This is a genomic window from Gilliamella sp. BG1 (assembly GCF_046635625.1).
GTDB classification, from domain to species: domain Bacteria; phylum Pseudomonadota; class Gammaproteobacteria; order Enterobacterales; family Orbaceae; genus Gilliamella; species Gilliamella bombi.
Window position 1 is genome coordinate 1 of the sequence record NZ_JBIDFG010000011.1, and the last position, 115,343, is coordinate 115,343.

The 115,343-nt window shown below is 34.4% G+C and carries 109 protein-coding genes, 5 tRNA genes and 1 pseudogene (1 of these 115 running past the window's edge); 67 read left to right on the forward strand and 48 right to left on the reverse strand.

Annotated features, from left to right (window positions below; all coding sequences use genetic code 11):
• The first annotated feature begins 297 nt into the window (after positions 1–297).
• The 8 genes from adhE to nusG all read left to right on the forward strand — a co-directional run bounded on the left by adhE (position 298) and on the right by nusG (position 5,997).
• Entirely contained in the window at positions 298–2,979 is a 2,682-nt protein-coding gene (gene adhE, locus ACGH80_RS07110) for a bifunctional acetaldehyde-CoA/alcohol dehydrogenase (protein ID WP_411630751.1), read from the forward strand.
• A gap of 164 nt (positions 2,980–3,143) precedes the next feature.
• Positions 3,144–3,219 (forward strand) — tRNA-Thr (locus ACGH80_RS07115).
• A gap of 33 nt (positions 3,220–3,252) precedes the next feature.
• Positions 3,253–3,337 (forward strand) — tRNA-Tyr (locus ACGH80_RS07120).
• A gap of 55 nt (positions 3,338–3,392) precedes the next feature.
• Positions 3,393–3,467, forward strand: a tRNA-Gly gene (locus tag ACGH80_RS07125).
• Between the two features lie 3 nt (positions 3,468–3,470).
• A tRNA-Thr gene (locus tag ACGH80_RS07130) sits at positions 3,471–3,546 on the forward strand.
• A gap of 183 nt (positions 3,547–3,729) precedes the next feature.
• Entirely contained in the window at positions 3,730–4,914 is a 1,185-nt protein-coding gene (gene tuf / locus ACGH80_RS07135; RefSeq protein WP_065639651.1) for an elongation factor Tu, read from the forward strand.
• Positions 4,915–5,048: 134 nt separating this feature from the next.
• The gene (gene secE, locus ACGH80_RS07140) at positions 5,049–5,450 is read left to right on the forward strand and encodes a preprotein translocase subunit SecE (protein ID WP_034913628.1); all 402 of its coding nucleotides are present in this window, start codon (positions 5,049–5,051) and stop codon (positions 5,448–5,450) included.
• 1 nt (position 5,451) lies between these two features.
• On the forward strand, positions 5,452–5,997 hold the full coding sequence (gene nusG, locus ACGH80_RS07145) for a transcription termination/antitermination protein NusG (RefSeq protein ID WP_034913625.1): 546 nt from the start codon (positions 5,452–5,454) through the stop codon (positions 5,995–5,997).
• Between the two features lie 212 nt (positions 5,998–6,209).
• Here the strand turns inward: nusG and ACGH80_RS07150 are convergent, their stop codons facing one another.
• Entirely contained in the window at positions 6,210–6,761 is a 552-nt protein-coding gene (locus ACGH80_RS07150) for an HPP family protein (protein WP_174798898.1), read from the reverse strand.
• Between the two features lie 180 nt (positions 6,762–6,941).
• Here ACGH80_RS07150 and ACGH80_RS07155 point away from each other — a divergent pair, with 180 nt between their 5' ends.
• Positions 6,942–7,514 carry a TetR/AcrR family transcriptional regulator gene (locus ACGH80_RS07155; protein ID WP_174798899.1) on the forward strand — a complete coding sequence of 191 codons (573 nt, stop codon included), beginning with the start codon at positions 6,942–6,944 and terminating at the stop codon, positions 7,512–7,514.
• 67 nt (positions 7,515–7,581) lie between these two features.
• On the opposite strand, the gene ACGH80_RS07160 is transcribed toward ACGH80_RS07155, so the two are convergent.
• The gene (locus tag ACGH80_RS07160) at positions 7,582–9,504 is read right to left on the reverse strand and encodes an ABC transporter ATP-binding protein (protein ID WP_174798900.1); all 1,923 of its coding nucleotides are present in this window, start codon (positions 9,502–9,504) and stop codon (positions 7,582–7,584) included.
• Between the two features lie 146 nt (positions 9,505–9,650).
• Positions 9,651–11,654: an OPT family oligopeptide transporter gene (locus ACGH80_RS07165; protein WP_411630754.1), complete on the reverse strand. Its 2,004-nt coding sequence runs from the start codon at positions 11,652–11,654 to the stop codon at positions 9,651–9,653.
• Between the two features lie 214 nt (positions 11,655–11,868).
• On the opposite strand from ACGH80_RS07165, the gene mazG reads away from it, so the two are divergent.
• From mazG to ACGH80_RS07180, 3 genes are all read left to right on the forward strand, one after another.
• Positions 11,869–12,684: a nucleoside triphosphate pyrophosphohydrolase gene (gene mazG / locus ACGH80_RS07170; protein ID WP_065589849.1), complete on the forward strand. Its 816-nt coding sequence runs from the start codon at positions 11,869–11,871 to the stop codon at positions 12,682–12,684.
• Positions 12,677–13,117, forward strand: coding sequence for a hypothetical protein (locus tag ACGH80_RS07175; RefSeq protein ID WP_034913613.1), 441 nt, complete (start codon positions 12,677–12,679; stop codon positions 13,115–13,117). Before mazG ends, ACGH80_RS07175 begins: the two co-directional genes overlap by 8 nt.
• Before the next feature lie 96 nt (positions 13,118–13,213).
• Positions 13,214–13,906, forward strand: a complete 693-nt coding sequence (locus ACGH80_RS07180) for a glutathione S-transferase family protein (protein ID WP_034913610.1) — start codon at positions 13,214–13,216, stop codon at positions 13,904–13,906.
• Between the two features lie 112 nt (positions 13,907–14,018).
• On the opposite strand, the gene ACGH80_RS07185 is transcribed toward ACGH80_RS07180, so the two are convergent.
• Positions 14,019–14,567, reverse strand: a complete 549-nt coding sequence (locus tag ACGH80_RS07185) for a hypothetical protein (protein WP_411630756.1) — start codon at positions 14,565–14,567, stop codon at positions 14,019–14,021.
• A 655-nt stretch (positions 14,568–15,222) separates the two neighbouring features.
• On the opposite strand from ACGH80_RS07185, the gene ACGH80_RS07190 reads away from it, so the two are divergent.
• From ACGH80_RS07190 to ACGH80_RS07205, 4 genes are all read left to right on the forward strand, one after another.
• Positions 15,223–16,137, forward strand: coding sequence for a hypothetical protein (locus ACGH80_RS07190; RefSeq protein WP_411630758.1), 915 nt, complete (start codon positions 15,223–15,225; stop codon positions 16,135–16,137).
• Between the two features lie 391 nt (positions 16,138–16,528).
• On the forward strand, positions 16,529–17,266 hold the full coding sequence (locus tag ACGH80_RS07195) for a carbonic anhydrase (protein WP_034914950.1): 738 nt from the start codon (positions 16,529–16,531) through the stop codon (positions 17,264–17,266).
• A gap of 430 nt (positions 17,267–17,696) precedes the next feature.
• A complete protein-coding gene (locus ACGH80_RS07200) occupies positions 17,697–18,185 on the forward strand; it encodes an STY0301 family protein (protein WP_034914955.1) in 489 nt (162 codons plus the stop codon).
• 160 nt (positions 18,186–18,345) lie between these two features.
• Complete coding sequence (locus ACGH80_RS07205; RefSeq protein WP_065589852.1) at positions 18,346–18,873, forward strand: STY0301 family protein; 528 nt, start codon at positions 18,346–18,348, stop codon at positions 18,871–18,873.
• Between the two features lie 121 nt (positions 18,874–18,994).
• Here the strand turns inward: ACGH80_RS07205 and ACGH80_RS07210 are convergent, their stop codons facing one another.
• Positions 18,995–19,555 carry a hypothetical protein gene (locus ACGH80_RS07210; RefSeq protein ID WP_065589853.1) on the reverse strand — a complete coding sequence of 187 codons (561 nt, stop codon included), beginning with the start codon at positions 19,553–19,555 and terminating at the stop codon, positions 18,995–18,997.
• Between the two features lie 246 nt (positions 19,556–19,801).
• The gene (gene efp / locus ACGH80_RS07215) at positions 19,802–20,368 is read right to left on the reverse strand and encodes an elongation factor P (RefSeq protein ID WP_034914965.1); all 567 of its coding nucleotides are present in this window, start codon (positions 20,366–20,368) and stop codon (positions 19,802–19,804) included.
• Between the two features lie 33 nt (positions 20,369–20,401).
• Here efp and epmB point away from each other — a divergent pair, with 33 nt between their 5' ends.
• The 6 genes from epmB to nudC all read left to right on the forward strand — a co-directional run bounded on the left by epmB (position 20,402) and on the right by nudC (position 24,923).
• A complete protein-coding gene (gene epmB, locus ACGH80_RS07220; protein WP_085163729.1) occupies positions 20,402–21,430 on the forward strand; it encodes an EF-P beta-lysylation protein EpmB in 1,029 nt (342 codons plus the stop codon).
• Between the two features lie 210 nt (positions 21,431–21,640).
• Positions 21,641–21,781, forward strand: coding sequence for a 50S ribosomal protein L34 (gene rpmH / locus ACGH80_RS07225; protein WP_025314679.1), 141 nt, complete (start codon positions 21,641–21,643; stop codon positions 21,779–21,781).
• 11 nt (positions 21,782–21,792) lie between these two features.
• A complete protein-coding gene (gene rnpA, locus ACGH80_RS07230) occupies positions 21,793–22,149 on the forward strand; it encodes a ribonuclease P protein component (RefSeq protein WP_080702383.1) in 357 nt (118 codons plus the stop codon).
• 47 nt (positions 22,150–22,196) lie between these two features.
• Positions 22,197–22,439 carry a membrane protein insertion efficiency factor YidD gene (gene yidD / locus ACGH80_RS07235; RefSeq protein WP_034914994.1) on the forward strand — a complete coding sequence of 81 codons (243 nt, stop codon included), beginning with the start codon at positions 22,197–22,199 and terminating at the stop codon, positions 22,437–22,439.
• Positions 22,439–24,061, forward strand: a complete 1,623-nt coding sequence (gene yidC / locus ACGH80_RS07240; protein WP_411630759.1) for a membrane protein insertase YidC — start codon at positions 22,439–22,441, stop codon at positions 24,059–24,061. The genes yidD and yidC overlap by 1 nt, the downstream gene beginning before the upstream one ends.
• Positions 24,062–24,119: 58 nt before the next feature.
• A complete protein-coding gene (gene nudC / locus ACGH80_RS07245) occupies positions 24,120–24,923 on the forward strand; it encodes an NAD(+) diphosphatase (protein WP_174798907.1) in 804 nt (267 codons plus the stop codon).
• Here the strand turns inward: nudC and ACGH80_RS07250 are convergent.
• The 3 genes from ACGH80_RS07250 to hemB all read right to left on the reverse strand — a co-directional run bounded on the left by ACGH80_RS07250 (position 24,920) and on the right by hemB (position 27,826).
• The gene (locus ACGH80_RS07250) at positions 24,920–25,729 is read right to left on the reverse strand and encodes a hypothetical protein (protein ID WP_065589857.1); all 810 of its coding nucleotides are present in this window, start codon (positions 25,727–25,729) and stop codon (positions 24,920–24,922) included. The genes nudC and ACGH80_RS07250 overlap by 4 nt on opposite strands.
• 28 nt (positions 25,730–25,757) lie before the next feature.
• The gene (locus tag ACGH80_RS07255) at positions 25,758–26,528 is read right to left on the reverse strand and encodes a transposase (RefSeq protein WP_411630761.1); all 771 of its coding nucleotides are present in this window, start codon (positions 26,526–26,528) and stop codon (positions 25,758–25,760) included.
• 284 nt (positions 26,529–26,812) lie between these two features.
• Positions 26,813–27,826 carry a porphobilinogen synthase gene (gene hemB, locus ACGH80_RS07260; RefSeq protein ID WP_085163724.1) on the reverse strand — a complete coding sequence of 338 codons (1,014 nt, stop codon included), beginning with the start codon at positions 27,824–27,826 and terminating at the stop codon, positions 26,813–26,815.
• A gap of 185 nt (positions 27,827–28,011) precedes the next feature.
• Between hemB and rpsU the strand changes: the two genes are divergently transcribed.
• The 14 genes from rpsU to ACGH80_RS07330 all read left to right on the forward strand — a co-directional run bounded on the left by rpsU (position 28,012) and on the right by ACGH80_RS07330 (position 44,086).
• Positions 28,012–28,227 (forward strand): 30S ribosomal protein S21, encoded by a 216-nt coding sequence (rpsU, locus tag ACGH80_RS07265; protein WP_034882800.1) that lies wholly within the window; start codon positions 28,012–28,014, stop codon positions 28,225–28,227.
• A 143-nt stretch (positions 28,228–28,370) separates the two neighbouring features.
• A complete protein-coding gene (gene dnaG, locus ACGH80_RS07270) occupies positions 28,371–30,152 on the forward strand; it encodes a DNA primase (protein WP_174798910.1) in 1,782 nt (593 codons plus the stop codon).
• 80 nt (positions 30,153–30,232) lie between these two features.
• Complete coding sequence (gene rpoD, locus ACGH80_RS07275; RefSeq protein WP_238786435.1) at positions 30,233–32,074, forward strand: RNA polymerase sigma factor RpoD; 1,842 nt, start codon at positions 30,233–30,235, stop codon at positions 32,072–32,074.
• A gap of 73 nt (positions 32,075–32,147) precedes the next feature.
• On the forward strand, positions 32,148–33,119 hold the full coding sequence (locus tag ACGH80_RS07280) for a bile acid:sodium symporter family protein (protein WP_034914119.1): 972 nt from the start codon (positions 32,148–32,150) through the stop codon (positions 33,117–33,119).
• Positions 33,120–33,189: 70 nt separating this feature from the next.
• Entirely contained in the window at positions 33,190–34,704 is a 1,515-nt protein-coding gene (gene pitA / locus ACGH80_RS07285; protein WP_065589862.1) for an inorganic phosphate transporter PitA, read from the forward strand.
• Positions 34,705–34,769: 65 nt separating this feature from the next.
• Positions 34,770–35,222, forward strand: coding sequence for a universal stress protein UspA (uspA, locus tag ACGH80_RS07290; RefSeq protein ID WP_065589863.1), 453 nt, complete (start codon positions 34,770–34,772; stop codon positions 35,220–35,222).
• 180 nt (positions 35,223–35,402) lie between these two features.
• A complete protein-coding gene (locus ACGH80_RS07295; protein ID WP_174798911.1) occupies positions 35,403–36,158 on the forward strand; it encodes an SDR family NAD(P)-dependent oxidoreductase in 756 nt (251 codons plus the stop codon).
• A gap of 139 nt (positions 36,159–36,297) precedes the next feature.
• Positions 36,298–36,627: a hypothetical protein gene (locus tag ACGH80_RS07300; protein ID WP_034914101.1), complete on the forward strand. Its 330-nt coding sequence runs from the start codon at positions 36,298–36,300 to the stop codon at positions 36,625–36,627.
• A gap of 339 nt (positions 36,628–36,966) precedes the next feature.
• Complete coding sequence (gene thrA / locus ACGH80_RS07305; RefSeq protein WP_174798912.1) at positions 36,967–39,423, forward strand: bifunctional aspartate kinase/homoserine dehydrogenase I; 2,457 nt, start codon at positions 36,967–36,969, stop codon at positions 39,421–39,423.
• Entirely contained in the window at positions 39,424–40,362 is a 939-nt protein-coding gene (gene thrB, locus ACGH80_RS07310) for a homoserine kinase (RefSeq protein ID WP_065589866.1), read from the forward strand. It begins immediately after the preceding gene.
• 110 nt (positions 40,363–40,472) lie between these two features.
• Positions 40,473–41,762 carry a threonine synthase gene (gene thrC, locus ACGH80_RS07315; RefSeq protein WP_034914088.1) on the forward strand — a complete coding sequence of 430 codons (1,290 nt, stop codon included), beginning with the start codon at positions 40,473–40,475 and terminating at the stop codon, positions 41,760–41,762.
• A gap of 218 nt (positions 41,763–41,980) precedes the next feature.
• Entirely contained in the window at positions 41,981–42,433 is a 453-nt protein-coding gene (gene nrdR / locus ACGH80_RS07320) for a transcriptional regulator NrdR (protein WP_065560389.1), read from the forward strand.
• A gap of 8 nt (positions 42,434–42,441) precedes the next feature.
• The gene (gene ribD / locus ACGH80_RS07325) at positions 42,442–43,572 is read left to right on the forward strand and encodes a bifunctional diaminohydroxyphosphoribosylaminopyrimidine deaminase/5-amino-6-(5-phosphoribosylamino)uracil reductase RibD (RefSeq protein ID WP_174798914.1); all 1,131 of its coding nucleotides are present in this window, start codon (positions 42,442–42,444) and stop codon (positions 43,570–43,572) included.
• Positions 43,573–43,633: 61 nt separating this feature from the next.
• Positions 43,634–44,086, forward strand: coding sequence for a hypothetical protein (locus ACGH80_RS07330; protein WP_174798915.1), 453 nt, complete (start codon positions 43,634–43,636; stop codon positions 44,084–44,086).
• An 80-nt stretch (positions 44,087–44,166) separates the two neighbouring features.
• Here ACGH80_RS07330 and ACGH80_RS07335 read toward each other — a convergent pair whose 3' ends face one another.
• On the reverse strand, positions 44,167–44,925 hold the full coding sequence (locus ACGH80_RS07335) for a M48 family metallopeptidase (RefSeq protein WP_174798916.1): 759 nt from the start codon (positions 44,923–44,925) through the stop codon (positions 44,167–44,169).
• 152 nt (positions 44,926–45,077) lie between these two features.
• On the opposite strand from ACGH80_RS07335, the gene queA reads away from it, so the two are divergent.
• Positions 45,078–46,118, forward strand: coding sequence for a tRNA preQ1(34) S-adenosylmethionine ribosyltransferase-isomerase QueA (gene queA, locus ACGH80_RS07340; RefSeq protein WP_174798917.1), 1,041 nt, complete (start codon positions 45,078–45,080; stop codon positions 46,116–46,118).
• A 78-nt stretch (positions 46,119–46,196) separates the two neighbouring features.
• On the opposite strand, the gene ACGH80_RS07345 is transcribed toward queA, so the two are convergent.
• A complete protein-coding gene (locus ACGH80_RS07345) occupies positions 46,197–46,871 on the reverse strand; it encodes a M48 family metalloprotease (RefSeq protein WP_174798918.1) in 675 nt (224 codons plus the stop codon).
• A 137-nt stretch (positions 46,872–47,008) separates the two neighbouring features.
• Here ACGH80_RS07345 and tgt point away from each other — a divergent pair, with 137 nt between their 5' ends.
• Positions 47,009–48,145: a tRNA guanosine(34) transglycosylase Tgt gene (tgt, locus tag ACGH80_RS07350; protein ID WP_065589872.1), complete on the forward strand. Its 1,137-nt coding sequence runs from the start codon at positions 47,009–47,011 to the stop codon at positions 48,143–48,145.
• Between the two features lie 72 nt (positions 48,146–48,217).
• A tRNA-Pro gene (locus ACGH80_RS07355) sits at positions 48,218–48,294 on the forward strand.
• A 286-nt stretch (positions 48,295–48,580) separates the two neighbouring features.
• Here ACGH80_RS07355 and ACGH80_RS07360 read toward each other — a convergent pair.
• The 22 genes from ACGH80_RS07360 to ACGH80_RS07465 form a co-directional block, all read right to left on the reverse strand.
• Positions 48,581–49,132 (reverse strand): hypothetical protein, encoded by a 552-nt coding sequence (locus ACGH80_RS07360; RefSeq protein WP_065589873.1) that lies wholly within the window; start codon positions 49,130–49,132, stop codon positions 48,581–48,583.
• A 19-nt stretch (positions 49,133–49,151) separates the two neighbouring features.
• Positions 49,152–49,445, reverse strand: a complete 294-nt coding sequence (locus ACGH80_RS07365; RefSeq protein ID WP_065589874.1) for a hypothetical protein — start codon at positions 49,443–49,445, stop codon at positions 49,152–49,154.
• 52 nt (positions 49,446–49,497) lie between these two features.
• Positions 49,498–49,821: a hypothetical protein gene (locus tag ACGH80_RS07370; RefSeq protein ID WP_143421966.1), complete on the reverse strand. Its 324-nt coding sequence runs from the start codon at positions 49,819–49,821 to the stop codon at positions 49,498–49,500.
• A gap of 667 nt (positions 49,822–50,488) precedes the next feature.
• Positions 50,489–51,037, reverse strand: a complete 549-nt coding sequence (locus ACGH80_RS07375) for a hypothetical protein (protein ID WP_065589876.1) — start codon at positions 51,035–51,037, stop codon at positions 50,489–50,491.
• A gap of 3 nt (positions 51,038–51,040) precedes the next feature.
• On the reverse strand, positions 51,041–51,361 hold the full coding sequence (locus ACGH80_RS07380) for a hypothetical protein (protein WP_411630764.1): 321 nt from the start codon (positions 51,359–51,361) through the stop codon (positions 51,041–51,043).
• Between the two features lie 67 nt (positions 51,362–51,428).
• Entirely contained in the window at positions 51,429–51,746 is a 318-nt protein-coding gene (locus tag ACGH80_RS07385; protein ID WP_411630765.1) for a hypothetical protein, read from the reverse strand.
• Positions 51,747–51,848: 102 nt separating this feature from the next.
• A complete protein-coding gene (locus tag ACGH80_RS07390; RefSeq protein ID WP_411630767.1) occupies positions 51,849–52,976 on the reverse strand; it encodes a hypothetical protein in 1,128 nt (375 codons plus the stop codon).
• 97 nt (positions 52,977–53,073) lie between these two features.
• Positions 53,074–53,343 carry a hypothetical protein gene (locus tag ACGH80_RS07395; RefSeq protein WP_034913569.1) on the reverse strand — a complete coding sequence of 90 codons (270 nt, stop codon included), beginning with the start codon at positions 53,341–53,343 and terminating at the stop codon, positions 53,074–53,076.
• Between the two features lie 41 nt (positions 53,344–53,384).
• Positions 53,385–53,777: a hypothetical protein gene (locus tag ACGH80_RS07400; protein WP_141672707.1), complete on the reverse strand. Its 393-nt coding sequence runs from the start codon at positions 53,775–53,777 to the stop codon at positions 53,385–53,387.
• Entirely contained in the window at positions 53,764–54,096 is a 333-nt protein-coding gene (locus ACGH80_RS07405) for a hypothetical protein (RefSeq protein WP_296300422.1), read from the reverse strand. Before ACGH80_RS07405 ends, ACGH80_RS07400 begins: the two co-directional genes overlap by 14 nt.
• Before the next feature lie 102 nt (positions 54,097–54,198).
• Entirely contained in the window at positions 54,199–54,477 is a 279-nt protein-coding gene (locus tag ACGH80_RS07410) for a hypothetical protein (protein ID WP_065575069.1), read from the reverse strand.
• A 33-nt stretch (positions 54,478–54,510) separates the two neighbouring features.
• Positions 54,511–54,840, reverse strand: a complete 330-nt coding sequence (locus ACGH80_RS07415) for a hypothetical protein (protein WP_085165003.1) — start codon at positions 54,838–54,840, stop codon at positions 54,511–54,513.
• Between the two features lie 172 nt (positions 54,841–55,012).
• Positions 55,013–55,498, reverse strand: a complete 486-nt coding sequence (locus ACGH80_RS07420; protein WP_085165001.1) for a hypothetical protein — start codon at positions 55,496–55,498, stop codon at positions 55,013–55,015.
• A gap of 16 nt (positions 55,499–55,514) precedes the next feature.
• Positions 55,515–55,898 carry a hypothetical protein gene (locus tag ACGH80_RS07425; RefSeq protein ID WP_411630769.1) on the reverse strand — a complete coding sequence of 128 codons (384 nt, stop codon included), beginning with the start codon at positions 55,896–55,898 and terminating at the stop codon, positions 55,515–55,517.
• 210 nt (positions 55,899–56,108) lie between these two features.
• The gene (locus ACGH80_RS07430; RefSeq protein WP_085164997.1) at positions 56,109–56,414 is read right to left on the reverse strand and encodes a hypothetical protein; all 306 of its coding nucleotides are present in this window, start codon (positions 56,412–56,414) and stop codon (positions 56,109–56,111) included.
• A gap of 78 nt (positions 56,415–56,492) precedes the next feature.
• Entirely contained in the window at positions 56,493–56,942 is a 450-nt protein-coding gene (locus ACGH80_RS07435; RefSeq protein WP_085164995.1) for a hypothetical protein, read from the reverse strand.
• Between the two features lie 68 nt (positions 56,943–57,010).
• Positions 57,011–57,319: a hypothetical protein gene (locus tag ACGH80_RS07440; protein WP_208610458.1), complete on the reverse strand. Its 309-nt coding sequence runs from the start codon at positions 57,317–57,319 to the stop codon at positions 57,011–57,013.
• A gap of 177 nt (positions 57,320–57,496) precedes the next feature.
• Positions 57,497–58,015 (reverse strand): CPCC family cysteine-rich protein, encoded by a 519-nt coding sequence (locus ACGH80_RS07445; RefSeq protein ID WP_081296692.1) that lies wholly within the window; start codon positions 58,013–58,015, stop codon positions 57,497–57,499.
• Between the two features lie 89 nt (positions 58,016–58,104).
• The gene (locus ACGH80_RS07450) at positions 58,105–58,629 is read right to left on the reverse strand and encodes an SMI1/KNR4 family protein (RefSeq protein WP_174798924.1); all 525 of its coding nucleotides are present in this window, start codon (positions 58,627–58,629) and stop codon (positions 58,105–58,107) included.
• Positions 58,630–58,725: 96 nt separating this feature from the next.
• Positions 58,726–61,140: a glycerol-3-phosphate 1-O-acyltransferase PlsB gene (plsB, locus tag ACGH80_RS07455; protein ID WP_411630771.1), complete on the reverse strand. Its 2,415-nt coding sequence runs from the start codon at positions 61,138–61,140 to the stop codon at positions 58,726–58,728.
• 336 nt (positions 61,141–61,476) lie between these two features.
• Positions 61,477–62,241 (reverse strand): type I 3-dehydroquinate dehydratase, encoded by a 765-nt coding sequence (gene aroD, locus ACGH80_RS07460; protein ID WP_085164990.1) that lies wholly within the window; start codon positions 62,239–62,241, stop codon positions 61,477–61,479.
• Between the two features lie 110 nt (positions 62,242–62,351).
• Entirely contained in the window at positions 62,352–63,224 is an 873-nt protein-coding gene (locus ACGH80_RS07465) for a shikimate dehydrogenase (RefSeq protein ID WP_411630773.1), read from the reverse strand.
• Positions 63,225–63,409: 185 nt separating this feature from the next.
• Between ACGH80_RS07465 and ACGH80_RS07470 the strand changes: the two genes are divergently transcribed.
• From ACGH80_RS07470 to radA, 4 genes are all read left to right on the forward strand, one after another.
• Entirely contained in the window at positions 63,410–64,753 is a 1,344-nt protein-coding gene (locus ACGH80_RS07470; RefSeq protein ID WP_411630775.1) for a Na+/H+ antiporter family protein, read from the forward strand.
• Positions 64,754–64,790: 37 nt separating this feature from the next.
• Complete coding sequence (gene rsmB / locus ACGH80_RS07475; RefSeq protein ID WP_411630777.1) at positions 64,791–66,080, forward strand: 16S rRNA (cytosine(967)-C(5))-methyltransferase RsmB; 1,290 nt, start codon at positions 64,791–64,793, stop codon at positions 66,078–66,080.
• Between the two features lie 146 nt (positions 66,081–66,226).
• On the forward strand, positions 66,227–67,201 hold the full coding sequence (serB, locus tag ACGH80_RS07480; protein WP_065560868.1) for a phosphoserine phosphatase: 975 nt from the start codon (positions 66,227–66,229) through the stop codon (positions 67,199–67,201).
• A gap of 9 nt (positions 67,202–67,210) precedes the next feature.
• Positions 67,211–68,590: a DNA repair protein RadA gene (radA, locus tag ACGH80_RS07485; protein ID WP_065560869.1), complete on the forward strand. Its 1,380-nt coding sequence runs from the start codon at positions 67,211–67,213 to the stop codon at positions 68,588–68,590.
• Positions 68,591–68,690: 100 nt separating this feature from the next.
• Here the strand turns inward: radA and ppnN are convergent, their stop codons facing one another.
• Both ppnN and murJ read right to left on the reverse strand, forming a co-directional pair.
• Positions 68,691–70,067, reverse strand: coding sequence for a nucleotide 5'-monophosphate nucleosidase PpnN (gene ppnN, locus ACGH80_RS07490; protein ID WP_411630779.1), 1,377 nt, complete (start codon positions 70,065–70,067; stop codon positions 68,691–68,693).
• Positions 70,068–70,376: 309 nt separating this feature from the next.
• On the reverse strand, positions 70,377–71,915 hold the full coding sequence (gene murJ, locus ACGH80_RS07495) for a murein biosynthesis integral membrane protein MurJ (RefSeq protein ID WP_085164982.1): 1,539 nt from the start codon (positions 71,913–71,915) through the stop codon (positions 70,377–70,379).
• Positions 71,916–72,420: 505 nt separating this feature from the next.
• Between murJ and cobB the strand changes: the two genes are divergently transcribed.
• Positions 72,421–73,104 carry a Sir2 family NAD+-dependent deacetylase gene (cobB, locus tag ACGH80_RS07500; RefSeq protein ID WP_411630781.1) on the forward strand — a complete coding sequence of 228 codons (684 nt, stop codon included), beginning with the start codon at positions 72,421–72,423 and terminating at the stop codon, positions 73,102–73,104.
• Positions 73,105–73,113: 9 nt separating this feature from the next.
• Here the strand turns inward: cobB and mtgA are convergent, their stop codons facing one another.
• Together mtgA and mobB are read right to left on the reverse strand one after the other, a co-directional pair.
• Positions 73,114–73,809 (reverse strand): monofunctional biosynthetic peptidoglycan transglycosylase, encoded by a 696-nt coding sequence (gene mtgA, locus ACGH80_RS07505; RefSeq protein WP_296300412.1) that lies wholly within the window; start codon positions 73,807–73,809, stop codon positions 73,114–73,116.
• A 50-nt stretch (positions 73,810–73,859) separates the two neighbouring features.
• A complete protein-coding gene (gene mobB, locus ACGH80_RS07510; RefSeq protein WP_411578616.1) occupies positions 73,860–74,354 on the reverse strand; it encodes a molybdopterin-guanine dinucleotide biosynthesis protein B in 495 nt (164 codons plus the stop codon).
• Positions 74,355–74,938: 584 nt separating this feature from the next.
• Here mobB and ACGH80_RS07515 point away from each other — a divergent pair.
• Both ACGH80_RS07515 and ACGH80_RS07520 read left to right on the forward strand, forming a co-directional pair.
• A complete protein-coding gene (locus ACGH80_RS07515; protein ID WP_411630783.1) occupies positions 74,939–76,504 on the forward strand; it encodes a hypothetical protein in 1,566 nt (521 codons plus the stop codon).
• A gap of 725 nt (positions 76,505–77,229) precedes the next feature.
• Positions 77,230–78,726 (forward strand): hypothetical protein, encoded by a 1,497-nt coding sequence (locus ACGH80_RS07520; RefSeq protein ID WP_411630785.1) that lies wholly within the window; start codon positions 77,230–77,232, stop codon positions 78,724–78,726.
• A gap of 229 nt (positions 78,727–78,955) precedes the next feature.
• Here ACGH80_RS07520 and mobA read toward each other — a convergent pair whose 3' ends face one another.
• Positions 78,956–79,543: a molybdenum cofactor guanylyltransferase MobA gene (gene mobA, locus ACGH80_RS07525; protein WP_296302094.1), complete on the reverse strand. Its 588-nt coding sequence runs from the start codon at positions 79,541–79,543 to the stop codon at positions 78,956–78,958.
• Between the two features lie 144 nt (positions 79,544–79,687).
• Here mobA and ACGH80_RS07530 point away from each other — a divergent pair, with 144 nt between their 5' ends.
• Together ACGH80_RS07530 and ACGH80_RS07535 are read left to right on the forward strand one after the other, a co-directional pair.
• On the forward strand, positions 79,688–79,957 hold the full coding sequence (locus ACGH80_RS07530) for a YihD family protein (RefSeq protein WP_034911797.1): 270 nt from the start codon (positions 79,688–79,690) through the stop codon (positions 79,955–79,957).
• 14 nt (positions 79,958–79,971) lie between these two features.
• Positions 79,972–80,685 (forward strand): DsbA family protein, encoded by a 714-nt coding sequence (locus ACGH80_RS07535; protein ID WP_065626249.1) that lies wholly within the window; start codon positions 79,972–79,974, stop codon positions 80,683–80,685.
• A gap of 103 nt (positions 80,686–80,788) precedes the next feature.
• Here the strand turns inward: ACGH80_RS07535 and ACGH80_RS07540 are convergent, their stop codons facing one another.
• Both ACGH80_RS07540 and ACGH80_RS07545 read right to left on the reverse strand, forming a co-directional pair.
• Positions 80,789–82,786, reverse strand: a complete 1,998-nt coding sequence (locus ACGH80_RS07540; protein WP_238552641.1) for a MacB family efflux pump subunit — start codon at positions 82,784–82,786, stop codon at positions 80,789–80,791.
• The gene (locus tag ACGH80_RS07545) at positions 82,758–83,939 is read right to left on the reverse strand and encodes an efflux RND transporter periplasmic adaptor subunit (RefSeq protein WP_411630813.1); all 1,182 of its coding nucleotides are present in this window, start codon (positions 83,937–83,939) and stop codon (positions 82,758–82,760) included. Before ACGH80_RS07545 ends, ACGH80_RS07540 begins: the two co-directional genes overlap by 29 nt.
• 580 nt (positions 83,940–84,519) lie before the next feature.
• Between ACGH80_RS07545 and ftsY the strand changes: the two are divergent.
• From ftsY to rpoH, 4 genes and pseudogenes are all read left to right on the forward strand, one after another.
• A pseudogene (gene ftsY / locus ACGH80_RS07550) lies at positions 84,520–85,443 on the forward strand (signal recognition particle-docking protein FtsY); the annotation flags it as partial.
• Between the two features lie 8 nt (positions 85,444–85,451).
• Positions 85,452–86,111 (forward strand): cell division ATP-binding protein FtsE, encoded by a 660-nt coding sequence (gene ftsE, locus ACGH80_RS07555; protein WP_034911799.1) that lies wholly within the window; start codon positions 85,452–85,454, stop codon positions 86,109–86,111.
• Positions 86,111–87,079 (forward strand): permease-like cell division protein FtsX, encoded by a 969-nt coding sequence (gene ftsX / locus ACGH80_RS07560; RefSeq protein ID WP_065590255.1) that lies wholly within the window; start codon positions 86,111–86,113, stop codon positions 87,077–87,079. Before ftsE ends, ftsX begins: the two co-directional genes overlap by 1 nt.
• Positions 87,080–87,274: 195 nt before the next feature.
• A complete protein-coding gene (gene rpoH / locus ACGH80_RS07565) occupies positions 87,275–88,135 on the forward strand; it encodes an RNA polymerase sigma factor RpoH (protein WP_065590254.1) in 861 nt (286 codons plus the stop codon).
• A 175-nt stretch (positions 88,136–88,310) separates the two neighbouring features.
• Here rpoH and ubiA read toward each other — a convergent pair whose 3' ends face one another.
• Both ubiA and ACGH80_RS07575 read right to left on the reverse strand, forming a co-directional pair.
• Complete coding sequence (gene ubiA, locus ACGH80_RS07570) at positions 88,311–89,138, reverse strand: 4-hydroxybenzoate octaprenyltransferase (protein ID WP_411630787.1); 828 nt, start codon at positions 89,136–89,138, stop codon at positions 88,311–88,313.
• Positions 89,139–89,286: 148 nt separating this feature from the next.
• Positions 89,287–89,844 carry a molecular chaperone gene (locus tag ACGH80_RS07575; RefSeq protein ID WP_174798935.1) on the reverse strand — a complete coding sequence of 186 codons (558 nt, stop codon included), beginning with the start codon at positions 89,842–89,844 and terminating at the stop codon, positions 89,287–89,289.
• 545 nt (positions 89,845–90,389) lie between these two features.
• On the opposite strand from ACGH80_RS07575, the gene fdnG reads away from it, so the two are divergent.
• The 8 genes from fdnG to ACGH80_RS07615 all read left to right on the forward strand — a co-directional run bounded on the left by fdnG (position 90,390) and on the right by ACGH80_RS07615 (position 100,360).
• Entirely contained in the window at positions 90,390–93,458 is a 3,069-nt protein-coding gene (gene fdnG / locus ACGH80_RS07580; protein ID WP_411630789.1) for a formate dehydrogenase-N subunit alpha, read from the forward strand.
• A 16-nt stretch (positions 93,459–93,474) separates the two neighbouring features.
• Positions 93,475–94,449, forward strand: coding sequence for a formate dehydrogenase subunit beta (fdxH, locus tag ACGH80_RS07585; RefSeq protein ID WP_296318094.1), 975 nt, complete (start codon positions 93,475–93,477; stop codon positions 94,447–94,449).
• Positions 94,442–95,134, forward strand: a complete 693-nt coding sequence (locus tag ACGH80_RS07590; RefSeq protein ID WP_411630791.1) for a formate dehydrogenase subunit gamma — start codon at positions 94,442–94,444, stop codon at positions 95,132–95,134. The genes fdxH and ACGH80_RS07590 overlap by 8 nt, the downstream gene beginning before the upstream one ends.
• A gap of 118 nt (positions 95,135–95,252) precedes the next feature.
• Positions 95,253–96,161 carry a formate dehydrogenase accessory protein FdhE gene (gene fdhE / locus ACGH80_RS07595; RefSeq protein WP_411630794.1) on the forward strand — a complete coding sequence of 303 codons (909 nt, stop codon included), beginning with the start codon at positions 95,253–95,255 and terminating at the stop codon, positions 96,159–96,161.
• Positions 96,162–96,361: 200 nt separating this feature from the next.
• Positions 96,362–97,321, forward strand: coding sequence for an ABC transporter substrate-binding protein (locus ACGH80_RS07600; RefSeq protein WP_411578783.1), 960 nt, complete (start codon positions 96,362–96,364; stop codon positions 97,319–97,321).
• Between the two features lie 258 nt (positions 97,322–97,579).
• Positions 97,580–98,557, forward strand: coding sequence for an ABC transporter substrate-binding protein (locus ACGH80_RS07605; protein WP_174798939.1), 978 nt, complete (start codon positions 97,580–97,582; stop codon positions 98,555–98,557).
• 61 nt (positions 98,558–98,618) lie between these two features.
• On the forward strand, positions 98,619–99,563 hold the full coding sequence (locus ACGH80_RS07610; RefSeq protein WP_065560857.1) for an ABC transporter permease: 945 nt from the start codon (positions 98,619–98,621) through the stop codon (positions 99,561–99,563).
• Between the two features lie 2 nt (positions 99,564–99,565).
• On the forward strand, positions 99,566–100,360 hold the full coding sequence (locus ACGH80_RS07615; protein WP_411630796.1) for an ABC transporter ATP-binding protein: 795 nt from the start codon (positions 99,566–99,568) through the stop codon (positions 100,358–100,360).
• A gap of 236 nt (positions 100,361–100,596) precedes the next feature.
• Here the strand turns inward: ACGH80_RS07615 and ACGH80_RS07620 are convergent, their stop codons facing one another.
• Entirely contained in the window at positions 100,597–101,184 is a 588-nt protein-coding gene (locus ACGH80_RS07620; RefSeq protein WP_065608945.1) for an NADAR family protein, read from the reverse strand.
• Positions 101,185–101,388: 204 nt separating this feature from the next.
• Between ACGH80_RS07620 and dauA the strand changes: the two genes are divergently transcribed.
• Both dauA and ACGH80_RS07630 read left to right on the forward strand, forming a co-directional pair.
• Positions 101,389–103,062 (forward strand): C4-dicarboxylic acid transporter DauA, encoded by a 1,674-nt coding sequence (gene dauA, locus ACGH80_RS07625; RefSeq protein ID WP_085164952.1) that lies wholly within the window; start codon positions 101,389–101,391, stop codon positions 103,060–103,062.
• Between the two features lie 195 nt (positions 103,063–103,257).
• Positions 103,258–103,800, forward strand: a complete 543-nt coding sequence (locus ACGH80_RS07630) for an HdeD family acid-resistance protein (RefSeq protein ID WP_065590246.1) — start codon at positions 103,258–103,260, stop codon at positions 103,798–103,800.
• Between the two features lie 141 nt (positions 103,801–103,941).
• Here the strand turns inward: ACGH80_RS07630 and rsgA are convergent, their stop codons facing one another.
• Complete coding sequence (gene rsgA, locus ACGH80_RS07635) at positions 103,942–104,970, reverse strand: small ribosomal subunit biogenesis GTPase RsgA (RefSeq protein ID WP_411630799.1); 1,029 nt, start codon at positions 104,968–104,970, stop codon at positions 103,942–103,944.
• A gap of 79 nt (positions 104,971–105,049) precedes the next feature.
• Between rsgA and orn the strand changes: the two genes are divergently transcribed.
• From orn to ACGH80_RS07660, 5 genes are all read left to right on the forward strand, one after another.
• Positions 105,050–105,616, forward strand: coding sequence for an oligoribonuclease (orn, locus tag ACGH80_RS07640; RefSeq protein WP_034911832.1), 567 nt, complete (start codon positions 105,050–105,052; stop codon positions 105,614–105,616).
• A 5-nt stretch (positions 105,617–105,621) separates the two neighbouring features.
• Complete coding sequence (gene waaA / locus ACGH80_RS07645) at positions 105,622–106,893, forward strand: lipid IV(A) 3-deoxy-D-manno-octulosonic acid transferase (protein WP_411630801.1); 1,272 nt, start codon at positions 105,622–105,624, stop codon at positions 106,891–106,893.
• A 9-nt stretch (positions 106,894–106,902) separates the two neighbouring features.
• Positions 106,903–107,889, forward strand: coding sequence for a ferrochelatase (hemH, locus tag ACGH80_RS07650; RefSeq protein WP_411630803.1), 987 nt, complete (start codon positions 106,903–106,905; stop codon positions 107,887–107,889).
• Between the two features lie 200 nt (positions 107,890–108,089).
• Positions 108,090–109,421, forward strand: a complete 1,332-nt coding sequence (locus ACGH80_RS07655; protein ID WP_411630805.1) for a CoA-disulfide reductase — start codon at positions 108,090–108,092, stop codon at positions 109,419–109,421.
• A gap of 75 nt (positions 109,422–109,496) precedes the next feature.
• A complete protein-coding gene (locus ACGH80_RS07660) occupies positions 109,497–110,918 on the forward strand; it encodes a cation:dicarboxylate symporter family transporter (protein ID WP_174798946.1) in 1,422 nt (473 codons plus the stop codon).
• A gap of 894 nt (positions 110,919–111,812) precedes the next feature.
• Here the strand turns inward: ACGH80_RS07660 and trmL are convergent.
• From trmL to thiI, 4 genes are all read right to left on the reverse strand, one after another.
• Positions 111,813–112,298, reverse strand: a complete 486-nt coding sequence (gene trmL / locus ACGH80_RS07665) for a tRNA (uridine(34)/cytosine(34)/5-carboxymethylaminomethyluridine(34)-2'-O)-methyltransferase TrmL (protein WP_238552642.1) — start codon at positions 112,296–112,298, stop codon at positions 111,813–111,815.
• Between the two features lie 19 nt (positions 112,299–112,317).
• Positions 112,318–113,700, reverse strand: coding sequence for an envelope stress sensor histidine kinase CpxA (gene cpxA / locus ACGH80_RS07670; protein ID WP_174798947.1), 1,383 nt, complete (start codon positions 113,698–113,700; stop codon positions 112,318–112,320).
• 28 nt (positions 113,701–113,728) lie between these two features.
• On the reverse strand, positions 113,729–114,451 hold the full coding sequence (locus ACGH80_RS07675) for a response regulator (protein WP_411630808.1): 723 nt from the start codon (positions 114,449–114,451) through the stop codon (positions 113,729–113,731).
• 118 nt (positions 114,452–114,569) lie between these two features.
• On the reverse strand, positions 114,570–115,343 hold the 3' portion of the coding sequence (gene thiI, locus ACGH80_RS07680; protein WP_411630810.1) for a tRNA uracil 4-sulfurtransferase ThiI. Its footprint extends 675 nt past the window's final position; the window shows 774 of its 1,449 coding nt (coding positions 676–1,449); its start codon lies beyond the right edge, outside the window; the stop codon is at positions 114,570–114,572.

The following is a 115,343-nucleotide window of genomic DNA, read 5'->3' on the forward strand; positions in this document are numbered from 1 at the left end:
TATCTGTTAGCATTGTTCTTGGCATGATGAATCGAGTTATGGTTGTTTTTGACAGAATTATTATAACTCACATCATGTCGTCTAAAAAATAATCACGAAAGATCAACACGCCCTAAATACATAAAAATTAGTTACTTTTCGTAACATGCTTTTTTTTATTCAATATATTATTGTATAAAGTAAAAATCTGATTTACGATAACGTCAATTTCGTTTTGTCATTATGCTTAAGCATTAAATAGTTTCAAGGAAGACGCCAAACGATCCCGATTTATTTTTTAATTTCAAGGAGAAATCTATGGCAGTAACTAACATGAATGAGTTAAATGAGTTAATGGCTCGAGTCAAAAAGGCACAGGAGACTTATTCAACTTATACTCAAGAACAAGTCGACAAAATCTTTGTAGCAGCTGCGACAGCCGCTGCTGCGGCACGTATTCCACTTGCGCAACAAGCTGTTGCAGAGTCAGGAATGGGAATTGTCGAAGATAAGGTCATAAAAAACCTTTTTGCCGCTGAGTATATTTTAAATAAATATCGTCACGATAAGACTTGTGGAGTCGTTGCTGAAAATGAACCATTCGGTACTATTACTATAGCAGAGCCACTTGGTATTATTTGTGGAATTGTTCCAACAACTAACCCAACTTCAACTGCGATTTTTAAATCATTAATTAGCTTAAAAACTCGCAATGCAATTGTCTTCTCTCCACATCCTCGAGCTAAAAAATCAACTATTGAAGCTGCTCGAATTGTATTAGATGCCGCAATTAAAGCTGGCGCACCAAAAGATATTATTGGTTGGATTGACGAGCCATCTATCGAATTATCAAATGCATTAATGCACCACGATGATGTGTCTGCTATTTTAGCAACTGGTGGACCAGGCATGGTAAAAGCCGCTTATAGTTCAGGTAAACCTGCGTTAGGTGTTGGTGCAGGTAATACACCAGTTGTTATAGATGAAACAGCTGATTTGAAACGTGCTGTTGCCTCAGTACTTATGTCTAAGACATTTGATAACGGGATGATCTGTGCATCAGAACAAGCAATTGTTGTTGTTGATTCTGTCTATGATGAAGTACGTCGCTTATTAACTCAATATGGTGCATATGTCTTAAATGCTAAAGAAACTAAAGCAGTACAAGGTATTATTTTAAATGACAAAGGCGCCTTAAATGCCAATATTGTTGGTCAGCCAGCAACTAAAATTGCTGAAATGGCCGGTCTTAAAGTTCCAGCTGGTTCGAAAGTACTTGTTGGCGAAGTAAGTAAAGTTGATTTATCTGAACCGTTTGCCCACGAAAAACTTTCTCCAACACTTGCTATGTTCAAGGCTAAAGATTTCTCTGAAGCTGTTGATAAAGCAGAAAAATTGGTTGAAATGGGTGGAATGGGGCACACTTCAGTCCTTTATACTGATCAAGATAGCAATCGTGAACGTATTGCTTATTTTGGTAGTAAAATGAAAACTTGCCGTATTTTAATAAATCAACCAGCGGCTCATGGTGGTATTGGTGATTTATATAATTTTGATTTAGCGCCATCTTTAACATTAGGATGTGGCTCTTGGGGGGGTAACTCGGTATCTGAAAATGTTGGACCGAAGCACTTAATCAATAAGAAAACAATCGCTAAGAGAGCAGAAAATATGTTATGGCACAAACTACCAAGTTCTATCTATTTTAAACGTGGCTCACTACCAGTAGCTTTAAGTGAAGTGGTTGAGCAAGGTGCAAAACGTGTATTTTTAGTAACAGATAAATTCCTATTTAATAACGGTTACTCAAAACAAATCACTGATCAATTAGAAGCACAAGGTGTTATTTGTGAAACTTTCTTTGATGTTGAAGCAGATCCAACATTAAGTGTCGTGCGTAAGGGTACTGATTCAATGCAAGCATTCCAACCAGATACAATTATTGCGTTAGGTGGTGGTTCACCAATGGATGCTGCAAAAATTATGTGGGTTTTATATGAGCACCCTGAAACTAAATTCGAAGAGCTAGCATTACGTTTTATGGATATTCGTAAACGTGCTTGCCACTTCCCAAATATGGGGCAAAAAGCAAAATTAATTTGTGTAACAACCACATCAGGTACAGGCTCTGAAGTAACTCCATTTGCCGTGGTTACTGATGATGCAACAGGTCAAAAATATCCATTAGCGGATTATGCTATTACGCCTAATATGGCAATAGTTGATGCAAACTTAGTGATGAATATGCCTCGCTCACTTTGTGCTGCTGGAGGCTATGATGCTGTAACGCATGCTTTAGAAGCTTACGTATCAGTTATGGCAAGTGAGTTTTCTGATGGGCAAGCGTTACAAGCGCTAAGCATACTTAAAGCTTATTTACCAGCAAGTTATAGAGAAGGGGCAAAAAATCCTATTGCTCGAGAAAAAGTGCATAGTGCAGCAACGTTAGCAGGTGTTGCTTTTGCTCAAGCATTCCTTGGCGTTTGTCACTCAATAGCTCATAAAATTGGTGCAGCATTCCATATTCCTCATGGTGTTGCTAATGCGATGTTAATTAGTAATGTTGTCCGTTTTAATGCAACCGACAAACCAACTAAACAAGGTACGTTTAGCCAATATGGTTATCCTAAAGCAGTTAGCCGTTATGCCGAAATTGCTGATCATTTAGGTCTAACCACAGCTACAGATAATGATGAGAAGAAAGTTGAGAAATTAATTGGTTGGTTAGATCAACTTAGAAAAGATCTTGATATTCCATTTTCTATTAAAGAATTTGGTGTGGATGAAAAAACTTTCTTGGCTCAAGTCGATCAGCTTGCAGTTGATGCCTTTGATGACCAATGTACTGGTGCAAATCCACGTTATCCTCTAATTGCTGAGCTAAAACAGATCCTTCTTGATACTTATTATGGTCGTGCATATCAAGACAAAGGCGATATTAGCGAAGATGTAGCGGTACAAACAGCGGCTAAAGGTGTAGGGACAACTAAAAAAATGTAGTTAAAAAGAAATAACATAAGTTTATTTTGAACTAAATAAAACCCGAAATAAGCATAAATTTCGGGTTTTTTTATGTTTTTGATTTATTTTTAAGCAAACAAAATAAAATTTGTTTTTTTTGCTTGCAAGGTTAAATGTTCTAGTTCATAATGCGCAGCACTTAGGCCGGCTTAGCTCAGTAGGTAGAGCAACTGACTTGTAATCAGTAGGTCGCCAGTTCGATTCCGGCAGCCGGCACCATTTTCCTAAGTAGACAAATTTATAAAGATTCGGGGTGGGGTTCCCGAGCGGCCAAAGGGAGCAGACTGTAAATCTGCCGTGTCACACTTCGAAGGTTCGAATCCTTCCCCCACCACCATCATCTAACATTAGCAATAGCTAATTGAAGCATTTAGGTAGCCGAGTTTGAACATGCGGGCATCGTATAATGGCTATTACCTCAGCCTTCCAAGCTGATGATGCGGGTTCGATTCCCGCTGCCCGCTCCAATTGCTGATATAGCTCAGTTGGTAGAGCGCACCCTTGGTAAGGGTGAGGTCGGCAGTTCAAATCTGCCTATCAGCACCATTCTTGTTAATCTCCTAAACTTCTAAAAATATCAAATTTGCCTGCTTTATAGCTTGTCACTAGGTAACTTTATCTGTTATTATTCAGAGCTAATTTTAAGTTAGTATTATGTTGATATTAAATATGATACTTGGTTAATGTGGTGATTCACCACCGATTTGTATTACATTTGAGGGACGATAAATGTCTAAAGAAAAATTTGAACGTACAAAACCCCACGTTAACGTTGGTACAATCGGCCACGTTGACCACGGTAAAACAACTTTAACTGCTGCAATTACTTCTGTACTTGCTAAAAAATACGGCGGTCAAGCTCGTGCATTCGATCAAATCGATAACGCACCAGAAGAAAAAGCACGTGGTATCACCATCAACACTTCACACGTTGAATACGATACACCAACTCGTCACTACGCACACGTAGACTGCCCAGGCCATGCTGACTATGTTAAAAACATGATCACTGGTGCGGCACAAATGGACGGTGCTATCTTAGTAGTAGCAGCAACAGATGGTCCTATGCCACAAACTCGTGAACACATCCTTTTAGGTCGTCAAGTAGGTGTTCCTTACATCATCGTATTCTTAAATAAATGTGATATGGTTGATGACGAAGAATTATTAGAATTAGTTGAAATGGAAGTACGTGAACTTCTATCTCAATATGATTTCCCAGGTGATGATACTCCAGTAATTCGTGGTTCTGCGCTTAAAGCGTTAGAAGGCGATGCAGCATGGGAAGACAAAATTGTTGAATTAGCAGAAGCATTAGATAGCTACATTCCAGAGCCAGAGCGTGATATCGACAAACCATTCCTATTACCAATTGAAGACGTATTCTCAATTTCAGGACGTGGTACAGTAGTAACTGGTCGTGTTGAACGCGGTGTAATCAAAGTTGGTGAAGAAGTTGAAATTGTTGGTATCAAGCCAACCACTAAAACAACTTGTACTGGTGTTGAAATGTTCCGTAAATTACTTGACGAAGGTCGTGCAGGTGAAAACGTTGGTGTATTACTACGTGGTACAAAACGTGAAGAAATCGAACGAGGTCAAGTACTTGCAAAACCAGGTTCAATCACTCCACATACTGATTTTGAATCAGAAGTGTATATCTTAAGTAAAGATGAAGGTGGTCGTCACACTCCATTCTTCAAAGGTTACCGTCCACAGTTCTACTTCCGTACAACTGACGTAACTGGTACTATCGAATTACCAGAAGGTGTAGAGATGGTAATGCCTGGAGATAACATCAAAATGACAGTATCATTAATTCACCCAATCGCAATGGCAGACGGCTTACGTTTTGCGATTCGTGAAGGTGGTCGTACTGTTGGTGCGGGTGTTGTTGCTAGGGTTATTAAATAATCTAGTATTAGCTACCAATAGAAAGGGTATCAATAGATGCCCTTTCTTATCTAGTCTGTTTAGCAAAATGTTTTTGATAAAAGAGCATTTTGGAAAATAGATATTACTATAAATAACATAATTATGGGTTTTATATGCTAGTAAGTAACGAGAGTCAAGATTCAAATACTATTCTAGACAAATTTAAGTGGTGTTTAGTTTTAGTATTGATTGCATTTGTTGTTTGGGGAAATTTTTATTTTGCTGAACCAAATGATATATATCAACCTAATACAATCGTTCGGATTATTGCAGTTGTTGTAATTTCGTTATTAACGCTGTTAATTGCGATTACAACAAACATGGGTAAGTCATTTTTGTTATTTTTACAAGAATCTAGAAAAGAATTAAGAAAAGTTGTATGGCCAACACGTAAAGAAACAGCACAAACAACTTTACTTGTTGCAGCTATTACACTTTTTGTTGGTTTAGCGCTTTGGGGGATGGATACAGTATTCCGTTTAGTCATCTTTTATTTAACATCAATAGGGCGTTAATATGAGCGAAACACAACAAAAGCGATGGTATGTTATTCAAGCTTATTCTGGGTATGAAGCGAGGGTTGCACAATCATTACGTGAATACATCAAATTACATAATATGGAAGATGCATTTGGTGAAGTTTTAGTACCCACTGAAGAAGTTGTTGAAATGAAAAGTGGTCAACGCCGTAAAAGTGAACGTAAATTCTTTCCTGGTTATGTGCTAGTTGAAATGATGATGAATGATGCAACTTGGCATTTAGTAAAAAGTGTACCAAGAACAATGGGATTCATTGGTGGTACTTCGGATCGACCAGCGCCTATCAGCCAACGTGAAGTTGATGCTATCATGAATCGTTTACAACAAATAGGTGATAAACCACGCCCTAAAACACTATTTGAACCAGGCGAGCTTGTTCGTGTTAACGAAGGTCCATTTGCTGACTTTAATGGTGTAGTAGAAGAAGTTGATTACGAAAAAAGTCGCTTAAAAGTATCGGTTTCTATTTTTGGACGTTCAACGCCTGTAGAGCTAGATTTTAGTCAAGTTGAAAAGAGCTAATCTTTTGATATAGTTTTTCACTGAATTAGCTGTATCTTTTAGAAAACCACAAGAGTCTATCTTGTGGTTTTTGTTTTTATGAAAGAAATATAATGCCTTTCCAGAATTTGAGAATAATAGTTCTGTTTCTAATATATTTAATCAAAGTGAGTTGCCAAGGTAGATAAAACCACTATAGGATCATAATTTATTATTAATATAATACAGGCAATCTATTCTTTTTTAGATTTTTTTATTCTTTTACCCATATCAAAGTGATATCCCAACCAATAGTTAGGCCAACGTGCTTCGATTCCTATATTATTAACTATTAAAGCAACCATGACTAATAAAACTGAACCTATAAGTACTGGTGTTATCAAGAATGAATAGTCAGTAATTCCAGACATCATGATTAAAATAGGGTTTGCACCAGCTGGAGCGTGAACTACACGTAGTAACTGCATCAATGCGATAGATGTCCCAACTGCTAATGCTATCGGTATAATTCCATTACTAAATAAATTAATGAACAACACACCTATAAAAGACGAAATAAAATGCCCTCCTATAACACTTCTTGGTTGTGCTAATGGAGATTTAGGTGCAGCAAATAACAAGACGCATGTTGCACCAAATGGAGCCATAATTGCTAATGTACCTCCCCACTGAGTGCTTACGAGCAAAGTTAAAATCCCTAAAGCACCCCCAATAAATCCTCTCAATATAGCTACTGCGTTAGGTTTAGGTGACATCACCTCTCCTCCTTTTAATTTTTCTAGCATAAATCTCTCCTGTTTGGTTAATGTGGGATTTTAATAAAACTAGTAAGTCTATTAAGTAAACTGCATCGTTTACTTAATGTGTATTTATTAACTATAAAGGTCAAACATTATTTATAATTAACTATATTAGAGTTGTTGTGATAGAATCAAAAATATTCTAGCAATTACAAATAATAAAAAATGAAATTGAAGCCTGAAATTGTTGATATGATACTTGCTGCGGCTGAATCGCTGTTTAATGAATATGGTTATCATCCTGTTAGTTTAGAGCTTATTGCAGAAAATGCAGGTGTATCAAAAAGAACATTATATAAATATTTTGGTGACAAAAATGGGCTTGTAAGTAAAGTGTTACTTAGGCGGAATGATTGTTTTAAAAAATTACTTACAGATGTTATCGCTGTTTTTTCTGAAAAAAAAGACAAAATCAATGCAATTATTTCATGGCATATAAAATGGTTTAAGAATGATAATTACCGTGGTTGTATGTTTGTACGAGCCAAGTCTGAATATAACAATAAAAGCGAAGAAATATGCGCTATTGTTAGTGAACATAAAAAGTGGATTCAAGATAGGATTTTTGAATGTCTAGGAGGCACAAAGTCATGTGAACAAGCATCTTGCCTAATTATGTTAATACTTGAAGGTATGATATCTTGCACATCCGTTTTTGGTATTGAGGGATATGATTTTGAACAGGCAAAAATGTACATCTATGATATTGTCGATAACATTGGTGAGGATAACCTATGAATTTAAATAGCTGGCTTATAGACAATGGATAGCCATTACCTCAAGCCTATTAACCGAAATGATCAATTTAATCTAAGTTAAACGATTCCAATTGTTGTTGTAATTCTAACCATTGTAGTTCTGTTTCTTCTAATTGATTTTTAAGTTGGCTTTGCTCTAGTAACAAAGTTGTAAGTTCGTTTTTTTTGCTCGCATCATAGATTGCAGGATCAGACAGTTGTTCTTCAATTTGCTTTAATTGATGGGTTAATTTATCAAGCATCTGTTCTTCTTTTTGTAACTGTTTTTTTATTGGCTGCATTTGTGCACGTAATTCAGCTTGTTTACGTTTTTGCTCTTTACGATCTTGAGCTGATATATTACTTGTATTTTCTTTTTTTGGTGAATTTATTTCGTCATTTGATTGGTTATCATTTTTTTGTGCTTCGGCTAACCATTTTTGATAATCATCAAGATCACCATCAAAAGGTTCCACTTTATGATCATGGACTAAATAGAATTCATCGGTGGTCGAACGTAGTAAATGGCGATCATGTGACACCACAACTAATGCACCATCAAAATCAATTAGCGCTTCAGTCAATGCTTGTCGCATATCTAAATCTAGGTGGTTAGTTGGTTCGTCTAATAAAAGAAGATTTGGTTTTTGCCAGACAATTAAAGCTAAAACAAGTCGCGCCTTTTCACCACCCGAGAAAGTTTTAACTGGCTCGGTGACTTTGTCGCCTTGAAAATCAAATCCACCTAAATAATTACGTAGTTCTTGCTCTGTATTTTTCGGTTCAGCAAGTTGCGTTAAATGCCAAAGTGGTGACTCATCGGGGCGTAGATATTCTAATTGATGTTGAGCAAAATAGCCTAATTGAACACCTTTAGCGAGATTAATATGGCCTTCTTTAGGTGCAAGTTCACCAGCTAGCAATTTAATCAGTGTTGATTTACCTGCACCATTGCGTCCTAATAAGCCAATGCGTGAACCAGGAACTAAATTAATCTTAATTTTCTCTAGTATAATTTTATCATCATAACCCGCTACGACTTTGTCCATCATTAACAAAGGGCTTGGTAAGAATTCTGATGGTTTAAAATTAAAATGAAATGGATTATCGACATGCGCTGGTGCAATCAGTTCCATTCTTTCTAGCATTTTTATACGGCTTTGTGCCTGTTTAGCTTTTGTTGCTTTGGCTCTAAAGCGATCGATATAATTTTGTAAGTGTGCAACTTTGAGTTGTTGGCTTTCATAAAGAGACTGTTGTTGAGCAAGTTTAGTTGAACGTTGGATCTCAAAGGAGGAATAATTGCCCGTATATTCAAATAAACTTTTTTGTTCAATATGAATAATTTTATTGACTAAAGGATCTAAAAAATCACGATCGTGAGAAATTAAAATTAAAGTCCCTTGATAGTTGCTTAGCCATTTTTCAAGCCAAATGACAGCATCTAAATCAAGGTGATTGGTTGGTTCATCAAGCAATAATAAATCAGAACGACACATTAACGCTTGTGCCAAATTCAATCGCATTCGCCAACCACCGGAATAGGACTTAACCGGTAACATTAATTGCTCATTAGAAAAACCAAGACCATGTAATAATGTTGCAGCTCGTGCACGAATTGTCCATGCATCTATGGTATCAAGCTTTTCATGAATGACCGCAATTTGTTGACCATTATTTTGCTCATTGGCAATATTTAACTGCTTTTCTAATTGACGATATTCACGATCGCCATCAATCGCATATTCAATCGCAGGAATATCCAAGGCTGGTGTTTCTTGATTGACCCAAGCCAGTTGCCAGTGAGATGGAACACTCAATGTGCCTGCATCAGCTTGGATTTCACCTTTAATTAGCGAAAAAAGGGTGGATTTTCCGCAGCCATTTTTACCCACTAACCCCACTTTTTGTTGAGGATTAATGGTTGCTGATGCATTATCTAATAGCAGGTTAACGCCACGGCGCACTTGGATCGAATCAAAAACTATCATGATATTTATGTCTATTATTCAAAATAAAGTAGGTTAATAAAAATTGTTTTAATCATCTAAAATCAGGAACGTTATAAAACAATCAATTCAAACAAAAAAGCCCTTTGTTGAAACGAAAAGGGCTTAAATTTAATTATTCAATAGGACTATTTCTTAATTGCTGATAAAGCACGACGGATAAAGAACGTACATATACCAACAAAAACAAAAAGCCCTAAAAGTTGCGGTAACATACCTAAATCGAACGGTATTGCGAGTGGAGCATCATTTCCGCCATTGGTGATACTAATCACAATTACAATAGCCAATAACACGCCAACTAAGCTCTCGCCAACAATCAGGCCCGATGCAATTAGCGCCGCTTTACGATCAACTTTTTGGTATTGTTCTTCTGGATCTAAATTTTGCGCTTGGGCTTTTTTGTACGCATTACGTTTAATTATCCATGATAAAAAAGTACCAATAATAATTGGTGTTGTAATGCTTGGCGGTAAATAAATGCCTAACCCAACAGCAAGAGCAGGTATGCGAAAATTAGATTTATTTTGGGCAAGAATTAAATCAACAATAATAATAGCAGCACCTAAAGCAAGTCCTATTAAAATCATCGTCCAGTCAAGTTGATGAGAAAAAATTCCCTTAGCAATTGTTGTCATCAATGTTGCTTGTGGTGCAGCTAAAACTTGGCTTACATCCATATCTTGGCGAGGTAAAGCACCAGTAAAGCCATAAGCGTTATATAAAATCTCTAAAATAGGCGCAATAACAATTGCACCAACAACACAGCCAAGTAATAATGCGACTTGTTGTTTCCAAGGGGTAGCATTAACCAAATGACCTGTTTTTAGGTCTTGTAAATTATCATTTGAAATACAAGCGATCGCCAATACAGCACTGGTTGTAAAGAGCGCAAGTGCGGTTGCAAAATTAGAACCTTCAATAGAAGATAGCATACCATTAGCTTCGCCTAAACCTAATAAGATCAATGAAATGACTACCACAGCAACAATTGCTATTCCTGATATTGGGCTTGCTGATGAGCCAACAAGTCCAGCCATATAACCACAAGCGGCAGCCACTAAAAAACCCATAATAAAAGCAAATAATACAGCGCAAAAAACTAATGTCCAAGCAACGCCTGCTGATAACCCACTATTGTCAATGAAGCTATAAAAAGTCACTAACAAAATAGCTAACATACTGCCCATAATGACTAAAATAGTTTTAGGTGATAAATCCCGCTCGGTTGATGCAATATCACTGTCAGACGCATCTGAACGCATACTTTTAAACGAGATTTTTAACCCTTCGGCCATCGGTTTGATTAACGTGAGTAATGTCCAAACGGCTGCAATTGCGATTACCCCTGCACCAATAAAACGAATATCTTTTGCCCAAAATCCCATAGCAACTTCAGATAACGGTTGACTAGTATCATAATCGGTAATTGCACTTAAAATTGGAACGCCAAATACCCAACCAATAATAGTACCAATTAAAATAGCAATTCCAGACATAATTCCGATTAAATAACCAGCACTAAGTAAAGCTAATGAGAATCCCATAGGCAGTTGAAAAATAGACTTACCAGCAGTAAACCAATAAGCAGTGCTTTCTGATAACGCACGAAAACCATTAGTAAAAAGGCTAACAATGGATGCAATCACGCCACCAAATAAAATATCTTTTAGCCCATCATTAGCTTCATTATTATCGGTTTTAGATCCAGCTTTTAAAATTTCAGCGGCAGCCACACCTTCAGGATAAGGTAAATTACTTTTAACGACCATTACATGACGTAAAGGAATTGAAAATAAAACCCCAAGCATTCCGCCTGCGGCACATATTGCAAAGGTTAGCCAAAAAGGAAAGTGTTGCCAATAACCAATCATTAACAACCCTGGTAGCACAAAAATAATTGAAGATAAAGTGCCAGCTGCTGATGCCTGAGTTTGCACCATATTATTCTCTAAAATAGTTGAGCCTGAAAACAGTTTCAATACAGCCATTGAAATTACTGCAGCAGGGATTGCTGACGAAAAAGTTAATCCAACTTTTAAGCCAAGATAAACATTCGATGCAGTAAAAATAACAGTAATAAGAGCGCCGAGAATGGTACCTCTTAAAGTAAGCTCGCGTAAATTATTCATATTGTTTAATAACGTTAAATTAATAAGCAGGTATTATATACTTAATTCACATTTATCGGCTAGAAGTTCCGTCTTTAAGGCTATTTTTACAATTTATATTATTATTTTTGGTGAAATAATTATCAATAATAGCAAAATATATAAGCGCCAATGTTTAAAAGAGTAACCGTTTTGCTATGAAACCATTTACAATAGTTCAATCAATGATTGATTTATGAGAGATATTTTGAACGCATTACAACGCTTACAAGCCATAACCAAACAACTTCGTGATCCTGTTAATGGTTGTCAATGGGATCGGCAACAAACTTTTGCATCACTAAAATCGTATACTTTAGAAGAAACCTATGAAGTTTTAGATGCAATTGATAAACAAGACATGGATGAGCTAAAAAAAGAACTTGGTGATCTACTATTTCACATTGTCTTTTATGCTGATTTAGCCCAAGAACAAGGAAGCTTTAATTTTGATGAGATTTGTTTATCGGTTGTAGATAAATTAGTTTATCGTCATCCTCATATTTTTACTGAAAAAAAGAATGAAAAAACTAACTGGGAACAACTTAAACAAAAAGAACGAGACCAAAAAGCGCAATACTCATTGCTTGACGATATACCCCAAGCAATACCAGCGTTAATGCAAGCAGAAAAAATTCAAAAGCGTTGTGCCTCGGTTGGTTTTGATTGGCATGATATAAAACCTGTGCTTGATAAAGTAAAAGAAGAAATTGGTGAAGTCGAGCAAGAATTAGAACGCACTAAACAAGATCCACAAAAAATTGAGGAAGAACTTGGTGATTTATTGTTTGCGACTGTCAATTTAGCTAGACATTTAAAGGTTAAATCAGAACTCTGTTTACAGCAAGCCAATAAAAAATTTACCCGACGATTTCAACAAGTAGAATCGATACTCAAACAAAAAAACTTATCTTTAATTGATGCAACGCTTGAACAAATGGAAGACGCGTGGCAAAGTGTTAAGCAATTAGAACAGATTAAACTCAATAGCGAAGTGAATAAAAATGACTGAACAAAAAAATGAATTATATCAAGAGATCGAAGCATGGGCACAAAATGCGATATTAAATAGTCCAAAATGGAGCATTAATCAGCTCGATTACTCTGAAAAAAGTATTACGGTTGTTGAAATGATCATCAGTGAGCTGGCTGAAAAAAACTTTAGCATTCCAGAAGAACAACTCAACATGATATCGCAAGAATACGGATGTTATTTATTGCTCACCGCCCATAAAATATACGGAGGTGAATTTTATTGGAACGAAGAATTTCAACAACCCATGTTAATTTGCTGTGAACCTGATGCCATGATAGTCCTCATGACATGGAACAAAGTAAAAGGACGATTAGTAGGGGATAAAGCCGATCATATTGCTTATTTCTTAGATGAATTTGGCAAAGCTACTTTTCAACCCGAAAAAGGCACTCATGTGGTTTATTTGTAATAAAAATAATCATTCTTAAAATTCTTTACCAATAAAACTAAGCAAGTAGATAAATATTAACAAACTTTACATTACTGAATTGGATGGAGATTGAAAGTGAATTACAAACTTTATATAGGCAATAAAAACTATTCAACGTGGTCTATGCGCCCTTGGGTTGTAATGAAACACTTTGGTATTCCTTTTGATGAAAAGTTTGTTAGATTTGATAACCTTGACGATAAATCTGCTTTTAAAGCAACAGTATCCTCAATATCAAAATATGGTACAGTACCAATTTTAGTTGATAATGATGTGGTGATATCTGATTCTTTGGCTATTTGTGAATACTTGGCCGAAAAACATCCCAACTTAGCTTTATGGCCGATAGATACTAAAAAAAGGGCTAATGCTCGCAGTTTAGTGGCTAAAATGCATTCAGGATTTTCTGCTATTAGAAAACATTTACCAATGAATATTGAAGCTGAGTTTTTCGAAATTGGGCAAATTATTTTACGTGATCATGCTGATGTCAAAAATGAAATTTCTCTTGTTGATGAATTATTATCTTCTTTCTTAAATTTTAATTTACCTCAATCTAACTACTTATTTGGTGAATTTACTATTGCTGATGCTTTCTATGCACCAATGTGTTTAAGGCTAAAAAATTTCGGTATCAAAACATCGGCAACGTTAACCAACTACATTAACACTATTTGTCAAACTCATAGTGTTAAAGAATGGATAAGTGAGGCAATGCAAGAAAAAGATTTTATTGTGGTGGATGAACCTTATCGTCTACACCGTTAATTAACAAATTCTAAGATATTTTTAAATTACTCGTGTGATAGCCTCGAATCTTTGAGGCTAAACAGATACTTTGTACACTAAAAGCAACGTTATTACTGTCTAAATAACTTAATTATTCATAAATAGTTGTTAATCGAGAAAATCTTGTTCTTAATGAAATATAATCTTTTGAAAAATAATTAAATTTAATTTCTATCTCTTGGCTTATTAATTTAAATTTCATAATAACATAAGGATGAAAATCAAATTCTATAATAAAATAAGAATGAAAATTAAATTTAATAGTAAAATGAGGATGAGAATTAAATTTAGCTGAGAATAAATCATCATAATTAAGCCTTGTTACAATTTTATTTGTATCTTTATCTGTAAAACAGATTTGTTTGTTCATTCGATCAAAATACATAAAATTTTCGTAGGTTTTATCGCAATAAAAATTTGAACGTACAAACTCATCCTTAAACTCACTTTTAAAAATTTTAATATGTTTATTAATAATAACATTTGTGTATTTAATAAATACCAGATAGTAAGCTAAAACGCCAATAATGATAAATATGAGTCCAATATAATAATTTTTGAATAAAAAACTGCAAAAAGAAAAGGCCCCCAAAAGTGGCAAACATCCGCCAGTAATAAATCTTGTAATTGAAAATAACACCTATACCTCCTTTGTATTATGTGTAAATTATATTTTGAAAAAGATATTCAATATAATCAAGCTTTAATTCCTATAGTTAAACGTATAACAGCCTGAACATTTTTATTTTTTATGCTTCTTAAGCTTAGTAGGGTTTAGAACATTTTGGCCTTTTACGCAAGTTAATAATATCAGTGATATTGTCCAAATTAGGTTATTTTTATGCAAAATTTCATAATGCCTAGCGACACCTCCCTGATTGAAATACTAAACAGTTTTAGTTATCGACAGTCGATAATGTGCAAAAAATTCCCTATCCCTAAAGTTGAATTATTTTCATCTTTACATTTCTTTACAAAAAAGTCCACCAAAAAACTAGCCAACCATTTTTTTTATGGTTATACTTTTATCGTTGTAGGAAAACAAGCTTATTAAATAAGCAAATAATTATAAAAATTTAAATAAAACAAATAATTACTTGACAGGTGAACCATAATGCATTATCATTTTAGACACCAGACACTGGCAAACCTATGTCTTAAATTTATTAAATAATCTTATTCGACGTGTTTTTACACTAAGCTCATTTATACCTTCCAAATTATTTCTCAACGAATTATCGAAATTATCGTTCAAATCACCTAAAACAGCTTTGCTAGTATTAGCACTGTTATTATTGTCATCGTCATGGAATGTTCAGGCGAATGGTAAAAAGGCTCGAGCGGGTAATCGTAGTGATGCAATAATAATACCGTCGCCAGTTATCAATTATGTAAGGCCAAATCTATTTTGGGAGTATGGTAAATACGCAGGTCCAGCTGACATATGGAATCAAAATAAAGGCTTCTTAGTTCAATCAACCAATCCTGAATCATACAACCTAAATTTCCCGACCACGGGTGCGCATAATTTACATTTTGATTTACTCATAAGTGGAGTAGATATAAATGAATTAACATGGGAACCCGTTACTTTGGGGGGAATTACTGCAACAGTGGCAAATGTTGAACATCATGAGCCGTGGGCTCCTTGGAATAATGGAAAAGCCGTAGCTCGTGTTATGCTAACAGGTCCAGATTCAGGAAATCAATGGAACAACCCTAATCCTAATCGAATAGCTAAGCCACAGTTACCACAGACGTTTGAGTTAGTGGGTAGAGATATTAATACTGGTGATGAGGTAGTAAAATATGGATTTGTATTAAGGCAGTGGTTCGTCGGTCGGGGAGGTCCCCCCGGGTTTAGCCTTTCTAATCAAACCACATGGTGTAATAGTTTGGGTTATCGAATGCCACGGGTAAGAGATTTAACCAATGCAGTTTGTTCTGGTCGGGGTTCAGGAAGTTGGTGTCAAGGCGCAGTAGGCGCCACACCTAGTTCATCAGGTAATCATTACCAGCGTCACATAGGCGCTGGCTTTTTCACGGAGTGGGGCAACCTGGGTTTCTACCATACCTTCATCGACCACGTATACTGGACGAGCGACGCTTCAGGTAGCAACCAGCTCCGTGTCGCCATGTCCACCGGCGCCGTCCTCACCCGCGATGATGATGACAACTTCTTCCGCCGTGGCATTTGCACCGTACCTTAGCTTTTAGCGTTTAGTTCTTAATCCTTAGGTCGCGGGGGTGGTTATGGTGCTTGAGAGGATAATATAACAAAGAATAAAGCCCCCGCGTAAGTTGGGGCGCCGAGCTGGCAAAGCCTGCGAGGCTAGTATTTTAATGACTAAAAGTCAAAAAAGCTTCTGACTGATGATGCCAAAGCAATGATAACTTAATATAATTAAATATTATCATAATAAATATTGAGTAAAATTAGCAACAAATAAAACAGGTTATTTTGTAGCTTACTTTTTTGTTTAAATGTCAAACATTTTTTTTATAAAAATATTAAAAAGTGATGATATACGATTCTAGTAAGGTAATTTTTTGTGGCGTATAATTTGGTTCCATTAATCACTTTCTAGCTGTAAAACCAAGATGAAATTTAATGCAATAATTGTGGCTTTAATGGTTACCAGTCTATCTTGTGCTGCAACAGAACCTGCCCTTCATTGGGGTTATGAAGGCGAAAATAATCCAGAAAATTGGGGACACCTTTCGCCAGAGTTTTCAACCTGCGAAACAGGAAAAAATCAATCACCAATTAACATTGAACATGTTTTTAAAACGCACCACGATAAACTTAAACTGACGTTTAAACTAAGCAAGCAGGAAATCATTAATAACGGTCATACAATTCAAGTTAATGTTAATGATGGCAATACGCTTGAAATTGACAACGAGCTGTTTACGTTACAACAATTCCATTTTCATACGCCAAGCGAAAATAAAATTAAAGGCAAATACTTCCCGATGGAAGCTCATTTTGTTTATAAAAACAAAAATGGCGACTTAACGGTTGTTGCCTTGATGTTTAATAAAGGAAAACCTAATCCTGAATTAGCGAAAGCTTGGCAACAAATGCCAGAAGACGAAGGCAGTACCGCCACATTATCTCAATCAGTCGATATTAAGGCTTTATTGCCAAATAGATTGGATTTTTACCGCTTTAGCGGTTCACTAACAACTCCACCTTGTACTGAAGGCGTTCGATGGATTGTGTTAGAACAAGAAAGCAGTGCATCTGCTGAACAAATCGAAAAATTCCACTCAATCATGCATCACAACAATAATCGTCCAACGCAACCTTTGAATGGGCGAGTGATTGTTGATTAGTGTCTCTAGGCTCTGTTTAGTGTGAATAGAGCCTTGAATTTGTGCATTTATTATCTATCAACAAGTAAGATATATCGCTTATTTTTTAAGTAATTTTCTGCCTTGATAGTCACAACTCATATTCTATAAATACTATTAGTTAGCTTAAATTAGTTCACTTAACTATCGTTGTCTTTCTTAATTGATGAAGGCGATTATATTTAAATTAAGCTAGCAAAGAAAAGTTTTCTAACGATAGGATATTATCTTGTTTGCTAATATAACAATACTAAAAATCCCTAGAATAAACTAAAAATACAACTTAGGTTTGTAATAATACTTAATCAATAATCGATTAGATAATGTAGTTAATTAATGAATTAACTTATTAAAAAAGTTATATTATCTTCCAATAAAAATTATGTTTTATGATTAAAAAGGAATAGTTAACATGAAAGATAAAATTTTTACTATTACAGTAATATTATTAGCTGGGTTTGGCATGTCCTTTTCGGTTAACGCAATTTATGAGATAACTTGCCCCGATTCAGTTCAAGTAAAATCCATTCCGACGGAACTAGAAATATTGCCTGAAGGGTGGCAAATATTCGAACAAAAAAATCAGTTTTTGCAGGTTGATGATGGTGAAGTATATTCTGGTAAACCAGTGAATTTAGGACAGATGATACCTTTTACAATTACTATTAACGGTAAAAAATATAAACATTCATGGCATGTTGATACTAGTTATAATACATCCAATGATACTGGCTACTGGTTTAATTGTTCTTATTCATTTAATCGAGTTCGCCTGATAAAACGTATCGATTCGACCATGAAAACTTGTTGGGTAATAACTTCAAAAGATGCAAAAGGTAAAATGAAAGTAAAACTAAATTGCGATAAAAAAATACATGAAGGTCCACAATCTTTTTATTAAACGTGATGATAAAGTTAGTTTAAGTTTTCACAGTGAGTAAATTAGACAGTAAAAATAACCTTGGCTTGGATAGCTAATAGTCAATGCATTTTTTTTAATAAGATGATGTTAATTAGTCAAAATCATCTTATTTTTATACGATTAATTAGGAATAGAAAACGTGAAAAATAAAATTTTAAATTTAGCAACAATAGCCATAATAGGGGCAAGTTTTTGTGATTCAGTTAACGCAAATGAAGAGATAATTTGTCCCGAATCGGTAACAATAAAATATTCTAAACCTGATTTAGAAGTTGTACCTGATGGTTGGGAAGTGTCTGAAGAAGGCTATGATATGAAAAAAATTGATAGTTTAATTTTGCCAGAAGATATTGCTCACAGTACTTCTTTACGTCGACTAAATCAAGTAGAAGTATATTCAGGAAAATCAGCCGATTCCGCAAAACAAATAAAACCTAAGCCAGCGACAATAAATGGGAAAAAATATAAGGCAGTTTGGTTGTTAGATGGTAGTAATGATACCAATAAATTGAGCTTTTGGGCTAGCTGCAATTATAGCTATAATAACAAAGTACAACTGATAAAGCCTATTGATGCCTCGCTGAAAACTTGTTGGGCAATTTATACCCAAGATCAGCAACAAGGAACACTTGCTAAATTAGTGTGTAGCGCTGAAAAGGTAAAATAATTTTAGTTTGGATATTCGGGAATGTGTTCAAATTTACCACAAAATATTGTCCATTAAAGATTAATTAAGATGGTCGGTTGTGCCCCCCCCCCTTACTTTTTTGGGATTAGATCGTTATAGATTACTTTTGTATATGTTGATTTATAAAATGAATGACAGGTCGCCAGACTTCCTGTTCTGGTGCTTGATAATCCCATAAAGGTGTAACCAGATCATCTAATATTTTTAATTTAGTGATAAAATTTTTTGAGTAGGTTTGACGTTGTTCTTCCGAAATGGCTAATAATCTTTCTGAAGAAATATATTTGCGCTTTTGCCGTGGGTTTTCAATAAAATTGGCTAAACTACATAATTCTTTTTCATTTTCACATTCTGAATAGGAAAAGGGATAAGTTTGTTCTACTTGTTCAAAAGCATCTGCAATTTGTGGTAAATTTACCGCTTTCATTGCGGGTACGATATATTTTGCTGTAGCATAATTCCATAAAAGATTACACCAACCATCACTTTGCCAGTGGCTGATGGTATGAATGACAACAAAAGCATAAAAGGCATCGCGATCCAGCTTTGTGCTTAGATCAGATTCGCAAGGTATATATTCATAAATTTTATCAAAGATTTCTATTACATCCTCAAAATCAGATAGCTTTTTATTCTGAGTTAACATATTAATTGTTATCATTCTATTTCCTTATCTTATTTTATTTGAATTTTAACATATTTGAAAAGTAATGATATTTTATTTAGTTGCTGTCTTAAAACTATACTTTTTACTGGGTATGTAAAAATTGTGTTGATAATTAAATTTGGATAGACCTTAAAAGGTTTTAATCATTGTATTGGCGTAAAACGGTGAGATTAAATTTATGCTGTTTAGATGAAAAAGAGAGGTTAGTGCAACCTCTCTTTTTCTGCGATAAATGTTAATTTATTTTACGCGTGATACGTATTCACCTGAACGGGTATCTACTTTAAGGATCTCGCCAATTTGTACAAATAAAGGCACGCGAACAACTGCACCTGTTGATAATGTTGCTGGTTTACCACCTGTTCCTGCTGTGTCGCCTTTTAAACCTGGATCAGTTTCGATTACTTCAAGTTCAACAAAATTTGGTGGTGTTACTGCAATCGGTTGGCCGTTCCATAAAGTTAAAATACATTCCGCTTGATCAACTAACCATTTTGCATTGTCGCCAACCGCTTTGGCGTCAGCCGAAAGTTGCTCAAATGTATCGTTATTCATAAAATGCCAAAATTCACCATCGGTATAAAGATAAGTTAAATTCATATCAACAACGTCAGCGGCTTCAACTGATTCGCCTGATTTGAATGTTTTGTCGACAGTTTTGCCTGAAAGTAATTTTTTAATTTTTACACGATTAATAGATTGACCTTTACCTGGTTTATAAAACTCATTTTCAACAATGACACATGGTTCGCCGTCTTGCATTATTTTAAGACCAGCTTTAAACTCATTAGTACTATAAGATGCCATAAAAGCTCCAACTAAAATTCTGAATTACAAAAAATGAGTCGTATTATACAGCAAAAAGTTGAACTACCAAATAATAAAGATGAGTGGATTTTTGATCTGGCCAATGTTGTGACAGATATCAACGTTTTATACTCCTATTTAGGACTAGATCCCAATACCATTTCAATCCGCATGCAACAAGCAAAAAAGGCGTTTCCGCTTCGAGTTCCTAGGGCTTTTATTAATCGAATGGAAAAGGGTAATAGTAATGACCCACTTTTGTTACAGGTGCTTTGTGATGATAGGGAGTTATTAAAAGTTGAAGGGTATAGTCATGACCCATTACAAGAGCAAGATAATGCCATTCCTGGATTATTGCATAAGTATCACAATCGGGCATTATTGATCACTAAGACCGCTTGTGCAATTAACTGCCGTTACTGTTTTAGACGGCATTTCCCTTATCATGATAATCAAGGATCTAAGAAGAATCTTGCCATTGCGCTTGAATATATTGCAAATCATCCTGAACTTGATGAAATTATTTTATCAGGAGGTGATCCGTTAATGGCAAAAGATCATGAAATGGCTTTTTTGATTAATGCACTTGAAAAAATCCCTCATGTTAAGCGTTTACGGATTCATACGCGTTTGGCTGTTGTTATTCCTTCACGAGTAACGGCTGAACTTTGTCGGTTATTTGTTGAAAGTAGGTTGCAAATTGTAGTAATTACTCACATTAATCATTCAAATGAAATTGATAATGCAGTTGCTGACGCAGTTGGGCTTTTAAAAAAGAGTGATGTGATTGTGCTAAATCAAAGTGTATTACTGAAAAATATTAATGATAATGCCAATGTTTTGGCTCAGTTAAGTAATAAACTTTTTGATATTGGCATTTTGCCTTATTACATTCATTTATTAGATAAAGTACAAGGAGCTGCTCATTTTCTAGTTGATGATAACTCAGCTAAATTAATAATGAAACAGCTTGCCGAGCAAGTATCTGGTTATTTAGTGCCTAAATTAGCGCGCGAAATCGGTGGTGAGAAAAGTAAACAAGTACTTACTTTTTGGAATTAGTTAATTGTTTTTTTAGTTATAACTTATTATTTTATAATCTATTTATTCTATTTTATTTTATCGTATGGTAATTAAGGGTTAATGGGATTTATCTGTAAAAATCTCATTGACGAAAAATAAAATAGGCACTATAATTCCGACCTCTTTAATTAATGCTGTGGAGTTTTTACTCTGCAACCTGTTGATAATTAGATTTGGATATAAATCGTCATGAAACGCACATTTCAACCATCAGTATTAAAACGCAATAGAACTCACGGTTTCCGTGCTCGTATGGCAACTAAAAACGGTCGTCAAGTTCTTGCTCGCCGTCGTGCTAAAGGCCGTGTTCGTTTAACTGTTGCTAGCTGATTTAAAGTTGGGTGATTAAGTTCACTTTTCCTCGGGAGTTGCGGTTGTTAACTCCCTTTGATTTCAATCATGTCTTCCAAGAGTCCATTCGGGCTGGTTCTCCGTTTTTAACTTTAGTTGCACGAAAAAATAACTACAATCATATGCGGTTAGGGTTTGCTATAGCTAAAAAACAAGTGAAACGAGCTCATGAGCGTAATCGTATAAGGCGACTGGCTAAAGAGTATTTTCGGCTTCATCAACATCAATTTCCTAATATTGATTTTATTGTGATGGCCAAACAGCCAGTTATCGACTTAGATAATCAGCAACTCGTTGAAACACTGAATAAATTATGCCAACGAATCATAGCCAAATACGAGGCTTGAATAAATTTAAATTGATTATTAAACAGCATACTTATGCATTTAACTATATGATAGTTAATGTTTTTGTGTTTTTTGTTCGTGTTTATCAACGTTTTATTAGTCCTTTATTAGGTCCTAAATGTCGCTTTACACCGACATGTTCACAGTATGCAATAATTGCACTGAGACGCTTTGGATTAATAAAAGGTGGTTGGCTAACCGTTAAACGTGTATTAAAATGTCATCCTTTACATGAAGGAGGAGAAGATTTTGTTCCTCCAAAAATTAAAACCAATAGAGAAAAACACTAATGGGATCTCAACGTAATATTTTAGTCATTGCTTTACTTTTTGTATCTTTTTTTATTTGGAAAGCGTGGGAAGAAGATCACACACCTAAACCCCCGATCGAAAACCAATTAACACAACAAAGTGATGATGGCTCAATAGCTGGCGCAGTAGGTAAAACAATTACTGTAAAATCAGATGTGCTGTCACTCACTATTAATACTTATGGTGGGGATGTTCAGGCTGCACAATTATTGAAATATGAGCAAACGCTTCATTCTGGTACGCCTTTCCAATTATTAACATCTCGTCCAGATTTTGTTTATGTTGCTGAAAGCGGATTAACAGGTAGGGATGGTCCTGATAATGCAAATCAAGGATCAAAACGCCCAGTCTATCAAACTGAAAAGTCAGAATATGTTTTAGCTGATGGGCAAGATGAATTGCGTGTTCCTCTTACTTATCAAGTTAATGGTGTAAGTTATACTAAATACTATATATTACACCGTGGTAGTTATTCTATTGATGTTCAGTATGATATTAATAACCAAAGCAGTGCACCTGTTGATGTTGCCATGTATGGTCAATTAAAACAAACAATTAAATTACCTGATGATATTCCAACCGAAGGTGGTAGTGGATTAGGACAAAGCGCATTCCGTGGTACAGCTTACTCTAGTTCTAGTTCTAATTATAGTAAATACAGTTTTGATGATATCAAAGATAAAGCTTTATCGGTTGAGACTCAAACGGGTTGGATTGCGATGTTGCAACACTATTTTGCTTCCGCATGGGTACCCGCACAGGATAAAAATAATCTATTTTATTCTCGTGCAACGACTAATAATTCTCAAGCAACAATTGGTTTCAAAAGTGAATCAGCAGTTATTCCTGCGGGGAGTTCACAAATTATTGGTGCAAAATTATGGTTAGGACCAGAAATTCAAAGCCAATTGAAAGAAACAGCCAATCATCTTGATTTAGTTGTTGACTATGGATGGTTATGGTTTTTATCACAACCGTTGTTTTATTTGTTGAAGTTTATTCAGAGTTTTGTTGGTAACTGGGGCTTCTCAATTATTGTTATCACATTTATTGTTCGAGGTATTTTATTCCCATTAACTCGTGCTCAGTATCGTTCAATGGCGAAAATGAAGTTGTTACAGCCTCGCATACAAGCTTTAAAAGAGCGTTATGGTGATAATAGGCAAAAAATTAGTGTAGAAACAATGGCGCTTTACAAGCAAGAAAAAGTGAATCCATTAGGTGGTTGTCTGCCATTAATTATCCAAATGCCGATTTTTTTATCATTGTTCTATATGTTAAGTAGTACAGTTGAACTACGACATGCGCCATTTGCGCTTTGGATTTATGATTTATCAGCGCAAGATCCATACTATATTTTGCCTTTATTAATGGGTGTCAGTATGTTTTTAATTCAGAAAATGTCACCAACACCTGTTACCGATCCACTACAACAAAAATTAATGACTTATATGCCATTAATTTTTACGTTGTTCTTCTTATGGTTCCCATCAGGCTTGGTTTTATATTATATCGTCAGTAACTTATTCACAATTGCTCAGCAACGAATTATTTACTGGGAACTTGAGAAAAAGGGACTTCACGAGAAGAAAAAGAAATAGTATCGATTAAAAGGAGGAGTAATCCTCCTTTTTTGTTTTTATCTTTGGTGTTAATAATATGAATATACAGCAACAATTTAATTTAATAGGTAATGAAAACGGTTATTGGTTTGTAAGTGCTAATGGACGATTATGGCTGCCTAATGGTGAAGTTCCTGTTGGGTGTGCTGATGAATTTGGTTTTACCAATAAAATTGCTCAACCAATAGGTGAATGGAATGGGCAAACAGCTTGGCTGATTTGTGATGAAATGAAAAATGCGATGAGTTCAGTTCGTTCATTACTTGATAGAACAGATCAATCATTATTTAATTTAGCTGGTCGGGCTGTGCAACTTTCTGAGTTTTATCGTTCCCACAAATATTGTGGATATTGTGGGCATGAGATGTATATCAGTAGCACGGAATGGTGTTGTCTATGCGATCACTGCAAAGAGCGCTATTATCCACAAATTTCACCATCTATTATTGTGGCTATTCGTCATAATAATAAAATTTTATTAGCAAAACATGTTAGGCATAATCAAGATAACTTATATACCGTTTTAGCTGGTTTTACTGAAATCGGTGAAACAATGGAAACAGCCGTTGAACGAGAAGTATTTGAAGAATCAAAAATAAAAATTAAAAATATTCGTTATGTTGGTTCGCAACCTTGGCCATTTCCAAATTCATTAATGATGGCTTATTTAGCTGATTATGATAGCGGTGAAATAGTGGTAGATAAAAACGAACTCATTGAAGCAAATTGGTACCATTATACAGAGTTACCTAAAATTCCTGAGTATGGCACCATTGCTAGACGCTTAATTGAGGATACAATTATACTTTGCCGCGAATATGATGAATATGGCAATGACTAATTATATTGAATTGTTCTTGTTAGATTAACTGTTTTTGATTCGTCACCTGTTGTAATACACACAGCTTTAGTCCAATCACTGTTTGGATTATAATCTGAATAAGTACAAGTTTCTATTAGTTCTACCTCTTGTTCGTTTTTATCATTAATGATGATGTCTCCATTTGATGATAATTTAAAGGTTTTGATAATAGTTTTTTCTAATTGATTGTTTGCGTTATATACAAATTCTTTTTCTTGAGCCAACACAGGGAATTTTGTTTTTTCATCTACAGGAATATAGGCATTATATAACACGAGTTCTACACGATTGTTGTCATAAATAATTTTGCTGTTAAAAATGATATTATTTTCTGCAAAATGCGATAGAGTTGTTTCAACTAAACGATCTTGTTCATCGAACTCTGAACTTGCGACGATATCATTTTCATTGTTTTTCATACCTAGTATATTTTGTGAAGAATCAAAAGTAATATCGTAAACGTTTCTGGTATCGCCCATGCCGTAGCTATATTTAGCTGTGTCGTAGTTAATTTCGCCATGTAGCCCTTCTAAATCATAATTAGCTACAAAGCCTTTGTCATTGTAGTTAATTATCTTAGTTGATGAGCCTTGAATATGCTGTTGTTTAATCATTTTACTAAATGGTAAGAGCTCTGGCTCAGTATGGAAAAGGTAGCTATTAATAACTGCTGTTGGTAGTTGTGGTAAGGATTTTTTGTCAGATGTTTTTTTATCATCGCAACCATTAATTAGTAATGTACTGCTAATTATGCACGTATATAAAAATAAATTATTTTTTCTCATAGTTCTATTTTCCTTTTATCCTGTTTTCTTATTTATTTTTGCACCATACTGCAAGTGCTTCACATTGCCAATCTTTCATCATATAGTACCAAGCAGAGCGCCATTTACGTACTGTATCATTGTGTAAATTTAAAGCTTTTCCTATTTGTGAGTTATTAGCCCCAGAAACAAGTAACTCAATGAATTGTAACCATAATTCAGGTTTGGGTATACGGTTTAAACTAGTGTTGCTTAAAAGACTAAAGCTATGTCGACACCGTTTGCAGCGATAGCAAGTGCGAGAACCAATTTTGGTTGTTTCGTTAGATCCACAGTGTTTACAAGTTGGATTTTGTTCATTCAATAAGGCAGTTACTTTAGCTTTAATGGTATTGTATTGTTCCGCTAAAGATGGCATTAGTTTTGTTTGTTTTTGATGTGTATACCAGTTATGTAATGATGGATAATAGCTTTGAAGATAGTTAATAATAGCTCGATCTCGTCGTATAACTTTTTCGAGCGATGTTTCGAGTCGGTCCGCAATTTCTTTATAGCCCATTTTATTTATTCGGTTGGTAAAAATAAACTCTAACCAATTATAGGGCATTAAACGATAGAAAGGAGTATTGGTTGAAACGGTAAAATATTTATGACAGTCTTTACAACGATATGTTTTATTAGGTTTTGAACGAATTATATAGAATTCAGTTTTTTTACAGAAGGGACAAGATTGCACATGTTGCGATGTTATTTCTTCTAGGTCATGATGAAAAGCTTTAAATTCATCATGTAATTCGTTTGGTACGAGTTCATAAATCATTTTTTATTCCCTTATCACTTATCCCCGTAAATATTATCAGATTTTTACATAAACATATAGCTTTCCTGAAACTTTTTTACATTTTCTAGTAAAGTAAAATAATTGTCCAAGTATAAATATGATAATTAATGTTTATCTATAAATTTCTTATACTGGTGAATTAAAAAGAAGTGTAAAAGTGCTATTAAATAATATGATTAATAATGTGATTTGATGAATATGAGATACTAGATAGGTAATTAAATGCTCCTTCCAATTTGAAAAGAGCAGTATTTCAAAAAATATTATTTTTGTTGATGCAACCATTCGGCTACTTGTTTGGCAAAATAGGTTAATATTCCATCGGCACCAGCACGTTTAAAGCAAAGTAAAGATTCCATAATTGCTGATTTTTCATCTAACCAACCATTTTGAATTGCCGCTGTTAACATAGCATATTCGCCAGAAACTTGATAAGCAAAAGTTGGGACAGCAAAGGTGTCTTTAACTCTTCGAACGATATCAAGATAAGGCATACCAGGTTTAACCATGACCATATCTGCACCTTCACTTAAATCTTGATAGATTTCTTGTAATGCTTCATTACTATTAGCAGGATCGAGTTGATAAGTTTTTTTATTACCACCTTTAATATTTTTCGCAGAGCCGACAGCATCACGAAAAGGTCCATAAAAACTTGATGCGTACTTTGCGGAATAAGCCATAATTTGTGTGTTAAAAAAACCGTGCTTTTCGAGTTCGTTACGTATTGCTCCAATGCGTCCATCCATCATGTCACTTGGTGCGATAATATCCACACCTGCTTGAGCTTGCATTAATGCTTGTTTAACAAGCGTTTCAACAGAGATATCATTTTGTACATACCCTTGTTCATCAATAATGCCATCTTGTCCATGCGTGGTATATGGATCAAGTGCGACATCAGTTAATACACCGAGCTCTGGAATTTCTTTTTTTAATGCTCGAACAGCTTTTGGTACTAACCCATTTTCGTTATATGCTTCTTGTGCTAATGAGGTTTTTTTTGATGGTTCAATAGCGGGAAATAGTGAAAGAACAGGAATTCCTAATTTAGCTACTTGTTCCGCTTCTTTTAACAATACGTCAATACTCATTCGATTAACGTTTGGCATCGAGGTAATTGATTCAGTAATATTATTTCCTTCAACAATAAAAACCGGATAAATTAGATCGTTGGCCGTCAAACTATGTTCTGCAACCATACGACGACTAAAGTCATGGGCACGATTACGGCGTAGGCGGCGCTTTGGATATTGACCAGTAATTAATGATGGCATGAAATACTCCTGTTTATTCTCAATTAGATTTGATTTATTATCTGACTCTATATGCTGATTAGCAAATTAATTTGTTATCTTGTAATAATTCTATTTTTTACTTTACAACATATATCGATTGAGGGTAAAATTGCGCACTAATTTTAATCCCTTGTGATATTAAACAAATTTGAGGTGAGAGGCACATGCCAGTAATTAAAGTACGTGAAAATGAACCTTTCGATGTAGCGTTACGTCGTTTCAAACGTTCTTGTGAAAAAGCAGGAGTTTTAGCTGAAGTTCGTAATCGTGAATTTTACGAAAAACCAACTACTATTCGTAAACGAGCTAAAGCAGCAGCTGTTAAACGCCATGCTAAAAAATTAGAAAGAGAAAACGCTCGTCGTACTCGCTTATATTAATATTTTAAGATTATTTATACTGAAAACTAAAATTGATATTAAAAATCAATTTATTATCTTTTTGATATAAAGAATTCTAACAAGCCGTATTTTGATACGGCTTGTTGTCTTTTTATAACACCATAACTGGTTAAAGTTTTATCATGAAAGGTCTTATTCCTCGCGATTTCATCTTGGATTTAACTGCTCGAACTAACATTCTTGATGTGATTGGTAAACGCGTTAAAATGAAAAAAAAGGGGAATAATTATTTTGGTTGTTGCCCTTTTCATGATGAAAAAACAGCTTCGTTTTCTCTTAATGAAAAAAAACAGATCTTTTATTGTTTTGGATGTGGCGCATCAGGATCTGTTGTTAATTTTCTAATGCAATATGAGCGGTTATCTTTTCCTGAAGCTATTGAGGAGTTAGCTAGCTTGCAAGGGATTCGTGTCCCTTATATTGATAACGATAAAAATCAAATTGATCAATCAAAGCACATTGAATCTAGAAATGTACGTCGAGATCTATATACTTTGATGGGCAAAATCACTGATTTTTATCAGCAACAATTAGCATTATCTACATCTACTGATGCTCAAAAATATCTTGGGCAACGGGGACTCAATGCAGAAATTATAGCACGGTATAGAATTGGTTTTGCGCCTAATGAGTGGCGTTTAACTTCACAAAGTGTGGTTAAAACAAAAGCTGAAGAAGCACTTTATGAACAAGCCGGCATGCAAGTCAGCCACGATAGGGGTAATCAATATGACCGTTTTCGTGGAAGAATCATGTTTCCTATTCGCGATAGACAAGGCAATGTTATCGCGTTTGGTGGACGAACTATCATTAATGATTCTGCAAAATATATTAATTCACCAGAAACCCCCATTTTTCATAAAGGCTTTCAACTTTACGGACTTTATGAAACGCTAGAAGTCAATCGTAATCCTCAGCAACTGATGGTGGTTGAAGGCTATATGGATGTGGTTTCGCTTGCTCAATATGGCATTGATTATGCTGTTGCTGCTTTAGGTACGGCTACATCAGAGGAGCATATTAAATTATTATTTAGAGCAACAGATTCGGTAATATTTTGTTATGACGGCGATAATGCTGGACGAAGCGCTGCTTGGCGGGCACTTAATGTTTTATTACCTTGCTTAATCGATGGTAAGAAAATAACTTTTGCTTTTTTACCTCAAGATGAAGATCCTGATAGTTTTGTGCGTAAAGTCGGTAAGGATAATTTTGAAAAATATTTAAATGAATCTTCAAATTTGTCGAAATTTTTATTTGATGAACTTTTGAAACAGGTTGATTTAAAAACGGCTGAAGGAAAAGCAAAATTGAGTTCGCTAGCTTTACCGCTACTTGATCAAATTAAGGCAAAAGCCTTTAGATTAAATTTACTGCAGAAGCTCGGTAATTATTTAGGTTTACTTGATGTATCTCAATTAGAACAATTAATTCAAGAAAATCGTTCCCAACGTGATGAAAAGGCAAATGAAAAAGCGCCTACATCACAAATGAAATTAACAACGATGCGAGTTTTAATTGGTTTATTACTTCAATATCCTAATCTTGCTGAGCAAGTTTCTGATATAAATGTGATTCGCCAGGTTAAAATGGCCGGGATCGAGATTTTTGTTGAATTACTTGAACTATGTCAACGTTATCCCAATATAACTACTGCACAAATATTAATAGAGTGTATGGATAGACCGTTTTATAAGCAGTTGAATCGTTTATCCACCTGGGAGTGTCATTATCAAGATGGCGAAATAGGCTCAATTTTTTCACATACTTTAAAAGAGTTATATGATAATATACTCGCCCAAAGGCAAGATGAACTAATCGCAAAAGAGAGAGTCTCCGGCTTAAGCACCGCAGAGAAAAAAGAATTGGCGACTTTAATACTTGTTTTATCAAAAAAAGACTAAATATATAGAGTACGTGTAGATTCCAGATATTGTTCTACATGCATAATATAAATGACCAAATAACTAAAATGGATACCTTTATGGAGCAAAATTCTCAATCACAGTTAAAACTCCTAATCATTCGAGGTAAGGAGCTAGGATACCTGACCTATGCTGATGTCAACGATCACTTGCCTGAAGAGATTATTGATTCAGATCAGATTGAAGATATTATCCAAATGATTAATGATATGGGGATTCAAGTTCTTGAAGAAGCCCCTGATTCTGATGAGTTATTACTTTCAGATAATGTCCCTGATGAAGAAGCTGTTGAAGCTGCAACAGCATTAGTATTATCTAATGTTGAGTCAGAAATTGGTAGAACAACTGATCCTGTTCGTATGTATATGCGTGAAATGGGAGCGGTTGAACTGTTAACGCGTGAAGGCGAAATCGATATTGCTAAGCGTATTGAAGATGGTATTAATCAAGTTCAAACTTCGGTATCCGAATATCCAGAAGCTATAACTTATCTTTTAGAGCAATATAATTTAATCGAAAGTGGACAAGTTCGTTTATCTGATTTAATTACAGGTTTTGTTGATCCAAATGCTGAAGAAGTTGTTGAAGAGTTACCTGAAGATTTAGACGTTAGTGAAACCGAAATTGAAATCGATGATAGCGATGATGATAGTGAGGATGATGAAAACGAGGCATCAACTGATGATGATGTTTCTATCGATCCCGAAGTTGCTAAAGCTAAATTTGCCGAATTAAAAGAGCAACATGATAAAACGTCTGACGCTATTAAAAAATATGGCCGTGCTCATAAAAAAGCACAAAAAGAGATTGAAAATCTATCAGAAATATTTAAACAATTCCGTTTAGTTGCTAAGCAGTTTGATATTCTTGTTAATAACATGAGAAGCATGATGGAGCGTGTTAGAACTCATGAACGTGTTATTATGAGGATTTGTGTTGAAAAATGCAAAATGCCGAAAAAACTGTTTATGACTTATTTTACCGGCAACGAAAATAACATGGATTGGTTTAAGAAAGCTTTAACATCGAAAGGTGCGTTTGCGGCTAATTTAAAAGATTTTGAAACTCAAATTGCTGCGCAAGTTGATTTGTTACAACAAATTGAAACTGAAACAAGTCTTTCTATTGAGCAAATCAAAGATATTAATCGACGTATGTCTATTGGCGAAGCTAAAGCACGTCGAGCTAAGAAAGAAATGGTAGAAGCTAACTTACGACTAGTTATTTCTATTGCGAAAAAATACACCAACCGAGGATTACAATTCTTAGATCTTATCCAAGAAGGTAATATTGGCTTGATGAAAGCAGTTGATAAATTTGAATATCGTCGTGGTTATAAATTCTCAACTTATGCAACTTGGTGGATAAGACAAGCGATTACTCGTTCTATAGCTGACCAAGCAAGGACAATTCGTATTCCGGTACATATGATTGAAACAATTAATAAGTTAAATCGTATTTCTCGTCAAATGTTACAGGAAATCGGTCGTGAACCAACACCTGAAGAGTTATCTGAACGCATGCAAATGCCTGAAGATAAAATTCGTAAAGTGCTTAAAATTGCTAAAGAGCCAATTTCGATGGAAACACCAGTTGGTGATGACGAAGATTCGCATTTAGGTGATTTTATTGAAGATACAGCTCTTGAGCAACCGCTAGATGCGGCGACTTCTGAGAGTTTACGTAGCGCAACTCGCGATATTTTATCAGGATTAACGCCTAGAGAAGCGAAAGTGTTACGTATGCGATTTGGTATTGATATGAATACAGATCATACGCTAGAAGAAGTTGGTAAGCAATTTGATGTAACTCGTGAACGTATTCGTCAAATTGAGGCTAAGGCGCTGAGAAAATTACGTCATCCAAGTCGATCTGATGTGCTTCGTAGTTTCTTAGAATAAATTTTATCTTTCTTGTATATCGCCACTTTTGTGGCGATTTTTTTATTCTTGTTAATCAAAGATATTAAAAATCATGAATATATTTCAACGTGTTAAGATTGATTCATTCTTATTGATTCTAATTTGTGTTGTGATTACAGCTAGCTTTTTTCCTTGTGAAGGACAGGCTAAAACGGTTTTTGAATACCTTACAACTTTTGCTATTGGCTTGCTATTTTTTATGCATGGCGCAAAACTTTCTTTTCAAGCAATTGTCTCTGGTATAAAAAATTGGCGATTACATTTGTTAATATTTACAACTACATTTGTAATATTCCCAGTTTTAGGCATGATGATGCAGTTATTAGTGCCCACTTTTTTATCACATGATATTTATTTAGGTTTTGTTTATCTTTGTGTTTTACCAGCAACAGTGCAGTCTGCAATAGCATTTACTTCAATAGCTAAAGGTAATGTGGCAGCAGCTATTTGCAGTGCCTCAGCATCAACGTTATTGGGGGTGTTTATTACCCCGCTTTTAGTTGGATTGTTAATACATACTCAAACCTCGGCATCAATGAACATAATTGATGCCATTACCTCTATTATGCTGAAACTGATGTTGCCTTTCGTTGTCGGGCATTTATCTAGACGTTTTATTGGTCAATGGGTAGATAAGTATAAAAATATTATTTCTAAAACAGATCGTTTGTCGATTTTATTAGTGGTTTATGTCGCGTTTAGTGATGCAGTTGTTAATGGTATATGGTCGCAAGTCGGTTTTTTATCTTTGTTAAATATTATATTTTTCTCAATTATTCTGTTAGTTATAGTTTTATTTATTACCACTTATAGTGCAAGATTTTTTGGTTTTAGCAAACAAGATGAAATCACAATTGTATTTTGTGGTTCAAAAAAGAGCCTAGCAAGTGGTATTCCAATGGCAAGTGTTATCTTCCCCATGTCGATGATGGGTATTTTGATCCTACCTTTAATGATCTTTCATCAAATCCAATTAATGATTTGTGCTTTTTTGGCTGCACGTTATGCTAAACGAAAAATGTAAAAAATTGTTTTGCTCATTAGCTTATTCTCAAGGATAATAGTGGCGCTAATTAACAACAGAAAGATATATTATGTTTCATCTATTTGCTGATTTAGAATTTTCAACCATTATATTATTAGTCTTAGCTTTACTTTTTGTACTCTTTTATGAGGCTATTAATGGATTTCATGATACTGCTAATGCTGTTGCCACTGTTATTTATACAAGGGCATTGAAAGAACAACTTGCCGTTTTTATGGCCGGAGTATTTAATTTCTTTGGCGTACTACTTGGTGGGCTTAGTGTGGCTTATGCCATTGTGCATTTGTTACCAACTGATTTATTACTTAATGTAAGCTCTACTCATGGGCTTGCTATGGTATTTTCTATTTTATTTGCAGCAATCATTTGGAATTTAGGTACTTGGTTTGTTGGTATTCCTGCATCAAGTTCACATACTTTAATTGGTTCTATTATTGGCGTAGCACTTGCAAATGCATTGGTTATGGATACATCAATTATTGATGCGCTTAATATTCCTAAGATGATTCAAATCTTTTTATCCTTGATTGTTTCACCAATAGTTGGTCTTGTTATTGCTGGGTTAATGATTTTTTGTCTGCGTAAGTATTGGACACGTAAAGGGCAAAGTAAAAAGAGTAGTAAAAAAAGAGAACGCATCTTTATGACTCCAGAGCAGCGAGAAAAACTTTATGGTAAGAAAAAGCCACCTTTTTGGATCCGAATAATGCTTATTATTTCTGCTGCAGGTGTGAGTTTTTCTCATGGTGCTAATGATGGACAAAAAGGTATTGGTTTATTAATGTTGGTATTGATGGGTATCGCTCCTGCTGGCTTTATTGTTAATATGAATGCGTCTACCTATGATATTACTAACACTCGTAATGCTATTGATAATATTCAGGAGTACTTTGTTACTCACAATGATGATCTAACTACGATAATAGGTAAACAACCTGCATTAGACACAAGTATTCCAGAAGGCGATTTGAATAAGTATCATTGTGACTATTCACATTCATTTATCACACTGGGTATTGCTCATAATTTATTTAATAAAATGAATAATTATGAATCACTCACTGTTGAACAACGTTCACAAGCTAGACGCATATTATTATGTTTATCGGATACTGTTTCGCATGTTGCTAAACAAGCTAATGTAACAGCAGAGGAAAAACAATATCTGAAATCTTTGAATAACGATTTACTTAAAACTGTTGAATATGCGCCGATTTGGATCATTATTTCGGTAGCTTCAGCACTAGCAATTGGAACAATGATAGGATGGCGTCGTGTAGCTATTACTATTGGTGAAAAAATTGGTAAAAAAGGGATGACTTACGCACAGGGCGTGTCGGCACAAATCACTACGGCTTTATCAATTGGGATTGCAAGTTATACTGGTATGCCTGTTTCAACAACTCAAGTTCTTTCTTCATCTGTGGCAGGTACAATGATTGTTGATGGTGGTGGCGTTCAAAGTAAGACCATTAAAAATATTGCATTAACTTGGATTTTAACACTTCCAATTTCAATTTTGTTATCTGGGTCACTTTTTTGGCTTGCTCAAAAATTGATTTAGTAGTAAAAAGAGAGTATCAATTTTGTAGTTTTATCTGACCGTTAAATTGGAAGGAGTAATGTATCATGGCTTATAAACACATATTAGTTGCAGTAGATTTATCACCTGAAAGTGAAGTTCTTGTCGAAAAAGCAGTTTCTATGGCTAGGCCTTATAATGCTCAAATATCTTTGATTCATGTTGGTATTAATTATTCGGATCTTTATACTGGTTTAGTTGATATTAATATGAATGATATGAAAGACCGAATTACTGAAGATGCGCATATTGCATTAAATAAACTAGCCAATGATGCGGGATATCCTATAGCTCATACTCTTTCTGGGAATGGTGAATTTGACCAAGTATTAATCGAAGCAATTCATGAATATGGCGCTGACCTTGTCGTGTGTGGTCATCATCAGGATTTTTGGAGTAAGTTGATGTCTTCTGCTCGTCAACTTATCAATAATACACATATTGATACCTTGATTGTTCCGCTAAAAGATGAAGAACCAGCAGAAGAACCTGCTAAATGAAGTATTAAATATCAACCCGCTTAATTAGCGGGTTTTTTATAGATATTAGATAGTTTTTTGTAAAAAACTTTCAGGTAACTATGTGTTTCAGTATATTTTTATGTACTACTTTTTGTTTATGCATATAGTCGTTTATCGAAATATACTCCAATTTTAACTTAGTTTATAAGGGGATTTAATATGAATATAGCTTTGGTTAGTGGTGCATCCTCTGGTTTTGGGCAAGCTATTTGCCGTAAACTTATAGCAGATGGTTATAAAGTTGTAGGCTTAGCTAGACGTGCAGATAAATTACAAAACCTTGCAGATGAATTAGGTGCTAATTTCTTTTCATTACCATTAGATATAACTAAAAAAGATGCAGTAAATACTATTTTATTGCAATTACCAAATGAATTTAAGCCCATAGATATTTTAATAAATAATGCAGGTCTAGCATTAGGTTTAGAACCTGCTTATGAAGCAGATTATAACGATTGGGAAACAATGATTGAAACTAATATTATTGGGCTAGTAAATCTAACTCGACAAATATTACCAGAAATGGTTGAGCGCAATTTTGGTTATATTATTAATCTTGGATCTGTGGCTGGTACTTATGCTTATAAAGGCGGAAATGTTTATGGTGCATCTAAAGCTTTTGTTAAACAATTTAGTGCTAATTTGCGTACCGATTTATTAGGGAAAAAGGTTAGAGTTACTAATATCGAACCGGGATTATGTGGTGGTACAGAGTTTTCAAATGTTCGCTTTCATGGCGATAACCAGAAAGCCGCACAGGTTTATCAGGGTGTTGAATTTATTACTCCTGAAGATATAGCCAATACTGTCTCTTGGTTAATTAATACACCAAATCATTTTAATGTTAACTCAATTGAAATAATGCCTGTTGCACAAGCATCGGCAGGATTGTCTATTTGTAAAGAGGCCAAATAATATCCCTTTTTTATTAATTTTTCTTCTGTTGATTTTTAGTAGAAATTAAAAAAATTTGTTTGGCAAACAAAATAGACTTGCACTTATGCTAATGGGTTGTTATTCTTTCTTCTTGTGATTTTGATTGAGGTTTATGGCAATGACATTTTCTGAAGTAACGAAAACATTTGCGACAAGTTTGCCTGGTACTGATAGTTATGTAAAGTTAAGAAAGGCAATGAGAGCATTAATTCAAGAAGATCCAAAAAATGCATCGGTTTATTTTTTGATTTTTGGATTTGCTCGTACGTATGTTATGTTATATGAAGATCAAGAAGTATCGCCGCAATTTGCCGAAGATAATCAAAAGCTAATGTTATCGTATCTTAATATTTTAGATGAAGCATTAAAAAAACAAGATGAAAAGTGCATATATCAAGCATTGAATAAAGTTGTTAATGAATACGAAAATAGCAAAAAGGTTTTTTAAAATTACAGCCTGACATGAAAATGTTGGGCTGTTTTGTTTTTTAGTTTAATTAAATATTTTTTAGGGAAAATCATGATAATTTTAGTTAGTATGACAGGAATTATTAGCACCTTAGGTACTATTATGCTATCTAGGGCGGGTTGATTTTTTCAATAAATATTAAAAAACCCGCCCCCTAAAGGCGGGTTTTTTATTTTGCATGGAAATAAAGTAGTTAACCTGTGCAAAAAAATTAAAAACAGAATTAGCATGATAAGACTACAAGATTATAAATAAGTTCTAAAAACTATAATTATAGATAGTAATGGGCATAAACTAAGATAATAAGTAAGGTGTGATATGAAAGTTTTAAAATTTGGAGGAACATCTGTTGCTAACGCAGAACGCTTTTTGCGAGTTGCAGAAATTATTGAAAATAATGCTAAACAAGAGCAAACCGCCACTGTTTTATCGGCACCTGCTAAAATTACCAACCATTTAGTAGCCATGGTTGAAAAAACGGTTGCTGGGCAAGATATCAAAAGTAACATTTATGATGCTGAAAAGATATTTGCAGATCTATTAGCAGGTCTTGCAAAAGCTCACCCTAATTTTGCTTATGAAGAGATGAAGCATTTTGCTCTTAATGAATTAAAGCATGTTAAGCAATTACTTGAAGGTATCCGTTTACTCGGTCAATGTCCTGATAGTATCAATGCATCAATTATTTGTCGTGGAGAAAAGCTATCAATTGCTATTATGCAAGAACTTCTCAAAGCAAGAGGCCATACGATCACGGTAATAGATCCTGTTGCTATGCTTATTGCAGAAGGTGGTTATTTAGAATCGACTGTTAATATACCTGAATCGGCTCATCGAATTGCTGAAATGCACATTCCACAAGACAATTTTATTCTAATGCCCGGTTTTACCGCTGGTAATGAAAAAGGTGAATTAGTTGTGCTTGGACGAAATGGTTCTGATTATTCTGCAGCCGTATTAGCAGCTTGTTTAAGAGCAAATAGCTGTGAAATATGGACCGATGTTGATGGAGTTTATACTTGTGATCCCCGTATTGTACCAGATGCCAAATTACTAAAAACAATGTCTTATCAAGAGGCGATGGAACTTTCATATTTTGGAGCAAAAGTACTTCATCCAAGAACTATTTTACCTATTGCCCAATTTCAGATTCCTTGTTTAATCAAAAATACAAATAACCCTGATGCACCAGGCACATTAATTGGTGCTAATATTGTTGACTCAACCACACCTGTAAAAGGTATTACCAATTTAAATAACATGGCAATGATCAATGTTTCAGGTCCAGGGTTAAAAGGTATGGTTGGTATGTCGGCACGTGTGTTTTCTGCAATGTCTTATGCTGGCATTTCAGTTGTACTTATTACTCAATCATCATCTGAATACAGCATTAGTTTTTGTGTGCCACAAACAGAACTTTATCGTGCAGAAGAAGCTTTAAGTGATGAATTTTTCTTAGAATTAAAAGATGGATTACTTGAACCGATCGAGGTGATGGAAAGGCTTGCTATTATCTCTGTAGTGGGCGATGGTATGCGTACCTTACGAGGTTTATCAGCTAATTTCTTTACAGCATTAGCCAGAGCTAATATTAATATTGTTGCTATAGCACAAGGTTCATCTGAACGTTCAATTTCAGTTGTAGTTGATAATGATGTTGCTGTAATGGGCGTTCGTGTTGCGCATCAGATGTTATTTGGTACTGATAAAATGCTTGATGTCTTTGTTATTGGTGTTGGTGGGGTCGGTGGTGCGCTTGTCGACCAAATTGGACGTCAACAGAAATGGCTTAAAAACAAACAGATTGATTTGCGAGTATGTGGTTTGTTTAACTCTAAACACAGCATAACCAATAGAGACGGTATTGATCTTAGTAATTGGCGTGATCAAATCAAACAGAGTGATACTAAATATTCATTAGATAGTATTATTGAGTTTGCCAAATCTAATCGATTACTTAATCCGATTCTTGTTGATTGTACTTCTAGTAGCGAAGTATCTGACAAATACGCTGATTTTTTAGCTAATGGCTTTCATGTCGTTACACCAAATAAAAAAGCAAATACCAGCTCAATGGCCTACTATTTACGCTTACGCCAAGAAGCTGCAAAAAGTAAGCGTAAATTCCAATATGATACCAATGTAGGGGCAGGGTTACCGGTAATTGAAAATCTTCAAAATCTACTTAATGCAGGTGATGAGTTAATCAAGTTTTCGGGAATTCTATCTGGATCGCTTTCTTTTATATTTGGTAAACTTGATGAAGGCATGTCACTGTCTGAAGCAACTAAATTGGCTAAAGAGAAAGGTTTTACTGAACCGGATCCTCGAGACGATCTATCTGGAACCGATGTAGCTAGAAAGTTACTTATTTTAGCTAGAGAATCAGGTTTACAATTAGAATTGGATCAAATCAATGTCGAATCCGTATTACCTCCTGAATATGCACAAGGTAGCATTGATGATTTCATGGCCAAATTACCGCAGTTAGATGCACATTTTAAAGCAAAATCTGAACAAGCAGCAAAAGAAGGTAAAGTTCTACGTTATGTGGGTAGCATAGAAAACCATCAATGCAGTGTTAGAATTGAAGCTGTCGATAGCGAAGATCCTCTTTATAAAGTCAAAAATGGCGAAAATGCCTTAGCTTTTTATACTCGTTATTATCAACCTATTCCTCTTGTATTACGTGGTTATGGTGCTGGTAATGATGTTACTGCAGCAGGTGTTTTTGCTGATATTTTACGTACAACATCAGGTAAAATCGGAGGTTAAATGAGTCATAAATCTTTAACCGTTTATGCGCCTGCATCAATGGCTAATATTAGCGTTGGTTTTGATATATTGGGCGCAGCAATTAGCCCGATTAGTGGCGCTATGCTTGGTGACTGTATTACAGTTGAATCTGCTAACGAATTTTCCCTTACTAGCAAAGGTCAATTTGTCAAAAAGCTACCACGTGATCCAAAATATAATATTGTATTTCAATGTTGGCAGCGATTTTGTCAAGCAATGGGTAAAACTTTACCTGTTAGTATGACTCTTGAAAAAAATATGCCAATTGGCTCTGGTTTAGGTTCAAGTGCGTGCTCAGTAGTTGGTGCATTGGTTGCATTAAATGAGTTTTTTGATAAACCTTTTAATGAATTTGAAATGTTATCCATGATGGGAGAACTTGAAGGTCGTATTTCGGGCAGTGTGCATTATGATAATGTTGCGCCATGCTATTTAGGTGGGATGCAACTTATTCTTAATGAGATGGGTATTATTAGTGAGTCGATTCCGCATTTTGATGATTGGTATTGGGTGATGGCTTATCCAGGTATAAAGGTATCAACGGCTGAAGCACGTGCAATTTTACCTGCTCAATATCAAAGGTCTGATTGTGTAGCACATGGTCGCTATGTGGGGGGATTTTTGCATGCTTGTTATACCAAACAACCTAAGCTGGCTGCCACAATGCTTTTTGATAATATTGCTGAGCCTTATCGTAAACAATTATTACCTAATTTTGATGAAACTCAAAAACGGGTTAAGCAACTTGGTGCTTTGTCATCGGGTATTTCAGGTTCAGGGCCAACAATATTTGTGATTGCAGATAAACTTGAAACAGCTCAGCAAATTGAATTATTACTTAAAAAATATTATTTGCAAAATGATGAAGGTTTTACTCATATTTGTAAAATTGATACTCAAGGAACAAGAGTTATTTAATGTTTACTATAAAAAGTAGAGTTAAATATAACAAAATTGCCAACTATTATTCAACAAGTTGATATTACGAAGAGTGAAATATTACAGCATAAAGATAACCGGAAAATATTATGAAATTATATAACTTAAAAGATCATTCCCAGCAAGTTAGCTTTGCACAAGCAGTTCAACAAGGATTAGGAAGAGGACAAGGTTTATTTTTTCCTCAACAATTACCTAAATTTTCATCATCCGAAATTGAGTCGTTATTAAAACTTGATTTCATTACTCGAAGTGCCAAGATCTTATCTGCTTTTATTGGTGATGAGATTAGCTGTGATGATATGCATAGACTTGTTAAAAATGCATTTCAATTCCCTGCTCCAGTAACTTCTGTGGAAGCAGATATTGGTTCATTAGAACTATATCATGGACCAACATTAGCATTTAAAGATTTTGGTGGGCGCTTTATGGCGCAAGCTTTAGTGCAAGTTGCTGCTGACAAAAAAATTACTATTTTGACTGCTACTTCTGGCGATACTGGTGCGGCTGTTGCTCATGCGTTTTATCATTTACCAAATATTCGCGTCGTGATTTTATACCCAGAAGGTAAAATTAGTCCATTACAAGAAAAGTTATTTTGTACTTTAGGTGATAATATACATACAATTGCTATTCAAAGTGACTTTGATGCGTGTCAAGCCTTAGTTAAAAAGGCATTTGATGATGAAGATTTGAAAAAAACAATAGGTTTAAACTCCGCTAACTCAATTAATATTAGCCGATTATTAGCACAAATCTGTTACTATTTTGAAGCTTTTGCACAACTCACATCAACCCAACGTGAACAGCTGGTTATTTCTGTGCCAAGTGGCAATTTTGGAGACTTAACAGCAGGTCTACTTGCGAAAACAATGGGATTACCTATTAAACGCTTTATTGCTGCAACGAATGCCAATGATACAGTACCTCGTTATTTAGAAACCGGTAAGTGGGAACCTCACACAACCATTGCAACATTATCGAATGCAATGGATGTAAGTCAACCAAATAACTGGCCACGTATCGAAGAGATTTATAAGCGTGAGGGATGGGATCTTAAATCACTCGGTCATGCTACTGTTTCGGATGAAGTTGCTAAGCAAACTGTTTGTGAACTTGATCAAAAAGGTTACTTATCTGAACCTCATGGTGCAATTGCTTATCGAGCACTGCGTGATCAGTTACAAGAGGGTGAATATGGACTATTTTTAGGTACGGCACATCCTGCTAAATTTAAAGAAGTGGTTGAAGATATTTTAGGTAAATCAGTTCCATTGCCTAAAGAGTTAGCAGAGCGAGCTGATATGACATTGCTTTCTCATTGTATGCCTGATGATTTTGCTAAATTAAGAGATTTTCTCATTAAATTAAATTGGTAAGTGTTTTATGCCACCAAATAGGTGGCTAATTTTTGAATGTTTGGTGAATCTTCATCATCATGTATTTTAATACTATCGATGATAAAACTAACATTTAAGGTGAATAAACCATACCTATTTTTCTAGTATAATGATTAACGTCATAACAATTAGACCCTTGTTTAAATCAAAATTTTCAGATATTGTAATGATTATTTTGTTGCCATAAGGATACATTTATGCACTGTCCTTTTTGTAATGCAGATGATACAAAGGTGATCGATTCACGTCTTGTTGGTGAAGGATTTCAAGTCCGACGTAGACGGCAATGTGTTGAATGTAATGAAAGATTTACTACATTTGAAGTTGCTGAATTAATTATGCCTAATGTCATTAAAAGCAATAAAGTTCGCGAACCATTCAATGAAGATAAATTACGTAATGGTATGAAAAGGGCTCTTGAAAAACGTCCAGTGAGTTTTGATGCCATTGAAGATGCGATTACACGTATAAAATCTAAACTAAGAGCAACAGGTGAACGTGAAGTTCCAGCAAAATTAATTGGTGACTATGTGATTGAAGAACTTAAAAATCTAGATAAAATTGCTTATATTCGTTTTGCTTCGGTTTATTTTAGTTTTGACGATATCGAACAATTTAGTAATGAAATTGCTAAGTTACAACAAAAATAATCAACAATATGACTGCAATTTGCAATAAAGATCACTTCTATATGCAACAAGCCATTGATTTGGCTAAGCTTGGTCGTTTTACAACAACACCAAATCCTAATGTTGGCTGTGTCATTGTTAAAGATGATCAAATAATTGGCAAAGGTTATCACCAAAAAGCTGGTGAGCCTCATGCCGAAGTTCATGCACTAAAAATGGCTGGTGATGAGGCAATCGGCGCAACAGCTTATGTGACATTAGAGCCTTGTAGTCATTTTGGTCGAACACCTCCTTGTGCTGATGCGCTTATTAAAGCTGGCATCATTCGTGTAGTAATTGCGATGCAAGATCCTAACCCTAATGTTGCAGGTAATGGTATTAAACGCTTAAAAGAAGCAGGAATAGATGTCACCATTGGCGTTTTAACTGAGCAAGCAGAAGCTATTAATAAAGGCTTTTTAAAACTCATGCGAACAGGTTTGCCTTATATTCAACTTAAACTAGCCGCCTCATTAGATGGTAAAATTGCCATGGCATCTGGTGAAAGCAAATGGATAACATCAAATAAGGCAAGAGAAGATGTGCAACAGTTCCGAGCTCAAGCAAGCTGTATTTTAAGTACTCGTGCGACTGTGCAAGCTGATAATGCAAGTTTAACAGTTAGATATAACGAATTACCTGATGAAATAAAAAAAATCTACCTACCAGAAAAAATCCGGCAACCTATTCGTGTAATTATTGATAGTCAAGCTCAGCTAACAGGTACTGAAAATATTTTCAATCAGCCAGGTGAAACATGGATAGTACGAAAAAAAGATAACCTTATTGCAAAACAAAATACCAAATTAATTATAGAATCATCTAGTTGTAAACAAATAGATTTATCTAAATTGTTTGCATTATTAGCCGAAAAACAAATAAATTCGGTTTGGGTTGAAGCTGGTGCTCATCTGGCTGGAGCTCTAATAGAACAAGATTTAGTGGATGAATTAATTATTTATTATGCACCAAAATTACTTGGTCATAATGCGTTAGATATGTGTATATTGCCAAATCTGCAAAAGCTTTCATTAGCACCACAATTTCAATTTGAATCGATTGCTATGGTGGGCGATGATCTTCGACTTATTTTAAAAAGAAAATTACTTGCAACTTTGTAAAGAGTTAATAACTTTTTTCAGTAACATTCAAAACTAAAAATTTAATAGTAAGTTAGCTGGTATGTATCAAATAACAAGATTCGCCACACTTGATATCGATCTTTTTTTTAATTTAGATGAGTATCGTATTATCGAAGACTTCGGTTATGGTGATATTTCAGGAATAGGAAAAGTCTGTGGTTATCAAATTCTCTTTTTTTATATTTCGGATAATGTTGAGGCATTATCAATTGATGAAGTTATAGACAACACTTTCTTATGTGATAAAGCAAATCAAATTTTAGATTTTCTTGGTTTTGACTTTAAAATTGGTCAGCCGTTTGAGTTAACCAATCAGTTTAATCATAATTATAGATTTAAAGATCATATCTATGAAGAGCACATGCGTTACTATTATGTTTTCGATAACATTTTGATTACTCTAGGTATTAATTTGGAAGGGGTTTTGGTTTCATTTGAAATGGTTAAAGATCAATGTATTATCAATAATCGCCTTGAAACTTTTAAATCTTAGCTTCGTCTTCAAATTTTATTTTATTGGTAACAAATAAAAAAAGCGCCATTAATAGCGCTTTTGATTAAAAATTACTGTGCTTATTTTTTAAGTTCAGCGATTTTTTTACGAATATTATTTGCACGATCTGTTGAAGATGGATGGCTACTTAAGATTGAAGCGTCACCGCCACCTAATTTATCAAATGCAGTTGCAAGACCTACTGGATTAATTTTTTTCTTAACTAAGAAATCGAAAGAATAGTTATCCGCATCTTGTTCTTGTTTTTGTGAAAATTGAGAATTAATCACTGCTGATGCTAAAGCGCCTAAGCTAGATTTAGATAGAGCGGCAATTTTTGCATTACCAGATGCTGCTGCTGCATCACGTGCAATTTCAGTCGCATAAGCAACTTGCATTGCTTTTTTACTATGACCTAAAGCTACGTGACCTAATTCGTGACCTAAAACACCTTGAATTTCGTTATCAGTCATCATATCCATTAGACCACTATATACACGAACACAACCATTAGCCATTGCCCATGCATTAACATCTTTTGTGATGTATACTTTATAGTTGATTGGTGTACCGTTTAGATTATTACCAAGTGTTTTTGCAATTTTATTTAATCGTTTAGTATAAGCGCTTTTTGCTGGAGCAATTCTTGATTGAGCATCCATTTCAGCACATGATTGTTGACTTAATGCTTTAACATCATTATCACTTAGAGTAGCAGCTTGCAAACTTTTCATGCCAAGGCTAGTTAAGTCATCTGCGCTCATATTTTTACAACCAACGAGTGACATTGCTGCAACTAGAGGTAGTGCAACTAACAATGTTTTTTGATGTTTATTCATACTCTTTTCCTTATATTAATATAAATGTCAAATGCCTAATTTCTTTAGACAATTTAAATTTTAACGTAACTTTTATAATAATCAACAAATAATTGCTTGATTAGACAATATCCGGGCTTTAGACTAATGCCTCATTTTTGAGGAACACGATTATGCAACTATCCGATTTTGATTTTTATCTTCCTAAAGAACTAATTGCCAAACATCCTTCAAAAAACAGAAGTGCATGCCGACTTTTATCTCTTGATAGCCATACAGGTAAAGTTGAAGATAATGTATTTACTGATATTATCGATAAAATCAATCCGGGTGATTTACTTATTTTCAACAATACTAAAGTTATTCCTGCTCGCTTATATGGAAAAAAAGCTTCAGGTGGAAAAATTGAAATATTAATTGAAAGAATATTAGATAATAACCGAGCTCTAGCGCATATTAGAGCTTCAAAATCACCCAAAGCAGGTGCTGAACTAATATTAGGTGAAAATGACCCTATTAAGGTTACCATGCTAACACGCCACGATGCTTTATTTGAATTGCAATTTCCTGACGATGTGCTTAGTGTTTTAAATAAGATAGGTCATATTCCATTACCGCCATATATTGATCGCCCAGATAATGAACAAGATCGTGAAGTTTATCAAACAGTGTATAGTAAAGTGCCAGGAGCCGTTGCTGCACCCACGGCGGGTCTTCATTTCGATAAACCTTTATTAGAAAAACTAAAACAGAAAGGCGTCGAAATGGCATTTGTCACTTTACACGTTGGAGCAGGAACATTCCAACCAGTTAGGGTTGAAAACATTGAAAACCATATTATGCACTCTGAATATGCTGAAGTGCCAGAAACTGTTGTGGAAGCGGTGTTAGCATGTAAAGCACGAAACAAAAAAGTTATCGCTGTGGGAACAACTTCTGTTCGAGCTTTAGAAAGTGCAGCACAAAACACAGGAAAAATAGCTCCTTTTTTTGCCGATACCCAAATTTTTATTTATCCGGGGTATCAATTTAAGGTCATTGATTCGCTCATAACTAATTTTCATTTACCTGAATCAACTTTGATTATGCTTGTTTCTGCCTTTGCTGGTTATGAAAACACCATGAAAGCTTACCAACATGCTGTTAAAGAAAACTATCGATTTTTTAGTTATGGTGATGCTATGTTTATTACAGCGAAAAGTAATAAATATTAATAAATATCAAATAAATATCCAATGTAATTAAGCTAAGTTCAAACTTTATGGCTATATTAAGCTTATCTATATAAATACTTATTTATTGCCTAATTGATCTAAAATACGATCAATACGTTTTGTATTTGATGGATGCGATGTTTTTGTTTTTGAATGAATCGGCATTTTTTTTAACATAGTTACAAGCCCGATTGGGTTAATATTACTGCTCATTAATAATTCCAAGGCATAATGATCGGCTTCAAACTCATATTGTTGAGCAATATCTTCTTTAACAAGAACTATTACCTCTTTATTGGTTATCCCAACATAAGGGGCTAGTTTAAATGATTTTATAGCATGCTTAAGAGCAATATGAGCTTGTTCATGAGCTAAAACTGCCTGTAATTCATTATCGTTTAATAATTTTATTAATCCACTGTTTATGCGAATACAACCATTAGCTGTTGCCCATGCATTAGGATCAGTATTTAAATAAACTTTGTAATTTACTTCAATATCATTAATCTTTTTAGGCAACGTTTGAGTTAGTTTTTCAAGTTTTTGGGTAAGCCAACTACTTTCATTAGCAATAACAGATCGTTTATCTGAGTCAGCACACGCTTGTGCTCCAATAGCCTCGATGTCTTGTTCAGATAAATGTTTAATTTTGTCTGATGTAATAATTAGCGCAACTTCATTATTGAAGTTTTGACAACCAACTAATAAACTAATTGAAAAACATGATATTAAAAATAAATTAATATGCTTCAAATGTCTTAAATCCTTTCAAATATTGTTTATTGATGCCTAGCACGATAAACTAACACCGAAAATTAATGATACGGTGACGTATTATAACAATAATTCGCGCCAAACTGTTTATTTGGTCGCAAGAGGTTAACAAAAAAATGAAATTTGAACTAGACAATACCGATGGGCTTGCTCGTCGAGGACGTATGAAATTCGATCGTCGTGGAGTTGAATATACCGTTGAAACACCAGCATTTATGCCTGTTGGTACTTATGGCACGGTAAAAGGTATGACCCCTGAAGAGGTTACTGCAACTGGAGCTCAAATATTACTAGGCAACACATTCCATTTATGGTTAAGGCCTGGACAAGAAATCATGCGAAAACATGGTGATTTACATGATTTTATGCAGTGGCATGGCCCAATTTTGACCGATTCGGGAGGGTTTCAAGTCTTTAGTTTAGGTGATATCCGCAAAATCAAAGAGGAAGGTGTCTATTTCCGTAATCCGATTAATGGTGATTCGATTTTCTTATCACCTGAGGTTTCAATGGAAATTCAATATGATCTTGGTTCTGATATTGTGATGATTTTTGATGAATGCGCCCCGTTTCCTGCTGATTGGGATTATGTCAAAAAATCAATGGAAATGTCTTTACGTTGGGCTAAACGTAGCCGAAAGCGTTTTGATGAATTAGGCAACAAAAATGCACTCTTTGGTATTGTGCAAGGCGGAATACATCAAGAATTACGTGATATCTCAATTAAAGGATTGACCGAAATAGGCTTTGATGGCTATGCTGTTGGTGGATTAGCTGTTGGAGAGCCTAAAGCTGATATGCATCGCATTTTGGAGGGTACTTGCCCACAATTACCAGCCGATAAACCTCGTTACCTAATGGGCGTGGGTAAACCTGAAGATTTAGTTGAAGGTGTACGTCGAGGTATTGATATGTTTGACTGTGTGATGCCAACCCGTAATGCACGTAATGGTCACTTATTTGTCACAAATGGTGTAATTAAAATTCGTAATGCAAAATATAAAGACGACACTACTCCGCTTGATCCTCATTGTGATTGTTATACTTGCAAAAATTATACTAAATCATATCTTCATCATTTAGATAAGTGTGGTGAGATTTTAGGTGCACGACTAAATACCATCCACAATTTACGTTATTATCAACGTTTAATGGCTGAAATTCGTGAAGCTGTTGCGAATAAACGTTACGAAAATTTTGTCATTGAATTTTATCAACGAATTGGTAAAACACCAGCACCTTTATCGAAATAAAGACATAGCAGATATAAATTTTTATCGTAGGTATTGACACTTTTTAGGAAGCGCAGTATTATGCGCTTCCAACGGCGAGTAGCGCAGCTTGGTAGCGCAACTGGTTTGGGACCAGTGGGTCGGAGGTTCGAATCCTCTCTCGCCGACCATTTTTTCCTTTCAAAACCCTTTTTTAACATCATTAATACCTTAAAAAATAACATAATTACATTATTTAATAAAAATAAAAAATTAAAGCTAACTTATTATAAAATAAGTTATTTTTTATATTTTAGCAGAAGTGAAATTACTAAAAAATGTAATTTGAAAGAAAAAGAGTATTTATTAAATAAGTTTAAAATTGAAAAAGAAGAAGATATACAACATATACAAAATAAAAAGGTAAAACTCCCAACAATTTTATAAAAAGAGGGAATCCCCTCTTTTTATTATTACTTATAAACCAATTATTTTCTCTCTTGAATTAAAGAGACCGCAATCGTCATAAATTTCTTTATCTTTTGAGTGACATGAACTTTTTGTTTTTTCTGCATTTTTTTTCATTTGCTCATCTGTATCACCTGAAATTTTATAATATACTTTGTTAGTGTTAAAGTTAAATAGATAATTAAAATCATTATCAAGAATATTTTGATCATATGATGATTTTTTACCAACAATTTTCACTTTTACTTTTAAATCACCAACAAAGTATGAATCACAAGTTAAATTAATTGAATCGTCAGATAATATTACTTTATTTATTTCTTCTTTTGAAACTGAGCAATTTTTCAATTCACGATCAATTATAAAAGATGGTTCTTGATTTTTACGAATTGAATAAGTATGATACTGATAGAATTTGTTATTTTTAAAATCATAAAGCATAGCCCATTCTTTTTGATCTTTTATTGCTTCTTTAGCAAATTTTACAAACTCATCATCACCACAACCAACCAACATCATGCTTAAAACACTAATACAAAAAAAACTAATTATTTTTTTCATTATTTAACCCCTTTCTTTTTTACTTAGCATTAATTAATTTGTAAGTAATGCCGTTTTTACAAACTTTTGTTGTGTATTTACCATCAGTATTTAAATTTATAGCAAGTGTTACAGTATCAAGATTACAATTTTTACTAATCTCATTCATTATTTTCATATAACCAACTCCAGTTAAATCTGGAGCTTGAGAATCAAAACCACTTGCTGTTGCTTTACCTGTTTTTAAATCATAAATAATTGTGTTTTTATCACCACATCCCACCAAAACAAAACCTAAAACACTAACACACACAAAACTAATTATTTTTTTCATTATTTTATTCCTTGTAATTAACACAAATAAGCCTCATTATTTAAATAGTTATTTATTTACCAGATAAGTTTTCTAAAATTTTTAAAATTCTTAATGTAAACATGCTTGGAAGCCAACCAAAAATAAAGCTAGTAAAGAAAAAGTAAATAATCAAAATCCCAAACCCTTGTAAACCGCCTAAATTATGAAACATATCGTAAAGTGCCATAAAAACTTTAATAGGATTATCTAGTCCCAAAAATTTATCAAAAATAATTAAAGTAAACCCAATCCAATAAAGCAAAGCTATACCATCTCTAACTAAAGGATTCGTTGTAATATAATAATCTCCGTCAAGATCAGAATAATAACCGTTCAAAATTCTACCAAGCATCATTTTCTCCTTATCTATAAAAATTTATTAAAAGTAAAGTAAAGGTTAAGTTAAAAAGATTGACTATTGTATTATGATCGGTTTCACAGATCAATAAAATATATTATAATAGGTTTTATCTATCACAATTAACCTTACTGATCGTTATAATCTTTCAAAAATTTTTAAAAAGTAACAAGTTAAGTTAATTGCGTGTTTAATTTATATATTTTAATTAATCAATGGGATGGGCGAATGATATATAATGTTTTTCAATAATAAGGATAACGTGGATAATTACATTAGTTAGTTTTCTTATTTTTTCCATTTACAAAAAAAGCATATTAACATCGGCAGGTACGTTCATTTTTGATTTTGTTATTAATTTTATTTTAATTAGCGTTGTGGTATTTCTTTCTAAAAAGATTAAAAATAATTTAAAAAAGAACAAGCCAAATACTAGAGCTAATGCAACAACTTAAAATGGATGAACAAAAACTAAGAAGAATGGTAGCTAGCTGGCTAACAGCATAAAAATGCAGGAGGATTTAGGTAAATTAACGGGTTTTATGAATAAACAGGTAATTGAAACTGCATTAAATGAATAATTGACTGAGCATCCGTCACCTTTAACTTTAAAATACACAAAATTTAGGAAGAGGGCGTTTATAGCTTATGTTTTAAATTAACACTAAAAATAAGAATAAGGTTTAGGTATACGGCGTTTTTTCGGCGTTTTCTTTTTATATGCTTTGGGCTTCCATTGAGAATAATCCGTGACATAAAGTTCATTAAGTTTTAAATCATAGGGGATGTCTTTTATATTATCAGCGATTTCATCGTAAGGTGAAGGTAGTGTGAAAGATAGACCATAATCATCATCAACAATCAGCATGCCAAGTAAGATAGCTCGAAACTTAGTTAGATAGCACAACTCTTCCATGGTAATGCCAGCATATAACTCGTTTTGATATTTATTTATATATTTGCCTTGGTAATTTTGGTTACATCCTATTCCAATAATGTCTCCGTCAAAAGTGGTAGTGATTGTCAATGTGCCATCGTTTAACGAATAGAAGCACCATCTATTTTGCTCACCAGGTGGAGAATACAATTCACATTCTTGACATTTAACATCAAAACGTTGGTACATTTCATCCAAATAAGTGAGAATGTTATCACCAATTTGAATGTTTCCTATTGATTTATAGCTAATAATGTTAGCATTCAATGCGATCATGACTTACCATCTTGATATTTGCCCATCGTCGTCTAATATTTTAATCTCAGTCTGACTTCTTATCCATGTAAATAACTGCGCTAAATCTTTTTCGATCCTAGGCGGATGAGCACTTATTTCAATAAAAATTTGAGTATCTTCCAAAAATAGTCTGACATCGAACAATCTACTCTTACTATTATCCCAATATGGTGAGCTTGATAAACAGTATGCGCTATTTTTAGCAATATAAGTGGGTAATGATAAAATTTCATTGGCGATATCACAGGCATTTTGCTGATACCATGTGTGATTTATAAACACTAATCTAAACTCGGCTGACATTGAGTGGTGTTATCCCTATCATAATAAGTTTTATTACTAAAACGTATGGCTAAGTATTTGATATCCATTATTCAATAACTAAATAGTTAATCACCAGTAACACGTAATTGTTTAATATTTTTTGTTTGAGCGTGATGATGATCCGTTGCAGTTCAGGAGTAAAATTTTCAATTTGTGACATAATTTGCGTTAAATCAGTTATCAATATTGCCAAATTGCTAGCATTAAACACAACATTAACGGTGTAATAGTCACGAATTCTTTTTAATTGTTTAAGACTTTTCCAGCAGGTTGATGTACTAAATATTTTTCCATGAAGATCTTCGCTCATGGTAAATATTTCTGATTGCTGATTGTCAAAGTTGATAATAAAATCTAGCGCCATAAATTTAAATACCTATTAGGTAATGAATAGTAAGATATTATCTTACATATTTACAAGATTACTGGATTAATATCTTTGTTTTTACCATAATTATCAGACAGATTAGAGGCTGTTAGATAAAAAAGGTTTATTCAGTTTTTTAGCTAATTTTTCTACACATTCTCTAGCTGCGATTTTGTAATTGATTGCATTTTCATAGGATTCATTTTTATCAACATATTTTTCAAATGTTTTAAGTGCACCTAAAAAACGAGCGGCAACAATAGTAAATTCATTATTGATCCAACAAGCGAAAATTGTTGAAGCAAACCCTTCAAGATTTTTATAATAAACAATATTTTCGATTTTTTCGATATCTAAAATCAGTACATGATTTACCTGTAAACTTTCTGGTAATCGTTTAATCTCTGTCTCATCAATGTATAAAGTTCCGTTTACGGATAAATTTTCGGGCAAGGTGTTAATTTTTTGATTTTGTAAACTTAGATAACCTCCAACTGATAAATTTTCTGATAATTTATTGATTTGCGTGTGAAATAAATCTAAATTACCACCTATAGTAAGATTACGTGGCAATGTTTGAATCTCAGTATATTCAAGTTCTAAACTTCCAGAAACAGAAAGGCCTTCAGGCAGGTTTGTTAATTTAGTGCCACTTAATGCTAAATTACCATTAATAGAGAACTTTTCTGGTAAACTTGTGATATTTGTATAGCTTAAATCTAATCCCCCACCAATTGATAAATATGTTGGTAATACTTCAATTTGAGTATCGTATAAATTTAAATTTCCCTTAACTGTGATATGTTCAGGTAATGCTTTTATCTTAGTATATTGCAAAATTAAGTTACCAAGTACGGTTAAGTTATCAGGTAACGATTCTATTTTTGATGAGTCTAAATCTAAATTTCCTCCACAAAAAAAAGTGTTAGGTAATGTTTTAATATCGCTGTAAGCTAAATATAAATTACCACCAACTGATAGATTATCAGGCAATGTCTGGATATGGGTATAATTTAAATTTAGATTGCCACCAGTCGTTAAATTTTGAGGTAATTCTTCTATATGTGAATGAGCTAAATTTAGATGCCCACTAATTGATAAATTATTAGGAAGTGTCTTAATATTTGTATGATATAAGTCCACATTACCATTAATGGTTATTTTATTGTTTTTAATAAAATAATTTATTCCCTTTTTTTTAAGTAATATGAAAAATTTTTCCACCACTTATTTCCTTTTTTGTCAATGCGTTAATGGATTGTTGTGTACATAACTTGGCTTTTTTCTATACAGAATAGTTTTAATGATTAGTAATGTTTTAGTGCTATTGCTGTTGTCCTGCTTCAAAATGGTAGTGTTCCATTGAGGCACAGGTAAAAGATTCAATAAAGGCAGGTTTTGTATGCCACGTTTGTTTGGCAGTAAACAAATCATTAGCAATCGCCCAATCATACACCCCAGTATTCACAGGATAACGGGTTAACACACCAGATAATTGATGTTTTTCAATCCAAGTTTTAGCTTCAGTTAACGAGGTGAATATACCAGCAGGAAAGTTTGCTCCTTCACCATTAAATACCCATATTTCGTTCATTTTTGCTATCCTATTTAATCAATTCTGGTTGCAACATGGTATTATGCTATAAAATTAATATGTGATTTAAAACATGACAGTAGTTTAAGAGCAATGTTGTCGAAAATAGATAATTCAAAATTATTAAGATTATCTTGATATTCCATTACTTTATCCACACCATAATTTGAATAGACAAGGCAAGTTATATGTATCATATCGTTTGTGATGCGAATATTAACAATATCATTATCAAATAGTTCCATACTGTTAATTGATAATTTGAAACGCAGATAAATTTGTTGTTTCAAGATATTAACATGTACATAACTAGCCATATCAGTTAATTTAAACTGCCTAGCAATATTCGATTGTAATAAAATACCTAATTGATTGAGTTTATCAGATAAGTTTGATATCAAGTCAACTGTTTTTTTATTGTTATAAATCATCATACTGTAAAAAAGCATCGTTTTTAAAATAAAAGACAAAAGAGCTAAATAAATCCTCTAATGTTGGATTATCTAATTCATTGTTAGCCACGCTAATAATATCTTCAATTTCGGCTTTTTCTAGCGTTGGTATCCAACCTTCTTCTATAGCTTGTTTAGGCAGGTTTGAATCATCATCATCTAAAATATCTTCATCCTCAAGACTAAAAACTCCTTGGGTATCAAGTGTCCAAGATGAGTGATCAGCGGGAAGATAAAAAAAACTGTATGGCATGTCTTCTATGTTAGAAAGCATATCTCGTATAGTAATAAAATTCATCATTTTCAAAAAAAATTAAAAGGTTAAGATACTTTCAATATTCAGACATCAGTATAATGGCATATTAAATGATTGTCAGTATATTTCAATAAGCAATGTATTCATTTAATCACCATCGGCAATAATCACTTCGTCTTCACTCACAGCTTGCTTAAGTAGCATAATTAGTTTTTGGATTTCGCTGTCGTTATGTTTTTGTAACAAGTTGATTAATATTTTTTGATGATCGGGATAGATTCTGTTTCGCCCATAGACATCAATCATGATGCCTGTTTTCCGCTTTAAATCGATAAAAGCTTGCTCAAGTAATTGCACTTTTTTATCACTTAAAACAAGAGATGGCTTACTGTCTTTTTGATCTGATAAGTAGGAAAAATCTAGCATCTTTTATATTCCTTGATATTGGTAATGCGTTGATTATTCTTGGTTACATAAATTAAGAATATATTGAGGTGTCTTTTTTCGATAACGTATGCTCTGTTTTAAACCGATGGAGCCTTGCCTTACACATTTTAGCAGATCCTCATCACTAATAATAAAATCACTATCTTCCAGAAAAATATCAATCACTGCTTCGGCAAATGAATCTGGAATATGATTTAAGACAAAGTTAAAAATACGATTTTTTGCATCGTTGTGTTGTAATATTGATTCAATGATGATCGATGCATTTTGCTGCCAATTTTCGGCAAACCGTAGAAAATCTTGCTCATTGAACGTATCTTGCAGAATGATTTTAGCTACCATTTCGCCTCTTTAGTAATATTGTAAGGTAAATATAATTGTTATTTAAAGATAAATCCTAACTCGCAACAACGATCATCGCTATATTGATTACCAATATTCAAAAAATATATAGATAATTTATTATAAACAATTTTTCATCTTAACAACTATCTAGTATTTCAATACAAAGATTTTAGTTAAGTGATATTTTATTCTTTTTAATCAAAAAATAGCGTTTGGAAGAAATTGGACGGGAAATGTAAGGTAGATATCTAAGTGCAAACGGAAAGGTTTTTATAGGTTTGTTAAAAAGTTCGAGTAACCAACCATCAGAATCCTTAAACGACATAAATTCAAAACTTATCGTATTATCGGATAAAATTTTAATATCATCAATACCATTCCCAGCAAACCAAGAAGAGTAGCCACCACCAATTCTAGCTCGATCGACAAATTTATTCCTTTTTAAATCAAGTAAATAAATAGATAAAATCTCTTCCCAAGCGTCACCATTTTGTGACAAAAAAAGTAAGATATAATCATCATTATAACTAAAAGCCGCTTCTAAATAGCCCCCTTTCAGTTTTTCATTACAGCAAACACCATCAACTTCAACAAGTGAATAGATTTCGCCAGGTTTCCTGAGAGGTAATCGCTTTACTACAACATTGGATATCATTTTTATCATACTTAATCTAAAAAATGTTATTTAAAATATCAATAGAAAGCCTATTAACACTAAACTTAATAAAATCACCACTTAAGTAAGCAAAATCATAAAATAAATCATCTTGAAAAACAAGATTCGATAGTATTAATCTATTTTCAAATAGATAACCATTAATATGATGAACAAAAGTATCAGCTTGTTGCATAATAGAAAAATGCTTATCTCCAGATAGTTCAGGCTTTATCTTGTCAATAAAACACAAATTAAGTTCTAATAGATAAATATTGTCCTGATTTAGCGCACAAGCGGAAGAATTGATAAAACAGCAAAGTTGATATTGACCAAAATCAAAAGTAGCCTGCTCCTCAATATATGGATCTATAGCAACTAGCTTTGCGTAATATTTCATTGTTTTTTCCATGTTTGATTGTGACTAGTGAGTGATCGCATAATTAGGGGATATAATAACAGAACATCCAGATGCATAAGATCACTAAAATTCAGTTGTATTATCCTATAATTATCTTGGTTTGTAATTGTATGATATTAATGCATTATTTCGTGAAATGAATGATTTGATATAAAAAATGAATTTAATAACCTTAACACTTTTCCCAAATCAAAATATTATCTTTGATCCTTTTGCTGGCCCCAATTGATCTATATCAATACCAATAGAGCCTAAATAATCTATCATTTGTTGATACAAATTGAATTCATGAATTTCATCAATAATCGTTTCATGTTCGTCGAAAAAATCCACACCATCGACTAGTTTTATAACTTCGTAAAGAACCCTATACTTTTTATTTTTAAAATTTATAGCAATAGTAGTAAATTGTGAAGCATTATTGGGAAGATCATCAATAATTGTTGTTTGTAATGTTCGCCCTAATCGAATATATTCATTTTTAGTATATTTCATATAACCATAACCTTTTTATTCAATATGATTTTAGAGCCTAATAGGTTTGTCATGCACTAAAGCATAAAAACAAATCATTTACTCAGTCTGATACGTTTTATACAATGCTATTTCAGCCGATATACATTGGCTAAATTTGCAATTTAAATTTTTTATTACGTCACCTTCTGTATAACAATAGACCATAGGATCATCATGTCTATCCATAAAGAATAGACTTGAATAACCTTGATGTAATAAAAAAGCAAAGAAATTAGTGGGAATAGAAATATTGTTCTCGACCAGTAAAACTAAAGAGCCTTGGTTTATATCATCAATTTCATGAAATAATATAGCTGTACCAAGTTTAAAATCACCTGCATTAATGCCTAGTTTTGACAAAAAAATTTTATAATATACAGGAAGCCGACCATATTGGTGTTCAAGTTGAGCCAATTGTTGGTCATTACAGCCTTTGGTAACAAAACCTTTGGAAGTCAATATAGCAATTAATTGATTGAGTTGATGATTAAACTCCCATTTATTCAATGTGATTTTACCTTTATTTTTCTAGTTGGTAGATGTTTTTAGCTTGTAATTGTATTTTAAGACAGTAATTAAAGTACTTCAACAGTTGCCACTTGTTTAGGTCCCTCATAAATAATTATTTTAAACCCTTTATTGAGTAAGTAACTGGGCGCATTTTTCATTAAAAAATGGGCTTCACCAAAACCTATTCTTTCATGAGTATTAATGTCCTCATTATTTTTAACATTTATTACCAATGACCAACTTGTCATATCACCCTGCTTATCTTTAAGCGGTTCAGTGATCGGATAGTATTTTGTATTTATAGGAAGCGTTTTTTTTCCACCTTGTTGTATGGATCGCCAATAAATTTTGACATTAACTGTCGAATGTAGCATTTTTAGATTCCTATTTAGTCATTTGTTATTCTGTTATTTTTTAATGTGTTTACCAATTTATTTAATAGCCTTCTTAATAATAAATTATCAAATTTTATTTAGCCATAAAGATTGTTTTTTGTTTAAAAAATCAGATTTTACATACTTTCATTGTGATAGGAAAATTTATATAGAAAATTACACTTGCTTCAATTTTAAGCTGGTAGGTGAATACCTTCTTATAAATACATCACTGTATTGCTCAATCAATTCTTTTGTGACGATATTATTTTTATAATCTGTTAAGTAACTTTTGTTTAATTTGCTATAACCATTTTTATCCAATGTATCCGTCTGCCAATTGCAAACAGGGCATATTTCAAAAATAGCATCTTCAGCATTTTCGAACACCACAAATTGGCAACAAGCACAAGCTACCCCTGATATTCCACTATCTGGGTGATCTATAATCTTTATTTTATTACCGGTAATTTGCTCTATTTTTGTTTCGAGATAACGATTTTTTAATAACGGTGAGGGTTTATAATTATCAAAAATATCATTATTAAATATTGCTTGTTTAGCATGCTCGCAAGATTGCTGGTTTATTATGCCATTTTCAAACAAATATGTTGTTCTAGCTTGTAAGCTTAAACTAAATAACGCATGATAACTTAAAAAATTGATGACCTCATTACGCAAAAAAGATATACACATAATGTTGCTATGCCTCTATTAAGCTCATAGTTAAATGAACGCTATAATGCTAATTATCTATTTAGCAAAAATATAATTATCACAAACGGTTATTTTTTGAAATAAATGTAAAGCGCAATTGAAGCAATAACCCAAACCCATATAAGAATATCTAGCTGGCGATCTTTCTTATATTTTTTGTCAAGAGATTGTAATACCTCATCCAAAAATAAAATAAAACAGTTAAATGATTCAAATTGCAGTGTTAATTTTTGCTCTACGACTGACCAGTAGTAAACACAACCATTATCTTGAGGCCTTAATGAAAGCAGGTAACAATTCAAGTATAGATCAGAAGCAAAAGGGAGCATATCTTGTAGCTGCGGGAAATCTCGTTTAAACTGCGCATAAATATTTTCTATTGTAAGGCCATATTTTATGCTAAAAAAATTAATCAAAAACTTGTCATCAACATAATTACTCATTTTACTATCAAGTTGTATAAAAGTTCCTCCGTTAAATTGGCGGTAAAAGTTGATAAAATCATCGTGAATTTTATTCCCAACGAATTGACTAAATTCGTTGAGTTCTTCATCAGTTAATTGTTGTTGTGTTTCTTCAAGTTTCAATATCATTTGTTTTTTCTTTTTCACCCAAACCATATTAACTAAAAAGCATGACTTATTATTTTTTTGTTTAATAGCTTCATTATGGACTTTTTATTATTTGAGTTATAAATTGATTTCGTCGATAGTTTGCATTACTCGTGCTGTAATTAGAGGCTTAAGTATTGTATTCATGGTTTCAATTTTTCCTAAGTTGGTATCATTTTGATCATCTAAATAACCTTGCTCTCGTAGTGATGCGACTAATGTTGAAAATACACCTTTGTCGAAGAATTCTGGAGCATTAATACCATGCAAAACAGATAACCGTTCAGCAATGAGACGCGCCTCTTTTTCTAGTTTTGCACGGCTAATAGTTGGATCTTTTTGCAATAAAGAAAACGCAATAGCATAACGTTGTAAAGTATCTTTAGAAGATGAAGCAATTAATTGTAATCCCGAAATTTTTAAAGAATTTACTGTCAATTTATCTGTCGAGTCGCTAATTAAATTCAATTTGGCATAAGTTGCTATGATTTGTTGTACATATACAGTTAGCTGTTCATCATTATGATAAAGGAATAGTTCTGATTTTATTAAAGGGAAAAACCGTCTTACTTGTTCTAATATTTCGCCAGATGATATTTGGTTATATTTGAGCACAATTCTAGCTACGATTGCAGGAATAATCAGTAAATGCTGAATATTATTTCGGTAATAGGTCATTAATACTGCTTGTTCAGTTGTAAGTCCAACCATTTCACCAACTTCATCGGTAGTAATAATGAATTTACCCATTTGTTTGGCGTGTTCAAATAATTCTTCAGGTGTTTGATCTGGAATAGTTATCAAATCTGAATAAGGAATATTTTTTAATAATTTTAAAAAATAATCGATATGTTCCAGTAACCTTACTTTGGTTAGTGCGCGTTGGTCTGCGGCCAATAATATTGAACAGCATAAGTTCATCGCATTAATTGCAGCTGAAGAGTTAATATGCTCCATAATTTGTTTAGCAAGTAAATTGGTTGTTGGTGTTAACCAACTAGGGCGCTGTGTACCAGTTGGTTCTATTTCATTTCGCCAATCAGGAACTTGTTGGTTTAAAAATTGATTTAAAGGTATAGGTTGGCCAAAATTAACATAGCCAAACCCTAATTTTTTTAATTTGAAAAATGCTTTAATTGTGCGTCCTAAACTCTCTTTTTCTTTTTTTGCACCACGGAGTTCATTGGCATAAGTTGCAACTTCTAAAACATGTTCATAACCAATATAAACAGGAACAACAGTAATTGGGCGTGCATCACCACGCAATAATGTTTGGATTGTCATCATCAACATGCCTGTTTTAGGATCGAGTAACCGGCCTGTGCGTGAGCGTCCACCTTCAATAAAATACTCAACAGAATAACCACGGATAAATAGTTCAGCCAAATATTCACGAAAAACGGCAGTATAGAGCTTATTTCCTCTAAATGAGCGGCGAATAAAAAATGCACCTAATCGCCTAAAAATAGGACCTGCTGGCCAAAAGTTTAAATTAATGCCAGCAGCAATATGAGGAGGAACTAAACCTTGTCGATAAAGCACATAGGATAATAAAAGGTAATCCATATGACTACGATGACAAGGAGCATACACAATTTCGTGTCCGTTTTGCGCAAGCTCACGAACTGGATCTGCGTTTGTCACTTTAAGACCTTGATAGAGCCTATTCCATGCCCAAGTGAGAACAAAATCAGTTATTCTTAACATACGATAAGAAAAATTTGCGGCAATTTCGTTTAGCATTGCTAAAGCATTTTTTTTCGCTTTATCAATATCAATATTTTTGCTTTTAGCCTCTTCTTGTATTGCTTCTGACAGTCCAGGATTATTTAATAATTTATTAAGCATTTCTTGGCGAATGGGCAGTTTGGGGCCGACAGAAGCTATCCTTTGCTTTGCAAAATGAATACGCGCAACGCGAGCCAATTTATGTGCTAACACTGAAAGATCTTGTTTATCGACATGAATATCTTTAAAGGAAACAGTACGAGAAAAGCGTGTATAACAGTCTCTGCCTGATGTCATTATTTTTAATAATTTACTAGGTGCACCAAGTACTTGCAGTGAAAGTTTTTTTTCTCCTTCTTTATCAGGGCGGCGACCAAACATGACCGAAATAGGTAGCATCTGAATATCAAGATCATGATTTTGTTGATGTGCAGAAATATAATCCCTTAAAATTTCAATCGCTTTATTTTTTTGTTGATTGGATGCAAAAATACCAGGTCCTTTATCAATATAGATATAAGCTGGAATAACTTTACCATTAATATCTATGCCAACTAATGGATCAGGTAAACTATATTGCAAACAAAGAGATCGAACCACCATCAAATCAATTTGAGAGTTATAAGGAAGTACGTATAAAATTGGCTTGTTGGTATCGAGGTCTAATTCTGTTATTGGATCGGTAGGAATTGGTTTGCTTTTAACAAAAAGCTTCACCAAAATTTGGATTAGAAAAAAATAAACTTTAGTCCACCAAGAAAACATAAAAAAATAAACCTCATACGTTTTTATTAATTATCCATTTAACTAACTTAGATTCTGCACTTTCTAACTAAACTGAGAAATGAATGTTTAAATTAAAAATTTAAAGCAGTTTTGTTTTTAGTCTGCAAAAGCATTTAATAGTTAATGCAGTATATACTTCTTACTGCTTATCTGTTAGTAAATTTGCACAATCTTTAGTCCATGTAATTAGCTGATAAAAACAACTTATATAACAATATCCAAGTCTAATATAAAGGTTTATTGATATCAACTACATGGCTCTCTCTGTTTTTTGCTTTCTTTAGCTAATTGATTAATAAAATAGTTTCAGTTGAATTAACTACGACTTTGGTATAATGCGTCTAAAATATATCGTAATTGTTTAACATCTAATTGACCTGGTGCCGATGCATTCTTAGCCGCTCCAAAAGTCATTGCTGAACCAAATGTCGAACCAGAAATACGACTAACAGTTCCAAGCCCAGCCATTGACATGGTAATAATCGGCGTGGTTGAGTGTTTTTTGTTCATTTCTGTGGTGGCAGCTAGTAAGGTTAATACATCATCCTCGGTGTTGGGCATAACTGCAATTTTGGGAATGTCTGCGCCAAGTTCTTGCATTTTTTTTAGTCGATAGACGATATCGCTCTTAGATGGCGTTTTTTCAAAATCATGATTTGATACCACAACAAATATCTGATGTTTGTGTGCGACATCGATAATATCTTTTACATAGTCATCACCAATAAACATCTCAACATCAATCAGATCGATAAGCCCACTACAAGCCATTTCTTTATTCAATTGGATATAAGATGTTAATGGCCATGGCTTAGCTCCACCTTCGTTTGCGGTTCTAAAAGTGAATAAAATAGGTTTATTTGGTAGTAAATCTGCTATTTTTTTAGCGACTAACTTTACAGTATTAAGATTATCAACGTGGATAAAGTGATCAACACGCCACTCTAAAACGTCAAAATCAATTGATTGTAAAAACTGTACTTCATCAATTAATTCTGCCTCAGTTTTACCGATAATTGGCACAATAATTTTGGGTGCGCCTGAACCGATTTCAAGTTTTTTGATGGTAAGAGTTTTCATTTTGTATCCTGTTAGCTAAAAATTCCGTTAATAGACCATAATTTTATCTGGTTTTAATTTTGTATTAAATAAGACAGTAGAATGAAGTCATTAGCATAAGAAATTATTTATTAATCATTAAAACCCATTTGCTCTTTCACATATTCAATAGGGGCATCTTCACCTGTCCAAATTTTTATTTGAGCTGCACCTTGCCATAACATCATGCCAATACCATTTAATATTTTACAACCTTGTTGCTCAGCTATTTCAAGTAGTTTTGTTTTACGCGGACTATAAATACAATCTGTAACAACAAGATCGGGGGTTAACATTGTCGGATCTGTAATTAAGCTTTTTCCTTCTAATGGTTTCATTCCGACACCTGTTGCATTACAAAGTACGACACTATCTGAAATTTCTTTGCGTAGCTTATCTTTATCGGCCAGATCGATAACGCGTACATAACATTGAGTATTTTGATTTAATTTTTTCGCAATAGCTTCTATTTTTGTATAGCACTCATCCTTTTGATTAAAGACAGTGATCTCTTTTACGCCATCAAGAGCAGCTTGCACAACAATGGCTGTTGCAGCCCCTCCAGCGCCTAGGATGGTTATTTTTTTGCCTATCACATCAATGTTGGCTTCTTTGAGCATGCGCATGTAGCCCATTCCATCTGTGTTATAGCCTGTTAAAACACCATTATCGTTTGAAATAGTATTACACGCACCACTCATTTCCACAGCAGGTGTTAACTTATCAAGGTATTGGCAGACTAGTTGCTTGTTGGGCATGGACACGGCACTGCCGCGTAATCCTAATGCTCGAACTCCTTTAATTGCGTCAGGGAGTTTTTTTTGGTCAACTTCAAATGCTAAATAAACATAAGGTACCTTTAATTTAGAATAAATGGTATTTTGCATTTGAGGGGATAAGCTATGGCGAATAGGGTAAGCCATTAAACCAATCAATAAAAAATGTCCGTCGATATTATTTCTCATTAACAACTCTCCACAATAGCCCTACAGTTTAGTTAAGGGTTCTATTTTTAGAATTTTTTATTAACATATTTTTAATTTTATATATATTTATATATAGATGAAAGAGTGAGTATACACTATCGATTGCACTTTCAACATCTATCGCCTAAAATAATAAGTTTTCTTCTTAAATAAGAATTTATTTTATGAATACAGTGCTTGATTTGTTTTCTTCAATAAATGCGGTTGTAGTTGCGGTAATTTGCATGTTAATTTTATCTCTTTGCCGTGTTCATGTCGTTATTAGCTTAATAATTGGCGCATTTGTTGGTGGACTATTTAGCCATTTATCGTTAAAAGAAACCATTGATGCATTTAATACTGGGATCAGCAATGGAGCTAATATTGCACTTTCTTATGCTATGTTAGGTGCGTTTGCAGTGGCAATATCAAAATCTGGCTTACCCGAATTATTGGCTGATAAAGCTATTAAGCAACTTACATCAAGCGATGCCAAAAAACGTATCAAGTGGATTTTGATTGTTATTATTGGGTTAGTAAGTATTTCATCGCAAAATGTTATTCCTATTCATATTGCTTTTATTCCGCTTTTAATTCCACCGCTTTTATACGTGATGTCCCGCTTACAGCTTGATAGAAGAATGATTGCTTGTATTATGACATTTGGATTAATTACGCCTTATATGTTTTTACCAGTAGGATTTGGGAATATCTTTTTAAATCAAATTTTATTAAAAAATATTACCGCATCAGGAATGGATGTTAGCCATGTAAATGTAATGCATGCAATGGCAATTCCTGCATTAGGCATGTTTGCTGGTCTATTATGGGCTATTTTTGTTAGTTATCGTAAGCCTAGAGAATATAAAATTATTCGTGGAGAGGCAAATCAAGATGCTTTAAAAGATGTGAGTAAGCGCTCTCTTATTGTTTCATTATTGGCGATTATTCTATCTTTTACTGTTCAACTTTATACTGGTTCAATGATTTTAGGTGCCTTAATTGGTTTTATTTGCTTTATTGTGTCGGGTTCGATTAAATGGGGCGAAGCTGATGGCGTTTTTACGGACGGCATCAAAATGATGGCTATGATTGGGTTTGTAATGATTTCAGCGCAAGGTTTTGCCGAAGTGTTAAAACAGACTCATGAAATAGAACCTTTGGTTAACAACAGTGCAGCATTATTTGCTGGTAATAAAGTGATTGCCGCTTTTGTGATGATGCTAATTGGGCTGGTTATTACATTAGGTATTGGATCTTCATTTTCGACAGTTCCTATCATTGCTGCAGTATATGTCCCACTTTGTGTACAACTCGGTTTTTCACCAATTGCCACCGTATGCTTAATTGGTGCATCAGGTGCAATTGGTGATGCGGGATCGCCGCCATCAGATACTATTTTAGCGACATCTTCTGGGCTAAATCATGATGGACAACATGACCATATTCGCGATAGCGTTATCCCAACATTTACCCATTTTAATATTCCATTATTTATTGCTGGTTGGGTTGGCTCGTTAATTTTATAAGTTAATCCAATTAAATGAATTAAGGTCGTTATTCATTATGAATAAAAAATCATCCCAAAATATTAGAGCTATTTGTGCGCAAGCTATTTTTAATGTGCTAGAAGAAGGACAGTCATTAGGCGCTACATTGACAACTTTAAACCACAAAATAGCCGATAAAGATAAGGCGTTAGTACAAGAAATCTGTTTTGGTGTGATGCGAGTATTACCAGAACTCAACTTTTATATTCATACCTTGATGAGTAAAGTGTTAACGGGTAAAAATAGAATTTTACATGACCTATTGTTAGTGGGTATTTACCAGATTCTTTATACCCGTATTCCTGCACATGCTGCAGTTGGTGAGACAGTTAATGCGGTCAATACTCTCAAAAAAACACAGCTTAAAGGGGTTGTAAATGGTGTATTGCGTGAGTTTTTGCGCCAACAAACATCATTACAGCAACAATTTATGCAAGACAGCAAGCAACAAAACCAGCAGACATTACACCCAAGTTGGTTATTAACACGCCTTAAGCAGGCCTATCCAGAGCAGTGGCATGCTATTGTTCATGCTAATAATCAAAAGCCACCAATGTGGTTGCGAGTTAATCTTAACCAATATTCAGTAAGTGATTACCAACAACAACTTGCTGAACGACAAATTGAATCTGATAGCTTTCCAGAGTTACCTAGTGCTCTGCGATTATTGTCGCCTGTCAATGTAAATAAATTACCCTATTTTGATGAGGGTGCTGTCACGGTACAAGATCTGTCTGCTCAATATGCCGCTTATTTGTTAGCACCGCAAAATGGCGAGCTCATTTTGGATATGTGCGCAGCACCTGGTGGTAAAACCACACATATTTTAGAAGTTGCTCCAAAAGCACAAGTTTTAGCTGTGGATATTGAGCCTAGCCGAGTGAAGCGCATTCACGAAAATTTAACTCGATTAAACTTACATGCCGAAGTTAAAGTTGGTGATGGATTAACCCCAGAACGATGGTGTAAAGGGCAACAATTTGATCGCATTTTACTTGATGCGCCTTGCTCAGCAACAGGTGTTATCCGCCGTCATCCAGATATAAAATGGTTACGCCGAGATAGTGATATTGCCCAATTAACTGAGCTACAACATGCAATCTTAACTAATATTTGGTCTTATTTAAAAACTGGTGGTACTTTAGTTTATGCCACTTGTTCAATTCTACCAGACGAAAATAAATTACAAATTGAGCGTTTTTTACAAGAAAACACCAGCGCCAAATTACAAGGTGAACTTAAACAATTTTTACCTACTGAAAATGGTGGTGATGGTTTCTTTTATGCAGTATTAAAGAAAGTATAATTTTCCCTTTTATTTTTGTTAAAAAGTTTCAGGTAACTATGTGTTTAAGTATAAAAAACTAAAAAAATCACACAATCCTAATTTGGACAATCTTTAGTAGTTGTGATAAATTTTGGGCTTGTTTTATCTTATAAAGATGTTCAGATATGGCTTATACTCTCACCTACAATGATTTACCTGAAAATATCCAACATTGGCAAGGTTTACCGCTGTCATTAAATGGCTGTGAAGTGGTTCCTTTAGATTATAATGCAGGTAAAACAGGCTGGATTATTTATGGTAAAAAGTTAAATAAAACAGTCTTATCAAAGTTCCAAGATCAACTTGCTATGCCAATGGTGATTGTTTCATCATGGAAAATCAAAACTTATCAGATTGTTCGTATTGCAGGGGTGATACCTAAAAAAGCTAAATCGATATCATTAGCATTAGGTATTGATGTTGCCCCAATCGATAATTTACCCACGCTACGCTCCCCAGGGTTACTTGTTATGGACATGGATTCGACAGCGATTGGCATTGAATGTATTGATGAACTGGCCAAATTGCATGGTGTAGGGCAGCAAGTTGCAGCGGTAACTGAACAAGCGATGCGTGGTGAACTTGATTTTGCCACAAGTTTGCGAAAACGTGTGGCAACCTTAAAAGGCGCACATCAAGCTATTTTAGATCAAGTTAAAGATAATTTACCACTTACTCCTGGGCTTACTTATTTAGTAAAAGAACTGCATAAAAAAAATTGGCATGTAGCTATTGCCTCAGGCGGTTTTACCTATTTTGCGGATCATTTAAAGCAAAAGTTAAAATTAGTTGACGTTTATGCTAATGAATTAGAAATCAAACATGGTAAATTAACTGGTAAAGTTTCTGGTCAAATTGTTGATGCAAAATATAAAGCAAGGACATTACAACAACTAGCAGCATCGTTGGAAATTCCCATTGAACAAACTGTCGCAATTGGTGATGGAGCCAATGATTTGATGATGATTCGTATTGCTGGTCTAGGTGTTGCTTATCATGGTAAACCTAAAGTTGTCGAAAAAGCACGAATTAGTATTAATTATGCTGATTTAACGGGTTTATGGTGTATTTTATCCACTAGTTTATTAAGTGAAGGTTAGGAGATTAAATTGGCAAAAGCAGTAAAACGTGCTTATGTTTGTAATGATTGTGGAGCAGATTACCCACGTTGGCAAGGGCAATGTAGCTCATGCCATGCTTGGAACACCATTACCGAAGTTAGGCTTGCAAGTACCTCTTCACGTAACGACAGATTAACGGGTTATGCAGGTAGCGGGATTGGGCAAGCTAAAATTCAAAAATTGTCCGAGATCAGTTTAGAGGCACTGCCAAGATTTTCAACTGGTTTTTCAGAATTTGATCGTGTGCTTGGTGGTGGTGTCGTACCGGGGAGTGCCATTCTCATAGGAGGGAATCCCGGAGCAGGTAAAAGTACGTTGTTACTGCAAACCATGAGTAAACTCTCATCACAAATGAATACACTTTATGTTACTGGTGAAGAATCCCTCCAACAAGTTGCGATGCGTGCCCATCGATTAGGTTTACCTGCGGATAATATTAATATGTTGTCCGAAACCAGTATTGAGCAAATCTGTTTATTGGCTGAGCAGTCCCAGCCTAAATTAATGGTGATTGACTCTATCCAAGTGATGCACCTTACTGATATCCAATCTTCGCCAGGTAGTGTTGCACAAGTACGCGAAACAGCGGCTTATTTAACACGTTTTGCTAAAACAAAAGGCATTGCCATTATTATGGTTGGGCATGTTACTAAAGATGGCTCTCTTGCTGGTCCAAAAGTACTTGAGCACTGTATTGACTGCTCAATTTTATTAGATGGTGATGCTGATTCTCGTTTTAGAACTCTACGCAGCCATAAAAACCGTTTTGGAGCAGTAAATGAGCTGGGTGTATTTGCTATGACCGAACAAGGTTTAAAAGAGGTTAGCAACCCATCAGCAATCTTTTTAAGCCGTGGAGATGAAATGCTACCAGGTAGTTCGGTAATGGTATTGTGGGAAGGTACTCGCCCATTACTGGTTGAAATCCAAGCACTAGTCGATCACTCGATGTATGGTAATCCAAGACGAGTGACTGTAGGATTAGATCAAAATCGGCTTGCATTATTGCTTGCAGTATTGCATAGGCATGGGGGATTGCAAATGGCCGATCAAGATATTTTTGTTAATGTTGTTGGTGGTGTAAAAGTTACCGAAACAAGTGCGGATTTGGCATTGATTGCAGCACTTGTATCAAGTTTTCGCAATCGCCCGTTGCCACAAGATATCGTTATTTTTGGTGAAATTGGTCTTGGTGGCGAAATTCGACCAGTACCAAGCGGACAAGAACGAATCTCTGAAGCGGCTAAACATGGTTTTAAAAAAGCAATTGTACCTATTGCCAATATGCCGAAGAAGAAGCCCGAAAATATGCAGATTTTTGCAGTTAAAAAAGTATCAGAAGCACTAGATATTTTAGGTGATTTTTAAAAACCAGATAAAATAGTAATAGTTAAAATTAATCCGCCAATAAGATTATCGGCGGATTAAAGTTGGATTCAATTTCTATTAAATGGGTTAATATTATTGTTTAATAACAAATTTCATAACAAGGTTGATAAGCGCTTCCTCCTGGCAATTTCATTCGGTTTTGTTTAACAAAACTACGCAATAAATTATCAAGTTGCTGCATAATTTCAATATCACCTTGTAATTTGTATCGACCATTTTCGGCAATTTGCTTCATACCAAATTCTTTAACATTTCCTGCAACAATACCAGAAAACGCACGACGCAAATCAGCGGCTAACAGCTCGACAGGTTGCTCACGATGAAGATTTAATGAGGCCATATTAGCGTGAGTAGGTTCGAAAGTATGTTGTAACGATTCATCGATTTTTAATAGCCAATTAAACCCATAAGCATCGCCTGTTTTTAAGCGTGAAGCTTTAACATGCTTAACACCCTCTTTCATAATATGAGCTACTTGTTCAGGTGAATCGATAATAATTTGATAAAGTTTAGTGGCCTCATCGCCTAATGTGCTACGAATAAAATTATCTATTGAAGCAAAATAATCTTCGCATTCTTTAGGTCCAGTCAGAATAAGAGGTAGGGTTTGGTGTTTATTTGCAGGGTTTAATAAAATACCCAGAATATAAAGCAACTCCTCAGCGGTGCCTGGTCCACCAGGGAAGATAATAATGCCATGAGCCATTCGCACAAACGCTTCAAGGCGTTTTTCGATATCGGGCATAATAATCAATTCATTGACTAATGCATTAGGCGGTTCTGCTGCAATAATTGACGGTTCGGTCATACCAATAAAACGGCTTTCTTTATAACGCTGTTGCGCATGACCAACGGCAGCTCCTTTCATTGGTGCTTCCATAACACCTGGACCACAACCAGTACAAATATTAAGTTCACGCAAACCAAGTTGCATACCTACTTGACGGGCATAATAGTATTCATTTTCGTTAATCGAATGTCCACCCCAGCAGACAACCAAATTTGGCTCTTCACCCACATGGAGCGCATTGGCATTGCGTAAAATAGAAAAAACAAGGTTTGTAATATAAAACGAATGATCCCTTTCAAATTTGAAATCGGAAATAAGCTCTTTAACTGCACTGATTTGACTATTCAAAAAAAGGATATCGCGTAACACTGCAAACAAATTAGCTTGAATTGAACGAATAATTCGACCATCAACAAAAGCGCTTTCTGGAGCATTAACCAACTCCAACTTGACGCCTCGCTCTTTACTAATCACATTAATTTCGAAAGACTGGAATCTATCTAATAGATCTTTCGTATTATCGGTTTTACTACCTGCATTTAGTGTTGCTAACGAACAATTTCTATATAATTTATAAAGTTCGCTATTGGCAGATTTTTTCAGAATATCGACTTCTGCCTGAGCAAGTAAATCCATTGATCCTAATGGGCTAATATGGGTGATCATTACAACCTCCATTTGACTATTTTATCAGCAAGGCGACTATTATATACTTAAACTGACTGAATAGGTAAAGTTGATAAATCTTCTTGATAACAGATTAACAGTTTAAAGTGATACAACAAAATCCAAACAGAATTAAACTCACTAAAGTCTCTACCACTAAACTATGAGTAGATTAAATTAGACTACCTATAATGAATAGAGTAAAGAAAGAGACTTTTATCTTATATCTTTATTAATTTTTTACTAAAACACATAGTAACCTGAAACTTTTTGACAAAAAGTCAATTTATTTTTATCCAATGCTTATTATTAATCAATTCGTTTAATAAAGTGTTTTATCTTAAATCCCATGGCAATCAATGATGCAAAATAGACTAAAATACCCACAATAACCAATAAAAATAATCGCCCGATACGAATCAACATTGAACCAGTTGACCAATCAGGTAATAACTGTGAACCGAACCACAATATTGCAGACATTAGAATTACCGCAATGACGATTTTACTCAAAAAGCAACGCCAACCAGGTTGGGGTTGATAAAGCTGTTTTTTACGCAACTGCCAATATAATAATCCAGCATTAAAGCAAGCGGCTAAGCCAATTGATAGCGAAAGACCAGCATGTTGTAATGGACCAATAAAAGCAAGATTCATTAGCTGTGTTAAAATTAATGTAATAATTGCAATTTTAACTGGTGTTTTAATATCCTGACGCGAATAAAAGGCTGGAGCTAGCACTTTAATCAAAATCAACCCAAGTAGACCTATAGAATAAGCAACTAAAGCTCGCTGGGTCATTAAAGTATCATTTAAGGTAAATTGTCCATATTCAAATAGCGTTGATATAAGTGGGCGAGAAATAACCCCTAATGCAATTGTACTCGGTAGAGCCAATAAAAAACAAAGGCGTAACCCCCAATCTAACAATTCACAATATTGTTTATGATCACCTTTAGAAAAGCTTTTTGCTAATGATGGCAATAAAATGGTGCCTAATGCTACACCAAGCACTCCAGCAGGAAACTCCATTAAGCGATCAGCATAATACATCCACGAAACCGAGCCTGAAACTAGAAATGAAGCAAAAATAGTATTAATAATTAAAGATATTTGCCCTACAGACACCCCTAAAATTGCTGGTCCCATTTGTTTTAAAACCCGCCAAACACCGCTATCTTTTAAGCTAATACGCGGTAATACTAGCATGCCAATTTTCTTTAAATAAGGTAGCTGGTAAAGCAATTGTAAAATCCCACCAACACCAACAGATACAGCAAGTGCCAATACTGGTGGATTAAAGTAAGGCGTTAAAAATAGGGTAAATACAATCATACTCACATTGAGTAGTGTTGGAACAAAAGCAGGGACAGAAAACCGATTCCATGTATTAAGGATGGCTCCAACAAGTGATGCCAACGATATAAAAAAGATATAAGGAAAGGTTATGCGTAGCATGGTAGTTGCAAGTTCAAATTTTTCAGTTGATTCTTGCATAAATCCAGGCGCAGTTAGCATAATGATAAAAGGCGCAGTGATAACTCCAATTAGCGTGACCAACGCCAAGACTAAAGTTAATAATCCAGCAATATAAGCAATAAATGTGCGAGTTGCCTCAGTTCCTTGTTGATTTTTATATTCAGCTAAAATTGGTACAAACGCTTGTGAAAAAGCGCCTTCTGCAAAAATACGGCGGAGTAAATTAGGAAGTTTAAAAGCAACAAAAAATGCATCGGTGGCCATACCTGCACCGAAAAAGCGTGCAATAATGGCATCACGCACAAAACCTAATACACGAGACACCATCGTCATTGAGCTGACAGTAGCTAAAGATTTTAAAAGATTCATATTCAAATTATATACAAAGTATACAGCCTAAAACTGATAATGAAGCATAGTCTACAAACTATTACTTTAAATAACCATGCTTTTTTAATAAACTTAATTTTATTGATACCGACAGCAAATACTGGCGAATGTTTAGTTTAACGATCTTCATAAGGTGTAAACAGCACGAATTCAACGATATCTTTATAGGCAGGGCGAATACAATCATCAAAATTGAGTTCTTCAATTCGATAAGCTAATACAAGACATTACTAATAATGTCGCATAAACATCTTTTGGTAAGCCAATCACGTCATAAACAAAGCCTGTATAGCAATCAATTGACACAAACGAGAATAAACTAATAAAGCGCTATTTGAATATATTGAAATCTATTATAATCAAGTTAATCGACATTCCGCCAATGGTTGAATATTGTCACACAAAAATGAAATTAAGTTATATAAGGTGAATACTGCTTAATATTTATTTTGGCGAAAATCTGAAAAAAGAGCATATACCAATTATGAAGATACCAAAAATAGTTATTCTAACCGGTGCCGGTATTTCGGCTGAATCGGGTTTATCAACCTTTCGTGCCCAAAATGGATTATGGGAAGGTTATGATGTTAATGATGTAGCAACTTACGAAGGCTATATACGCAACCCAACAGCGGTACATGATTTTTATAATATGTTACGCCGTAAATTACAAAATCCAGATGTTAAGCCTAATGCAGCCCACTTTGCGCTAGCTGAATTAGAACAGAAATTAGGTAGTGATAACCTCTTAATTGTGACACAAAATGTGGATAACTTACATGAACAAGCTGGATCTAAAAATATTATTCACATGCATGGTGAATTATTAAAAGTGCGTAATGAAAAAACAGGACAGATAATTGATTGCTTTAACGATGTGGATTATCAACAAAACAAATTCATTCGCCCACATATAGTCTGGTTTGGTGAAATTCCGCTACAAATGGAACAAATTTATGATGCGCTTTCGCAAGCAGATTGTTTTATATCCATTGGCACATCAGGTAATGTCTACCCTGCTGCTGGATTTGTACAAATCGCTAACCAAATAAGTGCTAAAACGGTTGAACTTAATTTAGAGCCCAGCTTAGGTGAAAGTCTGTTTCAAACCAAAATTTACGGACCAGCAAGTAAAATTGTTCCTGAATTTATCAAAAAATTCATCTAAAGCAAATTGCTACTTTAGTTGTTTAAGATAATTTTTGTTGCCCAAATTACTCATTTGGGCATGAATCCATTTGGTTCTCTTTTTTACTCGTTCACTTGGTTTAATTGGGCTCCAGCGTCTAGGATTAGGTAATACTGCCGCAAGTAAACTTGCTTGTTGTGACGTTAATTGATTGGCACTTACATTAAAATAATACTGAGAAGCCGCTTCAATGCCAAAAATACCTTCTCCCCATTCTGCACAGTTTAAATAGACCTCAAGAATACGCTCTTTTGACCAAAAAAGTTCTATCCATAATGTAAACCAAGACTCCATTCCTTTGCGAATCCAACTACGAGTTGGCCATAAAAAGATATTTTTAGCGACTTGCTGAGTAATTGTGCTAGCACCTTTAATATTTTTGCTATTTTGATTATGATTTAGCGCTAGGCGGATAGCGTTAAAATCAAATCCCCAGTGCACAGGAAAATTTTGATCTTCTGAAGCGATTACCGCAATTTTTATATTATCTGAAATTTCGTCCAAGTCTTTCCAGATTCGTTGTTGTGGTGTATTCCAATGCATTATCTTACGTTCTATCATTAACATAGAACCGAAAGGTGGATTCACCCAACGCATTACTAAGGTCGAAAAGATAGATAATAGCATAAATCCAATTATCGCTTTTTTAGTTATGTTTAAAAATTTTCTGAATAAGGGCTTCATGCTGATTTAGATAAAATAACGTAAAAAATTAGCAAATAAGATACGATATATTATTGATTAAATAAATAACTTTTTATAAATTCAACAAGTTGAAGTGGGTTGTTTATATCCAAAATGGGTAAAAAAGCATCTAACGGCTCATCACTAGTAATAGCCAAAGTAAAATCATCAATAAAAAACGGTTTTTTAACGGAGCTTCGGTGACAAATAATTTTAGGAATTTGCTCATCTTTAAAGCCCTCAACTAAAATAATATCAACATCAGAAAATTGATTAATTAAAGTCTGCAAATTGGCAGGTTTATTGGGTGTTTCACAAATTAAAGCGTAACGGTTATCACAAGCCACAATTGTTTGTAACGATCCAGCTTTACGCAATTTATAGCTATCTTTTCCTGGAATATCAAATTCAACATCGTGATGCGTATGTTTTAAAGTCGCCACCTTAAAGCCCTGCTCAACAAGTAGCGGAATAACCTTTGCCAACAAGGTAGTTTTACCACTACCACTGTAACCACAAATAGCGAGCGTTTTTTTTATATTCATTATTTCTTGGTTCAAAATGGTTATAATCAATTTAAACCTAATATACACTATTTTCTACCTCGAAAGAGATAAAACCAATGCAAAAGCCGCTAAAATCACAACTCAAACAACACCACAGTCAACTATAACCGTTTGATTTGATTGGAAACAAAACTTCAATAAAATCAATAGTCCACCTGAGCGATTTTAGAGCAAAAAACACATCGATAGCTCCACAATGTTAATAAGTTTGCCTTATCAGATCGCCAAAATATGCCGATAACGAAGTAAAGCTAGTACGCTAAACTGGGCTGTTGGGTGTGTTTGTGTTTTAGGTGTTATTAGCAATATTAATTATTCAACCAAAGGTCAAAATGTTTGAAATCTGACATCATAATTTAGTTAAAAAATTCACCTATTTTTATAACTGAATCATTTCTATCTTTATGTTTCTTTAAATTTATTTACATTTCTTTACAAAAAAGTCCGCCAAAAAACTAGCCAACTATTTTTTTTACGGCTATACTTTCACAGCTTTAGAAAAATAAGTGAATAATTATAAAAAATTTAAATAAAACAAAATATTACTTGACAGGTGAAACAAAATGCAGTACCCTTTTAGGCACAGGCAAACCTATGTCTTAAATTTATCAAATAATCCTATTCGACAAGTTTTTACTCGAAATTTATTTATATCGTCGAAATCATTTCTCGAATTATTTTCGAAATTATCCACAAAACTATCTTTAAAAATTCCATTGGCATTAGCGCCGTTGTTGTTATTGCCGTACTCTTTAGAATCGCAGGCATTATCGGCCACGACTTCTGAGCGCATTCACGGTACTGCGCCTTATTTAACTATTGATGGTGGTGTTACTAAAGTGACTAAAACAGAGGACTTATTAGGTATTAAGTTATCAGATGGTCGAACATTCACATTGCAAAATAATTCTTCATCACCGACAGCGCCAATCGAGTTACCTAATGTAGGGGATACCTTGGCTGATATTGAAATGATAGTCCCGCCATCAAGCAACTCAATAAATATAAATGACTTAGTGGCACAAGGTAAATGGGGCGATGATGATGGGGATGGACAGGGAGCAGGTGAAGTTACTGCATCAGGAAGTATATCGTTAGTAATAAAAGATAAAGATGGCAATACCGTTAATCGTAGTGATACATTAAGTCTATGTAATGCACCTTATAAGGTAACCTTAGATAGTTCAGAGGGAACTTTAGAGACTCGTTATGGCATGCCGAATAGTAGTACTTTTAGTGGAGGAACAGCGGAGTATTATATCACTCTGCCGTCAAAGCCCGTTATTTGTTCGGTCAGGCCGAATCTAAATTATGGCACAGGCAGGTATGCAGGTCCACCTAGTATGTGGAACCCAGCAAAGGGTTTTTTAATTCAGTCCACTAATCCATCATCTTACGGTTTAAATTTTCCAACAACAGGTGCAGATGGATTGTATTTTGATTTGGATATAGTTGGGGTAGATGCAAGCCAATTGAGTTGGACAGTTACTACGCTTGGTGATATAACGGCAGCGGTGAGTTGGACAAGGCCACTTTCAGGGACATTCACGGACCCAAAAGGGAATACTATACCAGCTGATGAGTGGATTACTGATAAATCCAAGAACGTAACGAGGGTAACGTTGAATGGTCCTAAAGCTGATAGTACTCAGATAAATTCAGATAATCCAAGTTCACTAACACGTCCATCTTTACCGCAAACCTTTGAGTTAGTCGGAAGGGATAGAAGTGGTAATGAGGTGAGGTATGGATTTGTGTTGAGGCAGTGGTTCGTCAATCGTGGTGGTCAATGGAAAACTTATAGTGACCAGTTAGCATGGTGTAATAGTTTGGGTTATCGTCCTCCGCAGGTAAGGAATTTAACCAATGGGAAGTGTTATTCATGTATAAGTGGCAGTGGCATAGCGACGTCTGATACTCCGCTTTTCAAGCGTCACATTGGAGCAGGATTTTTCACTGAGTGGGGCAGTATGCAATACTATGCTGATGTGGGATTCATGGGCGACGCTTACTTTTCAAGTGAATTAAAAGATGGTAAACGTTCGAACGTTGTTTCCGGGAATTTCGGCGCCACCGGTACTTTCGATCTTGTTTACGATCGTGGCTATACTATTTGTACTGCACCTTAATTTTTAGCGTTTATTTCTTAATCCTTTAGGTGCGGAAGGTGATTATGGTGCCTGAGAGGAAAATATAAAAAATAATAAAGCTCCAACGCAAGTTGGGGCGCTGAGTTTAATGACTAAAAGCCAAAACAACGCCCGACCGAAACAATTTTAAAGTTTGCGCTTTTGTTATTAACTAGCTGTTATTAACAAGTTGCCAATAATAGCTATTATCAAATAACAAAAGCGCTTTTATTAAAAAGTCAAATTCAATGTAATAAATAACTAGCCTATAAGTGTTTGATTTTATTTAGAAACGCAAATAAAAGTTCAATAAAATCAATAGCCTACCTGAACAATTTTAGAGCAAAAACACGCTTATAGCACCACAATGCTAATATGCTTGCCTTATCACAGCATCAAAATATACCGATAACCAAGTAAAGCTAGCACGCCAAACTTGGCTGTTGGGTGTGTTTGTGTTTTAGATGTTATCAGCAATATTAATCATTCCGCAAAAGCCAAAAACTTATAAAACTAACACTTTATTTTAATTAGAAAATTCACCCATCTATAAAGGCGAATCGTTTTTATCTTTACATTTTCTACAAAAAACGCGCCAAAAAAACTAGCTAACTATTTTTTAAACGGATATAATTTCGTCATTTTATAGAGGTAAGCTTATAAAACAAGCAAATAATCATAATAAAACGAAATAAAATATAAATTTACTTGATGGATGGAATGTAATGCAGTATCGTTTTAGGCACAAGCACTGGCAAACCTATGTTTTAAATTTATTAAATAATCTTATTCGACGAGTTTTTGCACGAAACTCATTTATATTTTCGAAATTATCCATAAAATTATTTTCAAAAATTCCATTGGCATTAGCGCTATTGTTGTTATTGCCGTACTCTTTAGAATCGCAGTCCTTATCGGCCACGACTTCTGATCGCATTCACGGTACCGCACCTTATTTAACCTTTGATGGTGGGCAAACTAAGGCAACAACGACTGATACATTATTAGCTATTGAGTTGCCGGATGGGAGTACCATTACGCCATCGACTAATACATCGAGTTCGACAAATCCGATAAGGTTAATCAATGGAAGTACCTTTAATGATATACATATGGTGGTGCCGTCGGGGGCAAATACAGTGAATTTAAATGACTTAGTTACTCGAGGTAATTGGGGTGATGATGATGGGGATGGTCAGGGTACTAATGGTGTAACGGCGACGGGGAGTATATCGGTAGATATTACTGATAAGAATGATCGCACTGTAAGTCGTAGTGAAACCTTAAATAATTGTAATGCCCCTTATAAAATAAAATTAAGTAGTACAGGTGGAAGTCTAGTTACCCAGTATGGCGTGCCGAATAGTAGTACTTTTAGTGGTAGTTCGGTGGTGTATTATATCAATCCGAATAACGATGTTAGTGTTTGTTACGCAAGGCCGAATCTTAATTGGGGCGAAAACCAATTTGCCGGCCCATCCAACATATGGAATCCTGATAAGGGTTTTTTAGTTCAGTCAACAAATTCTATCTCTTACGGTCTTAATTTTCCGACAACGGGTGCAGATGGATTGTATTTTGATCTAGATATAGGTGGAATCGATGCGAGTCAGTTGACGTGGTCTCCAGTCTCGCATGAAGGGATAACAGCTACAGTTAATTGGACGCAAAATGTAACACGGGTAACGTTAAGCGGTCCTAGGCCAGATAGCACTCAAATTCAGTCAGATAATCCTCGTCCACTAACAGTGCCATCTTTGCCGCAGACTTTTGAGCTAGAGGGTAGGGATAGTAGCGGTAATGTGGTGGTTAAATATGGATTTGTGTTGAAACAGTGGTTCGTCAATCGGGGTAATGTACATGATACTCAGTTTCACCACTTATCTTGGTGTGATCTTTTGGGTTATCAAATGCCACAGGTCAAGGAGTTAACTAACGCGAAGTGTGGTGTAAATCCTTATTTCCCATGTATAAATGGCATAGATGGCGCCATACCGTCGTCATATACTGAATATTACCAGCGTCGAATAGATGCAGGTTTTTTCACTGAGTGGGGCGACATGCTCCATTACCCTGATGCTGGGTTTTCTGGCTTCTACTACTGGTCGAGAGATTCCTCGTTCTTTGTCAACGAGGCCTTCGGCGATGTCACTGGTCTTAGTATTTCTGCCAGAACTTATGCTGTTTGCTCTACACCTCCAATTTTAGTACATAGTCCTTAATCCTTGGGGTGCGGGGCGGTTATGGTACAAATAGAGGTAAATACTGCAAAGAATAGCGTCCTCACGTAGTTGGGGCGTTTCCCTTAGGGTTGCGCCGTTGTGGCAAAGCCACCGCATCTAACCCATTCTATTTACCAATAAAAAAAGCATTATTTTTCACAAAACTATCATAAAACTTGTTGATTTTATTTAGTTTTTAGTTTAAAAATAATATCAAAAAAACAAATAATTATTTATCTTCTTTCTGATTAAATGAATTAAGTACCTCTAGCGTGTTGATATTGCTAAAACAAGCTGCTTTATCACTAAAATCAACCGATTTAGCACTGATTTGTTCTAAAAACAGCATCAGCTTGCGTTCGCCTTGCTCTAAATAGATTTTTAGTTGTTGAGTAACGGTTTTATGAATAAGTAGGATGGTTGGATGGTGGTATTGTCCATCATGTGGATAAATAGCGCTGTTATTTGCCGTATAAAAAGCTAAACGGTCAATTAAATCAGCTGGCAAAAAAGGCGTGTCACAACTGACAAATAAGTTCCAATCGGTTTTGCTGCGTAATAAACCGCTGTAAATCCCCGATAATGGTCCACAAAATCCTGCTAGGTCATCACTAAATATAGGATAACCAGCTTTTTGGTATTGTTCAGTGTGACGATTGCAATTAATCATGATTGCATCAACATGAGGTTTGATGCAATCAATGACATGTTGATAAAGTGGTTTTTGATGTAATAATAACAGTCCTTTGTCGTTGCCATTCATGCGGGTACTTTTACCTCCAGCTAGAATGATTGCAGTAATAGAGGGTTTTTCCATAAATTATTTCTCTTTTACGTTGCGAAAAAACAAAATAACATTACTATATAGTAAAGTTATTGCAAGTCGTAGCGTATCATTTTTAATGATTGCTTAATTATCATTATCTTCGAAAGGTTTGAAGATTTACTAAAGGTAACAATTATGAAATGTCATCGTATTGATGAAGTAATGGAATTATTGCAACCCGCATGGGAAGGCGATTCTGATCTTAATTTATTACAATTTTTAGCTAAATTAGGTCAAGAGGCTGGTTTTGAAGGTGAATTAAAAGATTTGAGTGATGAAGTCTTAATTTATCATTTAAAAATGCGGGGTTCGGATAAGAATGATGTTATTCCAGGTCTAAAAAAAGATTATGAAGAAGATTTTAAAACCGCATTGTTAAAAGCTCGTGGGATTATAAAAGAATAAGGAGAATCATTAAAATGAAAAAAACACTTATCGCAATTAGTATTTTGCTTTTTTCTGTAAACTGTTTTGCAAATGAAAGCCCAACTATTACTAAAGCCGACACGTCAGCGAATGCATTTGAGCCGATTGAATTAGGTAAACAATATGCTGCGCTACCAACTAATCCATCGCCAGATAAAGAAGTTATTGAGTTCTTTTCGTTTAATTGCCCAAGCTGTTTTAGATTTGAAATTCAAAATCAAGGTCCTCAAACTATTAGCAAGGCTTTACCAGAAGGTGTTAAATTCAAACGCTACCATTTAGAAGATTTTGGACCATTAGCTAAAGATCTTGCGCAAGCATGGGCTGTGGCTAATGTACTAGGTATAGAAGATAAAGCTTCAGATGCACTTTATAATGCGGTTCAAAAAGATAAAACAATAAAAACAGCAGATGACATTAAAGCTGTTTTTGAAAAATTAGGTGTTAGTAATGAAGTGTATGATAAAACAAAAGATAGCTTTTTGGTTAAATCATTTATGGCACAACAAGCAGATGCGATTAAAGAGATGAAACCAGATTCAATCCCTACTGTTATTGTTAATCGTAAGTTTTTTATCATAGCAAATCAACTTAATGTAACTAGTGATGATGCATTTATTAATGATTATGCAAGAGTTACTGCATTTGTAGCAGGGTTAGATCCTAATGCAAAAATAGAAGAAAAAGCGCATTCTGATAAAAAATAAATGGTTAACAAGTTTAGAAACAACATAAGTTAATCCCTTATTTTTGACGTTTTAAATCCCATTGTATCATTTTGTGCAATGGGATTTTTTATTATATCAATTGTTACTCTCGCTCTAAAGCATAAATTGGATCGAGTTTAGCAGCCCGTCTAGCAGGGAAATAACCAAAAATAATACCAATTATACTTGAGAAACTAAATGCCGCTATAATAGCTATTGCCGAGAAATTCATTGCAAATGATGTAACAACTGAATTAAAAATAAAGCCAATGGCAAACGAGAGTACAATACCTATTGTTCCGCCAATTAAACATACTAATACAGCTTCAATTAAAAATTGCTGTAATATGTCGCTTGACCGAGCACCAACGGCCATTCGTACGCCAATTTCTCGAGTTCTTTCTGTGACTGATACTAACATGATATTCATCACACCAATACCGCCAACAACGAGTGAAATCAGCGCAATAGCCGAAACCAATAACGTCATTACCCAAGCGGATGAGTTGATTGTTTCTCGTATATTATCGGAATTAAAGATGAAAAAATCTTTTGTACCATGCCGTTGTAACATAATTCGATTAATAGCTTGTTCAGCAACAGATAAATTAACATTATCTTTAACACGTACTGTAATGCTTTTTAACGAAGTTTGACCTACCATGCGGTTAATCACGGTAGTATAAGGTAACCAAACATTCAGGCTTTCATTGCTACCAAATCCTTGCTGTTGTTTAGTTGCAACACCAATTATTCTTACTGGTAACTGTCCAACCATTAAAATTTTTCCAATTGGGTTTTGATTTGCAAATAACCGTTTAACAGTATTGTCATCAATCACTGCATCTTGTGCCGAGGCAATAATACTTGCTTCATCAAAAGATTTTCCTTGAGAAATAGTGTAACCACGAACCGCAAAAAATTGCTCTCCTACACCATTTACTGTTCCAGTTACTGCTAAATTATTAATTCGGAAATAAACACTGGTTGCAAGGTTAGGGGTCGTACTGTGGACAAAGTTTTGTTGCGCCAAAAAATCTGCGTCTGATGAGCGTAATGTAGTAATTTTATCCGCATTACGATCACCAAAGCCCGATCCTGCATAGATTTCTAACGTGCTAGTTCCTAATGAGTTAATGTTAGATAAAATTTTCTGCTTTGTGCCTTGTCCTAATGCAACAACAGAGACTACCGAGGCAATGCCAATAATTATGCCTAACATGGTTAAAAATGTCCGTAATCGCTGCGAAAGCATTGATAGCATGGCCATTTTAAAAGCATCTCGAAAACGGTAATATTTTGCCAGTAGATTATCTTGGGTTCTGGTTGCTTCGATTTGCTTAACTTGCCGATTATCATTTTGATCAAATTGATAATTAGGGTTAATAGAATCAGAAATAATATTACCGTCACTAATTTCAACAATCCTTTGGGCACTTTGGGCAATATTTGAATCGTGGGTAACAATAATAACAGTGTGACCTTGTTGATGTAACTCTTGTAAGATAGCCATCACTTCTAAACCACTTTTACGGTCAAGTGCTCCCGTTGGTTCATCAGCTAAAATGATTTGTCCACCGTTAATTAAGGCTCTGGCAATACTGACCCGCTGTTGTTGACCTCCAGATAACTGGTTAGGTTTATTGTGGATTTTTTCGGCAAGCCCTAAACGTGTTAAAATTTCGTTCGCTCTTTTTTGACGTTGTTCATTGGTAACGCCAGCATAAATAGCAGGGATTTCTACATTGCCTTGTGCGGTTAGTGCATTTAATAAATGGTAACGTTGAAAGATAAAACCAAAATGCTCTCGGCGTAACTGAGCTAACTCATCAGGTGACAATTCACTTGTTGTGCGTCCTCCAATAGAATAAGTGCCCGAGGTCGGTTTATCTAAACAGCCTAAAATATTCATCAAAGTGGATTTACCCGATCCTGATGCGCCAATTATCGCCACCATTTCACCAGCATTAATTGTTAGATTTATGCTTTTAAGAACCTGTATGGTTGAATCGCCTGCTGGAAATTCACGAACAATATTCTCAAGCTTAATAAGAGGTATATTATTGACCATATTAGAATCGAATCCTTGGGGCTCTTGCATTATTACCACCTAGTGAAGCACCATTAGTGCCACTGACCACAACCATATCACCCTCTTTAATCCCCGATTTTATCTCAACATTGACATTATTATCGATACCCAAAGTAACTTCATGTTCTTCGAACTCATTATGTTTATCTAACAGGTAAATAATGGCTTTATTATTGCCCAATTTTTTTTGAATTGCTTGAGATGGAATGGTTAGTACATCTTTTGCCTCAGACAAGACAATATAAACTTGCGCTGTCATTGAAATTCTTAACACATGGTCGGGATTATCTACATCAAATAATCCATTATAATAAATTGCGCTTTTTGTTGTTGATGATGAGCTTGACGAGGTTGTTTCAGTATTAATTGAGTCTGGTGCAGGCTCTATAGCCCGTAATGTTAAACCATCAAAGCGTCTATTAGGTTGACCTAAAATAGTAAAATAAACAGGCATTCCTTTTTTTACATTGATCACATCGGCTTCAGAAATTTGCGCTTCAATGGTCATTTTATCAAGTTGTGCGACTTTAACAATGGTTGGTGCACTTTGAACAGAGTTAACAGTTTGTCCTTCATTGACTGGAATTGCAACAATCACTCCATCGATAGGGGAGCGAATTTTAGTATATCCCAAATTAACTTTGGCGGTATCGACTGCAATTTGTGCTTTAACGATATCAGCATCAAGTGCTGCAATATCGGCTTTGATTGCATCGAGTTCGGCTTTTGCCGCATCTAAATCCGATTGAATGCCAACGCCTTTATGAACAAGTTTGTACTGGCGATCATAGGTTAATTGATTGTTAACTAATCTCGCTTTTTTTGCCTCACGTTGTGCCTCTAAACTATTAAGTGACGCTTCAGATTGTTTTAAATCATTGCTTTGTTTAAGATCGTCAATCTCAGCAATCATATCGCCTTGTTTAACTTCATCGCCCAACTCAACATAGAGTTTTTTAATTTGTCCAGAAACCTGCGCACCAACACTAACTTGTTTAAAAGCACTAATTGTTCCATCGGCTAGTACGGTTTTTTCAATATTACCTTTGGTAACTGGTGAGGTAATATAATTAGCTGTAGGCTCTGAATGAGATATGAATAAACATACAATATAAATAATTGTAAAGAAGATAGTAGCTATAATTAAATATTTAATTTTCATTAATTTTAACAATGTTTTTCACCCTTTATTTTCTTATTATAATTTTAACATTTTACCGTAATAACAAAAATGATATTGATAATTATTATTAATAAATTGTAATAATTATGAAATTTTAAATTTTAAACTAATTTATAGAAATTATTCGTGTTGTTTATAGTAATTTGAGGAACTATTGTAATAAACATGAATAAAAAAAGTAAAATTGATCAAACCTACCTATCCACAAATAAGTGGAAAAGTAAAAAGAGTGATACGTACTCAAATGAAGATGTGGTATTGTCAATAAACATTTAGCAACTCAAAAATAAAAAACAAATTTTTAAGTGATTTATTAACTATTATAATATGGCTAAACTGCATAAAATGATTGCGAGGAAAATACTTTATGAGTTTTTATAGGATTATTTTAACTTGAAGTGTAAACAACCTAGTGTTTTTCTACATTTTGTAATTAGAAAAAAATCTGACAAAAGAACAAGAATGGTCTCTTTTATTGAATACATTGGGCTTTATTCTAAAATAAGATAAAATGATCTTAGAAAATGTTATGGGATAATTATTTATGGTTGAACAAAAAAAAGAAGGGTTTTTCTCTCGTTTAAAAAAAGGTCTTTTTAAGACTAAACAAAATATTGGTTCAGGTTTTCTTAGTTTATTTAAAGGGAAAAGGATCGATGATGCTTTATTTGAAGAATTAGAAGAGCAGTTACTTATTGCTGATGTAGGTTTTGACACAACCCAAAAAATTATTGATTCCTTAACTAAACAAGCATCGAGAAAAGAGCTAAAAGATGCTGATGCATTACATGATCTTTTAAAACAGGAAATGAAATCTATTTTAGATGGAGTAGATAAGCCCCTTGATATAGAAAGCCATAAACCATTTGTAATATTGATGGTTGGTGTTAATGGTGTTGGAAAAACAACAACAATTGGCAAATTGGCTCGTCAATTTCAACAACAAGGCAAATCGGTTATGCTTGCGGCGGGTGATACCTTTCGGGCAGCGGCTGTTGAGCAATTACAAGTCTGGGGAGAACGGAATAATATCCCTGTTATTGCTCAGCATACTAATGCAGATTCCGCTTCTGTCATTTATGATGCAATACAAGCAGCAAAAGCAAAAAAAATAGATATATTAATAGCCGATACTGCAGGGCGCTTACAAAATAAATCTCATTTAATGGATGAGTTAAAAAAAATAGTACGCGTAATTAAGAAACACGATGAAACAGCACCCCATGAAATTATGTTGACTATTGATGCTGGTACTGGTCAAAATGCGGTTAGTCAAACCAAACTATTTAATGAGGCTGTTGGTGTCACTGGGATGACATTAACTAAATTAGATGGTACTGCAAAAGGGGGTATTATCTTTAGTATTGCCGATCAGTTTAATATTCCTATTCGTTATATTGGTGTCGGGGAGAAAATTGAAGATTTAAGGCCTTTTGTTGCTGATGATTTTATCAATGCTTTGTTTGATGAAACAGATGGTTAGAGAGTGTCATGATTCAATTTCAGCGTGTAAGTAAAGTGTATTCTGGCGGTAAACCAGCACTACAAAATATTAGCTTCACTTTATTACCTGGTGAAATGGCTTTTTTAACTGGACACTCAGGGGCTGGTAAAAGTACGTTAATGCGATTAATTTGTGGGTTAGAAAGAGCGAATGATGGCAAAGTGTTGTTAAATGGCGTTGATGTTTCAAGTTTAAGACGCCAAGAGATGCCATTTCTACGTCGCACAATTGGTATGATTTTTCAAGATCACCAATTACTGATGGATCACACTGTTTATGATAATGTAGCTATTCCATTAATTATTTTAGGTAAACCAGCTGAAGAAATTAAAAGAAGAGTTTCCGCTTCACTGGATAAAGTTGGATTACTTAATAAGATGGAATTTTATCCAATACAGTTATCTGGTGGTGAACAGCAGCGAGTAGGTATCGCTCGCGCTATTGTTAATCGTCCTAGTGTTTTGCTTGCTGATGAACCCACAGGTAATTTAGATGATAAACTATCAAAAGATATCTTAAAGCTTTTTGAAGAATTTAATCAAGCTGGTGTAACGATTTTGATGGCAACGCATAATATGGGACTGATACGACGCAAGCACCATCGAATATTGCATTTAAATCAGGGACGTTTAGAGATTAAAAATTAATGAGCTTAACTAATATCAAACCTAGTAAATCGAAGAAGAATGAAAATAGCTTTTTCTCCCGCTGGATAAGACAAATCGGTTATGCTTGGCGTAACACGTTTAATGACTTTTCTCAGCATATTATTGCTTCATTACTGACCATTTTTGTTATTGCTATTTCAATTACTTTACCAACTATCAGCTATTTACTTTGGAAAAACGCTAGTCAAACTGCACAGCAATGGAATCCAACTCCCAGTTTGACAGTTTATATCAATAAAGAATTAACATCAGAACAAACAACAGAATTGATTGCTAAAATTAAATCTTATTATGAAGTTGATCAGGTTGAATATCTTTCCAAAGATGAAACAAAAGAAGAATTCGAAACGTGGTCTGGGTTTAGTGATGCACTCGATTTGCTAGATGAAAATCCATTACCTGCAGTAGCAATTGTTATTCCTAAAGATGAGTCAAAAAAGACAGCTGTGTTACATCGATTACAAAAAGAATTGCTTACCATTGATGGTATTGATGATATAAAATTAGATGATAGCTGGTTTACTCGTTTAACAGCACTAACTGATATGGTTAAATCTATCGTATGGATTATTTCTATATTTATGATTATAGCTGTATCTCTTGTGATTGGTAATAGCATCCGTTTAAATATATTCTCTAGAAAACAGACGATTATGGTTATGCAATTAATTGGGGCAACAGAAGGATTTATTTTGCGTCCTTTTCTTTATAGTGGAATGTTTATTAGTTTTATTAGCGCTATTATAGCGTTAGTGTTATCGGAAATATTTATTTATCAAATAGAGTTAATTATGTTGAATGTTTCTGATACATTTGGAACAATAATCCATATTGAAGGGCTATTATGGGATGAGAGTTTATTGATTGTCCTTATAACAGCTAGTATTGGGTGGCTTTCATCGTTGATTGCGACTAAGAAATACTTAAAAATAGCACAAATTGTCTAGTTATTTTGCTATAAATTGCCAAGATATATATCAATTTAATAAAAGGCTAATATTAAGTAAAACATTTTAAGTATTTTAGCTAAAATAGTGAACTAATTTATAATTCATTGGTCTAATATTGTAATAAACGCTAGTTTAACGTTTTTATTGTTACATATTTAATGTAACGAAATTTATTATTTAAGGGGGAATTAAATGAGTACTGATTTAAAAATGCAAGTAGGTGCTTTAATCCCACAAGGAAATATAGAATCATACCTTCGCATGATTAACACCTATCCAATGTTAACTGCAGAAGAAGAAAAATCATTAGGTGAAAAACTCTATTATCACGATGATGTAGATGCTGCTCGCCAGTTAATTTTATCTCATTTACGATTTGTAGCGCATATTGCCCGTGGTTATTCGGGTTATGGTTTACCACAAGCTGACTTAATTCAAGAAGGTAATATTGGCTTGATGAAAGCAGTACGTCGTTTCAATCCTGAAATGGGTGTTCGTTTGGTCTCATTTGCTGTGCATTGGATAAAAGCTGAAATCCATGAATATGTATTAAAAAATTGGCGTATTGTTAAAGTTGCAACAACGAAGGCACAAAGAAAGCTATTCTTTAATCTAAGAAAGACTAAACAACGTTTAGGTTGGTTCAGTAATGCAGAAGTGGATATGGTAGCAGATGAATTAGGTGTAAGTCGTAAAGATGTACTTGAAATGGAATCACGTATGTCGGCACAAGATATGTCATTTGATATAGATAATGATGACGATGATAATTCAATTATTGCACCGGCACTTTACTTAGAAGATAGCAATTCTGATTTCTCAAAATCAATTGAAAATGATAATTGGGAAAATGATGCGACAGATAGGCTACATGATGCATTATTAAAATTAGATGAACGTAGCCAAGATATTATTAAAGCACGTTGGTTAGATTCTGATGAAAGCAAATCAACTTTACAGGTCTTAGCCGATAAATATAGTGTTTCAGCAGAGCGTATCCGCCAGCTTGAAAAAAATGCAATGAAAAAGTTAAGAGTTGCTATTGAAGCATAATTTTTTCATTTATAATTTTTTAATTAGTGTTAACTTCCTAAACCTTACTTTTAAAAAAAGTAAGGTTTTTTTTATAACTTAAACTTATGAAATAAAAGGATATAAAATAAGCACAGATATGATTAAGTTATATTTTCGATTGAGTCAATCTGTAAATATAGTAGTGATTTAATTTTTAAACAGAAAAGAGGCCTAAAAAAACAATCAAACCGATATAATTATTATTCATAAATGCGTTAAAACATTTATTTCTTTCTCGATCTTTTATCAACCATTGTTGGTAAATAAATAATGCTGTAACTAGTAATAAAGCAATATAAACTATCAACGATAGTTGGTTGATTAAACTAATCAATAATAAACCAATAATAGAAGCTATCTGTAATAATCCAATGATTAATTTATCATAACATCCAAATAAGATGGCAGTGGATTTTATACCTATTTTTACATCATCGTTGCGATCAACCATCGCATATTCGGTGTCATAGGAAATTGTCCAACAAATATTAACAAAGAAAAGCAACCAACAGGTTAATGGGAACTGCTCAATAGTTGCTGCATATACCATCGGAATGCTCCAACTAAATGCGATACCTAAGATGATCTGAGGTAAATGGGTATAACGCTTCATAAAAGGATAAATCAGCGCAGTTAACAACGCAAAACAACCTATCAACCATGATAGTTTATTTAAAGTTAGCAATAAGCAAAGAGCAATAAATAATAATACAAATAACGTCCATAATGCGTTCTTTTCCGTCAATGCTCCACGAGCCAGTGGGCGATTTTTAGTCCGTTCAACATGTGCATCAAAATGACGATCAGCATAATCATTCACTACGCAACCTGCCGAGCGCATTACAAATACGCCAAGTATAAAAATAATTGTTATGTAAATAGAGGGGTGTCCCGTAAGCCAAATTGCCCAAAGGGTAGGCCAGAGTAAAAGCAATGAGCCAATAGGTCTATCTAATCGCATTAGTTGTAAATAGGCTAGCATTAATTATTTACCTTGAAAAAAGCATAGCATGGATTATACCGATTAAGATAAAAGCTGCAATGTTACAGTATGACAAGTTACAATTCAGCATTAAGTAAAATAATCATTTACCTGAAATAACTATTTTTTCAAAAAATAGAAAATACAATTAAAGCATCTGCAAATATTGATCAGCAATCATAGCTAATGCCCGATAAAATGGACTTATCTCATTTTGCTTTAGTCTTTTTAAATAGGTTGAAGACCAGATCAATAAATGTTCATTGATTAACTGTTTTGCTGCTGTATAGTTATTATTTTCAAGCAACATGGCATACGCCATTAGCATTAATCCAAATTGATCTTCGGGTTCGTTCATTCCTGTATTGAGTGTCAAACCATGTTGCTGCAGAAATTGGCGGTAGCATTCTTGTGATTCGCCTAGTAATAAATGTTCTTTATCAAGGTAAAATGATCCCCATGGTGGTGCAGGCATTGTTCCTTGACCTTCAAATAGTAACGAAAACTGATAATTAAGTTCTGAGTCATCAATGTGATTTGCTAATATATTGCACTGTTCAGAAATAATACAAGGGTTTAACCATTTGACTAAATCATCAATATGCAATAATGCCTGTATTAATGGTGTAGTAACTTTATTATTTGGTGGATAATAAAAAAAAGTACTAAGTAGTTTTGCTAATGTGATTCTGGTTATGTTATCCAAATAAATATCCTTGAAGGTTTGGTTTTTGCGCCTAAAAACAATAAAGAGACAAGAGCTGCTGAACTTTTGTATTAATGATAACCCTCCTTTATGTTTTTAGCCATATCAAACAATGGTTAATAACCATATTGTAGAAATTAATCGCATTATTTGCAGTAATTTGAGAAACGGTGGTAATGAATATACATAAAAAAACTAATTTCTTCTCAATTGGTAAGAGATATGGCAATTATATCATTAAGAAAAAATAACTTTCACTAATTTGTTAGACGCTTTATGGTCAGTTGTCTAACTGCCTTATAAATTTTTATACTTAAACGTAGTGTTACCTGAAACTTTTTTATATTAATATAATTTTTCAGCATATTAAACATAAATTAAGCTGTCATTATTTTATTTTTTGACATATGTCAAAGTTTATAAATTCATATCTGTTTATCCCTTTATTTCCATTTGATTAAAGATTATCATTACAGCTAGTAAGGATGTTAATCGCTTCCAATATAATAAATTAAAACGTAATGTCAGCTTTTTAAGGAGTCCATATGCTATTTAACCGTAGGCAGTTCTTTAAGATCTGTGCTGGTGGTATGGCTGGAACAACGGTAGCTACGCTTGGTTTTTCTCCAAATGTAGCGCTTGCTCAAACTCGCCAATATAAATTATTGAAATCAAAAGAAACTCGAAACAATTGTACTTACTGCTCTGTTGGCTGTGGTATGTTGCTATATAGCCGTGGCGATGGGGCTAAAAATGCCGAATCGTCTATTTTCCATGTAGAAGGAGATCCCGATCATCCTGTTAGTCGTGGTTCTCTTTGTCCTAAAGGTGCAGGTGTTCTGGATTATATAAAAAGCGAACAACGAGTTAAATATCCTGAATACCGTGCCCCTGGTTCAGATAAATGGCAACAAATAAGTTGGGATGAAGCCATTGATCGTATTGCTCGTTTAATGAAAGCTGATCGAGATAGAAATTTTGTTGAAAAAAATGCGGAAGGCACAACAGTCAATCGCTGGACAACAACAGGCTGGCTTGTTACCTCAGCGGCTAGTAATGAAACGGGTTGGTTAGCGTTCAAAGTTGCACGCGCATTAGGTATGTTAAGCCTTGAAACTCAAGCTAGAGTTTGTCATGGTCCTTCTGTATCTAGCTTAGCGGCTACTTTTGGTCGCGGCGCCATGACTAACAACTGGAATGATATCAAGAATGCTAATGTTGTTATCGTAATGGGGGGAAATGCAGCTGAAGCTCATCCGGTTGGTTTTAAATGGGCTATAGAAGCAAAAATTAATAATGGCGCTGAACTGATTGCCATTGACCCTCGTTTTCATCGAACAGCCTCAGTGGCTGATTTGTATGTACCTATTCGCTCAGGTTCTGATATTGCTTTTCTACTTGGTATTATCAATTATCTTATTACCAATAACGAAGTTAATTTTAACTACTTAGTTACTCATAGTAATGCAAGCCTAATTGTTCGTGATGATTTTAATTTTGATGAAGCTACAGGGCTATTTAGTGGCTATGAAGCTGATACCAAACAGTATGATCAGGCAAGTTGGGCATATCAAAAGGATGACAACGGTTATGCTCTTCGGGATAAAACACTAAGTCATCCCCGTTGTGTATGGAATCTATTAAAACAGCATGTCAAACGTTATACACCCGAAATGGTAAATAAAATAACGGGAAGTCCTATCGAAGGTTTTTTGCATGTTTGCCGCTCACTTGCTAGCACTAAAACTAACAATAGAGCAGCCACATTTTTATATGCATTAGGTTGGACTCAGCATACTTATGGATCACAAATTATCCGTACTGCTGCCATGATTCAGCTTATTTTAGGCAATATTGGCGTAATGGGCGGAGGTATTAACGCACTACGTGGACATTCAAATATTCAAGGCTTAACTGATGTTGGTTTATTATCAAATCGTCTGCCTGCTTATCTTGATTTACCAAAAGATTCTCAAGTTTCACTTACTCAGTACCTAGATGAAAAAACACCAAAACCACTTGGTCCAAGCGAAGTGAATTTTTGGGGGAATTATCCAAAATTCTTTGTCAGCTTTATGAAATCAATGTACGGTGATAAATCGACTAAAGATAACGATTGGGGATTTGATTGGTTACCTAAATGGGATAAAACCTACGATGTTTTAAGATTTAGCAAAATGATGCGTGATGGTCAAGCCAATGGCTTTATTTGTCAGGGCTTTAACCCACTTGCTGCACTTCCCGATAAAAATAGTATTCGCGAAGGTTTATCTAACTTAAAATTCTTGGTGAGCATTGATCCAATGCCAACAGAAACAGCTGAGTTTTGGAAAAACCATGGCGAATCTAATGATGTAGATTCTAGCAAAATTCAAACCGAAGTATTTAGATTGCCATCAAACTGTTTTGCAGAAGAAAACGGTACAATAGTTAACTCATCTCGCTGGCTACAATGGCACTGGGCAGCCGCAAGACCGCCTTACGAAGCTTTATATGATCCTGAAATTATTGCGCGTATCTTTTTGAGAATAAAAGAGCTGTATGCTGAAGAAGGTGGTGCTTATTACGAGCCAATTGAAAACTTAGTTTGGGATTATAAGGAGCCAGAAGGCCCAGCGGCTGAGGAATTAGCCAAAGATTATAATGGACGAGCACTTGCTGATATAACCGACGAAAATGGCAATGTTATTCTTAAAAAAGGTCAATTACTAAGTGGTTTTTCACAATTAAAAGCAGATGGTACAACCTCATCGGGTATTTGGATATTCTGTGGTTGTTGGACAGAACAAGGTAACCAAATGGCAAGGCGTGATCCAAGCGATCCATCTGGTAAAGGCGTTCATGCTGGTTGGGCGTGGTCGTGGCCGATGAATCGACGAGTACTTTATAACCGTGCTTCAACGGATGAAAATGGTAAACCATGGGATCCTAAACGAGTTTTAGTAAAATGGAATGGCTCAAGTTGGGTAGGCAATGATGTACCTGATTTTACAGCAACATTACCACCAAGTAGTGGGGCTGGTGCTTTTATCATGAATAATGATGGTTTAGGTGGGTTATTTTGTTTAAATCGGTTAGTCGATGGGCCATTCCCAGAGCACTATGAACCGTTTGAAACACCTATTAGTAATAATCCATTGCATCCAAATCAAGTCAGCAGCCCAGTAGCCCGCGCATTTAAAGAAGATTTGGTTCGCTTAGGGAATGCTAGCGAATTTCCTTATGTTGGTACCACTTATAGTATCACTGAACATTTCCATTTTTGGACGCAACACGCAAGGCTAGCTTCAATTACTCAACCCGAGCAATTTGTTGAGTTAAGTGAAAATCTTGCCCTCAAAAAAGGAATCAAATTAGGTGATACGGTTAAAATCACTTCACATCGAGGTTATATTAAAGCTAAAGCAGTTGTGACTAAACGTCTTCCAACTTTAATTGTTGATGGTAAAGAGATCGAAACCATTGGAATCCCAATAGTATGGGGATTCACGGGTCAGACAAAGAAAGGTTTTTTGGTTAATGAATTAACGCCACATTTAGGTGATGCAAATTCACAAACACCAGAATATAAATCATTCTTAGTCAATATCGAAAAAGTTACTACAGCGGCATAAGATGGGAGGATAAATTATGTCATTACAAACTCAAGATATTATACGCCGCTCAGCAACCAATTCTTTAACTCCAGCGCCACGAGCTAGGGACTATCAACAAGAAGTTGCAAAACTTATTGATGTAACCACCTGTATAGGTTGTAAAGCATGTCAGGTTGCTTGTAGCGAATGGAATGACCTTCGAGCTGAAGTTGGCAATACTGTTGGTGTTTATGATAATCCTGCCGATTTAGAGCCAAAAGCATGGACTGTAATGCGGTATTCAGAAGTCGAGATAAATGGAAAATTTGAATGGTTAATTCGTAAAGATGGCTGTATGCACTGTTCTGATCCTGGTTGTTTGAAAGCATGCCCATCAGAAGGTGCTATCATTCAATATGCTAATGGTATTGTTGATTTTCAATCGGAACACTGTATTGGTTGTGGCTACTGTGTAGCAGGTTGTCCGTTCAATATTCCACGAATTAGTAAAGAAGATAATCACTCCTATAAATGTACATTATGTGTCGATCGCGTTGCTGTGGGTCAAGAACCCGCCTGCGTTAAAACTTGTCCTACTGGCGCTATACACTTTGGTACTAAACAAGATATGATTCGCCATGCTGAACACAGAATTGTAGATTTGAAAAAACGTGGTTTTGAACATGCTGGTCTTTATGACCCGCAAGGAGTTGGGGGAACACATGTTATGTATGTTCTTCATCATGCAGATCAGCCAGAATTGTATCACGGCTTACCAAAAAACCCTAAAATTAGTGAAATTGTCAGATTTTGGAAGGGTATTTGGAAACCGTTATCTGCAGCTGCATTTGTGGCAACTTTTAGTGGTTTGCTGTTCCATTACATGGGCGTTGGTGCAATTGAAGTTGATGAAGATGACATTGAAGAAGAAAAAGAAGCAGATAAACAAGCTCGAAAGCGTTTAGGCTTGCCTGTTTTAGAACAGAAAATTGACTCTAATTTATCACAACAGGAGAATCATCATGGATAAGAAAAGCATGATATTAAGAACACCACTTATTGTTCGCTTCTGTCATTGGTGTATGGTCTGTCTGTTTATTCTGACTGCACTATCTGGCTTATCTTTATTTTTTCCATCTATAAAACTGTTTGGATTATTTCTTGGTACGCCACAATTAGTAAGAGCATTGCATCCATTTTTAGGGTGCATTGTTTTTGTTTTACTCATGTTTATGTTTATAAAACTTGCTCACCATAATATTCCAAATAAAAATGATCTTTTATGGATTAAAAACTTTAAACATGTCATTTTGGGCAAAGAAAGAGGCATTCCAATAGGCAAATATAATGTAGGACAAAAGTTTTTATTTTGGTGCATTATGGGGTTAATTTTAGTTTTATTTGTTACAGGTCTCATCATGTGGCGTCGTTATTTTGCAGATAATTTTTCTGTTCCAGTTGTCCGTATTGCGATATTTCTTCATTCTCTTGCTGCAATTGGCTTAATTCTGCTTGCAATTGGTCATGCTTATATGGCAATTTGGGTTAAAGGTTCCATTAAAGGGATGATAACAGGCTATGTTTCGCGTGCTTGGGCACAAAAAAATCATTCAACTTGGTATGAAGAAGAAATGGAAAAGATCTATCAAAATGAACTAAGGTTAAAGACCAAATCTGAAGAAGAATCTACAGATATTAAACATAAACCAGCATAGTAATTTTCCTGCATCTATAATGGTATTTTCCGCTGATAGTAACTATCAGCGGTGTCATTTTAATAGTAAAAAAATAAAAAGCAGTGATGAATAAAATCACAATCAATGAGCATTTATAATGAGTATAAAAATTATCCCCCAAGAACAACTTGAACAACAAGCTACAAACTCAGTTATTAGACAAATCCCGTTACTATTTTATCCATCACCTAAAACACTTTATGCTCATCGAGCAGAACGTTTAAAAACTCTTGCAAACAATAATCCAATTAGTGATTATTTGAATTTTTGTGCAATTATAGCTGAACAACAAGCCAATTTAATTAAACATCAGCCTATAGATATTGATGTAACGTGTTTATTAAATAGCGAATATCCTCCACTTAGTTTAGATAATTTACCTCTTAAAGATACTTGGCAAGATTACTTTACTCCATTACTCGACTCATTTTCTGATACCACGCAGCAAATCGCTATAGTCATTGAACAGCTTAAAAAAAATAGCACTTTAGAATTACAAAATAAAGCATTACATTTGCTTAAAGGAGAATTTGATAAAGTTGATGGTAATGAAGCAATATTTATTTGGTCATCATTATCTGTTTATTATTGCCAACTGGCGAGTCAAATTAAAAGTAAAGCTATCGCAGAAAATACAGATAAACTCTGGTTATGTCCAGTTTGTAATAGTATGCCTACTGCTAGTATTATTCAATTAGGCGGTAACAACGGATTACGCTATTTACATTGTAGTTTATGTGAAAGTGAATGGTATGTACCTAGAATTAAATGTACCTGCTGCGATAATATGAAAGACATACAATACCTCTCATTAGAAAAAGAACTCGCTGCAATTAAAACCGAGTGTTGTGATGCTTGCCATAGCTATTTAAAAATATTTGATCAAGATAAAGATCCTCATATTGAAGTCATCGCGGATGATATTGCTTCGCTGATATTAGATATCAAAACCGAAGAAGAAGGGTTTGCTAAAAGTGGGGTAAATCCTTTTATATTTGCTCAATAAAAAAACAAAGATACTGATAATATAGTTTTATAGGCATTATATCGAATATGAAATAATTCATTCAAAGCGCATTAATTATTTAACTATTTTACAATAACGATTATTTTGTAACATGATCATCAATTAAATAAAATACAACTTCACATTTTTGATTAATAAAGCTAGAATTAAACTATTGTACTAGTTTGCGAGTTTAATTCATGAAACGTTTTATTTTATTGGTAACAATATTATTGCTTACACCTTTTTTAAGTTTTGCAGATACAATTAAAAATGTGGCCATTACGGCAATTGTTGAGCATCCTTCATTAGATCAAATCCGTGATGGTGTTAAAGATGAATTGGCAGACAGCGGCTATACGTTAAACAAAAATTTAACTGTCCAATACAAAAGTGCACAAGGAAGTAGCGCTACTGCAGCTCAGATTGCAAGGCAATTTGTAGCAGCAAAACCTGATGTTATTGTGGCAATTGCGACACCAAGTGCACAAGCAACAGCTGCAGCGACTAAACAAATTCCTATTGTATTTGCTGGAATTACCGATCCTATTGCCGCTAAATTAATTAAAGATTGGCAACCTGCGGGCACAAATATTACTGGTGTATCTGATTATCAAGAAATAGGTCCACAAATCGAATTTATGAAAAAAATTGTACCTAATGTTAAATCAGTAGGATATATTTATAGTCCAAGTGAAATTAATTCAACCGTGGTATTAAAAAATCTACAAACTCTTTTATCTCAACAAAATATTAATTTTATTGCGGTACCTGCTCAACGAACTGCTGATATTTCAACTGCTGCCAATACATTAAAAGGTAAAGTAGACTTAATTTACACGACAACCGATAACAATGTTGTTTCAGCCTATGAGTCATTAGTTAAATTTGCAAATGAAAATAAAATTCCTCTTTTAGCATCGTTCCCTGATGCGATTGAACGAGGAGCCGTTGCTGCATACGGCATGAGCTACTATGATGTAGGACGCCAATCAGGTAAGCTTGTTGTGCGCATATTAAAAGGTGAAAAACCAGGAAGTATAACTCCAGAAATAGGGCAAGCATTACGCCTTGTTGTTAATACTGATGCAGCTAAAAAACAAGGGGTTGCTTTGCCTCCTGAGGTAATTCAATCTGCTGACAAAGTCATAGGAAAATAATCAAGCCCTACTTCACTAAAATTAATTAACAATTTTGCTCACTTAGTAGTTAGGTGAGCAAAAAATATAACCTACAGTAATCCAATAACTGGATTAACATCAATTAATCCAGTTTACCAAGTTAACATCAAATCACCGACAAGGTGTAATAAAAAATTTACACAAATAACTGTTTTTATACTAGAAAATTATCTTTTTTTGCTTTATAGTAAATCAATATTTAGCTTGATTGTAAAAAAAACATTACAGGAGTGCTCTATGCGTAATTCTATCATTAAACTTTGTATATTACTTAGTTTATCGTTAGCAACATTTTATTCTTTCGCTGAGTCTAAAACCGAACAAAAATTTGTTGCCATTACAGCAATTGTTGAACACCCAGCATTAGATAATGTGCGTAAAGGTATTGAGGATGAGTTAAAAGATAGTGGTTATATTGCTGGAAAAAATTTAAAGTTACAATTTTTAAGCGCACAAGGTAGTAGTGCAAATGCAGCCCAAATTGCTAAACAATTTGTAGCAAATAAACCAGATGTTATTGTAGGGATTGCCACGCCAAGTTCGCAAGCATTAGTTGCTACAACAAAACTTATTCCTATTGTTTTCACTGCCGTTACCGATCCCGTAGCAGCAAAATTAACCCCGAGTTGGGATGCATCAAAGACAAATGTAACAGGTGTATCTGACGCCTTATCACTAGATTCTCAAATCGATATGATGTTAAAAATAAAACCTGAGGCTAAAAACATTGGTTATGTTTATAGCCCTAGCGAAGTTAACTCAACAATCATACTAAAACAATTACAAAATGAGCTAGAAAAACGGGGTATGAAAATTATTGCTGCTCCTGCGCAACGCACATCTGATATATCTACTGCGGCTAGAAGTTTAAAAGGTAAGGTAGATATGATTTATACTACTACCGATAATAATGTGGTTTCTGCTTATGAAGCTTTAGCAAAAGTGGCTAATGAAAGTAAAATTCCTCTTATTGCATCCAACCCTGAATCGGCAGAACGTGGTGCTATTGCCGCTTTAGGCATGAGTTATTATGATCTTGGTCGTCAAGCTGGTAAAATTGTTATCCGTATACTTAACGGCGAAAATCCTGGTGATATTCCACCACAAGTGGGTAATGTTACTCAATTAACAATTAATAAAAAAGCGGCTGAACGCCAAGGTGTTATATTATCTGAAAATGTATTAAAATCAGCTACCAAAATTGTTGAAAAATAATTTTTACTTTTTTTATAACTAAGCCGCCAACTTTGGCGGTTAACTTTTATGGATTTTTTTCATGTCTTCTGAATTCTTATTAGGCTCAATTGGAATTGGGCTTATTTATGCGTTGGTGAGTTTGGGTGTATTTATCTCGTTTCGTTTACTTGATTTCCCAGATCTTACTGCTGATGCAAGTTTTCCACTTGGTGGAGCGATATGTGGATTATGCATTTATATTGGTATCGATCCTTGGATTGCAACGTTGTTAGGTATGTTTGCTGGCTGTCTTGCTGGAGCAATGACAGGAATACTGTATGTTAAACTCAATATTCTTCAATTATTATCAAGTATTATTGTAATGATAGGACTCTATTCTATCAATTTAAGAATATTAGGTGTTGGTCCGTATATTATGGATGAAACATCAAGAATGGCAGGATCCCCTAATCTTTCTTTACTTGATGCCAAAACTATATTTTCACCATTTATTGCTGAAGATTACAGCAACCAATATATTGTACAACCTCTTATGGCTTTAGGATTTGTCATTGTGTTTTGGGCTTTACTCAATGCGTTTTTAAATACCCAAATGGGATTGGCCTTAAGAGCAACTGGCACTAACCAACGAATGGCAAAATCGCAAGGCATTCCGACTGGAAGAGTCACAATTCTTGGTATGGCTATATCAAATGGTTTAATTGCTCTCGGAGGTTCATTATTTGTACAAACACAAGGTGGGGCTGATATCACCATTGGTGTTGGTACAATTGTAATCGGTCTTGCATCAATTATTATTGGTGAAAGCTTATTCCCCGCTAAACGAATTTGGGCTGTGATGCTAGCAGTTATTGTTGGTTCTATTTTATATCGTTTATTTATTGCATTTGCACTTAGTAATGAGTTTTTACAAGAAATCGGGGTTGGAACAGAAGATTTAAATCTCATTACGGCGATACTCGTTGTGCTGGCTCTTGTTGTGCCTAAGCAATTAAAAAAACACGCAAAAATAAGAGGTAAGTAAGCATGATTAAAGTTGAACAATTACAATTAACTTTTAATCAGGGTACACCAATTGAAAATCATGTATTACGAGGACTAAACCTGAATATTAGTGAAGGTGAATTTGTTACCATAATTGGTAGTAACGGAGCAGGTAAAAGTTCTTTATTGAATGTGATTAGTGGCGATTTACTTCCTGATTCAGGAAAAATTGCTATTAATGGTAAAAATGTCACTCGCTGGCCAGCATGGAAAAGAGCTGGTATGGTTGCTCGTGTATTTCAAGACCCCATGGTTGGCACATGTGAAAACTTAACTATTGAAGAAAATCTTGCTATCGCTTATAACCGAGGATATCGTTTTACCTTATCTTCAGCTCTTAATCGCAATATCAGATCAATATTTAAAGAAAAACTTGCTACTTTAAATTTAGGTCTTGAAAATCGATTATCAGATATGATGGGATTACTCTCTGGAGGTCAAAGACAAGCTATTAGTTTGTTAATGTCAACTTTACAACCATCTAAAATATTATTGCTTGATGAACATACCGCAGCGCTTGATCCTAAAACTGCACAGTTTGTTTTAGAGCTAACCAATGAAATTGTTTCAAAAAAACAATTAACAACAATGATGGTGACTCACTCTATGAAACAAGCTTTAGAATATGGCACCCGAACAGTAATGCTTCATCAAGGACAAGTTGTGCTTGATGTATCTGGAGAACAACGAGCTAAATTAACTGTAACGGATTTATTAGATATGTTTGAAAAAACACGTGGTGAAAAAGTTACCGATGATGCATTACTTTTAGGTTAACAATAAATCAAAAAGCAATATTTCTATCAAAAATATTGCTTTTCCAAACTTATTGATGCAAATTTTATTCTGGTCATATCTTGCTATTCATAGAGCCATTATATTTACTTGTTAATACAAATTGTAATAAAGCTACTGATGTTTACGTATAAAATATTCTATAACATCAAAGAAATAATATTAAGTTAACAATCATTTAATCTTAAAACAAATTCAAAAATTCTAATTAGCTATTTTTAATAACACATTTTTAATTTTTGTCGAACTGCCATTAAAGCAAACCCTAATAAATTTTTACCTTGCCATGTCAATGGATTATCTATATTCGGAGCATCTTGAGCTAAACCAATTCCCCAAATTTTATCAGTGGGACTAGCTTCAACTAAAACTCTTTGTTGAGTGGATAATAAAAAATCAGCTAATTGTCGATTTTGAGAAAATTTTGCGAAGTTACCCTCTATAACAATAGATAAACATTGTTCATCCCATATTTTTTCAACAAATCCTCTGACTTGGCGTCCCAATGATTTAGCAAGGCCTGGATTGTTAGCTTTAAGGATCTCTTGTAATATTTCTTTATCCTCAAATAATCTTGCTTTTGCTGCCATCATATAATGTTCAGCTGTAGCATAATAAATATCATTAACAGTAAATCCGCTAGGGTACCATTGGCTAAAGCAAGATTTTGTAATTATAGACGAAGGCTCTCTTTGGTTATGTCCCCAAAAATATACATATTTAAATCTTTCTCCTGTTTTATAACGTTGGCATAACTCATCAATATCTACAATTTTTAGAAAAACATCGGGTTGATTATATTTCATAGTTAAAATAGTCCTTTAAAAATTCATAAGATATTTTTTTCGAAATCGCTTTATGGAGGAGTATTGTATTATAGATGATTTAATTAAACTTTTTCTGAAAAAAATTTACAAAAAAAGACGATTATTTTTATAACGCTCTTTTATTTTTTTTAAAAAAGATTATCTTATTAAGAATTCAAGTCAACATCTCTTTAATTACAAACAATGAAATTATATGGCCTTTCTGGTACAAAAATTAGCTGTGCATTTATATCTGCATGTATAAGTACCCCTTACAACACAACTCGTTTTATCAAAGATTTAATAGCTGGAATAACTGTTGGGATTATTGCTATACCACTAGCAATGGCATTAGCTATTGCTAGTGGTGTACCACCACAGCATGGTCTATACACAGCAATTATAGGTGGTTTTATCATTGCATTAACGGGTGGTTCAAGGTTTAGTGTTTCTGGACCTACAGCAGCATTTGTAGTTATTTTATACCCTGTATCATTACAATACGGATTATCTGGACTACTAATTGCAACATTGCTATCGGGTATATTTCTTGTATTAATGGGATTAATTCGATTAGGTAGATTAATCGAATATATTCCTTTACCCGTTGTATTAGGTTTCACATCGGGCATTGCCATAACTATAGCAACCATGCAAATTAAAGATTTTTTTGGTTTAACACTTGAGCACATGCCAGAAAGTTATATTGGTAAAGTTACGGAACTAGCTAAAACACTACCAACCATTAATATTGCTGACACTTTAGTCGGTGTAGTAACACTGATTGTGTTAATAGTATGGCCAAAACTTAGACTTAAAATATCAGGACACCTACCAGCTCTAATTGCTGGTATTGCTGTCATGTTTATTTTTAATCAATTTGGCTATCAAATTGAAACAATTGGTTCACGATTTACCTATACACTAGCTGATAATACGATAGGTCATGGCATACCCTCTGTTCTACCAGAGTTTATTTTACCTTGGCAGCACGCTGATTTTACTTGGGATTGGTCAACATTTACTGCCTTACTGCCAATTTCACTGACCATGGCAATGTTATGCGCAATTGAATCATTACTCTGTGCTGTGGTATTAGATGAAATGACACACACTAAACACCACTCAAATAGTGAACTCATTGGCCAAGGTTTAGGTAATATTATTGCACCATTTTTTGGTGGCATTTCAGCAACAGCGGCTATTGCACGTTCAGCGGCAAATGTCAAAGCAGGTGCAACCTCGCCTATTGCAGCCGTTTTGCATTCTTTAGTTGTTTTACTTGCTCTTATTTGCTTCGCACCAGCATTATCATTTATCCCACTTTCTGCTATGGCGGCATTATTACTTATCGTGGCATGGAATATGAGTGCAGTTCAACGCGTCATTTATATTATCAAATGTGCTCCTAAAGATGATATTTTGATTATGCTTATTTGCATGTCATTAACAGTACTATTTGATATGGTGATTGCAATTACACTTGGGATTATACTTGCCTCAATCCTATTTATGCGCCGTATCGCCCGCATGACTCGCTTAGTTGAACTTAATCGCAGTAACGATAAAACATTAGTGCTACGTATTAACGGGCCACTATTTTTTGCTGCCGCTGAACGTACATTTTTAGAAATTTATCAAAAGATTAATGGATATGAACACATAGTGCTACAATGGGATGCGGTACCTATTCTTGATGCTGGTGGGCTCAATGCTTTAATTCATTTTATTGATGAACTACCTGAACAAGTTGATCTATCAATTTGTGAGTTACAGTTTCAACCATTAAAAACATTAGCTCGCGCAAAAATTGTTCCAATTCCTAACAAACTAATGTTCTATTCAACGCTAGAAGAAGCACTGAAAGATAAAGATTAATTCTAAAATTAGATTTATTATATTAACTAATTTATATGCACAGTAACGGTTTGAACAGAAACTAATTACTGTGCAATAAATTGTACCTTCACTACCTTTCTTTTCATTTACTAAATCACCATTGACAAACTATAAGTGTTAAAAAGTGATTTTAATTTGAAATCCAAAATTAACTTATAAAAATAGGTAAATAACATGATATCTAACGAAAACAATGTCTACAATCTTAAAGAAAAATCAAGTTGGTTTATTTTAGTTGGTGTTATTTTAATTATATTGGGGGGCTTAGCTTTAGGTTATCAGTTCATGGCAACCGTCTTTTCTGTCTATTTTATTGGTTCATTAATTTTAATTGCAGGTATTGCCCAAGCGCTACATTCATTTCGCATTAAAGATTTTGGTCAGTCAGCATTATGGGCAGTAATGGGGATTTTATACATTTTTATTGGTCTAATGTCATTTTTCCAACCTGTTGCGGTTTCATCAGCCTTAACATTGGTGATTTCATTCTTGTTAATTATGAGCGGCTTTACACAAATATTTGCGGCTATGAATAATCGCAATTTACCTCGTTGGGGATGGGTTTTAACCTCAGGGATTATTACATTAATTTTAGGATTTATGATTATTGCAGGTTGGCCATATGACAGTCTTTGGGTATTAGGTATGTTTTTAGGTATTGACCTTATTTTCCAAGGTTGGGCATATGTAGCTATTGGTTTTGCATTAAAAAAATAGATGTTAAATAACACATTCGTTGCTCACAATCTAGCAATGACTTTCAAGAGGTTACCACTAATTGTGAGCAGCAAGTAATTACAGTAATGACTCGAACACAAATACAATTTATTTAATTTTGTTATAAATGAATTAAGCTGATTATTTATAGATTTTGTTAGTTTTTGCCTTAACTTCTTGCATTGTCTGTAAAATCCGATGATAGTTATCAAGCCTTGATGGTGCAATTTTACCGTCTTGTACTGCTTTTTGTAGTAAACAACCTGGCGTATCAAAGTGATTACAATCGCGAAAGTGACAACCGCCTAAATAATTACCAAATTCTTTAAAACCACTAATCACTTGTTCAGGCTCTAAGTGCCATAAACCGAATTCGCGGATCCCTGGTGAGTCAATAATATCTCCACCATTTGGTAAGTGGTAAAGCCGAGAGGAAGTGGTTGTATGTTGACCAAGTCCAGATATTTCTGAAATACCTCCAGTCATAACTGATTGTGATTGATGAGGTAACAGTAAATTAATAATACTTGATTTTCCCACACCAGACTGCCCAACTAAAATGGAAATCTTACCTTGCAAAACTTCTTGTAATACAGCAATGCCTTGTTGATTTTGACACGAGACATACAAAACTTGATAACCGATATGAGTATAAATCGTCAATTTTTTTTCAACTTCAGTGCGTTGATCATCATTAAGTAAATCAATTTTGTTTAAAACAATAATAGGTTTTATATCCGTGCATTCACAAGCAACTAAATAACGATCGATAATATTTAGTGATAATTCTGGCAAGACAGCCGAAATAATCACGATTTGATCAACATTTGCGGCAACGGGTTTAACGCCATCATAAAAATCAGGTCGGACAAGTTCAGAATGTCTCGGGTGAACCGCTTCAATAATACCATTGGTATTTGGCTCTAAACTTTCGCGCCATACTACTTTATCACCAGTGACTATCGACGGTAACGTGCGACGAATACTACAACGATAAATGAGACCTGCACTATCTTCAACATCAGCAGACTTACCAAAACGACTTATTACTACACCGTCACGAGGTGACGAAAAATTTGCCAGACTCTCATCTTGCTTTATTGCTAATCGTTGCTGATGTTTTGCCGCTACACGTCTTTTTTGATTATTGGATAGTTTATTTTTTGCCATAGTACTCATTTTTTACTAAAACAGATTGTCAGTTATGCTACACTACTCAGTATCAAAAAGAAAATCTCTATAGCAAATTATGAACAAACAATCTCAAATTAATAGTAACAATCTTATTTGGATAGATCTTGAAATGACTGGACTCAATCCAATAACTGATCGCATTATTGAGATCGCAACCATTGTTACCGATTCTAACTTAAATATTCTTGCTGAAGGACCTGTGATTGCAGTTCATCAATCTGATGAGCAATTAGCATTAATGGATGAGTGGAATCAAAACACCCATGGCAAATCAGGACTTATTGAGCGTGTTCGCAAAAGTACTATTAGTGAACAACAGGCCGAACAACAAACCATCGAATTTTTAAAACAATGGGTACCAGAAAACAGCTCTCCAATTTGTGGTAATACTATTGGGCAAGATCGTCGTTTTTTATTTAACTATATGCCTAATTTAGAAAGTTATTTTCATTATCGCTATTTAGATGTCAGCACAATTAAAGAATTAGCTAAACGTTGGAAACCTGAAATACTAAAAGGGATTAGCAAACAGAGTTCTCATCAAGCTCTTGATGATATTCGTGACTCAATTGCTGAACTTGTTTATTACCGTGAACACTTTTTTGATCTAACCAACTTATAATTAGTATGCAAATTTTATATACTTTTTTATTGTATTTGATTCAACCACTGGTTTGGCTAAGACTGCTTTGGCGTAGTCGTAAAGCACCAGCTTATCGAAAGCGTTGGCTTGAACGCTATGGTTTTTGCAAAAATAAAGTTAAATCTAACGGTATTTTAGTGCATGCCGTATCGGTGGGTGAAACGATAGCAGCCATCCCACTAATCAAAGCACTTAAACAACAATATCCTTGTTTACCTATCACAGTTACCACCATGACGCCAACAGGCTCAGAGCAAGTTAAATCATTACTTGGTGATAGCGTCAGCCATGTATATTTACCTTATGATTTGCCCTGCGCGATAAATCGTTTTTTAAATACGGTTAAGCCAAAATTAGTGATTATTATGGAAACTGAGCTTTGGCCTAATTTTATTGGTCAATGTTACAAACGAAATATTCCACTGATTCTTGCCAACGCTAGATTATCAGAACGATCAGCTAACCGATATCGCAAACTAGGACGCGCGATTAGCCATTTACTATCAAAAATCAGCACCGTTGCCGCACAAAATAAGCAAGACGGAGAGCGTTTTGTGTCACTTGGTTTGCCGAGTGATCATTTAGCCATAACCGGCAGTATTAAATTTGATATTGATTTAACAGCTCAACAGCAGCAAAAAATTGCAACGCTAAAACAACAGTGGCAAGTAAACCGTCCTGTTTTTATTGCTGCAAGTACACATAGTGGTGAAGATGAAATCATCTTGTCTGCCTTTGAACGATTATTACAAACATACCCCGATTTGTTATTAATCGTTGTTCCCCGCCACCCTGAACGCTTTAAAACCGTCGAAAAATTAATTAATGATTGCGGATTAAATTATATAAACCGCAGTAGCGGTCAAATTCCTGCTAAACAAACCCAAGTCATTTTGGGTGATACGATGGGAGAATTAATAGAACTTTATGGTATTGCCGATATCGCCTTCGTTGGTGGCAGTTTAGTGAAACATGGAGGGCATAATCCATTAGAACCCGCACTTCACCACATCCCAATCATTAGTGGCGAACATTTTTTCAATTTTAAAGTGATTTGTGAGCAACTTATTTCAGCTGATGGCATGATCATTTGTGCTAGCACAGCCGATTCCCTTTATTCAGCGATTAATGGGCTTTTAGAAAATAAAACGCGTAGTCAACAAATTGGCGAACAAGCGTATCAAGTATTAAAACAAAATCAAGGCGCACTACATAGGCTTTTTAACATTATCAACTATTATCTTTACTCAAAATAAGGATTACTTGTGAATAAAAAACAAGGGTTATTGCTGATTAATCTAGGTACACCAAACGCGGCAACACCAGATGCAATAAAGCGGTACTTAACCGAGTTCTTACTCGATCGCCATGTCGTTGATTTACCGAAACTGTTTTGGTATCCGATTTTAAAGTACCTTGTAATACCTAAACGAGTGCCTTATATTATCCATCATTATCAAAAAATTTGGATAGATGGCTCATCACCTTTACTTCATTACAGCCAATTATTATGTGATAAATTACAACTCCACTTACCAAATATTCAATGTGAATTAGCCATGACCTATGGTGAACCCAATATTCAATCTGCATTGAACAAGCTTCAATCATGTTCCAAAATTACGGTATTGCCACTTTTCCCACAATACTCAACGACCACAACACTCGCTGTACTTGATAAACTTAAACAAGTTATAGCAACCGACAAAATCATAAATAGTATTGACTATATTCGTGATTATGCCGATCATCCAAGTTATATCAATGCACTTTATTTACAAATTAAGCAAGCATTTCAATGCCAAGGTGAGCCTGAAGTGCTTATACTTTCTTATCATGGTATTCCAGAGCGTTATATTTACAAACGAAAAGATGATTATATTCAACGTTGTGAAATGACCACACAGTTATTAATCGAAAAATGCCGAACAAATAACATAAATATACCAATTCAAATGGCTTATCAATCGAAATTTGGAAAAGGCAAATGGGTTACACCAAGTACCAGCGATACACTACAAACATTAGCAAAAAGTGGTGTTAATAATGTGCACGTCATCTGTCCTGGATTTTCGGTAGATTGTATTGAAACTATTTACGAAATTGACGAAGAAAATCGAGAAATCTTCTTAAATGCAGGTGGAAAATCATTTTATTATATTCCCACATTAAATGACACAGACTTACAAATTAATTTAATCATGGCATTAATCAACCAAACTCAGCCACCTATACTTAATAATTTATACTGAAACACATAGTTACCTGAAACTTTTTGACAAAAATGATACGACTTAAAAATTACACTAAATAGTGTAATTGTTGATTTTTAAACGAATGAAATTTTAAATTAACGAATATTAATGCTAATTATCTATCGCCTAAGTAATCTATGGCGTATGATAAGGCATTATTTTATAATTCAGTATTTGAGCACTGAGGAGAAAATTAAGTGAAAATAATCATCATTGGCGCTCAAGCTGCAGGCGCAAGTGCTGCTGCAAAGGCTAAAAGAATGAACCCTGAGGCAACCATCCGTATTTATGAAAAATCAGATATTGTTTCGTTTGGTGCTTGCGGTTTACCTTATTTTATTGGTAACCACTTTACTGACGCCAACGAAATGATATCCCGAACGCCTGAGCAATTTCAAAAAGATGATATTGAAATAAAAACTTTACATGAAGTCATTGCTATTGATACTAATCAAAAAAAATTAACTGTTAAAGATCTCAATACTGGCAATTGCTTTGATGATAGCTATGACAAGTTACTACTTGCAGTTGGTGCAAGTCCCATCATTCCCCCTTTTGAAAATAGCCAACTAAAAAATATCTTCACATTACGCAACCTGCATGACGGGTTAGCTATCAAACAGACATTATCCAACTCAAATATCAAAAATTTGATTGTTATAGGTGCTGGATATATTGGGCTTGAAATAGCTGAATCGCTTGTTGCTTTACAAAAAAACGTCAAATTGATTCAATTGGATGACAGAATTCTTATCGATGCATTTGATAAACAAATTACTGAACTAATTGAAGAAAATATTAAACAACATTGTGATCTACATTTGCAAGAGCGAGTACTTGGCTTTGAAGGATCGCACAACGTCACACATGTAATTACTGATAAATCACGATATCCAGCCGATGTTGTTATTATTGCAACTGGTGTTAAGCCAAACAATGATATCTATAAAAACCTTGGTATTAAGACACTTGCAAATGGTGCCATAATCACCAACAGCTTTGGACAAACTAATATGGCAGATATTTATGCTGCTGGAGATTGTATTGCCCTTCACCATAGAGTTAGTCATTCAATGGCATATATTCCACTTGCTACAGGGGCGAACAAACTAGGCAAAATTGTAGGCGAAAATTTAGGTGGCGGAAATTGTGAATATCCTGGCACTATTGGCACCTCAGCCTTAAAAGTCTTTGATATTGAAGTAGGACGAACAGGTTTAACTGAAAGCGAAGCCCAAAAATCTGGAATTCCTTATAAAACTGTCATAGTTAAAGATAAAAATCACAGCAACTATGTTGCTGGTCAAACAAGTGTAACAGCAAAACTTATCTATCATGCCGACACTCGAGTGATTTTAGGTGGTCAAATAGCTGGAGGGCAAGGTGCGGCATTAAGGGTCAACACTCTTGCAACCGCAATATGGACGAATTTGAAAATTGATGAATTAGCCATGATGGATTTTCTTTATGCACCGCCATTTTCCAGACCGTGGGATATTTTAAATATTGCAGGCTCAATTGCAAAATAAGATAGATATTAATAAACCTATCAATAAATATTTTACTAGATAATTAAATTTATTATTAAAGGGTGAGGATTAAATATGCCAGATGCCATTTTTCAAGGAGTCTTTTTTGAAAAGTTCTTATCTATTACTCATTACCAGACATTAATTGGTATTGGGTTACTGCTCATCTGTTTTTTTGCAGTAATGAGGCCATTACAAAAGCAAAAGGTTAATTTTTCAATACGTATGTTAGTTGGGTTAATACTTGGTGCCGTGCTTGGTTTAAGTATTCAAGCTGTAGCAGGATTTCCAGACACATCAACAATCTGGATGCAAGAAACCGCAACTTGGTATGGACTATTTGGTCGAGCATTTATCGCTTTTATCCGAATGTTAGTGATACCACTCATATTTGTATCTATTGTTAAAGTAATTATCGATTTCTCTGGTAAAAAAAATCTACCCCAAATCGCATTCAGAGGAATTTTTTGGTTACTGTTTACAACAGCAATTGCCTGTATTGTTGGTATTTTGTTAGCTAATCTATTTGCATTAGGTGAAATAAGCTCAAGTTCTGTACATCAAGCTCAGGCAAAACAATACACTAATATTATTGATACCTTTATAAATCTAATTCCAAGCAATATTATTGCATCAATGGTAAACGAAAATATTGTTGGATTGGTCATTTTCTCTGCCTTAATGGGGATTGCCGCCAACAGAATGGAAAAGAAAAACTCACAACCAATTGCCCTATTTAAAACGTTTATCGAAGCACTTTATAAGATCATCATGTCGATTGCGATGACAGTCATAAAATACATGCCTTATGCAGTAATTGCTTTACTTGCTCGCACTATCATTTCTAACGGAATACCCGCAATTATTCAGGTTTCAAGTTTTGTTGCAGCGATCTACATCGCCACATTGATTATGTTGATTGTACATGTTGCCATTATTGTGATTCATGGTATTTCACCAATCATGTTTATAAAAAAAGCGCTAGGAACATGGTTATTAGCCTTTACAAGTCGCTCCTCTGTCGGTTCATTACCAATGACTATTTCAACACTAACCGTCCGAATGGGTGTTAATACAGGTACCGCAAATTTAGTTGGCTCTCTAGGTAGTACCATGGGAATGAATGGATGTGCCGGTTTCTTTCCTGCTTTACTTGCTGTTATGGTAGCTCATATGGTTGGTATTGATACTAATATCCAATTTTATATTATGCTTGTCATTGTAGTGGTTATTGGTTCAATTGGTATAGCTGGAATTCCTGGCACGGCAACAGTTGCCGCAACCGTTGTTTTATCAGGTATGGGCATGGCCGAATACTTCCCATTAATTGGTATGGTTTTAGCTGTTGATCCAATTATTGATATGGCAAGAACTTTAGCTAATGTATCTGGCGCTATGACAGCCGCTGTCGCAACCGATAAAGAAATTGGTCTTATGGATATGACAGTATACAACGACCCAGATGTCACTCTTGAAAACGAGCAGCCAGAAGCTTAACTGCAATGGCTGTTGCTATGAGTGAAATAGTACAACAAATTTCAAGATAATAATCAATTTTTGTTTTGCTATTATTGGTGTTGAACGATTTTTTTGGGTAAACAGATTTTCTGAATATTGGTTTGAATTTGATGCTAAATTTTTTGCCTATGATATTTGTCCCGCTATGATTTGTATTTATGTCATAGCGGTAACTTCTGCTTTTTTTTGTGAGGATCACTACATATAAATCAATTCAAAGGCAGTTATTTTTTTAATTTAGGCGAACCGATAAAAGCCAAAATTAAATGTATAGAATCTTGATAAGTTCGGTAGTTTTAATTTTGGATATAGCATAAGTGCATAGATTAATAATAGCGGTAAATTAGAATGTAGTTTACGTGATTGTATTTGTATAGATGCCGTAATTTGGTAAAACAAGCAGGTAAACTTATAAAAGTTAATAATGTAACAATCGAAAGAATAAAAAATTAAGATTTAAAGATAGGTATATTGACATGCGGTGTTGTAGGAATGTTTTTTTCTCTAAAATCGTTCAGGTTGGTTATTGATTTTATTGAATTTTTTTGTGAATCAAATGGTAATAGAAAATTTTGGGGATCGGTGAGGTTTCAAACATTTTATCTATTAGTGGGTAGAATAGCTACAATAGCTACTTCCAATTTAGGGGATTAGCCGATAAACTGCACCGAAAAGGCCAAAACGTCCGCTCCTAAGTCTAATTCTAAAAAACATACTATTTGACTTAAATTAAGAGCAAAAAGCATTAATAAAATAAATGAACTATATAAAAGGTTTTTATAAAAAAATAATTATTTTAACCGCACCGAAAGGTTTGAATATTGCTTTTTTCCCAACGTCGGTATTTATCCAACAACTGAGTAAGACTAAAATTTATTTTGCACCCATATAATTTAACTGACGCCATGATTCATAAACCACAACGGCAACAGAATTAGATAAATTCATACTACGGCTAGTGGCGAGCATGGGAATGCGGATCTTTTTCTCTTGTGGTAGTGCATCAAGTATGTTTTTTGGTAAGCCTCGGGTTTCTGGTCCAAACATTAAGAAGTCATTTTGCTGGTAATCGACTTCACTGTGTGGCTTTTGTCCTTTTGTGGTTAAAGCATAAACTTGTGTTGATAGGTATATTTGATTGGCATCTAAAAAATGGTTGAGATTTTTATAGCGTTTTACATCAACAAATTCTTGATAATCAAGCCCGGCTCGCCTTAACTTTTTGTCATCCCAGAAAAAGCCCATAGGCTCAATAATATGTAAATTGAAACCAGTGTTAGCACAAAGACGGATAATATTTCCAGTATTAGCAGGAATTTCGGGTTCAAATAAAACGATGTTTAAGGCTGAATTTGACACAACTTTTCTCATTTATTATTTATTGATGTTTATGAATTGGCAATATTATCACAATTCTAAGTCCACCAAGATGACTTTTTTCTGCTTTTACAGTACCGTGATCGCGTATGATGGCATTAGCTACAATAGCGAGCCCTAATCCAGTTCCGCCAGATTCACGATCTCGAGCTTCACTTGTACGATAAAAAGGTCTAAAAATTTGTTCTAGTTCACTTTCAGCAACTCCTGGACCATCATCATCAATTGTAATTGTTAGCTTTTGTTGTTGTGCTACAAAATTAATATCGATCTGTTTATTTGAATAGCGAAATGCGTTGCGTATAACGTTTTCAAGTGCGCTACACAAAGCAATTGGATAGCATAATATAGTATGGTTAGTTGGAAAATTTGTAACGACCAACGTTTTACCTATTTGTTCTGCTTCAAAAGTGGCATTATCAAGCACCTGTTTAAATAGAATATTAATTTTATTAACTTCACGAATTTCATTATTGTCATATTGTTGCCTTGCCAATGACAATAAGTCACCAATCATAGAATCTAATTTTATTGCTTCATTATTAATACGTATAACTTCACTGCTTTCACCTTGTTTGCGTCGCAATAGCGATGTAGCAAGCTGCAAACGAGTCAAAGGAGTGCGCAATTCATGAGAAATATCTGAAAACAAACGTTGCTGTACTTCTTGCATTCGTTTAAGCTCTCTTAGCATATGGTTAAAACTAGCACCAGTAGCTTTATATTCAGACGATCCTATTTGTTCTAGCTCAGGCCACTCTTGTAAATTCCCTTTCGCAACCTGATCAGCTGCTTTTTTTAGCCCTCGAGCAGGTTTTGCAATACTCCAAGATAGCCATAGTAAAAAAGGAGAACTTGCCAGCATGGTTAAAGTTAATAGTAAAAAAGGATGATCAAATATAAAGTTGACTAATTGAGATTGAATATCTGTAGTTTGTTGTAGGATATATAATTGATATTCAGCATTAGCATAATGAATGAGAAAAGGTCCTATAATTTCTTGAGAATCATAAATTTTTTTTGCAGGATCTTTGACATCATGGGATTTTTCACTAAAGTTTTTGATTAAATCAATATTTTTTGTTTCAGCTGTAATGATTTGTTCATTAGGGGTAACAATAAATAAAAATTGACCTGGTTTTTGATAACTATCCATAACAACAATAAAACGCATCCACCACCGAAAACTATCTTTTGGTACATTAATAAGATCATTTTCAATTTGATGCGCAAGCATATTACCAGCTTGTTTATCTTTGTTTGCTAAGTAGGTTAGGTTTCGAGCATCAAGACTCGGCAAAACCATTATTAACATTAGAAAAAAAGCTATGGTTAATAAAAATATTGTGAAAATTCTTATTGTTAGTTTATCAAAAAGCCACATATCATATTATCTGATCTTCATTATAAAGTTATTCATATAACAAATCGTCATTTCGATCAATTACAAATAAGTAACCTTTTGAACGTAATGTTTTAATCCATGGTAAACCATCACTTCTAGGCGGTAGTTTTTTCCGTAATCTAGATACATGTACATCAATTGAGCGAGCAAGTGGAGCTAAATTTTTACCCAAAACAAATTCGCTTAGTTTTTCGCGTGTGATTATCTTTCCCGAATTTTCTAGAAAGGTAAGCAACACTTGAAACTCAGTACCCGTTAAATCTATATACTTGTTATCAAAAAAAGCAGAACCCTGTTTTCGATTTACATTAAGTTTATCAATTGTATATTTAATTGGTAGTTCAGTTTCATCGTTTGCTACATTATCCCAATGCGCTCTACGCAAAAGTGCATTGATTCGGGCAATAAGCTCTCTATCATTAAATGGTTTTAGAATGTAGTCATCAGCACCAAGCTCAAGTCCAATCACTTTATCATATTCATTATCTTTAGCCGTTAAAAAAATAACAGGTACCGTAAATTTACCTCTAAGTTGAGATAAGAATTTAAGTCCATTCATTTCAGGCATCATAATATCAAGTAAAATAAGATCTATCGTACTATCAAACTTTTCTAAAGCCTGAATACCATTATTCGCTATTTCAACAAGAAATCCTTCTAACTCAAGAAGTTCTCGTAATAATAAAGTAATTTCTGGATCATCATCAACTACAAGTAATTTACTGCTCATTACAATCCTCTTTATTTCATTCATTCTTGATATTAATTTTTATACCAAATATAGTTTTATCCAAAAATTTACTATATATGTAAAAATCACGAACAATATAGTAAATTATTGTTAATTTTTATATAGAAAATATTTTTACATTATTATAGCCTTGGTCAATTAAATAAAGCGCTTGTAATTTACTCATGACTCCACGATCGCAATATAGTAAATATTGCTTCGATTGATCCAAATTCCCAAATTGCGTTGCTAACTTATAAAATGGAATATGCTTAACTTCAATATCGCTTAATATAAGTGGATTATCTTCCTGATCTTCTGAAGATCGAATATCAATAACCACGTGATCGGTACTCAAAGTTGTGACAGTTTCAACATGAGCAATTTTTGTATCAGTTTGTTTTGCTATCTCACGAATATCAATATTTTCAGCCTCGGCAACTGCTTTATCCAAAATCGTGAAATCAAAATTCATTTCTTCTGCTTCAATTTTTTCTTTCACGGCTTTAACCGTTGGGTTTTTAGATATTACGCCACAAAATTCTGGCATTGTTTTAGCTATATCTTCAGTACCAATTTGACGCGCAATATTGATAATGGTTTCTTTATCGTGTGTGATTAAAGGACGTAAAATTAATGTATCACTAGCATTATCAATTAAACGTAAATTGGTAAGTGTTTGGCTTGATACTTGCCCCAATGCTTCTCCAGTAACGAGAGCTTCCACTTTATAACGTTGCGCAATTTTTGATGCCGCACGAATCATCATCCGCTTTAAGATAACGCCCATTTGCCCATCATCAATTTTTTCAAGAATCTCACCAACAACATCCGAAAAGTCAATAGCAATAAAACGCACTTTATGTGAGCTACCAAAACTCTCCCATAGGTA

Bases quoted from the DNA above. Each gene is read 5' to 3' on its own strand.
- adhE (WP_411630751.1), top strand. From the start codon at position 298: ATGGCAGTAACTAACATGAATGAGTTAAATGAGTTAATGGCTCGAGTC.
- tuf (WP_065639651.1), top strand. From the start codon at position 3,730: ATGTCTAAAGAAAAATTTGAACGTACAAAACCCCACGTTAACGTTGGT.
- secE (WP_034913628.1), top strand. From the start codon at position 5,049: ATGCTAGTAAGTAACGAGAGTCAAGATTCAAATACTATTCTAGACAAA.
- nusG (WP_034913625.1), top strand. From the start codon at position 5,452: ATGAGCGAAACACAACAAAAGCGATGGTATGTTATTCAAGCTTATTCT.
- ACGH80_RS07150 (WP_174798898.1), bottom strand. From the start codon at position 6,761: ATGCTAGAAAAATTAAAAGGAGGAGAGGTGATGTCACCTAAACCTAAC.
- ACGH80_RS07155 (WP_174798899.1), top strand. From the start codon at position 6,942: ATGAAATTGAAGCCTGAAATTGTTGATATGATACTTGCTGCGGCTGAA.
- ACGH80_RS07160 (WP_174798900.1), bottom strand. From the start codon at position 9,504: ATGATAGTTTTTGATTCGATCCAAGTGCGCCGTGGCGTTAACCTGCTA.
- ACGH80_RS07165 (WP_411630754.1), bottom strand. From the start codon at position 11,654: ATGAATAATTTACGCGAGCTTACTTTAAGAGGTACCATTCTCGGCGCT.
- mazG (WP_065589849.1), top strand. From the start codon at position 11,869: ATGAGAGATATTTTGAACGCATTACAACGCTTACAAGCCATAACCAAA.
- ACGH80_RS07175 (WP_034913613.1), top strand. From the start codon at position 12,677: ATGACTGAACAAAAAAATGAATTATATCAAGAGATCGAAGCATGGGCA.
- ACGH80_RS07195 (WP_034914950.1), top strand. From the start codon at position 16,529: ATGAAATTTAATGCAATAATTGTGGCTTTAATGGTTACCAGTCTATCT.
- ACGH80_RS07200 (WP_034914955.1), top strand. From the start codon at position 17,697: ATGAAAGATAAAATTTTTACTATTACAGTAATATTATTAGCTGGGTTT.
- ACGH80_RS07210 (WP_065589853.1), bottom strand. From the start codon at position 19,555: ATGATAACAATTAATATGTTAACTCAGAATAAAAAGCTATCTGATTTT.
- efp (WP_034914965.1), bottom strand. From the start codon at position 20,368: ATGGCATCTTATAGTACTAATGAGTTTAAAGCTGGTCTTAAAATAATG.
- epmB (WP_085163729.1), top strand. From the start codon at position 20,402: ATGAGTCGTATTATACAGCAAAAAGTTGAACTACCAAATAATAAAGAT.
- rpmH (WP_025314679.1), top strand. From the start codon at position 21,641: ATGAAACGCACATTTCAACCATCAGTATTAAAACGCAATAGAACTCAC.
- yidD (WP_034914994.1), top strand. From the start codon at position 22,197: ATGATAGTTAATGTTTTTGTGTTTTTTGTTCGTGTTTATCAACGTTTT.
- yidC (WP_411630759.1), top strand. From the start codon at position 22,439: ATGGGATCTCAACGTAATATTTTAGTCATTGCTTTACTTTTTGTATCT.
- nudC (WP_174798907.1), top strand. From the start codon at position 24,120: ATGAATATACAGCAACAATTTAATTTAATAGGTAATGAAAACGGTTAT.
- ACGH80_RS07250 (WP_065589857.1), bottom strand. From the start codon at position 25,729: ATGAGAAAAAATAATTTATTTTTATATACGTGCATAATTAGCAGTACA.
- ACGH80_RS07255 (WP_411630761.1), bottom strand. From the start codon at position 26,528: ATGATTTATGAACTCGTACCAAACGAATTACATGATGAATTTAAAGCT.
- hemB (WP_085163724.1), bottom strand. From the start codon at position 27,826: ATGCCATCATTAATTACTGGTCAATATCCAAAGCGCCGCCTACGCCGT.
- rpsU (WP_034882800.1), top strand. From the start codon at position 28,012: ATGCCAGTAATTAAAGTACGTGAAAATGAACCTTTCGATGTAGCGTTA.
- dnaG (WP_174798910.1), top strand. From the start codon at position 28,371: ATGAAAGGTCTTATTCCTCGCGATTTCATCTTGGATTTAACTGCTCGA.
- rpoD (WP_238786435.1), top strand. From the start codon at position 30,233: ATGGAGCAAAATTCTCAATCACAGTTAAAACTCCTAATCATTCGAGGT.
- ACGH80_RS07280 (WP_034914119.1), top strand. From the start codon at position 32,148: ATGAATATATTTCAACGTGTTAAGATTGATTCATTCTTATTGATTCTA.
- pitA (WP_065589862.1), top strand. From the start codon at position 33,190: ATGTTTCATCTATTTGCTGATTTAGAATTTTCAACCATTATATTATTA.
- uspA (WP_065589863.1), top strand. From the start codon at position 34,770: ATGGCTTATAAACACATATTAGTTGCAGTAGATTTATCACCTGAAAGT.
- ACGH80_RS07295 (WP_174798911.1), top strand. From the start codon at position 35,403: ATGAATATAGCTTTGGTTAGTGGTGCATCCTCTGGTTTTGGGCAAGCT.
- ACGH80_RS07300 (WP_034914101.1), top strand. From the start codon at position 36,298: ATGACATTTTCTGAAGTAACGAAAACATTTGCGACAAGTTTGCCTGGT.
- thrA (WP_174798912.1), top strand. From the start codon at position 36,967: ATGAAAGTTTTAAAATTTGGAGGAACATCTGTTGCTAACGCAGAACGC.
- thrB (WP_065589866.1), top strand. From the start codon at position 39,424: ATGAGTCATAAATCTTTAACCGTTTATGCGCCTGCATCAATGGCTAAT.
- thrC (WP_034914088.1), top strand. From the start codon at position 40,473: ATGAAATTATATAACTTAAAAGATCATTCCCAGCAAGTTAGCTTTGCA.
- nrdR (WP_065560389.1), top strand. From the start codon at position 41,981: ATGCACTGTCCTTTTTGTAATGCAGATGATACAAAGGTGATCGATTCA.
- ribD (WP_174798914.1), top strand. From the start codon at position 42,442: ATGACTGCAATTTGCAATAAAGATCACTTCTATATGCAACAAGCCATT.
- ACGH80_RS07330 (WP_174798915.1), top strand. From the start codon at position 43,634: ATGTATCAAATAACAAGATTCGCCACACTTGATATCGATCTTTTTTTT.
- ACGH80_RS07335 (WP_174798916.1), bottom strand. From the start codon at position 44,925: ATGAATAAACATCAAAAAACATTGTTAGTTGCACTACCTCTAGTTGCA.
- queA (WP_174798917.1), top strand. From the start codon at position 45,078: ATGCAACTATCCGATTTTGATTTTTATCTTCCTAAAGAACTAATTGCC.
- tgt (WP_065589872.1), top strand. From the start codon at position 47,009: ATGAAATTTGAACTAGACAATACCGATGGGCTTGCTCGTCGAGGACGT.
- ACGH80_RS07360 (WP_065589873.1), bottom strand. From the start codon at position 49,132: ATGAAAAAAATAATTAGTTTTTTTTGTATTAGTGTTTTAAGCATGATG.
- ACGH80_RS07365 (WP_065589874.1), bottom strand. From the start codon at position 49,445: ATGAAAAAAATAATTAGTTTTGTGTGTGTTAGTGTTTTAGGTTTTGTT.
- ACGH80_RS07370 (WP_143421966.1), bottom strand. From the start codon at position 49,821: ATGATGCTTGGTAGAATTTTGAACGGTTATTATTCTGATCTTGACGGA.
- ACGH80_RS07375 (WP_065589876.1), bottom strand. From the start codon at position 51,037: ATGATCGCATTGAATGCTAACATTATTAGCTATAAATCAATAGGAAAC.
- ACGH80_RS07380 (WP_411630764.1), bottom strand. From the start codon at position 51,361: ATGTCAGCCGAGTTTAGATTAGTGTTTATAAATCACACATGGTATCAG.
- ACGH80_RS07385 (WP_411630765.1), bottom strand. From the start codon at position 51,746: ATGGCGCTAGATTTTATTATCAACTTTGACAATCAGCAATCAGAAATA.
- ACGH80_RS07395 (WP_034913569.1), bottom strand. From the start codon at position 53,343: ATGAACGAAATATGGGTATTTAATGGTGAAGGAGCAAACTTTCCTGCT.
- ACGH80_RS07400 (WP_141672707.1), bottom strand. From the start codon at position 53,777: ATGATGATTTATAACAATAAAAAAACAGTTGACTTGATATCAAACTTA.
- ACGH80_RS07405 (WP_296300422.1), bottom strand. From the start codon at position 54,096: ATGATGAATTTTATTACTATACGAGATATGCTTTCTAACATAGAAGAC.
- ACGH80_RS07410 (WP_065575069.1), bottom strand. From the start codon at position 54,477: ATGCTAGATTTTTCCTACTTATCAGATCAAAAAGACAGTAAGCCATCT.
- ACGH80_RS07415 (WP_085165003.1), bottom strand. From the start codon at position 54,840: ATGGTAGCTAAAATCATTCTGCAAGATACGTTCAATGAGCAAGATTTT.
- ACGH80_RS07420 (WP_085165001.1), bottom strand. From the start codon at position 55,498: ATGATATCCAATGTTGTAGTAAAGCGATTACCTCTCAGGAAACCTGGC.
- ACGH80_RS07425 (WP_411630769.1), bottom strand. From the start codon at position 55,898: ATGAAATATTACGCAAAGCTAGTTGCTATAGATCCATATATTGAGGAG.
- ACGH80_RS07430 (WP_085164997.1), bottom strand. From the start codon at position 56,414: ATGAAATATACTAAAAATGAATATATTCGATTAGGGCGAACATTACAA.
- ACGH80_RS07440 (WP_208610458.1), bottom strand. From the start codon at position 57,319: ATGCTACATTCGACAGTTAATGTCAAAATTTATTGGCGATCCATACAA.
- ACGH80_RS07445 (WP_081296692.1), bottom strand. From the start codon at position 58,015: ATGTGTATATCTTTTTTGCGTAATGAGGTCATCAATTTTTTAAGTTAT.
- ACGH80_RS07450 (WP_174798924.1), bottom strand. From the start codon at position 58,629: ATGATATTGAAACTTGAAGAAACACAACAACAATTAACTGATGAAGAA.
- plsB (WP_411630771.1), bottom strand. From the start codon at position 61,140: ATGTTTTCTTGGTGGACTAAAGTTTATTTTTTTCTAATCCAAATTTTG.
- aroD (WP_085164990.1), bottom strand. From the start codon at position 62,241: ATGAAAACTCTTACCATCAAAAAACTTGAAATCGGTTCAGGCGCACCC.
- ACGH80_RS07465 (WP_411630773.1), bottom strand. From the start codon at position 63,224: ATGAGAAATAATATCGACGGACATTTTTTATTGATTGGTTTAATGGCT.
- ACGH80_RS07470 (WP_411630775.1), top strand. From the start codon at position 63,410: ATGAATACAGTGCTTGATTTGTTTTCTTCAATAAATGCGGTTGTAGTT.
- rsmB (WP_411630777.1), top strand. From the start codon at position 64,791: ATGAATAAAAAATCATCCCAAAATATTAGAGCTATTTGTGCGCAAGCT.
- serB (WP_065560868.1), top strand. From the start codon at position 66,227: ATGGCTTATACTCTCACCTACAATGATTTACCTGAAAATATCCAACAT.
- ppnN (WP_411630779.1), bottom strand. From the start codon at position 70,067: ATGATCACCCATATTAGCCCATTAGGATCAATGGATTTACTTGCTCAG.
- murJ (WP_085164982.1), bottom strand. From the start codon at position 71,915: ATGAATCTTTTAAAATCTTTAGCTACTGTCAGCTCAATGACGATGGTG.
- cobB (WP_411630781.1), top strand. From the start codon at position 72,421: ATGAAGATACCAAAAATAGTTATTCTAACCGGTGCCGGTATTTCGGCT.
- mtgA (WP_296300412.1), bottom strand. From the start codon at position 73,809: ATGAAGCCCTTATTCAGAAAATTTTTAAACATAACTAAAAAAGCGATA.
- mobB (WP_411578616.1), bottom strand. From the start codon at position 74,354: ATGAATATAAAAAAAACGCTCGCTATTTGTGGTTACAGTGGTAGTGGT.
- ACGH80_RS07515 (WP_411630783.1), top strand. From the start codon at position 74,939: ATGCAGTACCCTTTTAGGCACAGGCAAACCTATGTCTTAAATTTATCA.
- ACGH80_RS07520 (WP_411630785.1), top strand. From the start codon at position 77,230: ATGCAGTATCGTTTTAGGCACAAGCACTGGCAAACCTATGTTTTAAAT.
- mobA (WP_296302094.1), bottom strand. From the start codon at position 79,543: ATGGAAAAACCCTCTATTACTGCAATCATTCTAGCTGGAGGTAAAAGT.
- ACGH80_RS07530 (WP_034911797.1), top strand. From the start codon at position 79,688: ATGAAATGTCATCGTATTGATGAAGTAATGGAATTATTGCAACCCGCA.
- ACGH80_RS07535 (WP_065626249.1), top strand. From the start codon at position 79,972: ATGAAAAAAACACTTATCGCAATTAGTATTTTGCTTTTTTCTGTAAAC.
- ACGH80_RS07540 (WP_238552641.1), bottom strand. From the start codon at position 82,786: ATGCAAGAGCCCCAAGGATTCGATTCTAATATGGTCAATAATATACCT.
- ACGH80_RS07545 (WP_411630813.1), bottom strand. From the start codon at position 83,939: ATGAAAATTAAATATTTAATTATAGCTACTATCTTCTTTACAATTATT.
- ftsE (WP_034911799.1), top strand. From the start codon at position 85,452: ATGATTCAATTTCAGCGTGTAAGTAAAGTGTATTCTGGCGGTAAACCA.
- ftsX (WP_065590255.1), top strand. From the start codon at position 86,111: ATGAGCTTAACTAATATCAAACCTAGTAAATCGAAGAAGAATGAAAAT.
- rpoH (WP_065590254.1), top strand. From the start codon at position 87,275: ATGAGTACTGATTTAAAAATGCAAGTAGGTGCTTTAATCCCACAAGGA.
- ubiA (WP_411630787.1), bottom strand. From the start codon at position 89,138: ATGCTAGCCTATTTACAACTAATGCGATTAGATAGACCTATTGGCTCA.
- fdnG (WP_411630789.1), top strand. From the start codon at position 90,390: ATGCTATTTAACCGTAGGCAGTTCTTTAAGATCTGTGCTGGTGGTATG.
- fdxH (WP_296318094.1), top strand. From the start codon at position 93,475: ATGTCATTACAAACTCAAGATATTATACGCCGCTCAGCAACCAATTCT.
- ACGH80_RS07590 (WP_411630791.1), top strand. From the start codon at position 94,442: ATGGATAAGAAAAGCATGATATTAAGAACACCACTTATTGTTCGCTTC.
- fdhE (WP_411630794.1), top strand. From the start codon at position 95,253: ATGAGTATAAAAATTATCCCCCAAGAACAACTTGAACAACAAGCTACA.
- ACGH80_RS07600 (WP_411578783.1), top strand. From the start codon at position 96,362: ATGAAACGTTTTATTTTATTGGTAACAATATTATTGCTTACACCTTTT.
- ACGH80_RS07605 (WP_174798939.1), top strand. From the start codon at position 97,580: ATGCGTAATTCTATCATTAAACTTTGTATATTACTTAGTTTATCGTTA.
- ACGH80_RS07610 (WP_065560857.1), top strand. From the start codon at position 98,619: ATGTCTTCTGAATTCTTATTAGGCTCAATTGGAATTGGGCTTATTTAT.
- ACGH80_RS07615 (WP_411630796.1), top strand. From the start codon at position 99,566: ATGATTAAAGTTGAACAATTACAATTAACTTTTAATCAGGGTACACCA.
- ACGH80_RS07620 (WP_065608945.1), bottom strand. From the start codon at position 101,184: ATGAAATATAATCAACCCGATGTTTTTCTAAAAATTGTAGATATTGAT.
- dauA (WP_085164952.1), top strand. From the start codon at position 101,389: ATGAAATTATATGGCCTTTCTGGTACAAAAATTAGCTGTGCATTTATA.
- ACGH80_RS07630 (WP_065590246.1), top strand. From the start codon at position 103,258: ATGATATCTAACGAAAACAATGTCTACAATCTTAAAGAAAAATCAAGT.
- rsgA (WP_411630799.1), bottom strand. From the start codon at position 104,970: ATGGCAAAAAATAAACTATCCAATAATCAAAAAAGACGTGTAGCGGCA.
- orn (WP_034911832.1), top strand. From the start codon at position 105,050: ATGAACAAACAATCTCAAATTAATAGTAACAATCTTATTTGGATAGAT.
- waaA (WP_411630801.1), top strand. From the start codon at position 105,622: ATGCAAATTTTATATACTTTTTTATTGTATTTGATTCAACCACTGGTT.
- ACGH80_RS07660 (WP_174798946.1), top strand. From the start codon at position 109,497: ATGCCAGATGCCATTTTTCAAGGAGTCTTTTTTGAAAAGTTCTTATCT.
- cpxA (WP_174798947.1), bottom strand. From the start codon at position 113,700: ATGTGGCTTTTTGATAAACTAACAATAAGAATTTTCACAATATTTTTA.
- ACGH80_RS07675 (WP_411630808.1), bottom strand. From the start codon at position 114,451: ATGAGCAGTAAATTACTTGTAGTTGATGATGATCCAGAAATTACTTTA.